This is a genomic window from Micromonospora sp. NPDC049048, from assembly GCF_043197615.1.
In the GTDB taxonomy this organism is placed as follows: Bacteria; Actinomycetota; Actinomycetes; order Mycobacteriales; family Micromonosporaceae; genus Micromonospora.
The window spans coordinates 55,529-170,378 of sequence record NZ_JBICTM010000007.1 but is presented as its reverse complement, the minus strand read 5'-3'; the positions used below and the strand labels follow the sequence as shown (position 1 = coordinate 170,378).

Genomic DNA, 114,850 nt, shown 5'->3' with positions numbered 1-114,850 from the left:
CAGCTTCCCCGACGAGATCGGCTCGGGCCTGCCGGTCTTCCACCCCAAGGGTGGCGTGATCAAGCGGGAGATGGAGGACTACGTCCGGGCCCGCCACATCGAGGAGGGCTTCCAGTACGTCGGGACCCCACACATCTCGAAGGAAGGTCTCTTCCACACCTCGGGTCACCTGCCGTACTACGCCGACGGGATGTTCCCGCCCATCGAGTTCGAGGGCGCGGACTACTACCTCAAGGCGATGAACTGCCCGATGCACAACCTGATCTTCCGCTCGCGCGGGCGCTCCTACCGGGAGCTGCCGATGCGGCTGTTCGAGTTCGGGTCGGTGTACCGGTACGAGAAGTCCGGCGTCATCCACGGGCTGACCCGGGTTCGCGGCTTCACGCAGGACGACTCGCACTCGTACTGCACGAAGGAGCAGGCGCCGGGTGAGGTGAAGCACCTGCTGAACTTCGTGCTCGGCCTGCTGAAGGACTTCGGCATCGACGACTTCTACCTGGAGCTGTCGACCCGCGACGAGTCCAAGCCGGAGAAGTTCGTCGGCACGGAGGAGGACTGGGCGACGGCGACCGCCGTGCTGGAGGAGTGCGCCCGGGAGACCGGGCTGGACCTCGTGCCGGACCCGGGCGGCGCGGCCTTCTACGGCCCGAAGATCTCCGTGCAGGCGAAGGACGCGATCGGCCGTACCTGGCAGATGTCCACCATCCAGTACGACTTCAACCAGCCGAAGGGCTTCGGGCTGGAGTACCAGGCGGCCGACGGCACCCGGCAGCAGCCGGTCATGATCCACTGCGCGAAGTTCGGCTCGATCGAGCGCTTCGTGGGCGTGCTCACCGAGCACTACGCGGGCGCGTTCCCGGCTTGGCTGGCCCCGGTGCAGGTCGTCGGCATCCCGATCCGCGAGGACCACACCGACTACCTGCACGACTTCGTGGCCGCCCTGCGGGCCGAGGGTGTGCGTGCCCAGGTCGACGCGGGCGACGACCGGATGCAGAAGAAGATCCGCACCGCCCAGCAGCAGAAGGTCCCGTTCATGGTGATCGCCGGCGACGACGACGTGGCCGCCGGCACCGTCTCGTTCCGCTACCGGGACGGCTCGCAGCGCAACGGGGTGCCGGTCGCCGACGCCGTGGCCCACGTGCTCGACGTGGTCCGCTCCCGGACGAATGCCGGCCCGTCCGCCGCCTGACCCGTTACGCACCGAAGGCCCCCCGCGACGCGGGGGGCCTTCGTCGACAGGTCGTCGGGTGTCAGATCCCGCAGGTCGGCGCGGACCAGCCGCCGGTCGCCCCGACGTGGGTGTGGTCGTTGTGACCCGGGTAGCCGGGGCCGAGGATGTTGCCGAAGCCGTGGTAGCGGGCCTGCTGGGCGAGCCGGCAGAACGAGGGCGACCCGACCAGGTCGACGCCGTCACCGTAGAGGTGGCGGCTGTTGGAGGCGCCACCGACCGCGCTGTTGCAGGAGTAGCTGCGGAAGCCGCTGCTGATGTTGATCGACACGCTGCCGAGGGCCTTGCGCATGGCCTGGAGCTTCCACATGGACACCAGCGCGTTGAACTTGGCGGTGCTCGCGGAGACCGCGCCGCCGGACCAGGTGCTGTTGCACCGGTTCAGCTCCGCGTAGCTGAAGTTGACCGGGGTGCAGTCGTCGTCCTGCAGCGCGTACAGCTTGCTGAAGGTCTGCGGGCCGGCGGCGCCGTCGGCGCTCAGGCCGTACGCCTGCTGGAAGCGGATGAGGGCCGAGCGGGTGGCCGGACCGAACGACCCGTCGATGGCGAGGATCCCGCCGTATCCCGGGTAGCCGGCGAGCCGGATCTGCAACTGCCGGACGTCCTCGCCCGTCATTCCCTGTGTCAGGGCGCGTCCCCAGGTGTAGCAGCCGTCGGCGTACGCCGGGCTGCTCGTCGCCGTCACCCCGACGAGGGCGGTGACTGCGGCGAGGGTACAGGCGGCCAGCGCCCGGCCGATCCGACGGAATGCAGTTCTCACAGTGGCTCCCATCGACGGGTGATGATATTTGGATGGATTCTTCATTCGTGGCTATGACTTCGTCAAGAACTTTCACCCCCTATTTATCCCCCTCAATGCCGGCCATGCCCCGCAGGCCGACAGGGGTCGGGAGCGGGCCGGCGTACGGCGTCGGGGAGCCGCATCCGCCGGGAACGTAGGATCGGTGGCGTGACAGGGGTGGAACGGCACGCGGACAGCGGCATGGCCGACGGCCTGGAGCGGCTCTGGACACCGCACCGGATGACCTACATCTCCGGGGAGGACCGGCCCGAGGGCGGCTACGAGCGGCCCGCCGGCTGCCCGTTCTGCCAGGCGCCGGGGCTGCCGCCGGAGCGGAGCCTGATGGTGGCCCGGGGCGAGCACGTGTTCGCGGTGCTCAACCTCTATCCCTACAACCCCGGTCACCTGCTGGTCTGCCCCTACCGGCACGTGGCCGACTACACCGAGCTGGACCTGGCCGAGACCACCGAGCTGGCGGCGTTCACCCAGACCGCCATGCGGGTGGTGCGCAAGGTGAGCAACGCCCACGGGTTCAACCTGGGCATGAACCAGGGCGGCGTGGCCGGCGCGGGGATCGCCGCGCACCTGCACCAGCACGTGGTGCCCCGCTGGGGCGGGGACGCCAACTTCATGCCCGTGATCGGGCGGACGAAGGTCCTGCCGCAACTGCTCACCGACACCCGTGACCTGTTCACCCGGGCCTGGCCGACCTGACGCACCGGGCCGCTCCCGCCTCCCGCCCGCTTCGGCTTCCGCCTCCCGCCCGCTCCGGCTTCCGCCTCCCGCCCGCTCCGGCTTCCGCCTCCGCCCGCTCCGCCTCCCGGGTTCCGCCTCCGGACCTCCCGCTTCCGGCTCCCGGGGCGATCGGCGGTGCGGGCGGTCGTGTCAGCGGTGAACTTCACGCCCGGTTCCGGGCGCGAGGTGACACGATCTGTCGATGGCAGTGACCACGCGGACGTTGGGCCGCAGCGGCATCGAGGTCAGCGCCCTCGGCATGGGGTGCTGGGCGATCGGCGGCCCCTGGGCCGAGGGCAGCCAGCCGCTGGGCTGGGGCGCGGTCGACGACGACGAGTCGGTCCGCGCGATCCGGCACGCGCTCGACCTCGGGGTGACGCTCTTCGACACCGCCGACACGTACGGGGCCGGGCACGGCGAGCGGGTCCTCGGGCGGGCCCTCGCCGGCCGGCGCGACGAGGCCGTGATCGCCACCAAGTGGGGCTACACCTTCGACGAGGCCGCCCGCCAGGCCACCGGCGAGGACGCCTCCCCGGCGTACCTGCGGCAGGCCGTCGTGCACTCGCTGCGCCGGCTGGGCACCGACCGGATCGACCTCTACCAGCTGCACCTGGCGGACCTGCCGGTGCCCCGGGCCGAGGCGCTCGTGGGCACCCTGGAGGAGCTGGTCGACGAGGGGCTGATCCGGGCGTACGGCTGGAGCACCGACCGCCCCGACCGGGCCGCCGCGTTCGGCCTGGGGGCCCGGCACGCCACCGCCGTGCAGCACACGCTGTCGGTGCTCCGGGACGCCCCCGAGCTGCTCGCCGTCTGCGACAAGTACGACCTGGCCAGCGTCAACCGGGGGCCGCTGGGGATGGGGCTGCTCTCCGGCAAGTACACGGCCGGCTCCACGCTGCCCCGCGACGACGTACGCGGGGTCGCCCCCGGCTGGCTGGAGTGGTTCCGGGGCGGCCGGCCGGCGCCGGAGTGGCTGCGCCGGGTCGCCGCCGTACGGGCGGCGTTGACCGCCGACGGGCGTACCCTCGCGCAGGGCGCGCTGGGGTGGCTCTGGGCGCGCAGCGAGCGTACGGTCCCGATTCCCGGCTGCCGCACGGTGGCCCAGGTGACGGAGAACGCCGGCGCGCTGCGCCTGGGCCCGCTGTCGGCCGACCAGTTCGCCGAGGTGGAACGCCAGTTGGCGGCGCTGCGGTCGGCCGCCCTGCGCGACGCGGACCGCCCCCACTGGCCGACCCCCGGCCCTCCCACCGCCCGCCCCTGACCCGGCCCCTGACGCCGCCCCTCCGGCCCCACACCCCACCCACCCAGCCCGCCTGCCCCCTCTCCCGCCCTCCCACCCTGCCCGCCCTCCCCGCAGGGGTCGATCAAGCGGTTGTGGTGGCCGATGTGCCCTGACCTGCACCTTTCGCGGGGCACCACAGCTGCATGATCGACGGGGTCGGAGGGGGCGGGGCGGAGGGGCAGGGCGAGGGCGGGCGGGGAACGGGGTCAGGGGTGGGGGAGTGGGGTCAGGGGTGGGAGGCCGGGGGATTGCGGAGTTGGTCGGCCAGGTGGGTGGGCATCGGGTCGTAGCGGACGAAATGGCGGCGGAACGTGCCCGTGCCCGAGGTCATCGAGCGCAGCTCGACGGCGTAGCGCAGCAGTTCCGTGGCGGGCACCTCGGCGCGGACGACGCTGCGTCCCTCGGCCTCGGGGTCGGCCTCGGTGCCGAGCACCCGGCCCCGCCGGCCGGACAGGTCGCCCATCACCGCGCCCACGGAGGAGTCGGGCACCCGGATCACCACCTCGTCCACCGGCTCCAGCAACGCCGGCTGGCCCTTCTCGGCGGCGTCGCGCAGGGCCAGGGCGCCGGCGGTCTGGAAGGCCGCGTCGGAGGAGTCGACGCTGTGCGCCTTGCCGTCGACGAGGGTCACCCGCAGGTCCACCACCGGGTGGCCGGCGACCAGGCCGCGCTCCATCTGGGCGCGTACGCCCTTCTCGACGGAGGGGATGTAGTTGTGCGGCACCGCCCCGCCGACCACCCGGTCGGCAAACTCGAAACCGGCGCCGGGCGGCAGCGGCTCGACCTCGATGTCGCAGACGGCGTACTGGCCGTGGCCGCCGGACTGCTTCACGTGCCGGCCGTGCCCCTTCGCGGGCACGGTCAGCGTCTCGCGCAGCGCGACCCGGACCGGCTCGGTGTCCAGCTGCACGCCGCCGGCGCGCAGGCGCTCCAGCACCACGTCGGCGTGTGCCTCGCCCATGCACCAGAGCACCAGCTGGCGGGTCTCCGGGTTGCGCTCCAGCCGCATCGTGGGGTCGCCGGCGACCAGGCGGGCCAGGTTGCGCGCGAGGGCGTCCTCGTCGGCGCGGCTGTGGGCGGCGACGGCCACCGGCAGCAGCGGCTCGGGCATCTCCCAGGGGGCGATCAGCAGCGGGTCGTCCTTGGCGGAGATGGTGTCGCCGGTCTCCGCGCTGCCCGACTTGGTGAGCGCGCAGATGTCGCCGGCCACGCACACCCCCACCTCGCGCAGGGCCGCGCCGAGCGGCGTGTAGATGTGGCCGACCCGTTCGTCGGCGTCGTGGTCGGGGTGGCCCCGTTCGGCCATCCCGTGCCCGGAGACGTGCACGGTCTGCTCGGGACGCAGCGTGCCGGAGAAGACGCGTACCAGGGAGACCCGCCCGACGTGCCGGTCCACGGTCGTCTTGACCACCTCGGCGACCAGCGGGCCGTCCGGGTCGCAGGTCAGCGGCGGCCGGGGGGAGCCGTCCACCCCCGCGACGGCGGGCAGCTCGTGCTCCAGCGGCGAGGGGAAGCCGGCGGTGAGCACCTCCAGCAGCACGTCCAGCCCCACGCCGGTCTCGGCGCAGACCGGCACCACCGGGTAGAAGTGGCCGCGGGCGACCGCCTTCTCCAGGTCGTCGACCAGCACGTCGGTGCCAATCTCCTCCCCGTCGAGGTAGCGGTCCATCAGGGACTCGTCCTCGCTCTCGGCGATGATCCCCTCGATCAGCTCGTTGCGGGACTCGACGATGGCGGGCAGGTGCTCCGGATCCGGCTCGCGTACGTCGGCGGGCAGGCCGGCGGTGTAGTCGAAGACCCGGCGGGTGATCAGGCCGAGCAGGCCGACGGTGGAGACCCCGTCGTCGCCGAGCATCGGCAGGTAGAGCGGCAGCACGTTGTCGCCGAAGACCCGCTGGCACAGTGCCACGGCCTCGTCGAAGTCGGCGCGCGGGTGGTCCAGCCGGGCCACGGCCACCGCCCGGGGCATGTCGACCGCCGCGCACTCCTCCCAGAGGGCGGCGGTGGCGGCGTCCATCCCGTCGACGGCGGAGACCACGAACAGCGCCGCGTCGGCGGCCCGCAGCCCCGCCCGCAACTCGCCGACGAAGTCGGCGTAGCCGGGGGTGTCGAGCAGGTTGACCTTGATGCCGTCGTGCAGCAGCGGCGCGCAGGCCAGGCTCACCGAGCGCTGCTGGCGTACGGCCGCCGGGTCGTGGTCGCAGACGGTGGTGCCGTCGGCGACGGCACCGGCCCGGTCGATGGTGCCGCTGGCGGCGAGCAGCGCCTCGACCAGCGTCGTCTTGCCCGCTCCCGAGTGCCCGACGAGCACCACGTTGCGGATCCTGCCGGGCTCGGTCACCACCGGCGCGCCACCGGCGGCCCCCTTCTCCTGACTCTTCTGCGCCATGCGGCGCACCTCCCTCAGCCGTGGTTGGTGGCGACCGCCGCGCGCGACGGGGAAGCGGCCCGGTCGGGTTCCGCGGCGACATCCTCCGGTGCGGTGCAGGATCGCGGGTAATCAACGGGCGGGTGGGTGAGCTGGCTCACGTCCCTGGCTCGATCTCACACCCGATCCGGAGCCGGCACAAGGCTCCGTTCCCGCGGGTCGCCTGACCGGCCGTACCGCTGCCGCTACGCGGACCGTTATCGTGGGACCGCCATGGCGAAGATCTTCCAAGTGTCGGCCCGCGCGGGGATGACCCGTGTCGTCGAGCCGGTCGCACGCCGCCTGCTCCGTGCGGGCGTAACTCCCAACGCGGTCACCGTGGCGGGCACCCTCGGGGTGCTCGTCGGCGCGCTCGGCTTCGGTGCCCGCGGTCATCTGGTCGCCGGGGCCCTGATAGTCACCTTCTTCGCGCTCACCGACCTTCTCGACGGGACGATGGCCCGGATGAGCGGGGGCTCCACGAAGTTCGGGGCGTTCCTCGACTCGAGCATGGACCGCGTCGCCGACAGCGCCGTCTTCGGCGCGGTCGCGTACTGGCTGGCGACCCAGCACAACTATTCCGGTGTCGCCGCCGCGCTGCTCTGCCTGGCCGCCGGCGGGCTGGTCTCCTACGTGAAGGCCCGCGCCGAGGGCCTCGGCATGACCTGCAACGTGGGCATCGCCGAGCGCACCGAGCGGCTGCTCATCGTCGGTGTCGGCGGGCTGCTCACCGGCTTCAACGTCAAGCCCGCGCTGGAGATCGCGCTGTGGCTGCTCGCCGCCGTGTCGATCTTCACCGTGGGCCAGCGGATGGCGCACGTGTACCGCCAGGCCCAACGGGTGCACACCCCGGGCGGGCAGGGATGAGCGCCACACCCGCCGGTCGGCCGTGGCCGGGGGGCTGGCGCCGGTGAACCTCACCGAGCTCGGCTACGTCGCCGGGTGGCGCGTGATCCGCGCGCTGCCCCGGTCCGTCGCGGCGGCGGCGTTCCGGGCGGGCGCCGACCGCGCCCACCGTCGCGGCGGCGGGGGTACGGCCCGACTGCGCGCGAACCTGCGCCGGGTGGTCGGCCCCGACCTGCCGGAGGCCGAGCTCGACGAGCTGGTCCGTCGCGGCCTGCGCTCGTACGCCCGCTACTGGATGGAGGCGTTCCGGCTGCCGTCACTCAGCCGGGCGGACATCCTGGCCGGCTTCCGCCTCGACGGCGAGGAGCTGCTCGCCGCCGACGTGGCCGCCGGCCGGGGCGCGGTGGTGGCGCTGCCGCACGCCGGCAACTGGGACGCCGCCGGCGCCTGGGTGGCGGCGACCGGCTGGCCGATCACCACGGTCGCGGAGCGGCTCAAACCCGAGGGCGTCTACCAGCGGTTCCTCGCCTTCCGGCGGAGCCTGGGCATGGAGATCCTGCCCACCCACGGCGGCGAGCGGCCCGCGTTCGACGTGCTGGTCGACCGGGTCCGCACCGGCACGGTGGTGCCCCTGCTGGCCGACCGTGACCTCTCCGCGCGGGGCGTGGAGGTCGAGTTCTTCGGCCACCGCACCCGGATGCCCCCGGGCCCGGCCCTGCTCGCGTTGCGTACGGGAGCGCCCCTCTACGTCGCCTCGATGTGGTACGAAGCGGACGCGGCGTGCGCGTCGATCGCGGGTCCGCTGCCGCTGCCCGGCCCCGAGGAGGGCCCGCTCGACCAGCGGGTCCGGTCGCTGACCCAGCGGATCGCCGACGGTCTGGCGGCGGGCATCGCCCGGCATCCGGAAGACTGGCACATGTTGCAGCGGATGTGGCTGGACCAGCACGGCACGGGTGACGGCACGACCCTGCCCTCCCCGGCCGCCGGACAGGCGTGAGGGAGGCTTCTACGCGTGCGTATCGGCATCGTGTGCCCGTACTCCTTCGACGTGCCCGGTGGGGTGCAGAACCACGTCATGGACCTGGCCGAGGCGCTGCTCGGGCTCGGCCACGAGGTGAGCGTGCTCGCCCCGGCCGACGAGGACTCCCCGCTGCCGCCGTACGTGGTGCCGGCGGGGCGGGCCGTGCCGCTGCCGTACAACGGCTCGGTGGCCCGGATCGCCTTCGGTCCGGTCTCCACCGCGCGGGTGCGACGCTGGATCACCCGGGGCGACTTCGACGTGCTGCACGTGCACGAGCCGTTGACCCTGAGCCTGTCGTTGCTGGCCGTGCTCTCCGCGCGTGGCCCGGTGGTGGCGACCTTCCACACCGCGATGACCCGGTCGCGGGCGCTGGCCGCCGCGCAGGGCGTGCTCCAGATCGTGCTGGAGCGGATCACGGCCCGGATCGCGGTGAGCGCCCTGGCCCGCAAGGTGCAGGTCGAGCACATGGACGGCGGCGCGGTCGAGATCCCCAACGGGGTGGCCGTCGCGAAGTTCAGCCACGCCCAGCCGCTGCCGGGCTGGCCGGGGGAGTGCCCGCCGGGCCGCGACGGCGCGATCGGGTTCCTCGGCCGGTTCACCGAGGCCCGCAAGGGCTTCCCGATCCTGCGGGACGCCTTCGTGGAGCTGGCCCGGCAGCGTCCCGGCCTGCGGCTGCTGGTGGCCGGGCCCGGTGACGCCGACGACCTGTTCGGGCGGTTCCCGGCCGACCTGCGGGATCGGGTGACCTTCCTCGGGCTGGTCTCCGAGGAGGACAAGGCGCGGATGCTGCGCAGCGTGCACCTCTATGTGGCGCCGAACACCGGCGGTGAGTCGTTCGGCATGATCCTCACCGAGGCGCTCGCGGCGGGCACGACCGTCGTCGCCAGCGACCTCGACGCGTTCCGCCGGGTGCTCGACGGCGGGCGGGCCGGCCGGCTCTTCCCGACCGGGGACCCGGCGGCGCTGCGTACCGTCCTGGCCGACCTGCTCGACGATCCGGGCGCCCGGGGCGCGCTGACCGCCTGCGGCGACCAGGTGGTGGCCACCTTCGACTGGCCGGTGGTCGCCCGGCGGGTGCTGGAGGTGTACGCGGCGGCGATCGAGGCCACCGACGGGCGGGTCATGGACACCGAATGGGTGGGGCTGGACTGACGATGTCGCGCTTCGGGTGGGTGCTCGCGGCCCTGGTCGTCGGGCTGGTGGTGGCGTACCTCGTCTGGACCGCCGGCCGGGTCGGCCGGTTGCACGCGCGGGCGGAGCTGGCGGCCCGCGCGCTGGAGGCCCACCTGCTGCGCCGGGCGGCGGCCGCCGCGGTCCTCGCGGAGCGCCGCTACGGCGTCGAGCTGTACGCGGCGGCGCGGATCGCGCTCGACGCCGAGCCGGACGAGCGGGAGGCCGCCGAGAACGACCTCACCCGCCAGCTGCGGGCGGTGCAGCTGGACCCGGCGGATCCCGACTGCGAGGCGGTGATCGCCGCCAGCCGACGGCTCGCCCTGGCCCGCCAGGTGCACACCGACCTGGTCCGCGACGCCCGCGCGGCGCGTGGCCGCCCGCTGGTACGCCTGTTGCGGATGGGGCGTCGCCGTCCCTGGCCGCGCTACTTCGACATCGACGACCCCACGCTCACGGCCCCGGCCGACGTGCCCGCGGGCTGAGCGGGAGGAACCGGACGCCGGGCGCGACCGGGCACGAAGCGTGCATCGGTGACGGCGGGGGCGGGCCTGGTGGGAACCACCGGACGGCCGGTGACGGCTGCCACAGTGCAGTCCACCGTGGGCCTGATTGGCTGTCGGATCGGTGTTGGGACCGTCGTAGCATTTCCGCAGCCACCCCCCGAGCACGTCCGAGGAGCGATGACCCGTGCCCGAAACCACTGCCCAGAACGCTAGCGCCAGCCCCGTCACCGGCACCGCCCGCGTCAAGCGCGGCATGGCCGAGATGCTCAAGGGCGGCGTGATCATGGACGTGGTCAACGCCGAGCAGGCCAAGATCGCCGAGGACGCCGGTGCCGTCGCGGTGATGGCGCTCGAGCGGGTACCCGCCGACATCCGCGCCCAGGGCGGCGTGTCCCGGATGAGCGACCCCGACATGATCGACGGCATCATCAACGCGGTCTCCATCCCGGTCATGGCCAAGGCCCGGATCGGCCACTTCGTGGAGGCCCAGATCCTCCAGTCGCTCGGCGTGGACTACGTCGACGAGTCCGAGGTGCTGACCCCCGCCGACTACGCCAACCACATCGACAAGTGGGCCTTCACGGTGCCCTTCGTCTGCGGGGCGACCAACCTCGGCGAGGCCCTGCGCCGGATCACCGAGGGCGCGGCCATGATCCGCTCGAAGGGCGAGGCCGGCACCGGTGACGTCTCCAACGCCACCACCCACATGCGCAAGATCCGCCAGGAGATCCGCCGGCTGAGCTCGCTGCCGGCCGACGAGCTGTACGTGGCCGCCAAGGAGCTCCAGGCGCCGTACGAGCTGGTCAAGGAGGTCGCCGAGAGCGGCAAGCTGCCGGTGGTGCTGTTTACCGCCGGTGGGATCGCCACCCCGGCCGACGCCGCGATGATGATGCAGCTCGGCGCCGAGGGCGTCTTCGTCGGCTCCGGCATCTTCAAGTCCGGCAACCCGGCGCAGCGCGCCGCCGCGATCGTCAAGGCCACCACCTTCCACGACGACCCGGACGTGCTGGCGAAGGTCTCCCGGGGCCTGGGCGAGGCGATGGTCGGCATCAACGTCGACGACATCCCGCAGCCGCACCGGCTGGCCGAGCGCGGCTGGTGAGGGGTGGGAAGGGCACCCTTCGAGGCACCGCGGGTGCCCTTCCCGACATCTGAGGAGAGGAACGGTGGCATGAGCGACGCACCCGTCATCGGCGTGCTCGCCCTCCAGGGCGACGTACGCGAGCACGTCGCCGCCCTCGCCGAGGCCGGCGCGGACGCCCGCCCGGTGCGCCGGGCGCGGGAGTTGGACGAGGTCGACGGGCTGGTCGTCCCCGGCGGCGAGTCCACCACGATCAGCAAGCTCGCCGACATCTTCGAGATGCGCGAGCCGATCGACAAGCGCATCGCCGACGGGCTGCCGGTCTACGGCTCCTGCGCCGGCATGATCATGCTGGCCACCGAGGTCCTCGACGGCCGCCCCGACCAGCGCGGCTTCGCCGGCATCGAGATGACCGTGCGGCGCAACGCGTTCGGCCGGCAGGTCGACTCGTTCGAGGCGCCCGTGGGGATCACCGGCGTCGAGGGCGGGCCGTTCCACGCGGTGTTCATCCGGGCACCGTGGGTCGAGCGGGTCGGCGACGGCGTCGAGGTGCTCGGCACGGTGACCGAGGGTCCCGCCGCCGGCCGGATCGTGGCGGTACGGCAGGGCAACCTGCTGGCCACCTCGTTCCATCCGGAGCTGACCGGCGACGCGCGGGTGCACGCGTACTTCGTCGAGATGGTCCGCGCGGCCCGCTGAGCGTCGCCCTCCGCAGGCCGCCTGTCGTCCCAGCTCCAGCCGGGTGGGCCGGGTCGGCGTCGTGCCGCGCGTGACATCCCCCCGCCGTACGTCGGTAGGATTGCCGAGATTCGGCGGGGCCAGCTGCCCGTCACGGCTTTCCCGCAGGGCTGACCGGCACCACCGCGTGCGCCGGCGGGGGCGGGGCGTGCGCGGTCGGTCGATGCAGACGGCGGGTAGCAACGGAGGTAGCAGATGTCCGGCCACTCAAAGTGGGCGACGACCAAGCACAAGAAGGCGGTCATCGACGCCAAGCGCGGCAAGATGTTCGCCAAGCTGATCAAGAACGTCGAGGTCGCCGCGCGGACCGGCGGCGGTGACCCGGCCGGCAACCCGACGCTCTACGACGCCATCCAGAAGGCGAAGAAGAACTCGGTTCCCAACGACAACATCGACCGCGCCGTCAAGCGCGGGTCGGGTCTGGAGGCCGGCGGCGCCGACTGGCAGACCATCATGTACGAGGGCTACGGCCCCAACGGCGTGGCGATGCTGATCGAGTGCCTCACCGACAACCGCAACCGCGCCGCCACCGAGGTGCGCACCGCGCTGACCCGCAACGGCGGCTCGCTCGCCGACGCGGGCTCGGTGTCGTACATGTTCTCCCGCAAGGGCGTGGTGATCGTCCCCAAGGCGGGCACGACCGAGGACGACGTGATGATGGCGGTCCTCGACGCCGGCGCCGAGGAGGTCAACGACCTGGGTGAGGCGTTCGAGGTGGTCTGCGAGCCGACCGACCTGATCGCTGTCCGCACCGCGCTCCAGGACGCCGGCATCGAGTACGAGTCGGCCGAGTCGTCGCTGATCCCGAGCGTCAACGTCCCCCTCGACGAGGAGGGCGCCCGCAAGATCTTCAAGCTGATCGACGTCCTGGAGGACTGCGACGACGTGCAGAACGTCTTCGCGAACTTCGACGTCAGCGACGAGGTGATGGAGGCCGTCGGCTGACCCCGACGCCCCCGTACGCGAGCCGGCGCCGCCGCGCCCGCCGTCGATCCCCCACCGGAGACCGATGGCGGGCGGCTGGTCACCGCTAGGCTGCGGGCATGGACAATCCGGGCCGTGCGCAGCGCGGCGGTGCGGCGTACGACGGGGGCCGGTTCGCACCCGGCGACGTCGTCGTACGGCGCGAGATCCTGCACGGCGAGGTGTGGTTCGGCTGCCCGACGATCTGCGTCGAGGACTCGCCCGACCTGCTCGCGCTCTACCTGCCGCCGGGCGCGCGGTTCGGCTTCCCCGAGACCGGCAGCTTTCCCTGTGGGCGGCACCCGTGGCAGGTCGCCGGGCACCGGGCGTGGACCGGGCACGGCAAGCTGATGCTGCACCGCCCCGGTGAGGCACACTCCGTGGACGTGTTCTGGAACGGCCCGGAGAGGGCGTTCGCCGGGTGGTACTTCAACCTCCAGGATCCGCTGCGGCGTACGCCGGTCGGGGTGGACACCCTCGACCACGAGCTGGACCTCTGGTGGGGCGCCGGCGACGACCGCTACGTCTGGAAGGACGTGGAGCTGTTCGCCCAGCGCATCGAGGAGGGGCGCTACCCGGGGACGGCCGACGCCATCCGGGCCGAGGGCGACCGGATCGCCGCCCTGCTGGACGCGGGGGAGCGCTGGTGGGACGAGGCGTGGTCGGCCTGGCGCCCCGACCCCGGCTGGCCGACCCCGGCCCTGCCGCCCGGCTGGGACACCGTCCCGCCGTCCCGCTGACCCCGCCGCCCGGCCCGCCCGTGGCCCGGGTGCCCCGTCACGCGCCGCCGAGGCGGGGCAGGACGGGCCGGACCGCCACCGGGCTGCCCGGCCGGCCGCCCGCGCGGGACGCGTACTCGGGGACGCCGACGCAGGTGAACAGCAGCGCCGCGAGTTCGGCGGGCTCGCCGAGCAGGTCGGGAACCTCGGAGTCGATGAAGGTCATCCCGGAGGCGCCGGCCCCCAGGGCGTACGCCGCCAGGTGCAGGCGGCCCTCGACCAGCCCGGCGGCGAGCTGGGCGTCCCGGTAACCCCGGTCGTCGAGCGCCGACAGCGGCGTGGCCGCGACGACGACGTACGCCGCGTCGCCGGCGAGCGCCTGGTCGAGGCAGATCCGCAGCAGCTCGCCGCGCAGCTCCGCCGCCCGCAGCGGCGCCGACAGGTCGGGCCACCGGTAGATGCCGGGCGCGGTGTCGTCGACGCCGTGCACGGCCACCCAGTGCGGCACCCGTACGCCCCGGAGGGCCGCGGCCAGCGGCCACTCCAGCAGGGCGCGCGGCAGCGTGCGGGAGCGGTCCATCCGGCGCTGCGAACCGCGCCGGAGCACCACCTCGTCCAGCGTGGCGGAGGGCGGGAACCCGTCCAACGCCGGCGCGTCGGGCCAGGGCTGCCCGAGCGCGTCCCGTTCGCCCGCGCGCTGCGCGGCGGTGCACAGCGGCAGCTCGACCGGCGGCAGCTCACCCGGGGCGGCGGGACCGGTGGGGCCGATGGCGGGCTCGCCGTCGCCGAGGGTCAGCAGGGCCAGCGGGTACTCGTGCACCCCGTCCGCGCCGACGAGGGCGCGCACCGTGGCGTCGGGGAACAGCGTGCGCAGCCGCGGCCCGAGGCCGGCGCTCGCGGCCGCCGCCGACAGCTGGGACAGCAGCGTCCCCGCGTCCCAGTAGAGGTGCCGCCACCCGCGCTCGGCGTAGCGCCATCCCGTCCGCCACGGCACGCCCGTGACCACCAGCGTCGTGGCCGCCCCGGCGGCGGCGGGAGCGACGCGGACGAGCGCGTGCCGGGCCGGGTCGTACCAGTGCACGCCGTCCGGGACGCCCGCGACGCCGCGGGTGCTCGCGTAGACCTCCAGCGGGAACCGCGCCCCGGCCGACCCGGCGGCGCGGTAGAGGAACGGCCGGCCCTGGCGTTCGGCGGTGCGTACGACGCCGGCGCCGAGGAAGAGCACCCGGCCGAGCTGCGCCGCGTCGAGGGGCCGGGCCGCGCCCGCGACGCCCGCGAGCACGGCCGTCGCGGGCACGCCCGGGTCGGGCAGGTCGCGCGGCAGGGCGAGGACGGGCAGGTCGTCCGGGTAGCCCTTGAACTGCGGGGGCATGGTCGCGGGGTCGTTGGGGACGAGGTCGTGGCGGACCCGTGGGTCGTCCACGGGCACGTCCCACTCGCGGTTCGGCACGTACGACGTCAGCCGGTGCAGCAGCCCGGCGCCGGAGTCGAGGTCCACACGCGACATCCTGCCAGTGCTCGGGCCCTCCGGCGGGCCCGTCCCGGGGCGTCCCGGCGACGCCCGACGGGGACCACGGTCGGCCGGTCCCGTCCCGAGGGGGCCGGGCGGCGCGGTCAGCCCACCGTCTCGCGCGAGCGCCAGGCCGTACGCACCGAGGTGCGGCCGTTGGTACGCAGCAGCGAGCCCTCGTAGACCCGGGCGCCGGCGGCCACGAACGCGGCGGCCGCGACCAGCAGCAGGGCGAGCGACACCAGTGGCTCCCAGCCGGCCGCGTCCCCGTTGAACAGCCGCAGCGGCATGGCCGTCGGCGCGGAGAACGGCAGGTAGGACAGCACCCGCATGGCCGCCGCGTTGTCGTTCAGGAAGACCACCGCGAAGAACGGCAGCATGATCGCGAGCTGCACCGGCGTCGACACGCCCGCGATGTCCTCCTGGCGGTTCACCAGGGCCCCGGCCGCCGCCCACATGGCGGCCACCAGCACGAAGCCGAGCAGGAAGAACGGCAGGAACCAGCCGATCGCCGGGGCCAGCAGCGAGAGCAGCCCGCCGCTGTCGCCGAACTGCACCCCGACCAGGGCGACCAGGGCGATCAGGGCGATCTGCCCGAGCGCCAGGACCGTGCCGGCGATCATCTTGCCGGCCAGCAACGCCCGCACCGGGACGGCGGCGACCAGGATCTCCACGATCCGGGTCTGCTTCTCCTCGACGATGCTCTGCGCGATCTGCACGCCGAAGGTCTGCGAGGTGAGGAAGAAGACGAACCCGAAGGCGAACGGCACCAGGAAGGCCACCACCGGGTCCACCGCGTCGGGGTCCAGCAGCCGCACCTCGGGCCGAGTGCTCAGCGCCGTCACCACGTCGTCGGGGGCCTCGTCCATGGCCAGCACCGCAGGCCCGGAGACCACCGCCGCGTCGACGTCGCCGTCGCGTACGGCCCGCTCGGCGGCGCGGTCGTCGGGGACCGTACGCACCTCGAGGCCCGCCTCGCGCAGCGGGCCGGCCGCCGCCGCGGTCGCCGCGACGCTCGACGGGCCACCGGAGAGCAACGGCGGCAGGATGGTCGAGGCGGCGGCGATCAGCAGGAAGAACAGGGTGGTGAACAGGAAGGTGCGGTCGCGTAGCTTGACCCGGATCTCCCGGGCGGCGACCAGCCGGGTGGCCTGGGTCGTGTTCATCGGGTGACCTCTCGGAAGATCTCGGTGAGGGACGGGCTGACCGGGCGGAACGCGCGTACCGGCCCGCGGGCCAGCGCCGCGTGCAGCACCGGCTGCTCGTCCGCGCCGGGCGCGAGGTCGAACACGGCGCGCGCGCCGTCCAGGTCGACGAGGGTCACCCCGGGCTCGTCCCGCAGCCAGCCGGCGTCGTTCTGCACCACCAGCTCGTACCGGGGCACGGTGTACGTCGCGCGCAGCTCCTGCCGGCTGCCGGCGGCCCGGATCACGCCACCGGCGATGATCACCAGGTCGTCGCAGAGCCGCTCGACGACGTCGAGTTGGTGGCTGGAGAAGAGCACCGGCACGCCCGTGGCGGCCCGCTCCCGCAGGACGGCCACGACCGTGTCGACGGCCAGCGGGTCGAGGCCGGAGAACGGTTCGTCGAGCACCAGCACCTCGGGGTCGTGCACCAGGGCGGCGGCGATCTGCGCGCGCTGCTGGTTGCCCAGCGACAGCGTCTCCAGCAGGTCGTCGCCGCGTTCGGCGAGGCCGACGCGCTCCAGCAGGGCGTCGGTGCTGCGGCCCGCCGCGGCGGCGGTCATGCCGTGCAGCCGGCCCAGGTACGCCACCTGCTCCCGGACGCTCATCTTCGGGTAGAGGCCCCGCTCCTCCGGCATGTAGCCGAAGCGCTGGCGGGCCTCGCGGGTCAGCGGCGCCCCCTGCCACGTGATCTCGCCGGCGTCCGGGGCGAGCACCCCGAGGACGATCCGCATGGTGGTGGTCTTGCCGGCGCCGTTGCCGCCCACGAAGCCGGTCATCCGGCCGGCGGCCACGTCGAAGGACACGTTCTGGAGCACCCGCCGGTCGCCGAAGCTGCGGTCGACGCCGTCGAGGCGGAGCACACTGGTCACGCGTCCACGCTAGATCGGCGGGCGCCGTACGCAGTCCGCCCCGGGACCGAGCGGGACGTCCCCCTCGTGGCGGAGGCCGGTCAGCCGCCGGGGCGCACCACCCCGTGCTCGTACGCGAAGACCACCGCCTGCACGCGGTCGCGCAGTCCCAGCTTGGCCAGCACCCGGCTGACGTGGGTCTTCACGGTCGCCTCGCCCAGGTGCAGCTCGGTGGCGATCTCGATGTTGCTGGCGCCGCCGGCGACCAGGACCAGGACCTCGCGCTCGCGGGGGGTGAGGTCCCGCAGCGCCGCCTCGGGGGCCGACTGCCGGCCGTCCGGCCTGGCGGGCTCGCCCGGCCGGGCGAAGGTCGCGATCACCCGTCGGGTGAGTTCCGGGGCGAGCAGGCCGTCGCCCCGGGCGAGCACCCGGATCGCCTCGATCAGGGCCTCCGGGGTGCCGTTCTTGAGCAGGAAGCCGCTGGCCCCGGCGCGCAGCGCGGCGAACAGGTAGTCGTCCCGGTCGAAGGTGGTGAGGATCAGCACGGCTGGTCCGCCCGGCCCGTCCTGTTCGGCGGTGATCCGGCGGGTGGCCTCCAGCCCGTCGACGCCGGGCATCTCCACGTCCATCAGCACCACGTCCGGGCGCAGTGCCCGGGCCATGCCGGCGGCCCGCTCCCCGTCGGCGGCCTCGCCGACGACCTCGATGTCGTCCTCCACCTCAAGGATGACCCGGAACCCGGTACGCACGAGATGCTGGTCGTCGGCGAGTAGTACCCGGATCGGTCGGCCGGTCCCGGGCGCCTCGTGGCAGGCGCTCACGCGGGCCGCCCCACCGGCAGCGGCAACGGGAACCGCGCCCGCACCCGCCAGCCGCCACCGACCCGTGGGCCGACCTCCAGCGCGCCGCCGTGGGTGGCGACCCGCTCGCGCATCCCGACCAGGCCGAGCCCGTCGGCGTTCGCCGGGCGGGCGGCGTGTCCGTCGTCGGTCACGTCGACCTCCACCTCCTGTGCCAGGTATCGGATCCGCACGTCGAGCGTGGTCGCGCCGACGGCGTGTTTGAGCGTGTTCGTCACGGCCTCCTGCACCACCCGGTACGCGGCCTGGGAGACCGAGTCCGGCAGCGGCACCGGGTCCCCGTACGTCCCGACGGTGGCCCGCAGCCCGGCCTCGCGGGCGCGCTCGACCACGGCCGTGACCTGGTCAATCCCGGCGGGTCCCGACTGGTCGGCGCGGTCCGGGCCGCCGTCGCGGGCGCGCAGCAGGCCGAGCATCCGGCGCAGCTCGTCGACGGCGGTGCGGGCGGTCTCCTCGATGGCGCTCAACGCGGCGCGGGCCTTCACCGGGTCCTTGTCTAACACCCGGCGGGCCGCGGACGCCTGCACCCCCATCACCGACACGTGGTGGGCGACCACGTCGTGCAGTTCCCGGGCGATGCGGACCCGCTCGCCGACCACGGCGTGCTCGCGGATCTCGGCCTGCGAGCGACGCAGCTCCTCGGCCCGCGTCTGCACCTCGTGCTGACGCCGGGCGGCCAGCCACGCGGTCTCCCCGAAGAAGTACGCGAATCCGAAGAACAGGCCGTTGACCAGGACCCCGTTGACCAGCGCCGCGAGGATCGGGGGCACCGGTCCGACCGCGCCGGCGAACGCGTCGGCCGGGATGCTGGCGACACTGGTGGCGTAGGAGATCCCGAGCCACAGGAACATGGTGGCGATGACGCCGATCCGCAGCCGCCGGGACAGCCGCCGGTTCCGGCCCCACGCGCCCAGCGTGTAGATGGCGGCGAACAGCGCCCCGGAGCTGATCTGCGCCTCGGGAGCGGAGCGTACCTGCCCGGCGATGAACGCGATCGAGATCACCAGCGTGACGGCGACGGGGTGCCGGCGGCGCAGGACCAGCGGCAGGGTCACCGCGACGGCCCAGAAGATCTGCTCCGGCCAGGACGGCGGCGGCCCCAGCACGAAGGCGCCGGTGCTGCGGGCCAGGGTCAGGCTGAACAGCGCCAGGACGGTGGTGGCCACCCCGGTGTAGACGTCGAGCCGGCGCTGCTCCGGGGTGGGCCCCGGCCGCCGCCAGTTCTCGTCCGTGCTGCTGTCCATCCAGGTCAGGATCTCATCCCGCCGGTCGCCGCGGGTCCGGCACCCGGCCCGGGCCGCCGCACCGAGCCTTCCGGGGTACGCGATCATGCCGGCCTGCTCCAGACCGAGGCGTACGCCCGGGCGGTGCTCGCCGGCGGCGGCATGCTGCGGGAGGCGGAGATCGAGCAGCGGGTGACCTCCCGCCTGGCCCGCCAGGCGGTGCTGACCCGGGACTCCCCGCCGGAGGTGGTGTTCGTCGTCGACGAGGCGGTGCTGCGTCGCCGCATCGGCAGCCGGGCGGTGATGGCCGAGCAGTTCGCCCACCTGCTGCACGTCACCGAGCTGCCCCAGGTCGACATCCACGTGGTGCCCGCCGACGCCGGCATGCATGCTGGGCTGGCCGGCGCGTTCATCGTGGTCCGAACACCCGAGGGCGGCGAGGTGGCGCACCTGGACACCCCGCTGCGCGCGCACGTGAGCGATCGCTCGGAGGACATTGATAGCCTCCAACGCAGATGGGAGAACCTGCGGGGCGAGGCACTGCCCCGCAAGGCGTCCCGCGAACTTCTCGCGGAGGTGGCGGAGTCATGGAGCTGACCGGCGCGCTCTGGCGGAAGTCCACCCGCAGCGACAACGGCGGGTCCACCTGCGTCGAGGTGGCGACGAACCTGGCCGGCGTGGTGGGCGTACGCGACAGCAAGGACCGTGGGGGAGCGGTGCTGGCCTTCGGCCCCGCGGCCTGGACCGGCTTCCTCGCCGCGGCCACCACCGGCGCGCTGCGTCCCGCCGGGTAGCCGACGCAGACACGTGCCACGGCCCGGCTCGCGATGGCGGGCCGGGCCGTGGCGGGGGTGGATCAGGTGCGGTTGCGGTACGTCTTGACGGCGCTGTCGAGGATGTCCCAGAGCGTCACGAGCACGGTGCCGGCGATCACGGCAGTCGCCACCATGTTCAGGTTGTCGCCCTCGCCGAGCCACTCGAAGCGGGCCACGAAATCGGGGTTGAGCAGCCGGTCGGTCGACATCAGCCAGACCACCGGCACCGCGAACGCCAGGTTGAGCACCGCGTTGACCACGACCAGCGGCCAGGTCCAGTGTCCGACCCGGTACTTGGCGAACTCCAGGCCGATGGTGGCCACCAGCACCGCGATCAGGAACGGCAGCCAGAAGCTCCACAGCGCCGGATCGAGGATCGGCAGGTTCTCGTCGCCGTCGGTGGGCACGAACGAGCGGAAGTGCTGTAGCGGCAGGTAGGCGATGACCAGCGCCAGGAAGGTGACCGAGGCGGCGATGTCGGTCAGGGTGATCTGCCGGTCGGTCGTGTCCTCCGGGAGCTGGTCGACGCTCCACGCGGGCAGGTGCAGGGGCGTCTTGGTGCGCTCCAGCACCGCGAAGACCACGGTCACCCAGAAGGCGATCTGGACGGCCACCTGGAAGGCGGTGGAGATGCCCGTGCCGATCCCCTCGCCCGCGTTGCCGCCGTCGGCGACCTTGAGCAGGCCGGCCAGTACGCCGACCAGGGCCGGGATGAAGCTGAGCAGCAGCTTCATGAGCCGCGACCAGGCCAGGTAGTAGGCCGGGCCGATGAGCTGCAACCGCCGGTCGGCGTAGCGGGCGGCGAGCTTGTCCGGGTCGCCCAGCTCCGTGAGCACCTCCCGCTCGGCGGTGGCGGCGTCCTGCCCGCCGGCCGTACGGCCCTCGACCATGTCCTCGATCGAGGCGCGCAGCTCGGTGGAGATCTCCGCGCGGCGCGCGACCGGCACCGAGCGCAGGGTCGCGGCGAGGTATCGGTCGGTCAGGGTGGTCATCGGTCGGCTCCTTCGATCAGCCCGTTCAGGGAGGTCTGCACTGTGGCCAGGTCGGCGAGGAGTCGGCCCAGCACCGACTCGCCCTCCTCGCTGGTCCGGTAGAACTTGCGTGGCCGGCTCTCCTCGGTGTTCCACTCGCTGGTCAGCAGCCCCTGCTCCTCCAGCCGCCGCAGCAGCGGGTAGAGCGTGTTGGCGTCGACCGGAAAGCCATGGCCGGAGAGGCGTTGCAGCAACGCGTAACCGTAGTCGGGCCGGCGCAGCGCGACGAGGCTCGCCACCACCACGGTGCCCCGGCGCAACTCCTGGAGGTGCGTTCGCAGGATCTCATCGCTAACCATGTGTCACACCATACTGTGTGGCACACACTATCGTCCAGCGGCATAACATCGTGTGTGTCAACATCAGTGTGTTCGGGCGAAAAGGGGCGGCGGACCCCTCGGAGGAGTCCGCCGCCGTGGACGTCGCTCAGCAGGCCCCGCCCTCCCGGAAGCCGCGCTCGACGAAGGAGGCCGGCCCGACCTGGAGGTAGCCGACCCCGGGCCGGATCGGATGCCCGGTGAACAGCTCCACCCGGGAGCCGACGCGCACCAGGTACGCCGAGGCGTCGCCCGCGTCGTTGCGGATCATCGAGCCGCGCGGGCCGTAGATCTCCTCCAGAGCGTCGAAGGACATGCCCACACCCCCACCCCTGGGCGTACGCGGCGGCGCGGTGGCGGTGCCGACCTCCACGAGCCGCCCGTCGCGGAAGGCCAGCAGGAGCTTGCCTGCCCAGGCCCCGGTCACGCCGGTGCGGACCGTGCCGTCGCAGTGGGGGGCGACCCAGGAGATGAGCCCGGCCGCCGTGAGGTCCGCCAGGTCGGCCCCGATCCGGAACGGCCCGGCGCCCCGGACGCTGATGATCCGGACCTCGTCGCGCTCGGCGGCGACCTGTGCCGCCGTGCCAGGGTCGCCGGTCGGTTGCCCGGCGGCGACGGACGGCGGGGGTGCGGCGGCGGCCGGGGCCACCAGGGCGATCGGCACGAGCCCGGCCGTGGCCAGCAGGGCGGTGACGACGGTGTACGAGAGACGGTGCACGGGAATCTCCTCCTCGGCAGTGCGGGTGTCCTTGTCCTGTTGGTCTCCCCGCCCACCGGATCGGTTCGTCGGGTTCCCGACCGATGCGCTCCGGCCCGGCCTGCTCCGGCCTGCTCCGGTCCGGCCGCGCGGCCGACGACTGCGGCCCGGACGGGACGGTGGCCCTCGCGGAGGGTGCCGCCGACGCCACGCGCCGTCTACTGTCGAGGCGGAACGGCGAGGCGGCCGACCTGCCTCATCGCCGTCGACCTGCCTCATCGCGGCCGGCCCAGCTCATCGCCGGCCGGCGGCGCTGGTCGCCGCCGTCGGCGGCTACGACGACCAGCCGGTGTCGGGGGTGGTGCGGTGACCGGTCCGGAGCAGATCGGGCCCTACCGGATCGAGCGGCTGCTGGGCGTGGGCTCGTTCGCGACGGTCTGGCTGGGTTACGACCCGGTGCTCGACTCCCGGGTGGCAATCAAGGTGCTGGCCGAGAACTGGCACCACGACCTGCTGGTGCGGGAACGGTTCCTCGACGAGGCCCGCCTGCTGCGCCGCCTTGACGACGAGCGGCTGATCCGGGTCCACGCCGCCGGCGAGCTGCCCGACGGCCGGCCGTACTCGGTCATGGCCTGGGCCGACGGCGGCAGTCTGCGCGATCGCCTGGCGGCCGGCCCGATGCCGGCGCCCGCCGCCCTGGAGCTGCTGGCCGAGATCGCCGCCGGGGTCGCCGTCCTGCACCGCCACGGCGTCGTGCACCGCGACCTGACCCCGGGCAACGTCCTGTTCCGCTCCGGCCCGGACGGTGAGCGGGCGCTGATCGCCGATCTCGGGCTGGCCAAGGCGCTCGCCGCCGCCTCCGGCCTCACCGCCCGGGCGGGCACCCCCGGCTACATGGCCCCGGAGCAGGGCGACCCGCTCGCCGTCGTCGACACCCGCGCCGACGTGTACGGCCTGGGCCGGCTCGGCCTGCGGCTCCTCGCCCCGGTCGCCGGCTCCGCCGCCATCGCCGGCCCTGCCTCCGGTGCCACCGAGTCCGGCTCCGGTGCCGCTGACTCCGGTGCCGCAGCCGTCGACCGTGCTGCCGGTGCCGCCGCTCCCGCCTTCGCTGTCGACGGCGAGACGGAGGCCGGGACGGGCCGGGGCGTGCCGCCCGGGGTGCTCGCGGTCCTGCGTCGGGCCACCGCGCACCGACCCGCCGACCGGTACCCGGACGCCGCCGCCTTCCGTGCCGCGCTGCGGGACGCGGTCACCGCGCCCGCCGACCTGTCTCCCGACCGGCCGGCCGACCTGCCCGCCAACCGTTCTGCTGGCCCGCCCGCCTACCGGCCCGCCGGTCCGGTCGGTGCGCCCCTCCGGCGGGTGCGCGCACGGGTTCGGCCGGTCGCCCGGCGGCGGCTCGGCGTGTTGGCGCTGGGCGTACTGGCCCTCGTCGGGGTCGGATCCACGGCCGGGGACGGCGCGACGCAGGGGCGGGACGCCGAGAGCTGGACGAGCGGGCCGGTGACGGTGCGGCTGCCGCCCGGATGGCGGGCCACCGGCACCGGCTGGGTCGGACGGTACGGCGACGACGGCCGGCTCGAACCGGCCCTGGTCATGTCACCCGACCCGCGCCGGTGGGCGGCCGACCCGAACGTGCCGGGGGCCTTCGTCGGGTTGTCGGCCGGCATCGCCGCGCGGAGCACCCCGGCAGGATTCGTCGCCGAGCGTCCGCACGCGGCCTGTGTCGCCGCGCCGGTACGCCGCACCCGTCAGGCGGGCGTGGACTGGGTGGTGGCCCGGTTCACCTGCGAGCGGGGCCGGCCCGAGATCGTCGAGGCGGCCGGGCTGGCACCCGACGGCGCCGGACTGATCTACGTGCAGGTCACGCCCCCGGTCGACAGTCGGGCCGACTTCGTCGACACCCTGCTGGCCGGGGTACGGGTCAGTCCGCCGTACCGCCGGTGAGCCGTTCTGGTCGGGGCGAGCCGGCCCGCGACGTTCTCCGGGCGCCGGGGCCAGGTCGCCCAGGTCAGTTGGTCGGGGAGGCGGAGACGCTCGGCTCGGGGGTGTCACCCGCGGGGGCGCAGACCTTCCAGGTGCCGTTCTCCTTGCGGAAGTGCAGGGTGACGCCCGGCTGCGACGCGCGGGTGACGGTGGCGCTCGCGGTGCTGCCATCGACGCGGATGTCGGTGACGGTCACCGGCCTGGGCGACGGCACGTCGGCCGGGGGTGCCTGGGACGGATCGAAGTCGTCGTCCGCCATGATCTCCTCGGCCTCCTCGGCGCAGAGCAGGTTGAGGATGGCCGGCTGGTCGTCGCGGTCCACCGCCACAGCGAACTCCTCGACCAGCGTGCGGATCCGGGTCTCGTCACTGGCCGAGGACGGCCCCCACGCGCCGGTGAGGCGCGCCACCGCGTACAGGCCGGCACCGCAGGCGGCGAGGATCAGCAGGCCGACGGCCACCGCGACGGCGATCCAGACCGCCTTCGGCGTGCCGGCGGCGGGCGCGGGAGCGGCTCCGACCGGGGGCGCCCCGAAGCCGGGCGGACCGTTCTGCGGTGCCTGCGCCTGCGGCCAGGGCTGCGCTGGTGTTCCCGGCGACGGCTGCACTGGCGCCTGGCCCTGCGGCGACGGCTGGGCCTGCGCTGCTGGCGACGGTGGTGCCTGCACCTGTGGCCAGGGCTGTGCCGGTGGCGACGGCGGGGCCTGCGGCGGTGGCGGGGCCTGCGGCGGTGGCGACGGCTGGTCGGCGGGCCCCCCGGCTGCGGAGGATTCGGGGTGCGGCGGCTGGGTTGGCTCGTCTGGCACCTGCGACCCCCTTGACGCACCGCCGCCCAGGCAGGCCCGGAACCCGGCGACGACCGAACGACATCAACTGTCAGTCGCTGTACGCTGACTTAGCGATTGTTCTATATATTCGGATACGTATCGTAGCGCAATCCCTACAGAAGGTTCGGGCCGATGTTCAGACCGACATCGACACGTCGATGGGCGCGCCTCGTCGTCATCCTCCTCGCCGCCGTGTTCCTGGCGGTGCCGGGCACCGCGGCACACGCGAGCGGCGTCAACCTGTGCGCCGAACAACTCGCCACAGCGCTGGCGGTCCAGGCGAAGATCAAGGCGCACAACGCGAGGCCGCACACGTTCGTCCTGCCGCGACAACAGGCCGCCTACAACGCGTACAACCTCGAGGCCCAGCAGTTGAACGCCGAGCGCACGCTGGCGCGGACCCGGCTCAACGCCTGCGTCGAGGCGATGCGGACGCTCGAGGACACCCGGGTCGGCTCTCCCGCGCTCACCCCGCCCAGGCCGGCGGACCTGAGGGACATCAAGGCGGCGGCAGACCGGGTGCCGGCGAACTGGAGCCCGCCGCCCCCGCCGCCGCGCGGCAAGAACTGGCGCGTCGACCCCAACTCGCCCGTCCGCCCGCTCTACGACGTGCTGCGCGAGGTCAGCCCGCCGACGTTCCGCAACGTCCCCCTGCGCGGTGATCCCCGCCCCGTGGCCGGCTCCCGCGACCTCGCGTACCCGCCGTCGACCGGATACACCATCGGCAGGAACGCCGAAGGCCTGTCGGCGGTCTCGCCCGACCACATCATCCCGCTCGCCCGCATCATCCAGATGCCCGGCTTCGTGAAACTGAGCCCGCAGAACATGTACCAGGTGGTCAACGCGCGGGTGAACCTGCAATGGCTGTCGTTCAAGTCCAACTGGTCGAAGTCCTCCCGCAGTGTGGCGGGCATGAGCAGTGCCGATCCGCAGTGGCGGACGGCCCAGATGCAGCTCGAGGACGACGTCTACAAGGTGTTGCAGGATACGATCAACAAGCTGCTCCGTAGCCAGGCGTGAGGGGAACGAGTGGTGTCACAGCCGGACCTCACCGCCATCGCCGGCACCATGCCGCACGCGGACCTGACGCTCGTCGAGGAGGGCTCGGCCGACCTGGGGCGCCTTCCGGGGCGGTGGCGGCCGATCGCCGCGGCGGCCCACCCGGAGACCCGACTCGCGATGGCACTCGACCTGTGGAACCCGGCGCTGCTCGACGCCCTGCCGCGGTTCGCGGCGGGGCTGCGCGAGCGCTTCGTCGACGCTCGGCCGTGCCTCGCCGACGGCGAGCCCGCACTGCTCTATCTGGCCCTGCACCCCGACGGCCACCTGCTGTCCTGGACAGGGCTGGACCCCGCGGGCTTCGTGGAACCGCAGTTCTGGGGACACTTTCCCGAGCCGCTGCGGACGTTCCTGCGGGAGGTCCACGCCGGCTTCACCTCCGGCGGCTACACGGCGTTCGGGCCGGTGCACCCGCGGCACATGCAGACCGTCGCCGAGCAGGCCGGCGAGCCCGACGGCCTCGCCGACTGGGACGAGGAGCAGGAGATCGCCTCGACGCGGCTGCTGCTGGTCGCGTCCAACGGCGGCATGGTCAACTACTGCGTGTCCCCGGATCTCGAGCCGGGCGAGCTGGCCATCGTGTTCGAGGGCGACATCGACCCGACCCCGTACGGCGAAGCACTGGACAGGCTGCTCGTCCGACGACTCGAACGCTAGCCGCGCGTCCCGGGACGGCCGCCTCTCGGGTCGCTGCCTACCGCACCACCACCGTGATCGTGTGCGGCGTGCCGCCCTGCGGGATCAGCACGGCCACCGTGCCGGGGCGGACGAACCGGATGTCGACCACGCCCGCCTCGTAGCTGCGGGCCACCAGGTCCTCCCGGTCCACCGTCACCTCGCCCGGCCCGATGCCGATGATCCGCAGCACCCCGCCGGTGGCGAAGCAGAGCGAGGGGAGCAGCGCCAGTTCGGTCTCGGCCAGCACCACGTCGTGGCGTACCGCCCCGAAGCAGGTGCCGGGCGGCCCGCTCGACGACGGCGTGGCGGTCGGCGTACGCCCGGCGGTGCTCGTCGGGGGAGCAGCCGGCGGGGGCCGGCGGGCCGGGGGGACGACGGCCGCCGTGCCGGGCGTGCCGGGCCCGGACGGCGGGGCGGACGGCGGGGTGCCCGACGGCGGGCCCGGGGAACGGGAGGCGGACGCGGCCGGCGGCTGCACGGGCAGGGGGGAGACGGGCTCGTCACCGCCGCCGCACCCCGCGACGGCCACGGCGACCACGGCCACGGCGAGCCGCGACCCGGCCGTCCCCCGCCGGCGGTGTGCCACGGTCACCGCCGTCCGACGAAGGCGTGCCACGGTCACCGCCGTCCCTCGCCGGCCACGGGTTCGCCGGAGAGCCGGTGCCGCAGCTGCCGGCGGGCCTCGTGGATGCGTGACTTGACGGTGCCCTCGGGCACGCCGAGCAGGCCGGCGATCTCCCGGTAGCCCAGCCCGAGGACGTCGCGCAGGGCTACCGCCTCGGCGAGTTCGGGGCGGAGCGCGTCGAGCGCGTCGAGCAGGTCCAGCCGGGTGCCGGCGACCACGCTCGTGCGGCGCGGGTCCGCCTGGTCCGGCAGCGGCACGCCGTCTGCCTCCACCAGCCACCGCCGGCGCAGCACCCGGTACGTCGAGCGGGCCCGGTTGGCCGCCAGCCGATGCAGCCAGGTGTGGAACGACGAGCGGCCCTCGAACCGGCCGATGCCCCGGGCCAGCGCGAGCAGCGTGTCCTGGCACGCCTCCTCGGCATCCTCCCGGTGGGGCAGCAGGCGGGCGCAGAGGCGGAGCACCTCGGGGCGGACCGCGACCAGCAGCGCGTCGAGCGCCGCGGGATCGCCGCGCGCCGCCGACTCGGCCAGCTCCTCGACACCGTCCGGGAGGGGCATCAGGTCGTCCAATGCTCGCCGGATACCGTCCGTCAAGGCTACGACTACCGCCGGCGGGCGGGGTGCCACGAGTCCGCGAGCCGACTGTCGGAGGCCGCCGCCGGGCGGCCCGGAGAGATCCACGCCACCCGGTCCGCTCCGCCGGGCGCGGCATCTTCAGGGCCCTGTCGCGGCGGCGATAGGGTAGGCCGTCCGAGCTCGACCGTCCCAAGATCCGACCCGGGGGGCCACGCATGGGCGATTCGTTCGCGCATCTGCACGTGCACACGGAATACTCGATGCTCGACGGGGCGGCCCGGCTGAAGGACCTCTTCGCCGAGGTCAAGCGGCAGGGTATGCCGGCGGTGGCGATGACCGACCACGGCAACATGCACGGCGCGAACGACTTCTACAAGCAGGCGATGGCCGCCGGCGTCACCCCGATCCTCGGCATCGAGGCGTACGTGGCGCCCGAGTCGCGCTTCCACAAGCAGCGGGTGCGCTGGGGCCGGCCGGAGCAGAAGAGCGACGACGTCTCCGGCAGCGGTGGCTACACCCACATGACGATCTGGGCCAAGAACAAGACCGGCCTGCACAACCTGTTCAAGCTGACCAGCCGGTCGTACACCGAGGGGTTCTTCGTCAAGTGGCCGCGGATGGACGCGGAGCTGCTCGCCGACAACTCCGAGGGGCTGATGGCCACCACCGGCTGCCCCTCCGGTGAGGTGCAGACCCGGCTGCGCCTGGGCCAGTACGACGAGGCGCTCAAGGCCGCCGCGCGATACCAGGAGATCTTCGGCAAGGAGAACTACTTCCTGGAGATCATGGACCACGGCATCAGCATCGAGCGCCGGGTCCGCCAGGAGCTGCACGACATCTCCCGCAAGCTGGACATCCCGCCGGTGGTCACCAACGACTCGCACTACACCCACGAGGCGCAGGCCGAGGCGCACGACGTGCTGCTCTGCGTGCAGACGGCGGCGAACGTCGCCGACCCGAACCGGTTCCGGTTCGACGGCAGCGGCTACTACATCAAGTCCGCCGACGAGATGCGGGCCGTCGACAACTCCGACCTCTGGCTGGAGGGCTGCCGCAACACCCTGCTGGTGGCCGAGAAGGTCGACCCCGCCGGGATGTTCGAGTTCCACAACCTGATGCCGCGCTTCCCGGTCCCCGAGGGGGAGACCGAGGAATCCTGGTTCCGCAAGGAGACCTTCGCCGGGCTGGCCCGGCGCTACCCGAACGGGATCCCCGAGGGGCACGTCAAGCAGGCCGAGTACGAGCTGGGCGTCATCATCCAGATGGGCTTCCCGTCGTACTTCCTCGTGGTCGCCGACTTCATCCAGTGGGCCAAGAACCAGGGCATCGCCGTGGGCCCGGGCCGTGGCTCGGCCGCCGGCTCGCTCGTGGCGTACGCGCTGGGCATCACCGACCTCGACCCGATCCCGCACGGCCTGATCTTCGAGCGGTTCCTCAACCCCGAGCGCGTCTCGATGCCCGATGTCGACATCGACTTCGACGAGCGTCGGCGCGGCGAGGTCATCAAGTACGTCACCGACAAGTGGGGCGAGGACAAGGTCGCCCAGATCGCCACCTTCGGCACCATCAAGGCGAAGGCCGCGATCAAGGACTCGGCTCGGGTGCTCGGCTACCCGTACGCGGTGGGCGACCGGATCACCAAGGCGATGCCCCCGGCGGTGATGGGCAAGGACATCCCGCTGGAGGGCATCTTCGACCCCAAGCACCCCCGGTACGCCGAGGCCGGCGAGATCCGGGGAATGTACGAGGCCGAGGCGGACGTCAAGAAGGTCATCGACACCGCCCGCGGCATCGAGGGGCTGATCCGGCAGACCGGCGTGCACGCCGCCGGCGTCATCATGTCCGCCGAGCCGATCATCGACCACATCCCGCTGATGCGCCGGGACTCCGACGGGGTCATCATCACCCAGTTCGACTACCCGACGTGCGAGTCGCTCGGGCTGTTGAAGATGGACTTCCTCGGCCTGCGCAACCTGACGATTATCGACGACGCGGTGAAGAACATCCAGCTCAACCACGGCAAGGAGCTGGACCTGCTGGCGTTGCCGCTGGACGACAAGCCCGCGTACGAGCTGCTGGCCCGGGGCGACACCCTGGGCGTGTTCCAGCTCGACGGCGGTCCGATGCGCTCGCTGCTGCGGTTGATGAAGCCGGACAACTTCGAGGACATCTCCGCCGTCCTCGCGCTCTACCGGCCCGGCCCGATGGGCGTCGACTCGCACACCAACTACGCGCTGCGCAAGAACAACCTCCAGGAGATCACCCCGATCCACCCGGAGCTGGAGGAGCCGCTGCGCGAGATCCTCGCGCCCACCTACGGCCTGATCGTCTACCAGGAGCAGGTGCAGCGCGCCGCGCAGATCCTCGCCGGCTACACCCTCGGCCAGGCCGACCTGCTGCGCCGGGCGATGGGCAAGAAGAAGAAGGAGATCCTCGACAAGGAGTTCATCCCGTTCCGCGACGGCTGCCGGGAGCGGGGCTACTCCGACGAGGCGATCCAGAAGGTCTGGGACGTGCTGGTCCCCTTCGCCGGCTACGCCTTCAACAAGGCGCACTCGGCGGCGTACGGGCTGGTGTCGTACTGGACGGCGTACCTCAAGGCGCACTACCCGGCCGAGTACATGGCGGCGCTGCTCACCTCCGTCGGCGACGACAAGGACAAGATGGCGCTCTACCTCTCGGAGTGCCGCCGGATGCGCATCCAGGTGCTGCCGCCGGACGTGAACACCTCCGCCGGGCCGTTCACCCCGGTCGGCAAGGAGATCCGGTTCGGCCTCGGCGCGGTGCGCAACGTCGGCGCGAACGTGGTCGCCGCGATCATGCGGTGCCGCGAGGAGAAGGGCGAGTACGCCGACTTCTACGACTTCCTGTCGAAGGTCGACGCGGTGGTCTGCAACAAGAAGACCATCGAATCGCTGATCAAGGCCGGGGCGTTCGACGTGCTCGGGCACCCCCGCAAGGCGCTGCTCGCGGTGCACGCGGAGGCGATCGACGCGTACGCCGACGTCAAGCGCAAGGAGGCCGTCGGCCAGTACGACCTCTTCGGCGCCGGCTTCGGCGACGCCGACACCAGCAGCACCACCGTGATGCCGGTGATCGGCGAGGGGGAGTGGGACAAGCGCGACAAGCTCGCCTTCGAACGCGAGATGCTCGGCCTCTACGTCTCCGACCACCCGCTCTTCGGTCTGGAGCACGTCCTCGGCGCGGCGGCGGACTGCACCATCGCCTCCCTGTCCGAGGAGGGCACCGTCCCGGACGGCGCCGTGGTCACCCTCGCCGGCATCCTCTCCGGGGTGCAGCGCCGGGTCACCAAGCAGGGCCGGGCCTGGGCGTCGGCCACCCTGGAGGACCTCGCCGGCGGCGTGGAGGCACTCTTCTTCCCCAACACCTACGAGGTGATCGGGCAGTACATCGCCGAGGACGCCATCGTGGTGGTCAAGGGGCGGGTGGACCGGCGCGACGACACCCCCCGGATCATGGCGATGGACATGTCCATGCCGGACGTCAGCAGCAACCCGGCGAACAAGCCGGTCACCCTGACCATCCCGGTGCACCGGTGCACCCCACCGCTGGTGGAGCGGCTCAAGGAGACCCTGGTGCTGCACCCGGGCGACACCGAGGTGCACGTCAAGCTGCTCAACGGCGGCCGGACCACCACCCTGCGGCTGGGCCCGTTCCGGGTGGCGGCCACCACCGCGCTGATGGGCGACCTGAAGAGCGTCCTGGGCCCCGCCAACGTCAGCTGACGCCGGCGGGACCGGTGTCGAGGCCGCGCGCGCCGGATTGGCCGTCCCGGTACGCGGCGCGGGTGGCTAGCGTCGGATGCGTGGAGATCACACAGGCACAGAAGCTGTGGCAGCCGCAGCCGCAGCCGGGCTGGCTGAACACCGCCACTTACGGGCTTCCGCCCGATCCGGCGTGGGACGCGGTGCAGGAGGCGCTGGCCGACTGGCGGGTCGGGCGCACGTCGTGGGAGGACTGGGGCAGGGCCACCGACCGGTCGCGGGCCGCCTTCGCCGGACTGGTCGGGGTAACGGCCGCCGACGTCGCGGTCGGCAGCACGGTCTCCCAGTTGCTGGCCCCGGTCGCCGCCGCCCTGCCCGCGGGCGCGAGCGTCGTGGTGCCGGAGGTCGAGTTCACCTCCAACCTCTTCCCGTGGCTCGTGCAGGAGGAGCGGGGCGTGCGGGTGCGTGCGGTGCCGCTGGCCGGGCTCGTCGACGCGATCGACGACGAGACCGACCTGGTCGCGTTCAGCCTCGTGCAGTCGGCCGACGGCACGATCGCCCCGTACGCCGAGATCGTCGCGGCGGCCCGGGCGCACGGCGCCCTCGTCGCGGTAGACGCCACCCAGGCGTGCGGCTGGCTGCCGTTCGACGCGGGCCTCGCCGACGCGGTCGCGGTCGGGGCGTACAAGTGGCTGATGTCGCCGCGCGGCTCCGCCTTCGCCTACCTGGCGCCCGCGCTGCGTGAGCGGCTGCGCCCCGACGCCGCCGGCTGGTACGCGGCGGAGGACCCGCAAGCCTCCTACTACGGCCCGCCGCTGCGCCTGGCCGCCGACGCCCGCCGGTTCGACATCTCACCGGCCTGGTTCAGCTGGATCGGCACGGCCCCGGCCCTGGAACTGGTCGCCGAGATCGGCGTGCCGGCGGTGTACGCGCACGACGTCGCGCTGGCCAACCGGTTCCTCGCCGGGCTGGGCCGCCCGCCGGGGGAGAGCGCCATCGTCGCCGTGGAGGTGCCCGACGCGGCGCAGCGACTGGAGCGGGCCGGCGTACGGGCGGCGGTCCGTGCCGGCCGGGTGCGGGCCTCCTTCCACATCTACTCCACCGAGGCGGACGTCGACCTCGCCCTGGACGCGCTCACCGGCTGAACCGGGGCGCGTCCTCGGCGAGGGCAGCGCCGCTCGGGGGATTACTTGGCGCCGGTGACGATGCCAGGGTTGATGCAGAGACCGGGGTTGCTGCCGTTGCGCTCGGCGATCTCCAGGCACCGAGACACCTTGTCGACCTTCGCGTTCGTCTCGGTGATCTGCTTCTGGATGGCGGCGTTCTTGCGGTCCTGCTCCAGGTTGCGGGTCTGCGCGAGCTTGTCCTGGAAAGCCTTGATGTTGCCCTCGGTCTTGTCGTCGTGGTTGACCCGGGTGATCGTGACCGACAGGATGTCGACGTCGTTGGCGAGCCGCGTCTCCGCGCTGGTCTTGATGCTCTCGGCGAAGGGCTTCAGGTCCACGTTCAAGCTGCCGGTGTCCGAGTCGATCTTCTCCAGCGGGTTGTACGTGGCGAAGGCGTCGTTGACGGCGCTGTCGAGCTGCACGCCCACCCGCTGGCCCCGGAAGCTGTCGAAGTCGCCCTTGTAGTCCATGAACTGCTTCGGCGCGTTCTCCGGCTTGACCTGCCACTCGACGAGCACCTCGACGCAGGCGTCGGCGAGGGTGCCGGTGCGGACCCGCACGCAGTGGTCGCCGCCGATGTGGTCGTACTTCTGCCGGCCCGCGTCCCACTCGCCGACCTTATGCCAGGGGGCGACCCACTTGAGGCCGGAGCCGGTGACCTTGCCCGTCGGCTTGTTGAAGCTGGTGACGATGCCGACCGAGCGGATCGGCACGGAGTGGGCGCTGGAACCGACGATGAACACGACCGCGCCGACGAGGGAGGCGAGCGCCGCCAGGGTGGCGGTCTGCTTGGTCGATCTGTTCCGAGCGGTCAGGGCGAGCAGGCCGGAGATCACCAGACCGACGGCGAAGATGATCGCAACAGTGAAGCCGAAGGGCATGCGCTCGGCACCTTTCGCGGGAGGGGCCCATCACCATAGGGGCACCCGTCAAGGCGCGGCGCAGGTGGGGCGTCGCGGTACCGGTAGTTGCGACCGGGCGCATCCATCCGCGGCCCTCCCGACGAACCCCCTGGTAGTGAACGTCTACCCGGGGGTACGTCTGATGCCGACAGAACCCATGCCGGTCGAGGCCGTCGAGACCGCACGCAAGCAGCTCTCGCTGGCCGCCGACGACCTCGACGCCAACCGGGTCGCCGCGCTCGTCGTCGAGGTCGCCGGGGAGTGGGGCGCGGCGGCGCTGTGGGAGCAGGTCTGCGTGCCGATGCTGGCCGAACTGCCCGGGCGTACCGCGATCGAGGTCGCCGTCGAGCACGCCCTCGCCGAGGGGGTGCGCGTCGGCCTGGACGTGTTCCGGCGCGTACCGGGCCGGCCGCTGCCCACCGGCGGCGTACTGCTGGCCGGGGCCGAGCAGGAGACGCACTGCCTCGGCCTGCACGCGCTCGCCGCCGCGCTGCGCGAACGGTCCCGGGGCAGTCTGCTGCTCGGCCCGGCGCTGCCGTGGACGGCGCTCGCCAGCGCCGCCCGTCGGGTCCGCCCGCGCATCGTCGTGGTCTGGGCGCAGACGCCGGTCACCGGCCGCGCGTACCGCCTGGTGCGCTTCGCCCGCGACTTCCCGGCGACCCGGGTGTACGGCGCCGGCCCGGGCTGGATCGAGCCGCTCGCCGCGCCGGCGACCCGACTGTCCACGCTGCCCGCTGCCGTCGCCGCCTGCTCCGCGCCGCCGTCACCGCCTGCGCTGCGCCGCTCCTGCCTGCCCTGACGGGGACGTGGGGGCGACACCACGTCCCCGCCAGCGGACCAGGCACCATGAGCCCGTGCGACTACTTACCGCCGAGGAGTTCACCGCCACGATCGGCACACCACCGGCGCCGGTGAACGTCGACGAGTCTGCCCCGTTCGACTTCTGGTCCTACTTCGACGCCATTCCCCGTGAGGACCTCGGAGGCCACGACTTCAGCGACGAGGAAGTCACCCACGTGTGGCAGATGCCGGACAGGGCGCATCAGCACGTCCTCATCGCCTGCGACACCCCGAACGTGTTCCTGGTGCTCGTGCTCGATCTTCGGACGGCATCGGTGGCCGGGCACCACGTACTCGACCTCAACCAGATCTACGGACTCAGCCAGCCGTCCGCCCCCTGACGAACGGCCAGGGCGTCGGCTCCGGCTGCCACCGGTCCGTCGTGGCTTCGGTCGCCGTCCGGCCAGGAACCTGACGTCGAGCCCTCTCCCGGCGGCCGGCGGTGGATGTGCCGCTGGCCGGCACCCCGGGTTCGGATGCCGGCCAGCGATCCCCCTTGTGGTGGAAGGTCTGTGTCAGCTGTTCCAGTGCTCGGCGACCAGGTCGGCGGCCATCTGCTCCCACTGGGCGTAGTGGTCCGGGTACGCCGACACCTGCACGGTCTGGGCGGCCTTGGTCAGGGGCATGTCCTGCCATCCGTCGACCTGCTTGAGGCCCTTCAGGAACGCGGTGGTGGAGTACTCGGGGTCGGTGATCTGCTCGACCGTGCCCCACCCGCTGGACGGGCGCTGCTGGAACAGGCCCTGCGAGTCGTGGTCGTTGCGGTCACCCAGGTGACCCAGGTTCTCCAGCTTCGACTCCTGCAACGCGGTCGCGATCGACACCACGGCCGCACGCTCGTCCATACCGGCCTTCTTCGTCGCCGCGATGATCGCCTTCACATTGGCCACCTGCTCGTCGGACAGGTCGACCCGCGACTGCGCGCCCTGCACACCATGCGGCACCAGCTTGCCCTTGTCGACCGACGGCTTGTCAGCCTGCACCGCCACCGGCACCGACTCCACCACCGGCGCGGCATGCGCGGCAGCCGGACCGGCGAACACGCCACCGGCAAACGCCAGACCCGCAACACCAAGAACGCTCTTACGCAGAATCGTGTTCATCACAGATGCTCCATTCGGGGGTCGACACCCACGCACCGAGGGGGATCGGCTACACGCGGGTGCAAGCACCGTCAGGCGCCCAACGAACTCTCCAGGGGGAAACTCCAGCAAGAGACTGGAGGAAGATCAGATCGGTCACGCCAGCCACGGAACCGGGCTGTCTCGCGGGGCGGGGGGATGCCCTCTCGTCGACCGTGACCATGTGTAACCACGACCGGCCCGCCACCATTCCCGGGGATCCCCGCCCGCCACCTCGAATCGAGGCGGTGTGGTGGCCTCGTTCCCTCAGGCGGATGGCCCCTGCCCGCACGGAGCGGGTTGGCCCTGCTCGGTCGTACGCATGGTGTAACGACCCCGCCCCGGCCACGATTCCGCCCCCACGATGCGGCCGGTCACACCCCCGAACCGGACATCCCCGCCCGCGCAGACCCAGGGCGGCACATAACCGACCAACTCCGACCCGACACTCGCCACGGACCTGGACAGTCGACGTATCTGGGCCGAGATGATGGCCCGCCGAGATCTTGGTAGAAAACGGCCCCCTGGAGGGGCGCATTCCTACCAAGATCTCGCCAGACCAAGAACTCGGCCGGACCGGGACCGAGAGTCGCCGCGGGCGGATGCAGCAGTGGGCACCGACGGGGTGTGGCTCGCCGTACCCGGCGCAGGGATCAGGCCTGACCGCCCGGAGCCGGGCACGGCGGGCCACGCCAGGGTGCCCAGAAACCGACCGGCGCAGCGCCACCAGCCGAAAGGGACAAGCGAAAGTCGCACCCACGGAGAGGCGGAAGTGACCGCCGTCACATAAGATACGAACCGGTTCCGTATCGATAATCACCCGCCTACGCTCACACCTGATTTGCGAGTCTCACCCGTATCGAAACGGGGACTGGGGGAGAACGCGGAGATGCCACCGCACGAGAACACGGGACACCCGAGGAGGTGGGCGATCCTCGGGGTGCTGGTGATCAGCCTGCTCGTGGTCGTCCTGGACAACACGATCCTCAACGTCGCGCTGCGGACACTCGCCGATCCCGTGCACGGCCTCGGCGCGAGTCAGGGCGAGCTGGAGTGGTCCATCAACTCCTACACCCTGGTCTTCGCCGGGCTGCTGTTCACCTTCGGCGTGCTCGGTGACCGCGTCGGGCGCAAGCGCTTCCTGCTGGTCGGCCTGGTGCTGTTCGGGCTGGCGTCGCTGCTGTCGGCGTACGCGCAGAGCCCGGCGCAGCTCGTCGCGGCCCGCGCGCTGATGGGCGTGGGCGGCGCGGCGATCATGCCGGTCACGCTCGCGATCATCGCCAACGTCTTCGACCCCAGGGAGCGGGGCCGGGCGATCGGCGTCTGGGCCAGCGCGGTCGGGCTGGCGGTGGCGATCGGCCCGATCCTCGGCGGCGCGCTGCTGGAGCACTACTGGTGGGGTTCGGTCTTCCTGATCAACGTGCCGGTGGTGGCGTTCGGCGTGATCCTGGTGGCGCTGCTGGTGCCCGAGTCGCGGGACCCGGACCCGGGGCGCGTCGACGTCGTCGGGGTGCTGCTGTCGGTGATCGGGCTGGTCGCGCTGACGTACGGCATCATCGACGGCGGCGAGCACGGCTTCGGCCGCCCGCTGGTCTGGGTGGCGATCGTCGGGGGCATCGCGGTGCTGGCCTGGTTCGTGGCGCACGAGCGGCGCAGCAACCACCCGTCGCTGGACGTGCGGTTGTTCCGGGTGCCCCGCTTCGCCGCGCCGGTGGCCATCGTCGGGCTCTGCTTCTTCGCCGCCATGGGCGTCATGTTCTTCACCTCGTTCTACCTGCAACTGGTACGCGGTTACAGCCCGCTGGAGACCGGCCTGCTCTTCCTGCCCCTCGCGGCGGCCCAGCTCGTCTTCGCGCCGGGCAGCGCGGCGATGGTCCGCCGGTACGGCGGCAGAGCGGTCGCGGTCGTCGGGCTGGGGCTGTCCGTGGTCGCGCTCGGTGCGTTCGCCTTGATCGATGCCGCCACCCCGATCTGGGTGGTCCTGGTGGTCTTCTTCCTCCAGGGCACCGGGATGGCCAACATCATGCCGCCGGCCACGGAGTCCATCATGTCGGCGCTGCCCCGGGAGAAGGCCGGCGTCGGATCGGCGGTCAGCAACACCGTCCGGCAGGTGGCCGGCGCCCTCGGCGTGGCGGTGATCGGCTCGGTGCTCTCGGCGGTCTACCGCGCCGACATCGAGTCCGCCCTGCGGGACCTGCCCGCCGGGGCGCGCGACACCGCTGGCGAGTCGATCTCCGGTGCGTACGCCGCGGCGAGCCAGCTCGGGCCGGCGGCGCCGGGCCTGATCGCGGTAGCCGACGACGCCTTCGTGACCGCGATGCACTGGGCGGCGGGGCTCGCCGCGGCGATCGCCGCGCTCGGCATCCTCGTGGTGCTGCGCTGGATGCCCGGCCGTTCCGCCAGCCGGGCGGGGCAGCCGGCGCCGGTGGGCGAACCCGAGTTGGCCGGGACCGCATAGCTTCGGGGACAATGTCCGACATGACTTCCAGCGCGGACGCTCCTCGGCCGCCCGGGCGGCCGAGGAGCGTCCGCGCGGACGAGGCGATCGTCGAGGCCGCCCTCGACCTGCTCGCCGAGGGCAGCACGATCGAGGCGATCTCGATCGAGGCGATCGCCGCCCGCGCCGGGGTCGGCAAGGCCACCATCTACCGCCGCTGGCCGGGCAAGGAGGCGCTGCTGCGCGACGCCCTGCGCAGACTCAAGGGCACCCCGCCCGAGCCCGCCGGCCACTCGGTGCGCGACGACCTGATCCTGCTGGTCGGCGCGGTCGGTCACCACATCGACCCGCGGGCGGCGCGGATCATGCCCTGCCTGGTGCCGGAGGTCAACCGCAGCCCCGAGCAGTACGAGCTCTACCAGAACATCATCGAGCCCCGGCGGGAGATGATGCGCGAGGTGCTGCGGCGCGGCGTACGCTCCGGCGAACTCCGCGCGGATCTCGACATCGAGACGGTCATGGCGATGCTGACCGGCCCGATGCTGGTGCAGCGAATCCTGCGCTGGCACCCCGACCTCGACGAGAAGACCCTGCCCAGGTGCATCGTCGACGGCGTCCTGGACGGCATCCGCACCCGCTGACGGACCCGCCGCGCGGCGATGCGGCCACGCCGGCGGTCAGCCAGATCGGCGGTCCGGCGCGGGGCGGCCGGTGGCCGGGCGCCGCCGGCGGGCGGTCAGGCGGTGGGCGTACGCAGGCGGTGCAGGCGCAGGGCCAGCTGCACCTCCAACGCCCGCTCCGGCTTCTGCCAGTCCGTGCCGAGCAGTTGCCCGACCCGCTCCAGCCGCTGGGTGACCGTGTTGACGTGCACGTGCAGCAGCTCGGCGGCCCGCGCCAGGCTGCCGCCGACCCCGAAGTACGCCTCCAGGGTCTTCACCAACGCCGTACCCCGCCGGGCGTCGTAGTCGACCACGGGTCCGACGGTGGCGGTCAGGAACCGGTCCACGTCCTTGTCGCCGCCGTCGCCGACCGCGCCCAGCAGCAGCCCGACGAAACCCAGCTCGGCGGTGCTCGCGCCCTGCCCCGCCCGGCCCAGCGCGCCCAGCGCCGTCAGGCAGCGCTCCGCCTCGGCGAACGTCGCGGCCAGCGACGCCGGGCCCGTCGAGGGGCCGCTCGCCCCGGCGGTCACCGGTCGGCCGGTCACCCGTGACAGGTCCCGGGCCACCGCCCGGGCGCTGCCGCCCGCGTCCCGTCCGGGCAGCATCAGCACCACCCGCCCGTCGCGGGCCGCCGCCAGCCCGCCCCGCGTCGAGGCGTACGTGGTGGCCCAGGAGAGCACCCGCTGCCGGGCCGAGCCGGTCGTGGCGATCGCGTCGTCGCCGACCGCCACCAGCACGTGCGGCGCGTCCAGGTCCACGCCGAGGCGGCGGGCCCGGCTGCGCAGCGCGTCCGTGTCCCGCAGCGGCCGGGCGATCAGGTCGTCGAGCAGCTCGCCCCGGACCCGCCCCTCCGCCTCGGCGACGGTACGCCGGAACAGCAGCAGCAGGGCCGTCACCAGCGACGCCCGCTCCAGGATCCGCTGGTCGGCGTCGACGATCTCACCGTCGGGGCGCAGCACCAGCGCGCCCATGTTCTCCGCCCCGGCCACCACGGCGGCGTACCAGAGCGGCCCCCGGCGCACGCTGCGGCCCTCCGTACGCGACGCGGCCACCGCCTCCACCATGTCCGCCCGGTCCGGCTCCTCGATCTCGCCGACCCGGGCCAGCAGCCGGCCCTCCGCGTCGAGCGCCAGCAGCGCCCCGCCGAGCACGTCCGTGACCGCCGAGGCGACGTCCTCCACCCCGCCGCCGCGCAGCACCAGCGCGGTCATCCGGTCGTGCGCGGCCGCGGCCCGCTCCACCGAGCTGCTGTGCGCGCGGATGGTGGTGTTCGCCGCCGACAGCTCGTCCAGCGCCGCCCGCGTCTCCGCGAGCAGCCGTGCGGTGTCGATCGCCACCGCCGCGTGCGCGGCGAGGGACACCAGCAGTGCCACCTCCTCCCGGACGAACGGTCTGGCCGAGCGGTTGGCCGCGTAGAGCACCCCGATCGACGTCGAGCCGAGCCGCAGCGGCACCCCGAGGATCGCCACCAGGCCCTCCTCGCGTACGCCGGCGTCGATCTCGCCGGTGTGGTGGAAGCGGTCGTCCTCCGGGTAGTTGGCGGTGACGTACGGGGCGCCCGACTGGGCCACCAGCCCGCCGAGGCCGGCGCCCATGGGCAGCCGCAACTGCTGGAAGCGGGCGGAGACCGAGCCGTCGGTGACCCGCATGTACGTGTCGCCGCGTTCCTCGTCGTCGAGGGTCATGTAGGCCACGTCCGCGCCGAGCAGGTTGCGTGCCCGGTGCACGATCGCGCGCAGCACGTCGTCCAGGTCGCGCAGCCCGGCCAGGTCGCTGACCGTGTCGTACAGCCCGGAGAGCTCGACCTCCCGGCGGCGGCGGCGCTCCAGCAGCGCGCGGACCCGCAGCGCCACCGTCCTGGCCTGCTCCAGCTCCGCGAGCCGCTCGGGCGGCACCCCGGCGGCGCGCGCGGCGACGAGCGGCCCCTCGAACTCCACCGCGGCGGCCTCGCGGGCGAGCAGCTCCAGGAAATCCACCGGTGATGACATGACCGACATTGTGCGGCTTGCCACTAGTTCGCCGTCCAGCCCCCGTCGAGGGCGATGGACGCGCCCGTGATGAACGCCGCCGGCGGCGAGCAGAGGTAGGCCACCAGCTCGGACACCTCCTCCGGCTCGATCAGCCGCTTGATGGCCGCCCGCGCCAGCATGATCTTCTCGATCACCTCGGTCTCCGGGATGCCGTGGCTGGCCGCCTGGTCGGCGATCTGGCTCTCCACCAGCGGCGTGCGCACGTACGCCGGGTTGACGCAGTTGGCGGTGACGCCGTGCGGGGCGCCCTCCAGCGCGACCACCTTCGACAGCCCCTCCAGGGCGTGCTTGGCGGAGACGTACGCCGACTTGTACGGCGAGGCGCGCAGCCCGTGCACCGAGGAGATGTTCACGATCCGCCCCCAGCCCCGGGCGTACATGTGCGGCAGCGCGCGACGGATGATCAGGAACGGCGCCTCCACCATCACGCGGTGCAGGTAGGAGAAGCGCTCCGCCGGGAAGTCCTGCACCGGCGCGACGTGTTGCAGGCCCGCGTTGTTCACCACGATGTCCACGCCGGCGTCGAGCCGGTCCACCGCGTCCGGGTCGGCCAGGTCCACGCCCTCGGCCCGACCGCCGGCCTCCGCCGCCACCGCCATGGCCGCCTCGATGTTGCGGTCCACCACCAGGACCTGGGCGCCGGCGGCGCCCAGCCGCAGCGCACAGGCCCGGCCGATGCCGCTGCCGCCCCCGGTCACCAGGGCGGTACGACCGGTGAGGTCGACGTGTACGACGTGGGGGACCGCCACGGGTTCTGCCGTCATGGCGCATGAAGTTACGAGCTGTGTGTGCGGGCGCACATGGGGCGGCGACACATACTCGACGGTCGCGGTGTGTGGCCGCCGCGCGCCCCGGCCGGCGTGTCGGCGCGCCCGGCGTGTCCCCGGCGGCGGGGTGTCGCCCGGCTCGGTAGGGTGTCGAACACACGTACTGCTGGCGGCTGGGGGAGGAGGCGGCGTGCGGGTGCTGGGCGTCGACCCGGGGCTGACCCGGTGCGGGGTCGGCGTGGTCGAGGGCATGCCGGGGCGGCCCTGCACGCTGGTCGCCTACTACGTCGTCTACACGGACCCGGCCGACGAGCTGCCGCAGCGCCTGCTGCACCTGGACCGTTCGCTCACCGACCTGGTAGCCGAACACCGGCCCGACAGCGTCGCCGTCGAGCGGGTGTTCAGCCAGCACAACGTCCGTACGGTGATGGGCACCGCCCAGGCCAGCGGGATCGCCGTGCTCGCCGGCGCCCGCGCCGGGCTGCCCGTGCAGACCTACACGCCCAGCGAGGTGAAGGCGGCCGTGACCGGTTCCGGTCAGGCCGACAAGGCGCAGATGACCGCCATGGTCACCCGGCTGCTGCGGCTGGCCGAGCCGCCGCGGCCGGCCGACGCGGCCGACGCCCTCGCCCTGGCCATCTGTCACGTGTGGCGCGGCGGGACGCGCTCCAAGCTGGCCGCCGCGGCCGACCGGGTACGACGAGGAGGAGCCAGATGATCGCCAGCGTGCGCGGGGTGGTGACCGCGACCGGTCCGGACCACGCCGTGGTGGAGGTCGGCGGGGTGGGGCTGGCGGTGCAGTGCGCCCCGGGCACCCTCGCCGACCTGCGGGTCGGTCAGCCCGCCCGGCTGGCCACCAGCCTGGTCGTGCGCGAGGACTCGCTCACCCTCTACGGCTTCGCCGACGACGACGCCAAGCAGCTGTTCGAGCTGCTCCAGACCGCCAGCGGCGTGGGCCCCCGGCTGGCCCAGGCCGTGCTGGCAGTGCACACCCCCGACGCCGTACGCAAGGCGATCGCCAACGCCGACACGGCCGCGCTGACCCGGGTGCCCGGCATCGGCAAGAAGGGCGCGGAGCGCCTGGTCCTGGAGTTGCGCGACCGCGTCGGCCCGGTGCCGGTCGGCGCCGACGGCGCGGCCGGGGTCACCGGCGGGGCCTGGCCCGAGCAGGTCCGGCAGGCGCTGGTCGGGCTCGGCTGGACGGCCGGGCAGGCCGACCAGGCGGTGGCCGCCGTGGCGGAGACCGTCGACGGTGAGGTTCCGCCGGTGCCGGTCCTGCTCAAGCAGGCCATCCGGCTGCTGGGCCGCACCCGGTGACGGGGCCCGACGGCGGGCTCGTCTCCGCCTACGTGCACGACGCCGACCTGGACGCGGAGGCCACCGTCCGGCCGAAGCGGCTGGAGGAGTTCATCGCCCAGCACCGGGTGCGCGACCAGCTCGACCTGCTGCTGCAGGGCGCGATGCGGCGCGGCGCCCCGCCCGACCACATCCTCCTCTCGGGCCCCCCGGGCCTGGGTAAACCCGTGTCCGTCGACGCCTTGGTGCTGCTGGAGGATGGTTCTCGACGCCGTCTGGGCGACATCGTCGTCGGTGACCGGGTCATCACCCGTACCGGCGAGGGCGCGACGGTGACCGCCGTCCACGAGCAGGGTCAGTTGGACTCGGTCCGGATCCGGACGACCAGCGGCCGGGAGGTCGTCGCCGCGCCGGATCACCCGTTCTGGACCACCGAAGGGTGGACGAAGGCCGGCGACCTCACCGAGAACGACTATCTCGCCAACGTGCTTCGTCCCGACCTGGTCGCCGACGGGGCCGAGGACACCAGCGAGTACAAGCTCGCGGGCTACCTCGTCGGGGACGGCTGCACGACCAACCAGGTCACCTTCACCGGCGGTGACGAGGATGTCCTCGCCGATTTCCGCTCGACCTGTGAGCGGCTGGGCCTGGGCCACCGCACCAGGCCCAACAGCGCCCGGAGCTCGGTCATCCGTATCTCGGGCCTCCGGCCCTGGTTGACCGAGCACGGTCTGTTGGACAAGAACGCCTGGCAGAAGCGCGTGCCTGAGTTCGTCTACCGCGGTGACGCGTGGCAGGTGGCGGCGTTCCTCGGCGCCTACTTCGCCTGCGACGGAACGGTCAGCCGACGCGGCCGCGACCGCTACGACCTGGTCGTCGAATACTACAGCGTCTCGCGGGACCTGCTCGCGGATGTCCAGCACCTGCTGCTGCGCATCGGTGTCCAGTCACGTCTGAAACTCAAGCGGGGCCGCTACCAGGGCAGACCGCACGAGTCGTGGCGGCTGAGCATCACGAGTCAGGACGACGTCGCGAGGTTCGTGCAACGCGTCACGGTGATCGGCGAGCGGGGCTTGAGGCTCGCGGAGTGGGCCCCTCGACGTGACCGCTTCGAGGAGCAGCTCGCCGCCGACCGCGTCACTTCCGTGGAGCCGGCGGGCCTGCATGAATGCCGATGCCTGACGGTCGATGGCGACCACACCTTCACCGTGAACGACCTCGTCGTCCATAACACGACCCTGGCCAACATCGTCGCCGCCGAGCTGGGCTCGGGCATCCGGGTGACCAGCGGCCCGGCGATCGAGCGCTCGGGCGACCTGGCGGCGATCCTGACCAGCCTCGCCGAGGGCGACGTGCTCTTCATCGACGAGATCCACCGGATCGCCAAGCCGGCCGAGGAGCTGCTCTACAGCGCGATGGAGGACTTCCGGGTCGACGTGATCGTCGGCAAGGGGCCGGGCGCGACGGCGATCCCGCTGGACGTCGAGCCGTTCACCCTGGTCGGCGCGACCACCCGTGCCGGCCTGCTCACCGGGCCGATGCGCGACCGGTTCGGCTTCGTGGCGCACCTCGACTTCTACTCCCCGGCCGACCTGGAGGTGCTGCTGCGCCGCTCGGCCCGCATCCTCGGGGTGCCGATCACCGACGACGGCGCCGCCGAGGTGGCCGGCCGGTCCCGGGGCACGCCCCGGATCGCCAACCGCCTGCTGCGCCGGGTCCGTGACTTCGCCGAGGTCCGGGCCGACGGCGTGGTCACCCTGGAGACGGCCCGGGCTGCCCTGACTGTGTACGACGTCGACGCGCTGGGGCTGGACCGGCTGGACCGGGCGGTGCTGACCGCGCTGGTCGACTCCTTCCGGGGCGGGCCGGTCGGCCTGTCGACGCTGGCCGTCGCGGTGGGCGAGCAGCCGGACACGGTCGAGGAGGTGTGCGAGCCGTTCCTGGTGCGGGCCGGCCTGCTGGCCCGTACGCCGCGCGGCCGGGTCGCCACCGAGGCCGCCTGGCGGCACCTGGGCCGCACGCCGCCAAATGGTACATTTGGCGCGAATGCTCCTGCGGTGCCCGATCTGTTCTCGACGGATGTAGATCATCCGTGATGTGAACGTGATCTGTGCCGCATTCGGCGTTCCCAGGTGCAGGGATTAGACTCGCGCCGGTCTGTACAGGACGTGAGAATCCGCCTCCGCTCCGACGCGCCCGCGTCGGGCCGGAGGCCAATGGGAAGGTCTTTCACCGTGCTTTACGCAGCAGAGGGCGGCGGGGGTGCCGGCAGCCTGACGCCGATCCTCATGATCGCTCTGCTCTTCGGCGTCATGTACTTCATGATGATCCGCCCCCAGCAGAAGCGCCGCCGTGAGGCGGAAGCCATGCAGTCCGCCCTCGCCCCCGGCGACGAGGTGGTCACGATCGGCGGGCTCTACGGCACGGTCACCGGAGTGGACGACGACACCGTCCTGCTCGAGGTCGCGCCCGGTGTGCAGACCCGGTACGCCCGTCCGGCCATCGCCCGGGTGGTCAGCCAGGCGGAGCGCCCGGCCGACGAGCCGGTCACCGAGGACGCGGACGTCGTCAAGGAGTGACGATCGCTCCCGTCCCGCCCGGGTCTGGTCGCCGGTTCGCCGGTGACGACTTCGCCCGACGGGGCAGCGGAGACGACGTGAAAACTGGATAGTTGGGCCCGACGCCGGAAGCCGGCTTGTCCCGTTCCGCTCGACGCTCCCGCGCCGGGTCCCGGAGCCGGGATGTCGGCCTCCGACGCCGGCCCGTCGGAACCGCCGGCCGGACCGGCCGACACCCGCCGCCACCAGCGGCGCGACCGTACAGGGAGACAGGACAGCCGTGGCACCACCTCAGGGACAGATGCGCCCCGGACGGCAACTGGCCGTGCTCGGGCTCATTTTCGTCGTCCTCTATCTTTTGGTGTTCTTCGCGGGCGGCGCCAGCGGCGGGTGGAAGGACCGGCTCGAGCCCAAACTCGGCCTGGACCTCGTCGGCGGCACCCGGCTGACGCTCGAGGCGACCAACAGCATCGGCGGCCAGGCCCCGACGGCGGAGAACCTCGAAGAGGCCCGCCAGATCATCGAGAGCCGGGTCAACGCCTTCGGCGTCGCCGAGGCCGAGGTGGTCACCGAGGGCAACCGCAACATCGTGATCTCCCTGCCCGGTGAGAACCGCGACCTGACCGAGGTGGGCAGCGCCGCCGAGCTGCGCTTCCGCAAGGTGCTCAAGGCCGCCGACGGCAGCGGTGCGACCGCCGCCCCGGCGCCCACCGCGACCCCGGCCCCGTCCGGCAGCGCGACCCCGGCCCCGTCGGGCAGCGCGAAGCCCTCCGGCAGCGCCGCCCCGTCGGCCAGCGCCGCGGCGAAGGCGACCCCGTCGCCGAGTGGCGGTCAGGGTGGATCGGCCCCGACCCCGAGCGCGTCGGCCTCGCCCAGCGCGTCCGCCTCGCCCAGCGCCGCGGCGCCGTCGCCGAGCGCCAGCGGCGAGCCCGCCCCGCAGAGCATCGAGGAGCAGCGCAAGGCCGTCGAGCAGAAGGTCGGCGCCGCCTCCTGGGCCGCCGCGAGCGGCCTGCAGGCCCCGGCCGACCTGACCGCCGACCCGTCGCTGGCCGAGAAGCTGAAGCCGTTCGCCGCCCTGGACGCGCGTGAGGTCGCGGTGCTGCCGGCGGCGATGCAGTTCAACGTGCCGCAGATCAGCTGCGCCCAGCTCGACAAGCGCCCGCCGGCCTCGATCTCGGCCGCCGACCAGCAGGTGGTGGCCTGTGAGGACGGCGTCGCGAAGTACCTGCTCGACCAGGCGAAGGTGCTGGGCACCGACGTCAAGGGCGCCAGCGCGGTGCTGGACCAGACCAGCCAGTGGGTCGTGAGCCTCGACTTCACGGGCGACGGCCAGACCAAGTGGACCAACCTGACCCGCGAGGCGTTCAACAACGAGGGCCAGGCCTGCGACGCCAGCGCGCTCGGCCAGGACGGCAAGTGCCGCGTCGCCGTCGTGCTGGACAACGAGATCGTCTCCTCGCCCGAGATCCAGGGCGTGCTGACGGGCAACTCGCAGATCACGGGCAACTTCACCCAGAAGGACGCCAGCACGCTGGCCGGTCAGCTGCGCTACGGCGCGCTGCCGGTGACCTTCGAGGCGCAGGAGCAGCAGAACGTCACCGCCACCCTGGGTGCCAGCCACCTGCGGGCGGGTCTGCTCGCGGCGGGCATCGGCATGGCGCTGGTCATCATCTACTCGTTCTTCTACTACCGCCTGCTCGGCTCCGTCATCTTCCTGAGCCTGATCCTCTCGGCGCTGCTGGTCTTCGGCGCGCTGGTGGTGCTCGGCCGGCAGATCGGCTTCACCCTCACCCTCGCCGGCATCGCCGGCATGATCGTCTCACTCGGTGTGGCGGCGGACTCGTTCGTCATCTACTTCGAGCGGCTCAAGGACGAGATCCGCGAGGGACGCAGCCCGCGCAGCGCCGTGCCGCGCGCCTGGATCCGGGCCCGCCGCACGATCATCTCGGCCAACGCGATCACGCTGATGTCGGCCGTGGTGCTCTACGTGGTCTCGGTCGGCGCGGTGAAGGGCTTCGCCTTCGCGCTCGGCCTGGCCACGGTGCTGGACCTCGTCGTGGTCTTCCTCTTCCGACACCCGATCATGACGATGTTCGCCCGCACCTCCGCGTTCCTGTCCCCACGGGTCAGCGGTCTCGGCCGGGCGCTGCCACCCCGGACGGTCGAGCCGACCACGTCCCGCAACCCGCGCGCCAAGGAGGCCTGAGATGGCTGCCAAGAGTGGTCTCGCGAGCCGCCTCTACCGCGGTGAGGCAGGCCTCGACATCGTCGGCCGGCGCAAGCTCTGGTTCGGCGTCGCGCTCGGGCTGATCCTGCTGGCGGTGCTCAGCTTCGGGCTGCGCGGCTTCAGCCTCGGCATCGAGTTCGCCGGCGGCAACTCGTTCCAGATCCCGGCCAGCGTCGGCACGCTGGAGCAGACCGAGGCGAAGGTGGAAGAGGCGCTCGGCACGGCCGGCGACGGTGCCCACGTGGTCACCACGCAGAAGGTCGGCGGCACCGGCGGCGACTTCTACGAGGTGCGCACCACCCAGCTCGACACCGAGCAGGCCAACGCCGTCAAGGCCGAGATCGCCGAGGAGTTCGGCATCGACGCGGCCACCATCAGCGGCAACCAGGTCAGCGAGGCGTGGGGCAGCCAGGTCACGTCCCGGGCGCTGCTCGGTCTGGTCATCTTCATCGCGGTGGTGATGATCTACCTGGTTCTGCGCTTCGAGTGGCGGATGGCGGTCGCGGCCGTCTCCTCGCTGATCATGAACCTGATCCTCACCGCCGGCATCTACTCGCTGGTCGGCTTCGAGGTCACCCCGTCGACGGTCATCGGCTTCCTCACCATCCTGGGCTTCGCGCTCTACGACGTGGTGGTGGTCTTCGACAAGGTGCAGGAGAACACCCGCGGCATCACCGCGAACAACAACCAGACGTACGGCGAGGCGGCCAACCTGGCGATCAACCAGAGCCTCATGCGGTCGCTGAACACGTCGGTGGTCGCGCTGCTGCCGGTCGGTGGTCTGCTCTTCATCGGCGCCGGCCTGCTCGGCGCGGGCACGCTGAAGGACCTCGGCCTGGTGCTCTTCGTCGGTATGGCGGTGGCGTTCCTGACCTCGATCCTGCTGGCCACGCCGCTGCTGGTGCTGCTCAAGAACTACGAGCCGCGCATCCAGGCGCACAACAAGCGCGTGCTGGCCCGCCGGGGCGCTGTCGCCCGGGGCGAGGTCACCCCGAAGGGCGCCGCTCCCCGGAGCGACGAGTCCGACGACGAGCCGGTCGACGCGGAGTCGGCCGCGCTGGCCGGCGCCGCGCCCCGGGTGGGTGCCCGACCGGCCGGAAAGCGGCCGACCGGGGCCCGGGGCGGCCGACCGGCCGGCGGCGGTGGCAACCGGCCGGGTGGCGGCAAGCGGCGCTGAGCCGGGCCGGGCAGACCCGGTAGGAACCGATCCGACGGCGTCCTTCATGCTGTGCGAGCAGCATGCAGGACGCCGTCGTCGTGAAGGGAAGCGGAACTGCCGTGACGGAGACCCACAGCACCGTGGCACGGGGAGACAGCGGCCCGGACACCGCCGCGCTGGTCGCGAGCCGGGTGCTCGACGTGCCCGACTTCCCGAAGCCCGGTGTCCTGTTCAAGGACCTGATGCCGCTGTTCGCCGACGGCGACGTCTTCCGCGAGGTGATCGACGGGATCGTCGCGTACCACGGGCGGGGCTCGTTCGACGTGGTCGTCGGCATCGAGGCGCGCGGGTTCGTGGTCGCGGCGGCCATCGCGTACGCGACCGGGGTCGGCGTGGTGCCGGTGCGCAAGGCCGGCAAGCTGCCCCGAGCGGCCCACTCGGCCTCCTACGCGCTGGAGTACGGCGAGGCCACGCTGGAGGTGCACGAGGACGCCTTCACGGCCGGGCGTCGGGTGCTGGTGGTCGACGACGTGCTGGCCACCGGCGGCACCGCCGAGGCGACGCTGGGCCTGGTGGAGCGGGCCGGCGGCAGCGTGGCCGGCTTCACAGTCCTGCTGGAGCTCGCGTTCCTCGGCGGCCGGGAGCGGCTGGCCCCGCGCCCGGTGCATGCCCTGCTGACCGTTTGACCCGGCCGACCGTCGGGCGGACCCGGTGCGGACCGTCCGGCGGAGCGGCGGGGCACCGTGCGTGCGGGTAGCATTGCCCTTTGCTGACCGGGCGGGACCCGTCCGGGCGGCGCGAGACCAGGCCGGCCGGCGCACGGTCGGTGTTTTCCCGGCGAGCGGTGAGGAGGCCGGTGTCCCACGATGTCGCCCCTCCGGTGGAGGGCACGGTGTACCCGACAGGCGACGCGGACGGCTCGGTGACCGCACCAGGTGACGCACAGGCCCCGGAGACGGGCCCCGGCGCGACCGGCACGGCCGAGTCCGTACGCCCCGACACGCCGGCCACGACGGCCGAGGGGGTCGTGCTTCCGTTCCCGTCCGACGGCGTCGGCGACCCCGTCCCGAGCGCCGGTTTCGCGCTCTCCACCGCGCCCACCGGCCGCAGGGTCCGGGCGCGGCTGGCGCGGTTCAACGCACCGTGGCAGTCCTCGCAGGTCAGCGAGGTGCTGGAGCCGCTGATCTCGACCCACCGGGACGCCCACCCCAAGGCGGACGCGCGGCTGTTGCAGCGCGCCTTCGACACGGCGGCCCGCTGGCACTCCGGGCAGTACCGCAAGTCCGGCGACCCCTACATCACCCACCCGCTCGCGGTGGCCACGATCCTGGCCAACCTGGGCATGGACACCACCACCCTGATCGCCGCGCTGCTGCACGACACCATCGAGGACACCGAATACACCCTCGACCAGATGCGCGCCGACTTCGGCGGCGAGGTGGCGCTGCTGGTCGACGGGGTGACCAAGCTCGACAAGGTCAAGCTGGGCGACGCGGCCAAGGCCGAGACGATCCGCAAGATGGTCGTCGCGATGGCCAAGGACCCGCGGGTGCTGGTGATCAAGCTGGCCGACCGGCTGCACAACATGCGTACCCTCACCTTCCTGCCCCGCCCCAAGCAGGAGCAGAAGGCGAAGGAGACGCTGGAGATCCTGGCCCCGCTGGCCCACCGGCTGGGTATGAACACGATCAAGTGGGAGCTGGAGGACCTGGCCTTCGGCACGCTCTTCCCGAAGCGCTACGAGGAGATCAACCGCCTCATCGGGGAGCACCAGCCGCAGCGGGAGGCGCTGCTGCGCCAGGTGACGCAGAAGGTGCAGACCGACCTGAAGGCCGCCAAGATCAAGGCGGAGACCACCGGGCGGCCGAAGCACCTCTACTCGATCTACCAGAAGATGATCGTCCGAGGCCGCGACTTCAACGACATCTACGACCTGGTCGGGGTGCGGATCCTGGTCGACACGGTGCGGGACTGCTACGCGGCGCTGGGCGTCATCCACGCCAACTGGCAGCCGGTGCCGGGCCGGTTCAAGGACTACATCGCGATGCCCAAGTTCAACATGTACCAGTCGTTGCACACGACGGTCATCGGGCCCACCGGCAAGCCGGTGGAGATGCAGATCCGCACGTACGCCATGCACCGCACCGCCGAGTTCGGCATCGCCGCGCACTGGAAGTACAAGGAGCACAAGGGCACCCAGATCGTCGGCCCGCCCGCGCACATCGACGAGATGACCTGGCTGCGTCAGCTGCTGGACTGGCAGCGGGAGGCGGCCGACCCGAGCGAGTTCCTCGACGCGCTGCGCTTCGACCTGTCCAGCCAGGAGGTGTACGTCTTCACCCCGAAGGGTGACGTCATCCCACTGCCGACGGGGTCGACGCCGGTGGACTTCGCGTACGCGGTGCACACCGAGGTCGGGCACAAGTGCATCGGGGCGCGGGTCAACGGCAAGCTGGTGCCCCTCGAATCGACGCTGTCCAACGGCGACGTGATCGAGATCTTCACCTCGAAGTCCGACACGGCCGGGCCGACGCAGGACTGGCTGGGCTTCGTCAAGAGCCCGCGGGCGCGGACGAAGATCCGGCAGTACTTCAACAAGGAGCGGCGCGAGGAGGCGATCGAGGCCGGCAAGGACGCGATCGTCAAGGCGATGCGCAAGCAGGGCATGCCGTTGCAGCGGATGCTCACCTCCGACGCGCTGATGGCGATCGCCCGGGACCTGCACCTGGCCGACGTGGCCTCCCTCTACGCCGCCGTCGGCGACAGCCAGGTCTCCGCCCAGTCGGTGGTGCAGAAGCTGATGGCCGCGTACGGCGGCGAGGAGGGCGCGGCGGAGGACATCGCCGAGACCGCCGTCGCCACCCGGCCCCCGCGCAGCCGGCAGAGCAGCGCCGACCCCGGCGTGGTCGTACGCGGGGTCAGCGACGTGTGGATCAAGCTGGCCCGCTGCTGCACGCCGGTGCCGCCGGACTCGGTCTTCGGCTTCGTCACGCGTTCCGGCGGGGTCAGCGTGCACCGCGACGACTGCGCCAACGCCGAGGACCTGCGGGCGCAGGCCGAGCGGGTGGTCGAGGTGAGTTGGAAGCTCACCTCGGCGTCGACGTTCCTGGTCGCCATCCAGGTCGAGGCGCTGGACCGGCACAAGCTGCTCGCCGACGTGACGCGGGTGCTCTCCGAGGAGCGGGTGAACATCCTCTCCGCGACGGTCACCACCACCCGCGACCGGGTGGCGGTGAGCCGGTTCAGCTTCGAGATGGCCGACCCGAAGCACCTGGGCCACCTGCTGGCGGCGGTACGCAAGGTCGACGGCGTCTTCGACGCCTACCGCGTCACCTCCGGCGCCTGACCCGCCGGGCCTGCCGCTGGACCCGCTGCTGTGCCATGAGCCGGATCGGGTGTGCCGGGTCCGCACACCCGCGCCCCCGACCCGGCATCTGACCGGGCCGGGGGCGGCCCTGCCGCATCCACCGCGAGGTTCCGAAGGGGCAGGGCCCGCAGGCGACACCGGGGCCGGGGTGGAAGGCGCGAAGCGAAGCGCCCGCCGGCGGTGCCGGCGGGCGCTCGTCGTACGACAGGGGTGTGGGTCAGCCCTGGGGGGCGCTCATGGTGAGCGTCTTGATCGTGACTTCCTTCTTCGGGTGGCCACCGCCGGCCTGCTGCGCGAACGCCTTGTCGTCGCCCGCCGCCGCGACCTGCTTCACGAGGTCCATGCCGCCGGTGATGGTGCCCAGGACGGTGTAGTTCGGGTCCAGCGGCGAGTCGCCGTAGACGATGAAGAACTGGCTGCCCGTGCTGCCCGGCTCGCTCGACTTGGCCATCGCGATGACGCCCTCCGGGTACGGGGGCCGCTTGTCGGTGGGCAGGTTCTCCTCGGCGAGCCGGTAGCTCGGGCCGCCGGTGCCGTCGGTCTCCCGCCAGCCCTTGCCGGTCGCGCTCGGGTCACCGCACTGGAGCACCTTGATGCCCTCGGTCACCAGCCGGTGGCACTTGCTGTTGTCGAAGAACTTCTTCTCCGCCAGGTGGGTGAAGCTGCCCGCGGTGCAGGGCACCGCCGACCGGTCGATCGTGGCGGTGATCGGGCCCAGGTTGGTGTCGATCGTCATCGTCTGGGTGCCCGTGGCCGACTGCTGCACGGCCGGCAGCCCGACGTCCTTGATCTGCTTGGTCCGCTGGTCGGTGGGGATCTCGGTCCAGGCGCACTGCACGTTGCCGGCGCCCGGGCCGGCGGTGTCGGTCTTGTCGTCGTCGCCGCCGAGGGTGGTGACGAGCCAGACCGTGCCGGCGACGACGAGGACCAGGACGGAAGCTGCCCCCACGATCGTCTGGGTCTGCCGGCGCTTGCGGGCCCTGGCCGCGCGCTCGGCCATCTCCTTCTCGAGCCGGGCGCGCGCCGCCGCGCGCTGCCGCTCTCTGGTGGACGTCACGCCTGGATCCTCCTGGGCTGTCTGTGCGCGGTCGGTGCCGCTGAGGTGGGTGGGGCGGCCGGGTCAGCCGGCGCTCGGGCTGGCCGCCGGAGTGCCCGAAGCGGACGGCGCGGGCGCCGGGGTCGCCTGCGCCACGGGCTCACCGACGGTCAGGCTCTGCACGACCACGGCGTCGTCCTTGGGCTTGACCTTGGCCCCCGTCCCATTGTCCACGGTCGGCGTGGCACCGATCTTCGCCACCACGTCGATCCCGCCGGTGACCCGGCCGATGACCGGGTACTTCGGGTCGGCCGTGGTGAAGTCCTTGAAGAACATCAGGAACTGGCTGCCGTTGACGCCCGGCGGGTTGGCGATCATCGCGACCGTGCCCTTCGGGTAGGTCGCGGGCTGCCCGGCCGCGGGGCTGGCCGAGGGTGACGGCGCCGTGGGGACGTTCTCGTCGTAGAACGAGTAGGTGGGGCCGCCGAGCCCGGTGCCGCTCGGGTCGCCGCAGCGCACCGCGCCCTCGGCGGTGATCTCGTGGCACTTGGTGTTGTCGTAGAACGACCGGCTGGCGAGGTGGGCGATGCTCGCCGCCGCGCAGGGGGCGCCGGCCAGGTCCAGCTCGACGGTGATCGGCGCACCCTGGTTGGTGGTGATCGTCATCGGGCGTACGCCGTCGGTCGGCAGGTCCTTGGTGGCCGGGGTGCCGACGTCCTTGAGGTTGGTGTTCGCGGTGGCATCCTGGGGCGTCCACAGGCAGACGTCCTCGGCGGCCGTGTTCTCCTTCGGCTCGTCGTCGAAGGCACCGAGCGCCCACGCCGAGCCGGCCACGATCAGCATGAGGACGACGGCGACGCCGACGCCGGCCTGGATCTGCCGACGACGTCTGGCGGCGGCGGCCCGGCGGGCGAGCTGCCGGTCGAGCTTGGCGCGCGCCAGTTTGCGCTGCCGGTCCCTGCTGGAAGCCACCCGTGCTCCCCTTCCTCTACCCTGGTCGTCACCGGTGGTCGGGCGTCCCGCGCCCGTTCGATGGCGGTGCGCCACGCCACACGCCCGCCAGAGTGTACGGCTACCGGCTGGGAAAGTGGTGTACGAGGTCCGGGCTGTGTTATCGGAACGAGTCACTGTGCCCGCGCCGGGGCCGGCCGGGGCGCGGGCGGTGTGCCTCGTGGGACGGCTGGGACGGACGCGCGGAACCGGGTCGCGCCGCCCGATAGGCTGGCGACAGAGGACAGGATCGACGGAAGGGGAGCGGACGTGCTCGTGGCCGGCTTTCCCGCGGACGCCTTCGGCACCAACTGCTACGTGGTCGCCGCCGCGCCGGGGGAGCAGTGCGTGGTGGTCGACCCCGGCATCGGGGTGCTCGACCGGCTCGACGCCCTGCTGGCCGAGCACCGGCTGCACCCGGCCGCCGTCCTGCTCACCCACGGCCACCTCGACCACACGTTCTCGGTCGCGCCGGTCTGCGGCGCGCGCGGCATCACCGCGTACGTGCACCCCGGCGACCGGGAGATGCTCGCCGACCCGGCCAAGGGGCTGTCGGCGGACCTCAGCGCGCTCTTCGGCGGGCGGCTGCCGTACACCGAGCCGGAGGACGTGGCCGAGCTGACCGACGGCGCCACGCTCGCCCTCGCCGGGCTGGAGATCACCGTCGACCACGCTCCGGGCCATACCGGCGGGTCGGTGCTGTTCCGGCTGCCGGCCGCCGGCTCGCCGTGGGAGGCGGATCAGCTCTGCCTCTCCGGTGACGTCCTGTTCGCCGGCTCGATCGGCCGCACCGACCTGCCGGGTGGCAGCATGACGAGGATGGTCAACAGCCTCCGGGACAAGATCCTCCCGCTGGCCGACGACACCGTCGTACTGCCCGGCCACGGCCCCGCGACCACCATCGGCCGCGAGCGCGCGACCAACCCGTACCTCGTCGAGGTGGCGGGTGGCGGCGCGCGACCGGCGGCCCCCGCCCGCGGCCTCTGACCGGCCCGCGCCGGCCCCGACGGCCGCACCGACGACCTTTCCCGCGCGACGCGCGGACGCCGAACGGAGCATCATGAGCAAGCCCACGCCCATCTCCGGCTTCCCGGAGTGGACGCCCGCGCAGCGGATGATCGAGCAGTACGTCCTGGAGCGGATCCGCGACACCTTCGAGCTGTACGGCTTCGCCCCGCTGGAGACCCGCGCGGTGGAGCCGCTGGACCAGCTGCTGCGCAAGGGCGAGACCTCCAAGGAGGTCTACCTGATCCGGCGCCTGCAGGCCGACACCGACGGGCCGGCCGGCGACGACGCGCTCGGTCTGCACTTCGACCTGACCGTGCCGTTCGCCCGCTACGTGCTCGAGAACGCCGGCAAGTTGCAGTTCCCGTTCCGCCGCTACCAGATCCAGAAGGTGTGGCGGGGCGAGCGGCCGCAGGAGGGGCGCTACCGCGAGTTCCTCCAGGCCGACATCGACATCGTCGACCGCGACACCCTGGCCCCGCACCACGAGGCGGAGATGCCGCTGGTCATCGGCGACGCGCTGCGTTCGCTGCCGATCCCGCCGGTGCGGATCCAGGTCAACAACCGCAAGATCTGCGAGGGCTTCTACCGGGGCATCGGGCTGTCCGACCCCGAGGCGGCCCTGCGCGCGGTGGACAAGCTCGACAAGATCGGCCCGGCGAAGGTGACCGAGCTGCTGGCGCAGACCGCCGGGGCGAGCGAGGCGCAGGCCAAGGCCGTCCTGGCGCTGGCCGAGATCTCCGCGCCGGACGCCTCCTTCGCCGACGCGGTACGCGCCCTGGGCGTCACCGACCCGCTGCTCGACGAGGGCGTCGAGGAGTTGGTCCGGGTGGTCGAGACCGCCGCCGCGCACTCGCCGGGGCTCTGTGTGGCCGACCTGCGCATCGCCCGTGGCCTGGACTACTACACCGGCACCGTCTACGAGACGCAGATGATCGGCTACGAGCGGTTCGGCTCGATCTGCTCCGGCGGCCGGTACGACAACCTGGCCAGCTCCGGCGCCGCCCGCTTCCCGGGGGTGGGCATCTCGATCGGGGTGACCCGGCTGCTCGGGCTGCTCTTCGGCGCCGGAGCGCTGTCGGTGTCGCGGGACGTGCCGACCTGCGTCCTGGTCGCGGTGACCAGCGAGGAGCAGCGGCCGGCGAGCAACCGGGTGGCCGAGGCGCTGCGCAGCCGGGGCGTGCCGACCGAGGTGTCGCCGAGCGCGGCGAAGTTCGGCAAGCAGATCCGGTACGCCGAGCGGCGGGGCATCCCGTACGTCTGGTTCCCCGGGGTCGACGGCGCCGCCGACGAGGTGAAGGACATCCGCTCGGGTGAGCAGGTGGCCGCGGCGGCGGGGGAGTGGACGCCGCCCCGGGCCGACCTCAGGCCGCTGGTCAGCTGAGACGTTACTGGCGCGTACGGACGATCGGACCTACGGTGGCGTAAGTTACGTCACCGTAGGGAGATCGTCGTGACCGTACTCAGCCAGACCGCCCTGCTCCGCGAGCTGGAACCCGTCGTCGAGAAGAACCTCGACCGGCACCTCGCCATCGCCAAGGAGTGGTTCCCGCACGAGTACGTGCCGTGGAGCGAGGGGCGCACCTTCGACGGGCCGCTGGGCGGCGAGGCGTGGTCGGAGGGCGACTCGACCATCCCCGACGTGGCCCGCACCGCCCTGATCGTCAACCTGCTGACCGAGGACAACCTGCCCTCGTACCACCACGAGATCGCCACCCTGTTCGGTCGGGACGGCGCCTGGGGCACGTGGGTGCACCGGTGGACCGCCGAGGAGGGGCGGCACGGCACCGCCATCCGCGACTACCTCACCGTCACCCGGGCGGTGGACCCGGTGGCCCTGGAGCGGGCGCGGATGACGCACATGTCCGCCGGGTACGCCAACGTGCACGACGACGAGGTGCTGCACTCCCTGGCGTACGTCTCGTTCCAGGAGTTGGCCACCCGGATCTCGCACCGCAACACCGGGCGGGTCACCGGCGACCCGGCGTGCGAGGCCCTGCTGGCCCGCGTCGCGGCGGACGAGAACCTGCACATGGTCTTCTACCGCAACCTGCTGGCCGGGGCCTTCGAGTTGGCGCCGAGCCAGGCGATGCGGGCCGTCGCCGACGTGGTGGCCGACTTCCAGATGCCCGGCAACGGCATCGAGGGCTTCGCCCGCAAGTCGGTGGCGATCGCCCTCGCCGGCATCTACGACCTGCGCCAGCACCGCGACGAGGTGGTGGCGCCGGTGCTGCGCCAGTGGGACGTCTTCAACGTGACCGGCCTCGACGCCGACGGCGAGGCCGCCCGCGACGCCATCGCCGCGCACCTCGACGATCTGGAGCGCGCCGCGTCGCGCTTCGAGGAGAAGCGGGACGCCCGCGCCGCCCGCCTGGCCGCCCGCTGAGCTTCCGGCCGCCACCGGCCCCGATTGTCGCGGCCGCTGGCGGCTCCGATGCTGCGGCCGCTGGCGGGCTCCGATGCTGCGGCCTATACCGGCTGTGATGCTCCGGCCGTTGGCGGCCCCGGACTCCGGGCGCGGCTGGCGCTGGCTCTCTCTGACGACAGCCGCGCCCGGAGCGTTCTTTTTCCCCGGGTCAGGCGCTGTGTTCGAGGGGGAAGAGGAGGCAGGTCGAGGTGGCGTGGGCCACCAGGCGCGACTTCGCGTCGAGCAGCTTGGCCTCGGCGAAGGCGGTACGGCGCCCGCTCTGCAGCACGGTGCCCTCGCAGCGCAGCGTGCCGCTCGCGACGGTGACCGCGCGGAGGTACTTCACGTTCAGGTCCAGCGAGGTGTAGCCGACCCCGGCCGGCAGGGTGGTGTGTACCGCGCACGCCGCGGCGGTGTCCAGCAGGGTGGCGATGACCCCGCCGTGCACGGTGCCGAGCGGGTTGTAGTGGAACTCCTGGGGGACCAGTTCGACGGCCACCCAGCCCTTGTCGGCCTCCATCCGGGACATGTCGACCAGGTGCATGATGGGCGGCGCCGCCAGCTCGCCGGCGATCATCGCGCGGAGCAGGTCCAGGCCGTCGCGCCGGCCGACGTGCGCGGCGTTGACCCCCGGGTCGGACCACGAGAAGGTACGGCTGCGCACCGGATCCTGCGTCTGCGTCATGGACCCAGCCTCGCAGTACGTTGCTGAGTCTGTCAATCGAACCTAGCCTGGAGCGCATGAGACCCACGGCACTGGACTGGTCGGTGGAGAACTGCACCATCGCCCGGGCGATGGAGGTGCTGGGCGAGCGGTGGACCCTCGTCGTCCTGCGCGAGGTCTTCAATGGCGTCCGTCGCTTCGACGATATGCGGGTACGCACCGGCGTGCCCCGGCAGGTGCTCACCAACCGGCTGACGATGCTGGTGGAGCGCGGCGTCCTGCGGCGCGAGCCCTACCGGGAGCCCGGCAGCCGGGAACGCCACGAGTACCGGCTGACCGACATGGGGCTCGACCTGTGGCCGGTGCTGGTCGCCGTCCTCGGCTGGGGGGACCGCTACCTGGCCGACCCGGAGGGCTCGTCGTTGACGGTCGCGCACCGCGACTGCGGCGGCGAGGTCCGCGTCGCGCTGCGCTGCGAGCGCGGGCACGACGTCGCCCGGCCGCGTGACGTGGTGCCGCGTCCGGGGCCCGGTGCGCGCCGCCGCGCCGACTGAGTGCGCCGCCGCGCCGACCGAGTGCGTCCGCCGATCAACGCATGGCCATGAGTCGATATCAACGTCATTTCCGGGTGGTGGCCGCCGCAGCCGGGGCGAAAAGGACAAAGCCGGGTCTTGCATACGAACTTAAGTATGTGAATACTTCAGTGAGCTCGGCCGGTACCCCCAGATCGGCCGGGCTGGTCCTGGCCCTTGTCGCCCCGGCGAGGGCCTGTCGCCCCCTCCCTGGAGGTTGTTGTATGCGACCCACGAGGTCCTCGCTCCGTCGTGCCGCCGTCATCGCCGCGGCCGGCGCCATGGTCGCCGGTTCGCTGATCGGCGCGCCCGCCCAGGCCGCACCCTCGTTCGCCTCGCCCGACGCCGCCGCCGGCCTGGCCGAGCGCCTCGGCGACCGCTCCGCCGGCACGTACGCCGACGCCAACGGCAAGATGGTCGTCACCGTGACCGACGCGCTCGCCGCCCGTCAGGTCAGCGCCGCCGGCGCCGTCCCGAAGATCGTCAAGCGCGGCGCCAGCGAGCTGGCCCGGGCCACCTCGGAGCTGGACCGCTCCGCCAAGATCCCGGGCACCGCGTGGTGGACCGACCCGGCCACCAACCAGGTCGTCGTCTCCGTCGACAGCACCGTCACCGGCGCCAAGCTGGAGCGCGTCAAGGCCGCCGCCGAGCGGATGAACGGCGCGATCCGGATCGAGGCCGACTCGGGCGTGCTCAGCACCCGGATCTCCGGCGGCCAGGCCATCTACGCCGGCGGCGGCGGTCGCTGCTCCCTCGGCTTCAACGTCCGCAGCGGCAGCACCTACTACTTCCTGACCGCCGGGCACTGCACCAACATCGCCTCCAGCTGGTACAGCAACTCCGGCCAGACCAGCCTGCTGGGCACCCGTACCGGCACCAGCTTCCCGGGCAACGACTACGGCATCGTGCGGCACAGCAACTCCGCCAACGCGGCCGGCAACGTCTCCCTCTACAACGGCACCTTCCGGGACATCACCGCCGCCGGCAACGCCTACGTCGGCCAGTCGGTGCAGCGCTCCGGCAGCACCACCGGCCTGCGCAGCGGCTCGGTGACCGCGCTCAACGCCACGGTGAACTACGCCGAGGGCTCGGTCTCCGGCCTGATCCGCACCAACGTCTGCGCCGAGCCGGGCGACAGCGGCGGCTCGCTGTTCAGCGGCACCATCGCCCTGGGCCTGACCTCGGGCGGCAGCGGCAACTGCAGCGTCGGCGGCACGACCTTCTTCCAGCCGGTCGGTGAGGCGCTGAGCCGCTACGGCGTCAGCATCTTCTGATCGATCGCACCTCAGCGGGCCGCCGGGTCATCCCGGCGGCCCGTTCGCATGCCCGGACCCGGGAGTCGGCGACACCTGGAAGATGGCCCTGGTGCAGGTCAGCGACGTCAACGACGACGGGACGGTGGTGCTGACCGCGCGCGCCTGGGACATCCCGCTGTAGGGCGGGAGGGGATCCGCGTCGGCGACCGGAGCCCTGCCTCCCTCACCCCGCAACCGGTGGCGGGGGAAGGCTGACAGAATGCCAGGGGTAACGGTGTACCGCAGATGAGGAGACGCAAGTCGTGATCCGTACCCATGACGCCGGCAGCCTGCGCGCGACGGACGCCGGCACCACGGTGACGCTCGCCGGGTGGGTGGCCCGCCGGCGCGACCACGGCGGCGTGATCTTCGTCGACCTGCGCGACGGCTCCGGCGTGGTCCAGGTGGTGTTCCGCGAGGAGGACGCGCACGCGCTGCGCAACGAGTTCTGCGTGCGGGTGACCGGCGAGGTGACCCGCCGCCCCGAGGGCAACGAGAACCCGGAGCTGCCGACCGGCGAGATCGAGGTGACCGCCGCCGAGCTGGAGGTGCTCTCCGAGGCGGCGCCGCTGCCCCTGCCGGTGGACGACCAGGTCGAGGCCGGCGACGACATCCGGTTGCGTTACCGCTACCTCGACCTGCGTCGCAGCGGCCCGGCCAAGGCGATGCGGCTGCGCTCGCGGGCCAACCAGCTCGCCCGCACGGTGCTGCACGAGCGGGACTTCCTCGAGATCGAGACCCCGACGCTGACCCGGTCCACCCCGGAGGGTGCCCGCGACTTCCTGGTGCCGGTACGCCTCCAGCCCGGCAGCTGGTACGCGCTGCCGCAGTCGCCGCAGCTGTTCAAGCAGCTGCTGATGGTCGGCGGCATGGAGCGGTACTACCAGATCGCCCGCTGCTACCGCGACGAGGACTTCCGCGCCGACCGGCAGCCGGAGTTCACCCAGCTCGACATCGAGATGTCCTTCGTCACCGAGGACGACGTGATCGACCTCGGCGAGGCGATCGTCTCGGCGCTGTGGAAGGACCTGGCCGGCCACGAGATCGCCCGGCCGATCCCGCGCATCACCTGGCACGACGCGATGGCCCGGTACGGCTCCGACAAGCCCGACCTGCGCTACGGCGTCGAGCTGACCGAGCTGACCGACTACCTGCGCGGCACCGAGTTCCGGGTCTTCGCCGGCGCGATCGACGCGGGCGGTTACGTCGGCGCGGTCGTCATGCCGGGCGGCGCCTCGCAGAGCCGCAAGGAGCTCGACGGCTGGCAGGACTGGGCCAAGGCGCGTGGCGCGCGCGGCCTGGCGTACGTGGTGCTCGACGCCGAGACCGGCGAGGCGCGCGGGCCGGTGGCGAAGAACCTCTCCGCCGAGCACCTGGGCGGGCTCGCCGACGCGGTCGGCGCCAAGCCGGGCGACGCCGTCTTCTTCGCCGCGAGCGCGAACACCCGCGAGGCGCAGGAGCTGCTCGGCGCGGCGCGCATCGAGATCGCCAAGCGGGCCGGGCTGGTCGACGAGAGCGCCTGGGCGTTCTGCTGGGTGGTCGACGCGCCGATGTTCGAGAAGACCGACGAGGGCGGCTGGACGGCCGTGCACCACCCGTTCACCTCGCCGAACGCCGAGTGGGTCGACCGGTTCGAGGAAGCGCCGGACCGCGCGCTGGCCTACGCGTACGACATCGTCTGCAACGGCAACGAGATCGGCGGCGGCTCCATCCGTATCCACCGGGGCGACGTGCAGAAGCGGGTCTTCGACCTGCTCGGCATCACGCCCGAGGAGGCGCAGGACAAGTTCGGCTTCCTGCTGGAGGCGTTCAAGTACGGTGCCCCGCCGCACGGTGGCATCGCCTTCGGTTGGGACCGGGTCTGCATGCTGCTCGCCGGCGCGGACTCGATCCGCGAGGTCATCGCCTTCCCGAAGACCCGGGGCGGCTTCGACCCGCTGACCGGCGCGCCGACGCCGATCACCGCCCAGCAGCGCACCGAGGCCGGCATCGACGCCAAGCCCAAGCCGGCGGCCGCCCCGCACACCGGCACGGCCGGCCCGGCCGCCCCGGTCGCGGACCCCACCTGACCCACCCGTAGCCCACCCCCACCCACCCCGTCCTCGCGGTTGATCATGAAGTTGTTGTCGTGACACGCCGGGTGGCAACGCGATAACTTCATGATCAACGCTAGGGGTGGGGTGGGTGGGATGAGGCTGCTCGTGGTGGGGGGTAGCGGGTTTCTGGGGTCGGAGGTGTGCCGGCAGGCGGTCAGTGCCGGGTGGAGCGTGGTCGGGACGTACCACTCGGGGGCGATCGGGACGCCGGGGGTGGCGGCGCGGCGGCTGGACGTGACCGACCGCGACGCGGTCCGCGCGCTGGTCGCCGAGGTGCGCCCGGACGCGGTCGTCGGCACCCCCTACCGGTACGGCGACTGGGCGGTCACCGCCGACGGTGCGGCGCACGTCGCGTACGCCGCCGCCGAGGCGGGAACCCGGCTGGTGCACATCTCCAGCGACGCGCTGCACGCCGGCCGCCCCGAGCCGTACGGCGACGACGAGCCGCCCAGCCCCGTGTTCCCGTACGGGGCGGCCAAGGCGGCGGCCGAGACGGCGGTGCGCGTCCTCGACCCGGGCGCGGCGCTGGTGCGTACCTCGCTGATCGTCGGGGAGGGGAGCAAGCAGATCCAGCTCTGCCGCGACGCGCTCGCCGGCCGGGCGAGCCTGTTCACCGACGAACTCCGCTGCCCGATCGACGTCACCGATCTGGCCGCCGCCGTGCTGGAACTCCTCGGCACGGACTACGCCGGCCCGCTCAACGTGGCCGGCCCCGACGCGGTCAGCCGCGCGGAGTTGGGCCTGCTGGTCGCCGCGTACAGCGGCATCGACCCGGCCGGCATGAAGACCACCAGCGGCGCCGCCGCGGGCGTGCTCCGCCCGACCGACGTGCGCCTCGACTCCACCCGCGCCGCCCGGCTGCTCGGCACCCGCCTGCGCGGGGTGCGCGAACTGCTCAACCGCTGACTCCTGCGCGTCGGTGAGCGCGCCTTCCTCCCCGCGCGGCCCGATGTCGCCGGTGCCGCTGGGGCGCGAACTGCTCACCCCGCTGGCCGCGTGCGCGAACTGCTCACTCGCCGACCACGTGCGTCAACTGCTCACCCCGCTGACCGCGCGGGGCGTGAGCTGCTCACTTCGCTGGCCGGCCCGGTAGCCGTGGCGACAATGCACACTTTCTCTGCACAAATCTTGTGCAGAGAAAGTGTGCACAGATATTGTGCAGGAATGGAGAACCCCTCAGCGGCCCGTGGGCCGTCCCGCGAGGTGCGGATCGATCACCGGCAGGTACGGGTGCTGGCGCACCCGCTGCGGATGCGTCTGCTCGGCGCGCTACGGATCAAGGGACCGTCGACCGCCACCCGCCTCGCCGAGCTGCTCGGCACCAACACCGGGGCCACCAGCTACCACCTGCGGCAGCTCGCCGAGGTCGGCCTCGTCGTGGAGGATCCGGACCTCGGCACCGGGCGGCAGCGGTTCTGGCGTGCGGCACACGACGTCACCAACTGGGAGCCCAGCGACTTCGACGACGACCCGGACGCCCGGGCGGCCATCGAGTGGATCGAAGGGGACCAGGTCCGGTTCTTCGTCGAGCACGCCGAGCAGTGGTTCGCCGTCCGCCACAAGTACTCGCCGGCCTGGCGTGACGCCCTCGGCATGGGCGACATCTTCATGACCGTCCCGCCCGCCCGGCTCGAGGCGCTCAAGGCCGAGCTGTGGCGGGTCCTGGAGCGGTTCCACAGCGAGGCCGACCCGGCCGAGCCGGGTGCGGAGCAGGTGCAGATCTACCTCGCGGCCTTCCCGATGCTGGCGGACATGCGGCTCGCGGACCCGCTGCCCGAGGAGGACCGGTGAGCGCCCTGTCCGTACGCCAGATCCGGCGTCGCTACCTCGTGCTCTACGCCCTGCGCTGGCTGCCCGCCGGCCTGCTCATTCCCGTGATGATCCTGCTGATGCAGGAACGCGGCCTGTCGCTCTCCCAGATCGGTCTTGTCGTCACCGCACAGGGTCTGATCGTTCTCGCGCTGGAACTGCCGACCGGCGGGTTCGCCGACGCGCTCGGCCGCAAACCCGTGCTCGTCGCCGCCTGGGTGACCTGCGTGATCTCGCTCGTCGTCTTCGTGGTGGCCGACTCGTTCTGGCTCTTCGTCCTGTGCTGGGGGCTGCAGGGCGTCTACCGGGCACTGGACAGCGGCCCGCTGGAGTCCTGGTACGTCGACGCCACCCTCGCCGCCGACCCGGAGGCCGAGTACGAGCGCGGCCTCGGCTACGCCGGCACCGTGATCGGTGTCGCCATCGGTGCCGGTGCGCTGCTCAGCGGCGGCCTGGTCGCACTCGGCCCGATCGGGCCTGTGAGCGCGCTGACCCTGCCGGTGCTCGCCGCCATCGCCCTTCAGACGGTGGCGCTGGTCGCGCTGCTGATCCTGCTGGTGGAGACCCGTTCCGCCAAGGGCGCCGGCGCGCTGCGCGCCTCGATCACCGAGGCGCCCCGGATGGTGGGGCAGGCGTTCGGGCTGCTGCGCCGCTCCCGGGTGCTGTTGACGCTGGTGGCCGTGGAGCTTTTCTGGGGCTTCGGCATGGTCGCCTTCGAAGGGCTGCTGCCGGTCCGGCTCGCGGAGGTCGTCGGCGACGCCGACCGGGCGGCGGCGCTGCTCGGCCCGGCCACCTCGGTGGCGTGGCTGGCGAACGCGGCCGGCGCCGCGCTGACCCCGCTGATGCTGCGCCACCTGGGCGCCGCGCCGAGCGCCGCGCTGCTGCGGGTCCTGCAGGGCGTCACGGTCGTCGGAATGGGCCTCTTCGCCGGTCCGGTCGGGGTGCTGATCGCCTACCTGGCCTGCTACGCCGTGCACGGCGCGTCGAACCCGCTGCACATGGGGCTGCTGCACCGTCAGGTCGACGGCCCCTACCGGACCAGTGTCATCTCGCTGAACTCGATGATGGCCGGAGGAGCCGGAGCGCTCGGCGCCGTCGTCCTGACCGCACTGGCCGAACGCACGAGCGTCAGTCTTGGACTGTTCGTGGGAGCCGTGGTGCTGGCCGTCGCCGCCCCGCTCTACCTGCCCGCCTGGCGGGCAGGTCGCCGCGTCGCGACGCCCGGCGGCTGCGGGGACGGCTCGGTCGACGGGCCGGCGGACGGGCGGTCGCACGACGGGGCGACGCCCGCGACCGCCGGGATGCCCGGCACCTGACGCCCGCCGGGAGTCACCAGGGGCGGCCCGGCCTGCTCCCTTGTGGGGATTGGCGAGCGGACCGATTGGGTACATCCCGCGCCGACCTACTGGTAACCCCCACCGGAGGAACGACATGCTCGCCATTCTCGCGGCGATCGTTTTCGGATTCGCCCTGCTGATCGACCTGCTGAACACCAACTTCGGTGCGCCGGACCTGTTCAACTGGAACACCCTCGTGCTCATCGGCCTCCTGTTGCTCTCCCTCTACCTGGCCGGGGTCGGCAGCGGTCCGCGTGGCGGGGGCGGCGGCCGCTGGTACCGGGGCCGGCGTCCGGGCCGCGGCTGACCGTAAGCGATCATCGCGGGCCCGGCCCGACGGCGCTTCGGGCGCTGTCGGCCGGGCCCGGTACTGTTCCCGTGATGGAGTCCGACGCCCTCTTCTCCCTCGGCCAGCCCGCCGGAGCGCCTCCCGCGCCCGCGGGTTCCGTCGGGGTGGACGGGTTCACGGCGGTGGGGGAGGATTCGCCGCTGCCCGTCCGGATGCGCCCGCGCAGCATCGACGAGCTGGTCGGGCAGGATCACCTGCTCGCGCCCGGTGCCCCGCTGCGTCAACTCGTCTCGGCCACCGCGCCGATGTCGGTCATCCTCTGGGGCCCGCCCGGCAGCGGCAAGACGACCATCGCGCACCTCGTGGCCCGGGCCACGGACCGCCGGTTCGTCGCCATGTCCGCCCTCACCGCGGGGGTCAAGGACGTGCGCGCGGTGATCGACACCGCCCGCCGCCAGCGCCGCTCCGGCGGCCCGCAGACCGTGCTCTTCATCGACGAGGTGCACCGGTTCAGCAAGACCCAGCAGGATTCGCTGCTCGCCGCCGTCGAGGACCGCACGGTCACGCTGCTCGCGGCGACCACCGAGAACCCGTACTTCTCGGTGATCTCGCCCCTGCTGTCGCGGTGCGTGCTGCTCACCCTTCAGCCGCTCGACGACGCGGCGGTGCGTGGCCTGCTGCGCCGCGCGGTGGCCGACGAGCGCGGCCTCGGCGGCGCGCTCACCCTGGAGACCGAGGCCGAGGACCATCTCGTACGCCTCGCCGGCGGTGACGTACGCAAGGCGCTGACGGCGCTGGAGGCGGCGGCGGCCTCCGCCGCGGCCCTCGGCGCCGGGCGGATCGACCTCGCCACCGCCGAGCAGGCGGTGGACGTGGCCGCCGTGCGCTACGACCGGGCCGGCGACGCGCACTACGACGTCACCAGCGCCTTCATCAAGAGCATGCGCGGCTCGGACGTGGACGCCGCGCTGCACTGGCTGGCCCGGATGCTGGTCGCCGGCGAGGACGCCCGGTTCATCGCCCGCCGCCTGGTCATCTTCGCCAGCGAGGACGTCGGCATGGCCGACCCGACGGCGCTCAGTGTGGCCACGGCCGCCGCCCACGCCGTGGAGTACGTCGGCCTGCCCGAGGTGCAGCTCAACCTCGCCCATGCGGTCATCCACCTGGCCACCGCCCCGAAGTCCAACTCGGCGACCACCGCGATCGGCGCGGCCATCGCCGACGTACGGGCCGGTCGGGGCGGGCCGGTGCCGCGTGGGCTGCGGGACGCGCACTACGCGGGCGCCAAGGGGCTGGGGCACGGGACCGGCTACCGCTACCCCCACGACGACCAGCGCGGCGTGGTCACCCAGCAGTACGCCCCCGACGACCTTGCCGGCACCGACTACTACCGGCCCAGCCAACACGGGGCCGAACGCTCGGTCGCCACGCGGCTGCCGCTGCTGCGCCGTATCGTCCGGGGGCTACCGGCACCGGCACCGGCATCAGCGCCGGCTGCGTCCGCGGAGGTGTCGGTGACGGTCGGGAGCGGACCGGCGGGCAACGGCCGCCGGCAGACGGACACGGGCGGCGCCGAGGCGGCGCGAGAGGGCGGCAGCGACGCCGCCGGGGAGGGTCACCAGTGAGATCGCGTGGTTCGGAGCGACCGGAGGACGGCCCCGACGAGCGGCGCGACTCCCGTGCCAAGGGACGCCGCTGGGGGCGGGGCAAGGCCGAGGCCGAGCCCGAGGAGCCGATCAGCGGCGAGGAGTTCGGCTGGATCGACGATCTGCGGTCGGCCAAGCAGCAGCGGACCGAGCTGGGGCCGGGCGGGGCGGAGGCCGCCTCGCCTCCCGGGCCGCGCCCGGGTGACCCGACGCCGCCTCCGGGCCCCGCCGGGCCACCGCCGCACCGCGGCACCGGCCCGGCCGCCGCGCCTCCCGTGCGCCGCGGCGAGGCCGAACCCCCGCGCCCCCGCCCGGTGGACGGGCCCTGGCCCGGCGCGCCGGAACCGCCCCGGCCGGCCGGTCCCGCCGCCCCCGTCCCGCCGCACCAGCCGGCCCGCCGTCCTCCGGCGGCCGGGCGACCGCAGCCCGGTCCGGACGGTGTGGAGACGCGCCCGCGTACCGGCACTCCGGCAGGCCTGCGGGCCGGCACCGCGACGGGTCCGCAGGCGGCCCCTCCGGCCGGTCCGCCGGTGGGTCCCCCGCCCAACCCGCCGGCCGGTTTCCCCACTGACCCGCAGGCCGCCTTCCGGACCGGCCCGCAGCCCGGGCCGGCCGCCGGCTCCCGCGCCGGGTCGCAGCCCGGGACGCCTCCCCGCGCGCAGGCCGCCGCGCCGACCGGACCGCGTCCGGGCGCGCCGGCGCACCCGCACTCCGCCGCGCCGGACGCGCCGCAGCCGCCAGGGTCGGCAGCCGGGCAGCGAGCCGACGGTCGGGCGCCGGCCGGCCCGCCGCCACCCGGAGCCGCTGGACGGCCCGTCGGTGCCGTGGGCGCCGCGCGGGCGAGCGTCCCGCCGCCCGGCGCCCCGCGCCCGCCGGCCGGCCCGCCGACCGGTGAGCTGCGCGCGGCACCGACCGACGGACGTGACCCCCGGTCCGGCCGGATGCGGCGGGGCCCGGTCGACGCCGGCGCACCCGTGCCGACGGACGGCACCGGACCCGTGCCCGCAGCCGCCCCACCGGCGCCCGGTGGCGACGGGACCGACCACGGCCGGCGCTCCGGCGCCTCGACGGGCCGACGCCGCGCCGCCGAGGAGGAGGTCCCGCCGCGTTCCGGTGACGCCCCGCCGGTGCCGCGCTCGGGCAACGCCCCGCCGGTCCCCGGTGCGCCCGCCGCGCCCCCCGGTGTCGGGACGCCCCCGCCCCCCGGCCCCGCCCCCAGGGGCCGACGCGCCGCGACCGACGACGTCGAGGCCGCGGGTCGGGGCCGACGTGCGGCCGGCGACGACGAGGCTGGCGGACGGGCCGGACGCGCCACGACGGGCGGGCCCGGCGACACCAGCGCCGGCCGACCGGAGCGCCCAGCCGACTGGCTGCGGCAGGCCGGTCGTGCCCACCACACCGATGCGCTGCCGACGATCAAGCGGGCAGCGCCGCCCGTCGCGGGTGGACCGTCGCCCGTGCCGCCGGGGCCGGAACAGCGCGTGGCCGAGACCGGCGGCGCCCCCGCGGGCCGGGCGCGGCCCGGCGCACAGCCGCCGCGACCCGCCGACCCCACCGAGGCCGGCCGGGCGTGGCCCGGCGCCGAGCCGCCCCGTCCCGCCGACCCGTCCCGTCCCGGCGCGCCGGCCAGGGGTGCCGCCCGCCCCACGCCGGCGGGTCCGCCACCGTCGACCGGTGCCCCGGATCCGGCCGGCCGGGCACACCCCGGCGCCGCCCCGGCGGGTCCCGCGCGTGGCGCCGCCCGTCCCGAGGCCGGTCCCGCGCGTGGCGCCCGTCCGGAGTCCGGACCTGCGGGTCCCGTGCGGGGTGCCGCCCGACCTGACGCCGGACCTGCGGGTCCCGCGCGTGGCGCCGCCCGCCCGGACGCCGCCCCAGGTCCCGCGCGTCCCGACACCGGTCTGGCCGGCCCTGTGCGGGGTGCGGCGCGCCCCGGCGCCGCCCCGGCAGGCCCCGCGCGGGGCGCGGCGCGTCCCGACGCCGGCCCGGAGGGGATCGCGCGGCCCGTCGCGCCACCATCCGGCACCGCCGCCGTGCCGCCGCCGGCCCGGCCCGACGCGGGTCCCGGCCCTGTCCGGCCACCGGTCGCCGGCCGTGACCAGCCTGAGCCGGCGTCCGGCGCGGGTCCCCGGCCGGGTCCCGTCGGCCCGCCGGGGGTGGTCCGCGCGGGCGCACCGGTGCCCCGCCCCGGGCCCGAGGACCGCGCCGCCGGGCGGGCCGTCCCGCCCCACCGCGAGCCGGGGCGGCCGGAGCCGTCGGGCGTGGCGCCGGTGCCGGGGCCAAGGGACGTGGACGAACCGGTGGTGGCGCGCGCCGCGGCGGTCGTACCGCCGGCCGAGCCGGCCGAACCGGCGGCGCTGCGCCGCCCCGCGGAGCCGGAGTCGCCGGACGACGCCGCGACCGGCCCCGGCGGGCTGCGCGGCGCGCGGTCCGAGCTGCGCCGCCAGATGCGCGAGCGGCGGCGGCTGCGAACGGGCATCCTCGCCCTGGTCAGCGTGCTGCTGCTCGGCGCGATCCCGCTCTATTTCGGCATCCGTACGCTCAGCCGCGACCCGGTCTTCGACACCCTCGACGAGCTGGACGTGCCGCGCTGGGCGGCCGTGCGGATCGTCGACGACGTCAGTGGCAGCCGGTGGTGCCTGCTCGACTGCCGGCTGCGCGAACGCACGGCCACGTCCGAGCGGTCGCCCCAGGAGACGGCCCAGGTCTACGAGCGGGCGCTGGCCGCCGACGGCTGGCGGCCGTGGAAGGTGAGCCGCTGCCCCGAGCAACCGGCGAAGGGGAGCTACACGTGCTGGCGGCGGGACGAGCTGACCCTCGACCTGTGGGTACGTGAGCCCGCCTGCGTGCCGCCGCCGGTGGACGGGGAGCCGGCCGTCGTGCCGTCGCCCGACCCGGCGACCGCGGCGCAGGAGTGCTCCGGCTCGTTGGTGTCGGTGAAGGTCCGCAACGCGATCGACGACGAGCGGATCCGGCCCCAGCCCAGCACCGACCCGTCGCTCACCGGCGAGGATCCCTTCCCGACGCTCACCGACGATCCGCTCGCGACGCCGACACCCTCACCGTCCTGAGCCAGTTTCCATCACGGACGGTAGGGTCTGGGGCTGGCGGACCCGCCAGCCCCCGCCCGACCCCCAGCGGTCGCCGCGCGGCGGTGTGGGCAGGACGGTCGCGCGGCCGGGGACGTCGGGTTCCCGGAACTCTGCTTGAGGAGGACAGGCGTGGGCTTTTTCGAGGTCGCGGCGCTGATCGCGGCGATCGCGTTCGCGATGCTGGTGTTGATCCTGACGCTGCCCATCCTGCGGCTGCGGCACACCGTGGACGCCACCACCCGCATGATCAACGACCTCAACGACCGGACGGCGCCGCTGCTCGGTGACGTGAACACCACCGTCAAGAACGTCAACACCGCCCTGGAGCAGGTGCAGACCTCCCTGGACGGGGTCAACCTCCAGCTCGCCAAGGTCGACACCATGACCAGCCACGCGCAGAACGTCACCGCCAACGTCGCGAACCTCGCGACCGTCGTCTCCGCCGCCGCGGCGAACCCGCTGGTCAAGGTGGCCGCCTTCGGTTATGGCGTCCGCAAGGCCGCGTCCGCGCGGCGGCACGCCGAGACCGAGCGCGAGGTGCGCGACACCATCAAGCAGCAGCGGCGGGCCGCCAAGCGCGGCAACCGCTGATCCCGTACGACCAGGAGGAAGTCGGAGATGAGGCGGTTGTTCTGGCTCGGCATCGGGCTGGCCGTCGGTGTGGTGGTGGTCCGCAAGGCCACCCGCACCGCACACGCGTACACCCCGGCCGGCATCGCCAGCACGGTGACCGAATCCGCTGGCGGGCTGGCGGAGTCGCTGCGTAGCTTCGTGGAGGACGTCCGGATCGCGATGGCCGAACGCGAGCAGGAGATCCACGAGGCGTTCGCCCAGGGCGAGGCGTTCGACGACCAGTTCGCCGAGCTGCGGGAGGACCCGCGCATCGGCGACCGAGCAATCTTTCCGGAGGAACACCAGCGATGAAGACGGCGGAGATCAAGCGGCGGTACCTCGCCCACTTCGAGGCGAACGGGCACACCGTGGTGCCGTCCGCTCCGCTGCCCGCCATCAGCGATCCGAACCTGCTGTTCGTCAACGCCGGCATGGTGCAGTTCGTCCCCTACTTCCTGGGGCAGCAGACGCCGCCGTACCGGCGGGCGGTCAGCGTGCAGAAGTGCATCCGCACGCCTGACATCGACGAGGTCGGCAAGACCAGCCGGCACGGCACGTTCTTCCAGATGAACGGCAACTTCTCCTTCGGCGACTACTTCAAGGACGGGGCGATCCCGCTCGCCTGGGACCTGGTCACCAAGTCCCAGGAGCAGGGCGGTTTCGGTCTCGACCCGGAGCGGATCTGGCCGACGGTCTACCTCGACGACGACGAGGCGTACGAGATCTGGCGTTCCGTGGGGGTGCCGGCCGAGCGGATCGTGCGCCGGGGCAAGGCGGACAACTTCTGGTCGATGGGCATCCCCGGCCCGTGCGGCCCGTGCTCCGAGCTGTTCTACGACCGTGGCCCCGAGTACGGCCGCGAGGGCGGCCCGGCGGTCGACGAGGACCGCTACATGGAGTTCTGGAACCTCGTCTTCATGCAGTTCGAGCGCGGTCCGGGCGCCGGCAAGGAGGACTACCCGATCCTCGGCGAACTGCCGGCCAAGAACATCGACACCGGCATGGGCCTGGAGCGGATGGCGTCCATCCTCCAGGGCGTCGACAACCTCTACGAGATCGACGAGGTCCGGCCGATCCTCGCCAGGGCCGCCGAGCTGACCGGCAAGCGCTACGGCGCGCACTCCGGCCAGGTCGCCAGCGAGTCGCACCCGGACGACGTGCGGCTGCGGGTGATCGCCGACCACGTGCGTACCGCGCTGATGCTGATCGGCGACGGCGTCACGCCGAGCAACGAGGGGCGCGGCTACGTGCTGCGCCGCATCATGCGCCGGGCGATCCGGGCGGTGCGGCTGCTGGGCTGGCAGGAGCCGGCGCTGCCCGAGCTGCTGCCGGTGGCCCGCGACTGCATGTCCCCGTCGTACCCGGAGCTGGCCACCGACTTCGACCGGATCGCCGACTACGCGTACGCGGAGGAGGACGCCTTCCTGTCGACCCTGCGCGCCGGCACCACGATCCTGGACACGGCGATCGCGGAGACCCGTACCGCAGGCAAGAAGGCGCTGTCGGGTGAGAAGGCGTTCCAGCTGCACGACACGTACGGCTTCCCGATCGACCTCACCCTGGAGATCGCGGCCGAGCAGGGGCTGGCGGTCGACGCCGAGGGCTTCCGCCGGCTGATGGCCGACCAGCGGGCCCGTGCCAAGGCCGACGCGCAGGCGCGCAAGACCGGGCACACCGACCTGTCGGCGTACCGGTCGGTGCTCGACTCGGGCGGGCCGGTGACGTTCACGGGCTACAGCGAGGTGTCCCGGGAGTCGACGGTGCGGGCGGTGCTCGGCGCCGACGGCCCCCGCCAGGCGGCGGTCGAGGGCGACACGATCGAGCTGGTGCTCGACGCCACCCCGTTCTACGCCGAGGGCGGCGGGCAGCAGCCCGACCTGGGCATGATCACGGTGGGCGGCGGCCAGGTCGAGGTGCTCGACGTGCAGCAGCCGGTGCCCGGCCTGATCGTGCACCGTGCCCGGGTCGTGCGGGGCGAGGTGCGGGCGGGGGAGACCGGCTACGCCGAGATCGACACGACCCGCCGCCGGGCCATCTCCCGGTCGCACACCGCGACGCACCTCGTGCACCAGACGATGCGCAACTTCCTCGGCGAGTCCGCCACCCAGGCCGGCTCGCTGAACGCCCCGGGGCGGCTGCGCTTCGACTTCAACACCCCGACGGGCGTGGCGCCGAGCGTGCTGCGCGACGTCGAGCAGCAGGTCAACGAGGTGCTCCTGGCCGACCTGGAGGTGCACGCCTTCATCACCTCGCTGGAGGAGGCACGGCGGATCGGCGCGATGGCGCTGTTCGGCGAGAAGTACGGCGAGGAGGTGCGGGTCGTCGAGGTCGGCGACTACGCGCGGGAACTGTGCGGCGGCACGCACGTCGCCCGTTCCGGCCAGCTCGGCCTGGTGAAGATCCTTTCCGAGTCGTCGATCGGCTCGGGGGTACGCCGGGTCGAGGCCCTGGTCGGCATGGACGCGTTCAACTTCCTGGCCCGGGAGCACCTGCTCGTGTCCCGCCTCGCCGAGCTGTACCGGGTGCCCAACGACCAGGTCGCCGACCGGGTCGAGCAGACCGTGACGCAGCTGCGCGACGCCGAGAAGGAGCTGGAGAAGCTGCGGGCCCAGCTGGTGCTCGGTGGCGCGGCGGCGCTCGCCGCGCAGGCGAAGGACGTGCGCGGGGTCGCGTACGTCGGCACCGAGGCGCCGGAGGGCGCGGCCGGCAATGACGTGCGGACCCTCGCCCAGGAGATCCGGGGCCGGATCGACCCGGCGCGCCCGGCGGTCGTCGCGGTGGCGGCCCGGGCTGGCGGCAAGGCGTCGCTGGTGGTCGCGGTGAACCCGGCCGCCCGCAGCCAGGGCCTGTCCGCCGCCGACCTGGTCAAGGCGGCCTTCTCCGGGCGCGGCGGGGGCAGCCCCGAGCTGGCCCAGGGCGGCGGCCTGCCGGCCGGAGAGGCGCCGAAGCTGCTGCTGACGGTCGAGAAGGCGATCACCGAGGCGTGACACGTGCTCGCAGCGGCCAGGGCGGACCCGCGCGGTCCGCCCTGGTTCGCCGTTTCAGGGGAGTTACCGACCGTGAGTGAACTGTCCCGGGGTGTCCGGCTCGGGGTCGACGTCGGGCAGGCCCGGGTGGGGGTTTCCCGCTCGGACCCGCACGGCGTGCTGGCCACCCCGCTGGTGACCCTCGCCCGCGACCTCGCCGCGGCCCCGGACGCGGTGCCGTCCGACGTCGCCGCGCTCGCCGCACTGGTGGCCGAGCACGAGGCGGTGGAGGTCGTCGTCGGCCTACCGGTCAATCTCGCCGGCAGGCACGGTCCCGCCGCCCTACACGTGAAGGCGTACGCTGACCGACTGGCTGATGTAATAGCGCCCGTTCCGGTGGCGCTCACCGACGAGAGGATGTCCACGGTCGTGGCGTCTCGTAGGCTTGCCGAGCGTGGTGTCCGGGGGAGACGACAACGGGCGGTGGTCGACCAGGCTGCCGCGGTGGAGATTCTGCAGAGCTGGCTGGACGCGCAGCGGAGGCGGACGCGATGATGGACGATCTTGACCTCGGTTTTGACGAACAGGACCGGGGGGAGAAGGGCAAGCACCGGCGCGGCGCGGTGCGCAAGCGCAAGGGCGGTTCCGGGGGCGGGCGGGGCAAGACCGTCCTGGCGCTGCTGCTCACCCTGGTGCTGCTGGGCGGGATCGGCGGCGGCGCCTTCTACGGCTTCGACCGCGTCCAGAGCTACTTCATGACCCCGGACTACGACGGCGCGGGCACCGGCGAGGTGACGGTCGAGATCAAGCAGGGCGCGCTGCTCGCCGACATGGCCAACGCGCTCGTCACCGCCGGCGTGGTGAAGAGCGCCAAGGCGTTCATCGAGGCGGCCGAGGACAACGCCCGCAGCAAGAACATCCAGCCGGGCACCTACAGGCTGCGCAAGCAGATGAGCGGCGAGCACGCCGTCACGGCGATGCTCGACCTGAAGAACCGGATCGTCAACGGGGTCACCATCCCGGAGGGCCGGACGGCGAAGAACGTCTACAAGCTGCTCTCGGAGAAGACCGACATCCCGGTGAAGGACTTCGAGGCGGCGGCGAAGGACCCGCTGGCGCGGGGCGTGCCGGACTGGTGGTTCAAGCGCACCGATGGCAAGAAGGTCAAGCCGTCGATCGAGGGCTTCCTCTACCCGGACACCTACGAGATCCCGCCGAAGGCGACCGCCGAGACGATCATCGAGCTGATGGTCGAGAACTTCCTCACCGTGGCCGGCGAGATGCAGTTCGCCGACCGGGTGCAGAAGGAGCGCAAGATCAGCCCGTACGAGGCGTTGATCGTGGCGTCGCTGGCGCAGGCCGAAGCGGGCAACCCCGACGACCTGGGCAAGGTCGCCCGGGTGGCGTACAACCGCGTCTTCGGCGATTTCCCGTGCAACTGCCTGGAGATGGACGTCACGGTCAACTACTACCTGGAGTCGATCGGGAAGCAGACCAAGCGCTCCGCGGACATGACCACGGCGGAACTGGACGACCCGAAGAACCCGTACAACCGCAAGCTGCGTGGCCTGGTGCCCACCCCGATCAACAACCCGGGCAAGCGGGCCATGGAGGGCGCCATGGACCCGCCGGACGGCAAGTGGCTCTTCTTCGTGGCGATCGACAAGGAGGGGCACTCCGAGTTCGCCGAGACCTACCAGCAGCACGAGAAGAACATGGCGAAGGCCCGGGAGAACGGCATCATCTGATGACGACCGCACGGCGGGCGGGGGTGCTCGGCACGCCGATCGCGCACTCCCTCTCCCCGGTGATCCACCACGCCGGCTACGCGGCGGCGGGGCTCACCGGGTGGTCGTACACCCGGATCGAGTGCGCGGCGGCGGAGCTGCCGGACGTGGTCGCCGGCCTGGGCCCGGAGTGGGCCGGGCTGTCGGTGACGATGCCGGGCAAGGAGGCGGCGCTCGCGGTGGCCGCCGAGGTATCGCCGGTCGCCGCCGCCGTCGGCGCCGCGAACACGCTGGTACGCCGTCCGGACGGCTCCTGGTACGCCGACAACACCGACGTGGTCGGCATGGTCGAGGTGCTCACCGAGGCCGGAGTGCGCCCCGGCGCGACGGTGACCGTGCTGGGTGCGGGCGGCACCGCGCGCGCGGCGGTGGCAGCGGCGGGCCGGCTCGACGCCCGGGAGGTGACCGTGGTGGCCCGCCGGCCGACGGCGGTCGACCAGCTGCGCCCGGTGGCGCGCGCGGTCGGCGTGGAGATGACCGGCGCGGCCTGGGACGACGCGGCCGAGCGGTGCCGGGCCGACGTGGTGGTCTCGACCGTGCCGAAGGGGGTCGCCGACCCGCTCGCCGGCGCGGTGGCCTGGCGGCCGGAGACGGTGCTCTTCGACGCGCTCTACGACCCTTGGCCGACGCCGCTGGCCGCGTCGGCCCAGGCCGCCGGCTGCCGGATCGTCTCCGGGCTCGACCTGCTGCTGGCCCAGGCGGTGGGCCAGTTCGAGCACTTCACGGGCGTCGCCGCGCCCCGGGCCGCGATGGCCGCCGCGCTGGCCGCCGCCCGTGCCGCCTGAGCGCTCAGACGGGATGAAGACCGTCCCCTGTGGTCGTCCGGTGCATCCTTAGGCGACGGTTAAGACGCGCTTAGGTCCGACTGTCGTCCCCACGTCACGCCATGGCCGTGGTTACGCTGCTGACCGTCACCGCCCGACACACAGGGAGTTCACCTTGGCTCGGCACGGACTGCACCGCATCCCCCGGCACCCCGGCCCGCGACGCAAGGCCGTCGTCCTCGGCGTGGCAGCCGCCACGGTGGTGGCCGGCATCGTGGCCGGCACGATGCCGCTGCTGGCCGCCGACGACCTGTCGATCCCGGCGACCGCCGACACCACGGCGACCCTGGTGCCGCAGGACGGGGACAACGGGGCGAAGACGACGCTGGCGACCTGCGCGGCCCGCTGCGACGGCAACCCCCTGGGCGGGCGGGAGGCGATCGTGCAGTTCGCCGTGACCACCCTGCCGGCGACGGCGGTCAACGTACGGGCCACGCTGCGGATGCACGCGTGGCAGGAGTTCCCGGCGACGGTGACGGCGCACGCCTCCCCGGTGGACGCCCGCGCGGCCCGCCCGACGCCGGCGCTTCCGGACGCGGCGCTGGACACCGTCTCCACGGTGACGAAGGGCTTCAACGAGTGGGACGTGTCGGCCCTGGTGAAGGGCAACGGCACCTGGACGGTCTCGCTGGCGCAGGCGGGCCTGGAAAGCAGGATCTACTGGGCGTCGACGGAGAACCGCAACCCCGACCTGCGTCCGCGTCTGGAGATCAGCTACGACGTCGGCGCCCGGCCCACGCCGGTGGTGACCAGCGCCGCGCCGTCGCCGAGCCGGACGGTCGCGCCGAGTCCGTCGCCGAGCCCGACGCCGAGCCCCACCCGCGCCACCCCGAGCCCGACGGCGAGCGCCTCGTCCGGGGCCCAGCGGTGTGGCGAGGTGTCGAGCCGGCTGGTGCCCTCCTGCGGTGCCTGGTGGGGGATGTACTCCCCGACCAGCGCCAGCGACGGCTGGGACCACGGCGCCGCGGTCGCCGAGGTGGAGGCGCAGGTCGGGCGGAAGTTCGACGTCGTGCACCGCTACCACGACTTCTCCAACGCCGGCAGCAACGGCGCCTTCCCCGACGTCTACCAGCGGCAGCAGATGCGCGAGGGGCGGCTGATGTTCTTCGCCTGGGAGTCGCGGATCTTCTCCTCCGGGACGGTGCTGACCTGGCAGGACGTCTACAGTGGCCGGTACGACGCCACGATCGACGCGGTCGCCGGCCGGATCCGCGACACCGGCGTGCCGGTGTTCATGGGCTTCGACCACGAGCCGGAGGACGAACCGGCCAAGGGCAGTGACGCCGACTTCGTACGCGCCTGGCGGCACGTGCACGACCGCTTCGCGGCGGCGGGCGCCCACAACGCGGTCTGGGTGTGGACGATGATGGGCTGGTCGGGCCACTACGACCGGTACGTCGGGCTCTATCCCGGCGACCGGTACGTCGACTGGGTGGGCTACGACCCGTACAACTTCCACGTCTGCACGGGCGGCAAGGTCTGGAAGAGCCCGGCCACCACGATCGGCGGCTTCTACCGCTGGCTGGACGAGAACCGCCTCGGGGCCGGCAAGCCGCGGATGCTCGCGGAGTTCGGCACCAACTTCGACGCGGCCGACCCGGACGCCAAGCGGCGCTGGTTCGAGGAGTTCCCGGCGGCGCTGAAGGCGCACCCGAAGATCAAGGCCGCCATCTACTTCAACTCGCCGGGAGTCACCCGCCGGTCGAGCACCTGCGACATGACCATGAACCACGACGCCCCGTCGGTGGCCGGGTTCGCCCAGGCCGGGCGCGACAGCTACCTGCGGCAACCCACCGGGGGCGCCCGGTGACGTCCGGCGTCCACATCTCTACGCACGGTGGCGCGGTGAGTCGTACATCCGACTGATTGTGCGCGCTGTCATGTTGCTGATGCAGTGACCGCCCAATCGGCGGATATCGCCGAGCGTGGGGTAGCAGGCAGGCTACGCGGGTTCTCTCCCGACATGGAGGCGTAGCGTGCCCGACATCCCGCTCTCTCGGCGATCAGCCGGATTCCGCACCCGGGCGGGGGTGGTCGCACTCGTGACCGCCGCCGCCGTGCTGGCCGTCCCCACCGGGACTTCCGCCGCCGTGGTGCCGGCTCCCGAACCGGCGACCCTGGTGTCGACCAACCCGGCCGACAACACACCGCACGCCAGGGACGGCGAGACCCGGGCCTTCGCGCAGGTCGGGTCGATGGTGTACGTCGGCGGCAGCTTCACCCAGATCCGGCAGACCGCCAGCGCGGCGTGGACCACCCAGAGCTACCTCTTCGCGTACGACCGCACCACCGGCACGATCTCGACCAGCTTCCTGCCGGACCTGGACGGCGCGGTCAACTCGCTGCTCGCCGGGCCGGGCGGCACGCTGATCGTCGGCGGCGCCTTCAAGAACGTCAACGGCGTCTCGCGCAAGAACCTGGTGGCGCTCAACCCCACCACGGGCGCGATCGTCGACAGCTGGGTCGGCCGCTCCGACGGCGGCATGATCCGCGACATGGTGCTGCACGACAACTGGCTCTACCTGGCCGGCGCGTTCAACTGGGTCAACGGCGCCGCCCACTCCGGGCTCGCGCGGCTCAACGCCAGCACCGGCGCGATCGACCCGACCTTCAACGTCAACGCCACGGTCGGGCGGCACGGCACCAACTCGTACGCGTGGACCATCGACGTCACCCCGGACGGGAACACCCTCGTCGCCGGCGGCAACTTCACGCTGGTCAACGGCCTGTCCCGCAACCAGATGGCGCTGGTCGACCTCACCGGCACCCCGAGCGTGATCGACTGGAGCAGCGACAAGTTCGTCGCGCCGTGCGCGGCGCCGGCGACCTTCGTCCACTACGTGCAGGACGTCCGGTTCGGCGCCGACGGCAGCTGGTTCGTCGTCGGCACCAACGGCGGCGCGGGCTGGCCGGCCGCGTACTGCGACGCGCTCGTGCGGTTCGAGACCGCGGCCCGTGGCACCGGACAGCTCGGCACGTGGGTCGACTACACCGGCAACGACACCATCACCTCCGTCGAGGTCGCCGACAACGTCATCTACCTCGGCGGGCACTTCCGCTGGCTGAACAACCCCAACGCCAGCGACGCGGCTGGCCCCGGGGCGGTCGACCGGCTCGGCATCGCCGCCGTCAGCCCGGCCAACGGCATGCCGGTGGCCTGGAACCCGGGTCGCCGGGGCAGCGCGTCCATGCCGGCCGGCACCAGCACGTGGGGCTCACAGGTGCCGGTGCTGTGGCGGGGCAGCGACGGCCTCTACTTCGGGCACAACTCCGACGGGATGGGCGGCGAGTACCACGGCCGCCTGGGCATGTTCCCGCTGGCCGGCGGGCGTACGATCACGCCGAAGAACCCGCCGACGCAGACCACCGGGAACCTCTACCTCGGCACGGGCGAGGGGCAGCTGGCGAAGGTGCCGTTCGACGGCGCGAGCGTCGGCGCTCCGACCACGGTCAGCCAGCCGAACTACACCGCCGCCGGCGCGACCTGGCGGGTGAGCGACCGGATCTACTGGGCGCACACCGTCGCCGGCACCCCCACCGGCAGCCGGCTCGACATCTCGATGTTCAACGGCGGCACCATCGGCGTGCCCTGGGAGTCGTCCGGCTACAACGACTGGTTCAACGCCAACGCGATGACGGGCGCCTTCTTCCTCGACGGCCGGCTCTACTACACCCGTAGCGGCGCCAACGCGCTCTACTACCGGTACTTCGAGATCGACGGCAACTACCTCGGCGCCACCGAGTTCACCCTGCCCACCACCGGCGTCACGTGGTCGACGGTGCGCGGCATGGCCTGGGTGGGCGGCAAGGTGGTGTACGGCGGCACCGACGGTACGCTGCGCAGCGTGCCCTTCGACCCGACGGCCGCCCCGGCGGTCAACGGCACGGGGAGCACGGTGATCGCGCCCGCCAGCCCCGGGCTCGCCTGGTCGACGCCGCGTACCTTCTTTTCCGTGCAGTGACGGTTTACCGTTCGTAAGGGCAGTCGGTAGATTGTCCACGTCGGGCCGGCGGCGATCTCTCGTCGCCGGCCCGCGACGTCGAGAGGGCCCGTCCGTGTCCGGCGCCCGCGACGCCCCGTAGCAGGAACCTGACAGACGGTGAAGCTCGATGACTGATGCACCTCCCGCCTCCTGGCCCGCCGACGCGTCCGGTGGTGGGGGCACACCGGCCCGCACCGTCACCCTGACGGATCTGATGCGGGTGCCGTTGCACCGGATCCGGCTGGTGGCGGGGGTCGCCGCGCTCGGCCTGGTCGCCGCGCTCGGGTACGTCCTCCTCGTCCCCGGCACGGTCACCGCGAGCGCCGTGGTGGCGGTCCGCCCGGTGGTCACCGACGCCTTCACGCCCAGCGGCGCCGCGGCCGACCGGGCCGTGAACATGAACGTGGAGAGCGGCATCGCCGCCGGCACCGACGTCGTGCAGCGGCTCGCCCAGGCCAGCGGGCAGGACCAACGCGACATCCGCGACGCCCTCGACGTGGAGGTGCCCGCCGGCGGGCAGATCCTGCGCTTCTCCTACACCGCGCGCTCCGCCGACGACGCGGTGTGGAGCGTCAACTTCGCCGCCCAGGCCTACCTCGACGTGCGGCGGGCGATGTACGAGAAGCAGCGGGAGGAGATGCTGCGCTCGTACGACGAGAGCATCAAGAAGGTCGCCGAGCAGCGCACGGGGCTGCAACGGCGGGTGGCCAACGCCCGGGAGGGCGCGCTCGACGCCGCGCTGGCGGAACTCGCCGGGGTCAACAACCAGCTGACGCAGCTGAACTCGGCGCGTACGGAGATCGCGGCGGTGGACGTCAACCCGGGCTGGGTCACCCAGTCCGCGGAGCGGGCGCTGGTCACCAGCGGAGGCAAGGGCCTGCTCTACGTGCTCGCCGGTCTGCTCGGCGGCATCCTGCTCGGCGTGGTGCTGGCGTACGCCTGGGAGTCGATGGACCGGCGGATCCGCTCCGTGGACGACGGCCGGGACGCCACCGGTCTTCCCCTGCTCGGCACGGTGCGGGGCCGGCGCTTCCGGGGCCGGGGCCAGGCCGTGGACGCCGACATCCGGTACGTCGCGATGGCGATCGCCGAGCGGGTGCGCGAACCCGCCCGGGTGTCGCTGCTGACGACCCGGGAGGACCAGACGGCGATCGCCGCCGGTCTGGCGGTGGCCCTCGCCGCGACCGGCCGGGACGTCTACGTCGCGGACGACAGCGGCCGCCTCGACCGGTTGCAGGCCGCGGTGCTGGCCGACCGGGACCGGCTGCCGGCGGCGGCGAACCCCGCCCGCCCGGCCGTCCCGAAGCCCCGGCCGGGCGGCTCCGTGCCCTCCGTCGACGACATCACCCAGCAGATCAACGTCCGCCGCCCCTCCCCGTACCCCACCACGCCCCGCCCGACGCCCGACGCGGACGCCACCCTGACCCTGCCGCGGTTGGGATCCGGCGCTCTCGCCGCCAGCGGGAAGAGCACCGTCAAGGAGACCACCGACGAGGTGGTGGTGGGCGCCGGCGGGGTCCGCTTCGGCACCTGGCGGCAGCGTGCGGCGAAGGGGCTCGTGCTGTTCAACGCGCCGCCGGCCGAGGCCGACGAGCGCGGCGTCGCGGCGGCCCGCCAGGGCACCGCGGTCGTGGTGGTCGAACAGGACCGGACCCGGCAGGACGACCTCCGCCGCCTCGCGGAGCGCCTGCGCGCGGCAGGGGTGACCACGCTGGGCTTCGTCCTGACCCGTAGTGGGCGGGGGTGACGGTGCCCCTCACCCGGGCCCCGTCCGTCACCGACCCGTCCGACGAGGTCCCGGCGATCGGGCCGCCGCCACCCCCCTCTCCGCCGCCTCCCCGGCTGCCGGTCTGGCCGCTGGCGGTGATGTTCGGACTGGTGCCGCTCTGGTGGGCGGCCGGCGCGTTCTACCTGGGCTGGTCGCTGCTGGGGGCGGTGCTGCTGGCGCTGCTGCTCGTACGGGGCCGGGTGCCGCTGCCGCCGGGCACCGGCGTGTGGCTGCTCTTCCTCGCCCTGGTCCTGCTCAGCGCCACCCAGTTGCCGGCGCTGGGCTCGCTGCTCATGTTCGGCCTGCGGTTGGGCTACTACGTGACCGCCCTGGTGGTCGGGGCCTACGTGTACGTCGTCGCGCGGGAGCGCGGCGGCGACCTGGCCGCCGTACTGGCGCCGCTCTGCCTGTTCTGGTTCGGTCTGGTGGCGCTGGGCTGGCTGGGTGTGCTGGTGCCGAGGTTCGCGCTGACGACCCCGGTGGAGATGCTGCTCCCGGGCGGGATCGCGGGCAACTCCTACATCCAGGACCTGGTGCACGTCACCGCCGCCGAGTTCAGCGCCCGGTCCCTCAACCCGATCTACCGGCCGGCGGCGCCCTTCCCGTACACCAACAACTACGGCAGCGCCTACGCGATGACCCTGCCGTGCGTGGTCGCGTTCACCATGCTGCGCCGGCGCGGGCTGCTGCGCTGGGCGGTGCTGGTGTCGCTGCCGCTGTCGCTGCCGCCGGCGTTCCTCACCCTGAACCGGGTGATGTTCGCGAGCCTCGGGGCCGGACTGCTGGTGCTCGGCGTGCGGGCCGCCCGGCGGGGGAACGTCCGGGTGGGCGCCTCCGTCGTCGGGGTGCTGCTCATCGGGGGCCTCGCCACCCTCTTCATCCCGATCGCCGAACTCATCGGCAACCGCGTCGAGGCCAGCGACACGAACAGCGACCGGCTCTCGCTCTACGCGGAGGTCATCCGCCGGATCGGGGAGTCGCCGTGGCTCGGCTACGGCGCCCCGGTCAGCGCGGACACCCTCACCGCCCAGGCGCCGGTCGGCACCCAGGGGCAGCTGTGGATGGTCCTGTTCAGCCACGGCGTGCCCGCGCTGGTGTTCTTCCTGGCCTGGTTCGGGGTCGCGGCCGTGGTGTGCGCGAGGGCACGCTCGGCGGCGGGGCAGTGGCTCGCGGTGGTGCCGGTGGTGTGCTTCGTGCAGATTCCGTTCTACGGCATGGCCAGCCCGAACATCGCCGTCGCGTTCTTCGCGGTCGCCTTCACGATGGCGCTCGTGGAGCGCGAGACCGCCGCGCCGCCACCGGCCGCGCCCTGCCGGACCGCCGATCCCGAGGCGGTGGCCGGATGAGCGCCTCCACCCGCCCGCTGGCCGGCGCGCCGGAGGAACCGTCGCCCACCGGGCCGGGCCACGGCGGGTCCACCACGGCGGCGGAGTCCCGGCGTGGCGTACGCAGTGGGATCGCCGGGCTGCTCGGTGCGGCGGTCAACGGGCTCTTCGGCTTCCTGCTGGTGGTCGTGATCACCCGCAGCTACGGCACCGAGGGCTCCGGGGCGTTCTTCGCGGCGATCGGCGTAATCACGGTTGCCGCCGCCAGCTGCGTGCTGGGGGCCGAGACGGGACTGATCTGGGCACTGCCCCGGCGCCGCCTCGGACCCGACGGGGACGCCGCCCGGATCCTCCCGGTGGCACTGGTCCCTCCGATGGCCGCCGCGCTCGCCGTCGCCGTCGGTGGCCTGCTCGCCGCCGGCGCGCTCGCGCCCCGGCTGCTGGACGGGCCGGAGACCGACGCCACGGCCCTGCTCTCGGTCAGCTTCGCCGCGGTGCCGGTCGTCGTGGCGATGACGCTGCTGCTCGCGGTCCTGCGCTGCGTACGGTCGATCCGGGCGTACGTGGCGGTGCAGTCCGTCCTGCTGCCCGTGGCGCGGCCGGTGCTGGTCGGCGCCGCGGTGCTGGCCGGTGGGGGCCTGCTGGCCGGCCTGACGGGCTGGCTGGTGCCGGCCGTGGTGGCCGTGCTGCTCACCCTGGTGCTGGCGGCCGGCCCGCTCGGTCTCGGCCGGCCGGCGGCCCTGCGCCCGCGGCGGGACGACTGGTCGACCTTCTGGCGGTTCGCGTTGCCGCGTGCCGCGTCGGCGGCGATCGACGCCGGTGCCGTGTGGGTCGGGGTGCTGCTCACCTCGGTGCTCGCCGGGCAGTCCGAGGCCGGTGTGTTCGGCGCCGTCGGCCGGTACATCCTCGCCGGCCAGCTCGCCGTTCAGGGGCTGCGCGTGGCGGTGTCGCCCCAGCTGTCCCGGCTGCTCGGGCAGGGCCGGCCGGACGCGGCGGCCGCCGTGCACAGGCAGTTGGCCGCGTGGGGTCTCGCGCTGTCGTGGCCGGTGTACCTGCTGCTCGCCGTCTTCGGGCTGGCCTTCCTCGAACTGTTCGGGTCCGGCTTCACCGCCGGGGCCACCGCGATGACCGTGCTCGCCCTGGCCATGCTCGTCAGCACCGGGGTGGGCAACGTGCAGAGCCTGCTGCTGATGGGCGGGCGCAGCGGGCTGCACCTGGTCGCCACCATCGCCGGACTGCTGGTCACCGTGTCCCTCGGGTTGGTGCTGATCCCCGGCCACGGGGCCACGGGCGCGGCCGTGGCGTGGTCCGCCGGGATCGTCACGGAGAACGTGCTGGCCGTGACGTTCGCCCGGTTCGTGGTGGGCCAGCCGATGGTCGACGCGGCGATGCTGCGGGCCGCGGCCGCCACCGTCGCGGGTGTGGGCGCCGCCGCCCTGCTCGGCGTGCTGGTGGGCGGCCGGGGCATCGCCGGCCTGCTGGTGGCGGTGGCCGTGCTGGCCGCCGGCTGCGTCGGCTTGTTGACGTTGCCCCGGGTGCGACGCCGCGTCCGGGTGAGCATGAAGCAGATTCGTGCGCGGGAGGAGGCGGCCCCGGCTCCCGCCGGGTCCGTCCGACCGCAGAAGAAGGGCAGGTGAGGTCCGCCGTGTCGGCGTTGCGTGATCGGGTGAAGCAGCTCGTGCCGGCCCAGGTGACCGCGCGGCTGAGGGAGTCCCTCGTCGAGTACGGGGTGCGCACCAGCGACCGGCGACCGCTGCCGGACTTCCTCATCATCGGCACCAAGCGGGGTGGGACCACCTCGCTGTGGAACTACCTCATCCAGCACCCGTTGGTGCCGAGGCTCTTCCCGGCGTGGAACACCAAGTCCTCGCACTACTTCGAGGAGCACTGGCACCGCGGCGAGGCCTGGTACCGCTCGCACTTCCCGACGCAGCGCCAGCGGGAGGCGCTGGAGAAGCGGCACGGCGGGCCGGTGCGGGTCGGCGAGGCGGCGCCGCTCTACATGTTCCACCCGCTCGCCGCGCAGCGGGTCGCCGGGCTGATGCCGTCGGTGCGGCTCATCGTGCTGCTGCGCGACCCGGTGGAGCGGGCGTACTCGCACTGGAAGGAGCGGCGCACGCACGGCATCGAGCCGCTCGACTTCGCCGCCGCGCTCGCCGCCGAGCAGGAGCGTACGGCGGGGGAGCGGGAACGGCTGATCGCCGAGCCGGAGTACTTCAGCGAGCCGTACGACTGGTACACCTACCGGGCCCGGGGCCGCTACCTGGAGCACCTCGAGCCGTGGCTGGAGCGCTTCGACCGGGAGCAGATCCTCTTCCTGCCCAGCGAGGACCTCTACCGCGACGCGCGGTCGACCTACCGCCGGACACTGGACTTCCTGGGGCTGCCCCCGCACGACCTGCCCGACTTCAAGGTCTACAACGACCGCCGTTCGGCGCCCCTGGAGCCGGCGGTACGCGCCGAGCTGACCGCGTACTACCGCCCGTACAACGACGCGTTGCGGCAGCGGCTGGGGTTGGAGCTCGACTGGCCGGACCAGGCCCCGTGACGGCGCGGGCCGCGCTCGCCGCCGATCCCCGCTCGCGTACCGACGGGCTCGGGTGGGTCACCCGGGCGGTGTTCGGCGACGAGCGGACCGCCCTGACCGTCGGCGCGGCGCCACCGCCGGGGCACCGCGTCGTCGCCCGGTACGCGGTCGTCCCGTCGCTCGCCCGGGCCCGGTTCCTGCTGCCGCTGGGCGCGCCCCGGGCCACGGCGGCCTCGCTGCTGGCGTACAACGCGTTGCGGCCGCCGAAGGTGCGGGCGGTGCGGGCCGCGCTCGGCACGCTGGCGCGGGTCGGCGTGGTCGACCTGGCGCCGTTTCCCCGGCTGACGGTGTCGCTGCCCGAGGGCGTCGCGGCCGACGAGGCGCTGCTGGCCGGGCGGCTGGGCGCGGCGCTCGGCGAGCCGTCGGTGTACGCGGCCTGCGGGGTCCGCCCGCCGGATCCGAACCACAAGCCCACCCTGCAACTGTTCGCCCCGGACGGCCGGGCCCTCGGCTACGCGAAGATCGGCTGGAACGGGGCCACCCGGGCGCTGGTGACCACCGAGGCGGCGGCCCTGCGTGAACTGCCCACGGTGACCGGCGCGCCCGACCATCCGGCGGCGCCCCGGCTGCTCGCCGAGACAGCGGCCGAGGGGCAGGTGGTGGCGCTGGTCGAGCCGCTGCCGCCGGCCGTCCGGGGGGTGCCGGCCGACGATCCGCCACGGCTCGCGGCGCTGCTGGCGGTGGCCCGCCGGGGCCGCCCGCCGGCGTCACCGCGCCCGCTGGCCGGGTCGGCGTTCCTGGCCCGGCTCGCCGCCGAGGCGGACCGCGCCGCCGCCGGTACGCCGGACGGGGCCCGGGCGGTCGCCGCCGTGGCCGCCCTGCGCCACCGGCACGGCGGCACGGCCGTCGAGTTCGGGCACTGGCACGGCGACTGGGTGCCCTGGAACCTCGGCGTGCACGCCGGCGGCCTCGTCGCGTGGGACTGGGAGCACAGCGGGCCGGACGTGCCCCTCGGCTTCGACCTGGCGCACGACGCGTTCCAGCGGGCCCTCGTGCTGCGGGGCGAGCCGGCTGCGGCGGCGGCGCGGGCCGTCGACGCCCAGCTCGACGGCCACGGCGCCGGGCTGGGGCTCGGGCCGGCGGACCGGCGGTTGGTCGCCGACGCCTACCTGGTGGAGATGTGGCTGCGTACCTGGCGGCTCGCCGACGCCGGCGCCGGCTGGAACGCCGCGCTGCATCCCGCCCTGCTGGACGTCATCGAGAAACGACATAGCGGCTGATCCGCCGAAATCACCGGTGCCGGGGTTCGCAGTCGACTCCGGACGGTGACGAAGAAACTCCAGGTCGTGACGATCGTCGATGCCGGCGATCGGTGCGGCGCGTCCGGCCCGTCGTCCGCGGAGATCGACATGTCGCCCGGTCGCCCTATTTCACCAGCCGGTGGGCGTGTGATCTGCTGTCGCCTGGCGACCAGTGAACGTCCAAGCGAACTTGTGGGGAGTCGCGTGGAAACGACAACCGAGGATGCCGGCGAGCCCGGAGTCCTGCTCCTGGTGGGCTCCAGCGGTGGCCACCTGGCCCAGCTGCTCGCCCTGCGCCCGTGGTACGAGCGCTGGCGGCGGTGCTGGGTCACCTTCGACACACCCGAGGCGATCTCGCTGCTCGCCGGCGAGGACCTGGTCCCGGCGCACCATCCGACCACCCGCAACGTGCCGAACCTGCTGCGCAACGCCGTACTCGCCTGGCGGGTGCTGCGCTCGCGCCGGGTCGCCGCCGTGGTGACCACCGGCGCCGGGGTGGCCGTCCCGTTCGTGGTGCTGGCCCGGCTGCGGCGCGTACCGACCATCTACATCGAGGTGTACGACCGCATCGACACCCCGACCCTGACCGCCCGGCTCTGCCGGCCGTTCCTCTCCGCGATGCTCGTGCAGTGGGACGAGCAGCGCCGGCAGTACCCGGAGGCGACCGTCGTGGGGACCCTGCTGTGAGCGCCGAGAGCACCGCCCCCGCCCCCGCCCACCGGGTCGCCCCGGGCCGGCCCCGGCCGACCCCCGCCAGCCGCGTGCCCCGCCCGCGCGACTCCGGCGACCTCGCCCAGGCCCGGCTGCTGGTCGCCGTGGGCACCGACAAGCACCCGTTCGACCGCCTGGTCGGCTGGCTGGAGGAGTGGTACCCCGCCGTCGCCGCGGACGTCGGGCTGACCGTCCAGCACGGCCACACCCGGGCCCCCGGGCTGCCCGGCGCGGCGCCCTTCCTCGGCCACGACGAGCTACAGACCGCGATGGCCGAGGCGGACCTCGTCGTCTGCCACGGCGGCCCGGCCACCATCCTGGAGGCCCGCCGGCACGGTCACCTGCCGATCGTCGTCCCCCGCGACCCGACCCGGGGCGAGCACGTCGACGATCACCAGCAGTTGTTCGCCCGTCGCCTGGGCGCCGCCGGCATGGTGGCGCTGGCCGAGACCCGGGAGGCGCTGTTCGAGGCGCTCGCCGCCGGCCTCGCCGACCCGTCCCGGTTCGCCGTCGCGGCCGACCCCGACGCGTCCGAGGCCCGTCGCGCGGCGATCGAGCAGGTGGGACGGATCGTGGAGGACCTGGTGGCCGCGTCCACCGGACGGCAGCGGACGAGGTGGCGGCCGTGGGCACGGCCGGGCCGGAACGGAGAGCGGCGATGACCGAACACCCGAGCGTGAGCGCGGTGGTGCCCACCCGGGACCGCCCGGAGCTGCTCCGGGCCGCCGTGCGCGCCATCCTCGACCAGGACCACCCCGGCCCGATCGAGGTGGTGGTGGTCTACGACCAGTCCGAACCGGACGCCTCGCTGGCCGAGCTGTCCCGCCCGGACCGGCTGGTCCGGGTCGTCCGCAACGAGCGGGCCCCCGGCCTGGCCGGCGCCCGCAACAGCGGTGTCCTGGCCGCCACCGGCGAACTCGTCGCGTTCTGCGACGACGACGACGAGTGGCTGCCCGGCAAGCTGCGGGCCCAGGTCGAGGCGCTCGCCGCCCATCCCGACGCGGAGTTCGTCAGCTGCGGCATCCGGGTCAACTACGACGGGCACACCGTCGAGCGGGTGCTGCCGAAGGACTCGGTCACCCTGGCCGACCTGCTGCGCGACCGGATGACGGAGCTGCACCCGTCGACGTTCCTGATCCGCGCCGCCGCGCTGCGCGACGGCTTCGGGCTGGTCGACGAGGAGATCCCGGGCAGCTACGCGGAGGACTACGAGTTCCTGCTCCGGGCCGCCCGCAGCGCGCCGTTGGTCAACCTCCGCACGCCGTACGTGCTGGTGCGCTGGCACAAGCGGTCCTACTTCGCGCAGCGCTGGGACACCATCTCCGAGGCGTTGCAGTGGCTGCTGGAGCGTTACCCCGAGTTCGGCACCCAGCCGGCCGGCGAGGCGCGGGTCACCGGGCAGATCGCCTTCGCCCGTGCCGCCTCCGGCGACCGGCGGGGCGCGATGCGCTGGGCCCGGCACACCATCCGGCGCAACCCGAGGGAGCCACGGGCATACCTGGCCCTCGCCGTGGCCGGGCGGGTGGTCCGCGCCGACGCGGTGCTGCGCACCCTGCACAAGCGCGGCCGGGGCATCTGAGCACGTCGGCACCATCCACCCGACGACCACACCATCAACGATCGAAGGATCCCCTCCATGGCGCTGCACTCCCTCAGGTTCCGCCTCGTCGACTCGCCGACCTCGCTCGGCGCCAAACGGCGGGCGCGGCGGGCGGCCTGGCTGTCGGAGACGTTCCCGGACCTGGCGGAGATGAGCGTTCTCGACCTGGGCGGACGGGTGGAGAGCTGGGCCCGGGTCCCCGTCCGGCCGGCGCACGTGCACGTGGTCAACCTGGAGCCGCTGCCCACGGAGCTGCCGGACTGGGCCGAGGCCGATCACGCCGACGCCTGCGAGCTGCCGAAGAGCATCCTCAGCCGCCGCTACGACCTGGTCTTCAGCAACAGCGTGCTGGAGCACGTGGGCGGCCACGAGCGTCGCCAGCGGATGGCGGAGGCGGTCCGCGAGCTGGGGCGCGCGTACTGGGTGCAGACGCCGTACCGGTACTTCCCGATCGAGCCGCACTGGGTGGCGCCGGGAATGCAGTTCCTGCCGGTCGCGGCGCGGGTGGCGGTGGCCCGCAAGTGGCCGCTCGCCTACACCCCGGGCAAGTCCTACGAGGCGGCCATGCGGCAGGTCCTGACGACCGAGCTCATCGGCCGCGCCGAGCTGCGGTACCTGTTCCCGGACGCCGTCATCCGCAACGAGCGCCTGCTGGGCCTGACCAAGTCGGTCATCGCGATCCGCAACCCCTGATCGGGCCGACCGGGTCGATCAGGGCCGGCTTGTCGCCGAGGGGCGAGCGCCGGGGTGGCGGCGGGGTTCGCCTGCCGTGTCCGTAGGGCGGGACGCGGCGGGCACCGCACGCCGCCGGCCACCGGGCGTGACAGACTGACCGCTGTGTTGCGCTGGTTGACTGCAGGAGAATCGCACGGTCCCGCCCTCGTGGCGATGCTGGAGGGCGTACCCGCCGGCATCGAGGTGACCACCGGGGAGATCGCCGGCGAGTTGGCCCGGCGCCGGCTCGGCTACGGCCGGGGCGCGCGGATGTCGTTCGAGCAGGACGAGGTCGAGATCATCGGCGGGCTCCGGCACGGGGTGACCCTCGGCAGCCCGGTCGCGATCCGCGTCGGCAACTCCGAGTGGCCCAAGTGGCGCACCGTCATGGCCGCCGATCCGGTCGACGAGGAGGAGCTGGCCAGCCAGGCCCGCAACGCGCCGCTCACCCGCCCCCGTCCCGGCCACGCCGACCTTGCCGGCATGCAGAAGTACGGCCATACCGACGCCCGGCCGATCCTGGAACGGGCCAGCGCGCGGGAGACCGCCGCCCGGGTCGCCGTCGGCACGGTCGCCAAGGCACTGCTCCGGCAGGCCCTCGGCATCGAGATCGTCTCCCACGTGGTGGAGCTGGGCCCGGTCGCGGCCAAGCCGGGGCTGCGCCCGACGCCCGCCGACGCCGAGCGCATCGACGCCGACCCGCTGCGCTGCCTCGACCCCGAGGCCAGTGCCCGGATGGTCGCCGAGGTCGACGCCGCGAAGAAGGCCGCCGACACCCTGGGTGGCGTGGTCGAGGTGCTGGCGTACGGGGTGCCGCCGGGCCTCGGCAGCCACGTGCAGTGGGACCGCAAGCTCGACGCCCGGCTCGCCACGGCCCTGATGTCGATCCAGGCGATCAAGGGCGTGGAGATCGGCGACGGTTGGCAGCAGGCGCGCTCGCGGGGCTCCGAGGCGCACGACGAGATCATCCCCAGCGCCACCGGCGTACGCCGGGTCACCGACCGCGCCGGCGGGCTGGAGGGCGGCATCACCACCGGTGAGCCGCTGCGGGTGAAGGCCGCGATGAAGCCGATCTCGTCGCTGAACCGGGCCCTGGCGACGGTGGACGTCACCACCGGCGAGCCGGCCACCGCGATCAACCAGCGCTCGGACGTCTGCGCCGTGCCCGCCGCCGCCGTCGTCGCCGAGGCGATGGTGGCGCTGGTGCTCGCCGAGGCCACGACCGAGAAGTTCGGCGGCGACTCGGTCGCCGAGATCCGCCGCAACCTCGCCGGCTACCTCGACGCGCTGGTGATCCGGTGAGCGCGCCGCGGCGTACGCCGGCCCGGCGGTGCCGCTGATGGCGCCGGTCTGCGTGCTGGTCGGGGCGCCCGGCTCGGGCAAGACCACCGTCGGGCTGGCCCTGGCGGAGCTGCTCGGCGTGGAGTTCCGCGACACCGACCTCGACATCGTGCGGCTGGCCGGCAAGCCGATCCCCGAGATCTTCATCGACGACGGCGAGGACCACTTCCGTACCCTCGAACGGGCGGCGGTGGCGGCGGGGCTGGCCTCGTGCGGGGGCGTGCTGGCCCTCGGCGGCGGCGCGGTCCTCGCCGAGGAGAACCGCGCCGCCCTGATCGGGCACCGGGTGATGTACCTCTCGGTCGAGCTGTCCGACGCGGTGAAGCGGGTCGGGCTCGGCGTGGGCCGGCCGCTGCTGGCGATCAACCCCCGGGCGACGCTGAAGTACCTGCTGGACCAGCGTCGCCCGCTCTACGCCGAGGTGGCCACCGACACGGTCGTGACCGACGGGCGGGCCCCGGCGGAGATCGCCGCCGAGATCGCCGCGCTCCTCGGGCGCTGAGTCGCCGCCTCGCCCCGGCCACGAAGTGGACAGTTCCCGCCCCGCGCCGGGCGGCTGGACTAGGCTGCCGGCGATGGACGAGGTGACCCGGATCCCGGTCGGCGGCGAGCGCCCGTACGACGTGCTGGTGGGACGCGACCTGCTCGACGCGCTGCCCGGGCTGTTGCCGGACGCGACCCGGGTGGCGGTGCTGCACGCGCATCCGCTCAGGCACCTGGCCCGGGCGATCGGCGACAGGCTGGGCGCCGCCGGCGTCGCGCCGCTGCTGATCGAGGTGCCGGACGCCGAGGCGGGCAAGCGCATCGACGTCGCGGCGACCTGCTGGGACCGGCTGGGCGAGGCCGGTTTCACCCGTACCGACGCGGTGGTGGGCGTCGGCGGCGGCGCGGTGACCGACCTGGCCGGCTTCGTCGCGGCCTGCTGGCTGCGCGGCGTGCGCTGGGTGCCGGTGGCGACCTCGCTGCTGGGCATGGTCGACGCGGCGGTGGGCGGCAAGACCGGGATCAACACCGCCGCCGGCAAGAACCTGGTCGGGGCGTTCCACCCGCCGGTCGGCGTCCTCGCCGACCTGGCGACGCTGGACAGCCTGCCCCGGGCCGACCTCGCCGCCGGCCTGGCCGAGGTCGTCAAGTGCGGCTTCATCGCCGACCCGGTGATCCTCGACCTGGTGGAACGGGACCGGGACGCGGCCACCGATCCGGCGGGGCCGGTGACCCGGGAGCTGATCGAACGGGCGATCCGGGTGAAGTCCGACGTGGTCTCGGGCGACCTGCGGGAGTCGGGCGTGCGCGAGGTGCTCAACTACGGCCACACCCTGGCCCACGCGATCGAGAAGGCCGAGGACTACCGCTGGCGGCATGGCCACGCGGTCTCGGTCGGCATCGTGTACGCCGGCGAGCTGGCCCGGCTGGCCGGCCGGCTGGACGCCCCCACCGCCGAGCGGCACCGCACGGCCATGGCGGCGCTCGGCCTGCCCACCAGCTATCCGGCCGAGGCCTGGCCGGGGCTGCTGGCCACGATGCGGGTGGACAAGAAGGCCCGGGGCAGCCAGCTGCGTTTCGTGGTGCTGGACGGGCTGGCCCGGCCCGCGATCCTGGAGGGCCCGGACGAGGAACTGCTGGCGGCGGCGTACCGGCAGGTGGCCGCGTGAGGGTGTACGTGCTCAACGGCCCGAACCTCGGCCGCCTCGGCAGCCGCCAGCCGGACGTCTACGGCGCCACCAGCTACGCGGACCTGGTGGCGCTCTGCGAGGCGACCGGGCGGGAACTCGGCCTGGACGTGACGGTCCGGCAGACCGACGCCGAGCACGAGCTGCTGGGCTGGCTGCACGCCGCCGCCGACGAGGGCGCCGCCGTGGTGCTCAACCCCGCCGCCTGGTCGCACTACTCGTACGCGGTCCGGGACGCCTGCGCCATGCTGCGCGGGCCCCTGGTCGAGGTGCACATCTCCAACATCCACGCCCGCGAGGAGTTCCGGCACCACTCCGTGGTGTCGGCGGTGGCGACCGGGGTGATCTGCGGCCTCGGCGTCGACGGCTACCGCCTGGCCCTGCACCACCTGGCCGCCCGCACCGGCTGACACCCCGTCCCCGCGTACAGCGGCTGACGTCCCGCCCCCGTTCGCGGCGGCTGACGTGCCGTCCCGCCTGCCGGCGCACGGGGCAGCACGCGGTGCGCGGGCGGCGGCGGACAGCGGCGCTCGACCCAACTTGTAGACTTGCCAGGTCTGTCCGCCAATTGATGATCAAGGCAGGAAATGGCCACCACCAACGACCTGAAGAACGGCCTGGTACTCAACCTCGACGGCGAGCTCTGGGCCGTCGTGGAGTTCCAGCACGTCAAGCCCGGTAAGGGTGGTGCGTTCGTGCGTACCACGCTGAAGAACGTGCTGTCCGGCAAGGTGGTCGACAAGACCTTCAACGCGGGCACCAAGGTCGAGACCGCGACCGTGGACAAGCGCACCATGCAATACCTCTACGCCGACGGCGAGGACTACGTCTTCATGGATCTGGAGACGTTCGACCAGATCACCGTGCCGGGCGCCACGGTCGGCGAGGCGGCGAACTACCTGCTGCCCGAGGCCGAGGCGACCGTGGCGACCCACGAGAGCGTCCCGCTCTACATCGAGCTGCCGACCAGCGTCGTGCTGGAGATCACCTACACGGAGCCGGGTCTGCAGGGCGACCGGTCGACCGGCGGCAACAAGCCGGCCACCGTCGAGACCGGCGCGACCGTGCAGGTGCCGCTCTTCATCACCACCGGCGAGAAGATCAAGGTCGACACCCGCGACGGCCGTTACCTCGGCCGCGCCTGATGGCCGAGGGGCCCAAGCAGCAGATGCCGGCGCGCCGCAAGGCGCGCAAGCGGGCGCTGGACGTGCTCTTCGAGGCCGACCTGCGGGACCGTCCGCCGGTCGACGTGCTCGCCGGCTACATCGAGCGGATCGAGAAGCCCCGACCCGAGCACCTGGGATACGCGGTGAGCCTCGTCGAGGGCGTCGCCGCCCACCTCGACCGGATCGACGAGGTGATCGCCAGCTACGCCGAGGGGTGGACGCTGGACCGGATGCCGACGGTCGACCGCAACCTCGCCCGGATCGCGGTCTACGAGCTGCTCTACGTCGACGAGATCGACGACGCGGTGGCCATCAGCGAGGCCGTCGAACTGGCCCGGCAGATGTCGACCGACGACTCGCCGCGCTTCCTCAACGGCATCCTCGGCCGCATCGCCGAGTACGCCACGCGCTGACGCGGCGCACGTCACACCCGGCGCACGTCACACCCGGCGTGCGTCACACCCGGCGGAAGCCGTGGCGGGGACGCGACACGAACGACGAAACGGGGCCCGTGCCGGACGGCACGGGCCCCGTTTCGCGCGGCGCGGGTCAGCTGGCGAAGAACGCCCGCGGGTCCGCGACCAGCACACCGTGCTCGGTGAGCCGCTCGATCAGGCCGGACGGCGAGGCGTCGTAGACGATCGCGAGCGCGCGCAGGTCGTCGGCGCGGATGGACAGCACGCGGCCGTTGTAGTCGCCGCGCTGCTGCTGGATGGCACGCGCGTAGCGGGCGACGTAGGCCAGGTCCTCCGAGGCGTCGTCGTAGAGCCGCTCGAGATCGAGGACGATCTTGCTGGTGGGCTCGTGGCGGACACCGCTGCCGTCGGGCAGGAGCTCCGAGACGGGAACGCGGTAGAAGTCTGCCAGCTCCGCCAGGCGCGACACCGTGACGGCGCGGTCGCCGCGCTCGTAGGAGCCGACCACCACCGCCTTCCACCGCCCGTTCGACTTCTCCTCCACACCCTGCAGGGACAAGCCCTGCTGCTGGCGGATGGAGCGCAGGCGGGCGCCCAGAGACTTGGCGTATTCAGAGGGCATTAAACACTCCCAGTGCTGCTCGGGGTTCTCCCAGCGATCGCTACGGAGCGTGACGGTACGGGGATTGGCACAACTGGTCAAGTGGTCGTGACCTTACCGTTGGGATCACTGGGGGAGTTGTCCGTTTTTCGCCGGGCTGACCAGGGGGTCAGTGGCCGGCGAGGGTCAACGCGGTGACCACTGGTAACGTGGCGTGAAGCCCCGGTCCGGGCCGCTCGCGTCCCGGTGCCGGCATCCGACGTCCTTTAACGACCCGTCCCGTGAGGCGGGGAAGGAGGTCCGCCGTGGCCTACCCACCGGCTGCCCGATCGTCGCCGTCCCGGCAACCCTCGGTGAAGGTGATCCTCGCCAGCGCCGACGTCCAGCGCGTGGTCGACCGCATCGCCCACCAGATCCTGGAGAAGACCCAGGGCGCCGAGAACACGGTGCTGCTCGGCATCCCCACCCGGGGCGCCCCGCTCGCGAAGCGGCTCGCCGCCCGGATCAGCACCTTCGAGGACGTGACCATCCCGGTCGGCGTGCTCGACATCACCCTCTACCGCGACGACCTGCGCCGGCACGCCACCCGCGCGGTCGGGCCGACCCAGGTGCCGCCCGGCGGCATCGACGGCAGGCGCGTCATCCTCGTCGACGACGTGCTCTTCTCCGGCCGTACGGTGCGGGCCGCGCTCGACGCGCTCAACGACGTCGGGCGGCCGGCGTCCGTCCAGCTCGCCGTCCTGGTCGACCGCGGCCACCGCGAGCTGCCGATCCGCGCCGACTACGTCGGCAAGAACATCCCGACCGCCCTCACGGAGAGCGTGAAGGTCACCCTCGCGGAGACAGACGGCACAGACGAGGTCAAGTTGTACGGGGGTGTGACCAACTCATGATCCGGCACCTGCTCTCGGGCGCCGACCTGGACGCCGCCACCGCCACCGAGATCCTGGACACGGCCGCCGAGATGGCCACCGTCGCCGGCCGGGAGGTCAAGAAGCTGCCCGCGCTGCGCGGGCGCACCGTGGTGAACCTCTTCTACGAGGACTCCACCCGGACCCGGATCTCGTTCGAGGCGGCGGCGAAGCGGCTCAGCGCCGACGTGATCAATTTCTCGGCCAAGGGCTCCAGCGTGACCAAGGGCGAGAGCCTGAAGGACACGGCGCTGACCCTGCAGGCGATGGGCGCGGACGCCGTGGTCGTTCGGCACCCCGCCTCGGGCGCCCCGCACCGGCTCGCCGACTGGGTCGACGGCTCGGTGGTCAACGCCGGCGACGGCACCCACGAGCACCCCACCCAGGCGCTGCTCGACGCGTACACGATGCGTTCCCGGCTGGGACGGCTGGCCGGCCTGTCGGTCGCGGTGGTCGGGGACGTCCTGCACAGCCGGGTGGCCCGCTCCAACGTCCTGCTGCTGTCCACGCTCGGCGCCAAGGTGACCCTGGTCGGGCCGCCGACGCTGATCCCGGTCGACATCGCGCAGGCGCTCGCGCCCGGCACCGACGTCTCCTACGACCTGGACGCGGTGCTGCCGCAGTCGGACGTGGTGATGATGCTGCGGGTGCAGCGGGAGCGGATGAACGACTCCTACTTCCCGTCCGCCCGCGAGTACGCCCGCCGCTACGGCCTGGACGGCCCGCGGATGCGCCGGCTGCCCGAGCACGCGATCGTCATGCACCCCGGACCGATGAACCGGGGGATGGAGATCACGCCCGAGGTCGCCGACTCGCCCCGCTCCACCATCGTCGAACAGGTCGCCAACGGGGTCTCCGTGCGGATGGCCGTCCTCTACCTGCTGCTCGGGGGGAACAACCGGTGAGCTCGTACCTGATCTCCAACGTCAGCGTCGTCGGCGCCGCGCCGACCGACCTGTTGATCCGCGACGGCGTCGTCGCGGCCGTCGGCGCCGGGCTGACCGCGCCGGACGCGACCGTGCTCGACGGCACCGGGCTGGTCGCCCTGCCGGGCCTGGTCGACCTGCACACCCACCTGCGCGAGCCCGGCCGGGAGGACGCCGAGACCGTCGAGTCGGGCTCCCGGGCGGCGGCCCTCGGCGGCTACACCGCGGTCTGCGCGATGGCCAACACCTCGCCGGTGGCCGACACCGCCGGCGTGGTCGAGCAGGTCTGGCGGCTCGGCCGGGAGGCCGGGCTGGTGGACGTGCAGCCGATCGGCGCGGTCACCGTCGGTCTGGCCGGCGAGCACCTCGCCGAGCTGGGCGCGATGGCCGACTCGGCGGCGCGGGTGCGGATCTTCTCCGACGACGGGCACTGCGTCGCGGACCCGAGGCTGATGCGCCGGGCGCTGGAGTACGTGAAGGCGTTCGACGGGATCATCGCCCAGCACGCCGAGGAGCCCCGGCTCACCGAGGGCGCGCAGATGCACGAGGGCGAGGTCTCGGCCCGCCTCGGCCTGACCGGCTGGCCGGCGGTCGCCGAGGAGGCGATCATCGCCCGGGACGTGCTCCTCACCGAGCACGTGGGCAGCCGCCTGCACGTGTGCCACGTCTCCACGGCCGGCAGCGTCGAGGTGCTGCGCCAGGCCAAGGCGCGCGGCATCCGGGTCACCGCGGAGGTCACCCCGCACCACCTGCTGCTCACCGACTCCCGGGCCGAGACGTACGACCCGGTCTACAAGGTCAACCCGCCGCTGCGCACCGCGACCGACATCGCCGCGCTGCGGGCGGCCCTGGCCGACGGCGTGATCGACATCGTCGCCACCGACCACGCCCCGCACGCCGTGGAGGACAAGGAGTGCGAGTGGGCGTACGCCCGGCCGGGCATGCTCGGCCTGGAGACGGCGCTGTCGATCGTCCTCGACGTGCTCGGCCCGCAGTGGGACCTGATCGCCGAGCGGATGTCGCGCGCCCCGGCCCGCATCGCCGGGCTGGAGGGGCACGGCCTCGACCCGGCGCCCGGCGTGCCGGCGAACCTGACCCTGGTGGATCCGGCCGCGCGCCGCACCATCGAGCCGGCGGAGCTGGCCAGCCGTAGTCGCAATACCCCGTACGCCCGGATGACGCTGCCGGGTCGCATCGTGGCGACCTTCCTGCGCGGCGAGCCGACGGTCCTGGACGGAAAGGCAGTCAGGTGATCCGAGCGAGGAATGCAGCGGAGCGGAGTCCCGCAGTCCGGATCGAAGGGGAAGCCCTGATCCGAGCGAGGAATGCAGCGGAGCGGAGTCCCGCAGTCCGGATCGAAGGGGAAGCCCTGATCCGAGCGAGGAATGTAGCGGAGCGGAGTCCCGCAGTCCGGATCGAAGGGAACGCAACATGACCAAGCGGAGGCCCGCGATCCTCGTCCTCGAGGATGGGCGCACGTTCCACGGCGAGGCGTACGGCAGCGTCGGGGAGACCTTCGGCGAGGCGGTCTTCAACACCGGCATGACCGGCTACCAGGAGACGCTGACCGACCCCTCCTACCACCGTCAGGTGGTGGTGCAGACCGCCCCGCACATCGGCAACACCGGCGTCAACGGCGAGGACGACGAGTCGGGCCGCATCTGGGTCGCCGGCTACGTGGTGCGCGACCCGGCCCGGATCGGGTCGAACTGGCGCGCCACCGGCGGGCTGGAGGACCGGCTGGCCGCCGAGGGCGTGGTCGGCATCAGCGGCGTGGACACCCGGGCGCTGACCCGGCACCTGCGCGAGCGCGGCGCGATGCGGGTCGGCATCTCCAGCGTCGAGACCGACCCCCGGGCGCTGCTGGCCCGGGTGCGGCAGGCGCCGGAGATGGTCGGCGCGGACCTGTCCGCCGAGGTCAGCACCACCGAGCCGTACGTGGTGGCGGCCGAGGGCGAGCACCGGTTCACGGTCGCCGCGCTGGATCTGGGCATCAAGCGCAACGTGCCGCGCCGGCTCGCCGCCCGCGGGGTCACCACCCACGTGCTGCCGGCCGGCTCGACCATCGAGGAACTGCTCGCCACCGGCGCGGACGCGGTCTTCTTCTCGCCCGGCCCGGGCGACCCGGCCACCGCGGACGCGCCGGTCGCCCTGGCCCGGGAGGTGCTCAGCCGCCGGATCCCGCTGTTCGGCATCTGCTTCGGCAGCCAGATCCTCGGCCGGGCGTTGGGCTTCGGCACGTACAAGCTCGGCTACGGCCACCGGGGGATCAACCAGCCGGTGCTCGACCGGGTCACCGGCAAGGTCGAGGTGACCAGCCACAACCACGGCTTCGCGGTGCGGGTGCCGGGCGCCGTGGCGGGGGCGGTCGTCCCCGACCAGGTGATCGAGACCGAGTTCGGTGGCGTCCAGGTGTCACACGTCTGCCTCAATGACAACGTGGTCGAGGGGCTGCGGGCCAAGGACGTGCCCGCCTTCACCGTCCAGTACCACCCGGAGGCGGCGGCCGGCCCGCACGACGCGGACTACCTCTTCGACCGTTTCGCCGAACTCATCGAGGGCCGGATGCAGAGCGAGGGGCGCACACATGCCTAAGCGGACCGATCTCAAGCACATCCTGGTGATCGGCTCCGGGCCGATCGTGATCGGGCAGGCCTGCGAGTTCGACTACTCGGGCACCCAGGCCTGCCGGGTGCTGCGCAGCGAGGGGATCCGGGTCAGCCTGGTCAACTCGAACCCGGCGACGATCATGACGGACCCCGAGTTCGCCGACGCCACGTACGTCGAGCCGATCACCCCGGAGTTCGTCGAGCTGGTGATCGCCAAGGAGCGCCCCGACGCGATCCTGCCCACCCTCGGCGGGCAGACGGCGCTGAACACCGCCGTCGCCCTGCACGAGGCGGGCGTGCTGGAGAAGTACGGCGTGGAGCTGATCGGCGCCAACATCGAGGCGATCAACCGCGGCGAGGACCGGCAGCTGTTCAAGGACATCGTCGCGAAGGCCGGCGTACGTCTGGGGATCGACGACCCGGCGGGCCTGGTGCCCCGCTCCCGGGTCTGCCACTCGATGGCGGAGGTCGAGGCGACCGTCGGCGAGCTGGGTCTGCCGGTGGTGATCCGGCCGTCGTTCACCATGGGCGGCCTCGGCTCCGGCATGGCGCACACCCCGGAGGACCTGGCCCGCATCGCCGGCGACGGGCTGGCTGCCAGCCCCGTGCACGAGGTGCTCATCGAGGAGAGCGTGCTCGGCTGGAAGGAGTACGAGCTCGAGCTGATGCGCGACCGCAACGACAACGTCGTGGTGGTCTGCTCGATCGAGAACGTCGACCCGATGGGCGTGCACACCGGTGACAGCGTCACCGTCGCCCCGGCCATGACGCTCACCGACCGCGAGTACCAGCGGCTGCGCGACCTGGGCATCGCGGTGCTGCGCGAGGTCGGCGTGGACACCGGCGGCTGCAACATCCAGTTCGCCGTCAACCCGGCCGACGGCCGGATCGTGGTCATCGAGATGAACCCCCGGGTGTCGCGGTCGTCGGCGCTGGCGTCCAAGGCCACCGGCTTCCCGATCGCGAAGATCGCCGCGAAGCTGGCCATCGGCTACACCCTCGACGAGATCCCCAACGACATCACGCTGAAGACCCCGGCGGCGTTCGAGCCGACCCTGGACTACGTGGTGGTGAAGATCCCCCGGTTCGCGTTCGAGAAGTTCCCGGGCGCCGACCCGGAGCTGACGACCACGATGAAGTCCGTGGGCGAGGCGATGAGCCTGGGCCGTAACTTCAGCGAGGCGCTGAACAAGGCGATGCGCTCGCTGGAGACGAAGGCCGCCGGATTCTGGACCGTGCCGGATCCGGTCGGCGTGACGAAGGAGAGCACCCTCGCCGCGCTGCGGATGCCGCACGACGGCCGGCTCTACACCGTCGAGCGGGCGCTGCGCCTCGGCGCGTCGATCGCCGAGGTCTCCGCCGCGTCCGGCGGGATCGACCCCTGGTTCCTGGACCAGATCGCCGCCCTGGTCGAGCTGCGCGCCGAGATCGTGGACGCCCCGGTGCTCGATGCCGAGCTGCTGCGCCGGGCCAAGCGGGCGGGTCTGTCGGACCGGCAGCTGGCCGCGCTGCGCCCGGAGCTGGCCGCCGAGGACGGCATCCGGACGCTGCGGCACCGCCTCGACGTCCGGCCGGTCTACAAGACGGTGGACACCTGTGCCGCCGAGTTCGAGGCGACCACGCCCTACCACTACTCGACGTACGACCAGGAGACCGAGGTCGCGGCGTCGGCCCGGCCGAAGGTGATGATCCTGGGTTCCGGGCCGAACCGGATCGGCCAGGGCATCGAGTTCGACTACTCCTGTGTCCACGCGGTCCAGGCGCTGCGCGGCGCGCCGACCGCCGCAGCCGCCGCGTCCGCGTCCGGGGCCGGTGCCGCGGGCACCGGGTTCGAGACCGTGATGGTCAACTGCAACCCGGAGACCGTCTCCACCGACTACGACACCGCCGACCGGCTCTACTTCGAGCCGCTCACCTTCGAGGACGTGCTGGAGGTCTGGCACGCCGAGGACTCCTCCGGCCGGGCGGCCGGCGGGCCGGGCGTGGTCGGGGTGATCGTGCAGCTCGGCGGGCAGACGCCGCTGGGCCTGGCGCAGCGGCTGAAGGACGCGGGCGTGCCGATCGTCGGCACCTCCCCGGAGTCGATCCACCTGGCCGAGGAACGGGGCGCGTTCGGGGCGGTACTGGACCGGGCCGGGCTGCGCGCCCCGGCGCACGGCATGGCGACCTCGTACGACGAGGCGAAGGCGATCGCCGACGAGATCGGCTACCCGGTGCTGGTCCGGCCGTCGTACGTGCTGGGCGGGCGGGGCATGGAGATCGTCTACGACGACGCCACGCTGCACGACTACATCGGGCGGGCCACCGAGATCTCCCCGGACCACCCCGTGCTGGTCGACCGCTTCCTCGACGACGCCATCGAGATCGACGTGGACGCGCTCTGCGACGCCGACGGTGAGGTCTACCTCGGCGGCGTGATGGAGCACATCGAGGAGGCCGGTATCCACTCCGGCGACTCGTCCTGCGCGCTGCCGCCGATCACCCTGGCGGGCTCGCACGTGGCCCAGGTGCGCCGCTACACCGAGGCGATCGCCCGGGGCATCGGCGTGCGCGGCCTGCTCAACGTGCAGTACGCGCTCAAGGACGACATGCTCTACGTGCTGGAGGCGAACCCGCGCGCGTCCCGGACGGTGCCCTTCGTCTCCAAGGCCACGGCGGTGCCGCTGGCGAAGGCGGCGGCCCGGATCGCGCTGGGCGCCACCATCGCCGAGCTGCGCGCCGAGGGGCTGCTCCCGGCGACCGGGGACGGCGGTTCGCTGCCGGCCGGCGCCCCGATCGCGGTCAAGGAGGCGGTGCTGCCGTTCAAGCGGTTCCGCACCCCCACCGGCAAGGGCGTGGACTCGCTGCTCGGTCCGGAGATGAAGTCCACGGGCGAGGTGATGGGCATCGACACCGCCTTCGGGCACGCCTTCGCCAAGTCGCAGTCGGCCGCGTACGGCTCGCTGCCGACGGCCGGGAAGATCTTCGTCTCGGTCGCCAACCGGGACAAGCGCGGCATGATCTTCCCGATCAAGCGCCTGGCAGACCTCGGCTTCGAGATCGTCGCCACCACCGGCACGGCGGAGGTGCTGCGCCGGCACGGCATCGCCTGCGAGCAGATCCGCAAGCACTACGAGTCCGGCGGGGGCGAGGACGCGGTGTCGCTGATCCTCGGCGGCGACGTGGCGCTGGTGATCAACACTCCGCAGGGCTCGGGCGCGAGCGCCCGCTCGGACGGCTACGAGATCCGCAGCGCCGCCGTCACGGCGGACATCCCGTGCATCACCACGGTGCCGGGCGCGGCGGCGGCGGTGATGGGCATCGAGGCGCGGATCCGGGGCGACATGCAGGTCCGCCCGCTCCAGGAGCTGCACGCCGCCCTCCGAGCCGCCGAATGACCCCCCGGAGCCCCCACCGCCCCGGCCCCCACCCTCGCCCGTACGCGTTGATCATGAGGTTGTCGTCGGCCGGCACGGCGTGTCGTGGCGACAACTTCATGATCAACGGGGGTGGTCGGTCGTGATGTTCGAGCGGGCCGTTCGACCGGTGCTCTTCCGGGTCGGGGGCGGGGACGCCGAGGCGGCGCACGAGTGGACGCTGCGTCGGCTGGCGGAGTTGTCCCGCCGGCCGGCGGCGCTGGCCGTGCTGCGGGCCCGGTACGCCGTCCGGGCGCCGCGCACGGTGTTCGGCGTCGAGTTCCCCAATCCGGTGGGGCTCGCCGCCGGGATGGACAAGGACGGCGCGGCGCTGCCGGCCTGGCCGGCGCTGGGGTTCGGTTTCGTCGAGGTCGGCACGGTCACCGCGCATCCGCAGCCGGGCAATCCCCGCCCCCGGCTGTTCCGGCTGCCCGACAGCGAGGCCGTGGTGAACCGGATGGGGTTCAACAACGCCGGCGCCGAGGCCCTGGCGGCCCGGCTGGCGGCGCTGCCGCGCCCGCTCGGGGTGCCGCTGGGCATCTCGCTCGGCAAGTCCAAGGTGACCCCGCTGGAGGACGCGGTGGCGGACTACCTCGCCTCCTACCGGGCGCTGCGCGGTCACGGCGACTACTTCGCGGTCAACGTCTCCTCGCCGAACACCCCCGGCCTGCGCGCCCTGCAGGACCGGGCGCACCTGGACGCCCTGCTGGCCGCGCTGGTGGGGGAGAAGCCGGTGCTGGTGAAGATCGCCCCGGACCTCACCGACGCGGCGATCGCCGAGCTGCTGGAGGTCTGCGTCGCCCGGGGCGCGGCGGGGGTGATCGCCACCAACACCACCCTGGCGCGCGACGGTCTCGCCCCGGCCGACCGGGCGCGCGGCGCGGAGACCGGCGGGCTGTCGGGGCGCCCGCTCGCCGACCGGGCCCGCGAGGTGGTCGCCTTCGTGCACCGGGAGACCGGCGGACGGCTACCGATCATCGGCGTCGGCGGCATCGTCGACCCCGACGCCGCCGCCCGGATGTTCGACGCGGGCGCCGCCCTGGTGCAGCTCTACACCGGCTTCATCTACCGGGGCCCGGCCCTGGTGCGTGCCGCCGTGCGCGCCACCGGGGGCGGCGGGTGACACCCGAGGAGATCCTGGCTGCGGACCGGGCGCACGTCTGGCACCCGTACGCGCCCCTGCCGCCGGCCAGCGCGCCCTACGTGGTGCGGGGCGCCGAGGGCGTACGGCTGCGGTTGGCCGACGGCCGGGAGCTGGTCGACGGGATGTCGTCGTGGTGGGCCGCGATCCACGGCTACCGGCACCCGGTGCTCGACGCGGCGGTGACCGACCAGCTCGGCCGGATGAGCCACGTGATGTTCGGCGGCCTCACGCACGAGCCGGCGGTGCGCCTGGCGACCACCCTGGTGGAGCTGGCGCCGGACGGGCTGGAGCACGTCTTCCTGGCCGACTCCGGCTCGGTCGGCGTCGAGGTCGCCATCAAGATGTGCCTCCAGTACCAGCGGGCCACGGGCCGGCCGGAGCGTCGCCGGCTGGGTACCTGGCGGGGCGGCTACCACGGCGACACGTTCCACCCGATGAGCGTCTGCGACCCCGAGGGCGGCATGCACCACCTCTGGGGCGACGTGCTGCCCCGGCAGGTCTTCGCCCCCGTGCCGCCCGGCGGCTTCGACACCCCGCCCGACCCGGCCTACGAGGCGGCCCTGGTGGAGGCGGTCGAGCGGCACGCCCACGAGCTGGCCGCGGTGATCGTGGAGCCCGTGGTGCAGGGCGCCGGGGGGATGCGCTTCCACCACCCGCACTACCTGCGGGTGCTGCGCGAGGTGACCCGGGCGCACGGGGTGTTGCTGATCTTCGACGAGATCGCCACCGGCTTCGGCCGGACGGGCGCCATGTTCGCCGCCGAGCACGCCGGGGTGGCGCCCGACGTGATGTGCGTGGGCAAGGCGCTCACCGGCGGGTACCTGACGCTGGCCGCCACGCTCTGCACGGCTCAGGTGGCCCGGGGCATCTCCGCCGGGGGCGTGCTGGCGCACGGGCCGACGTTCATGGGCAACCCGTTGGCCTGTGCGGTCGCCAACGCCTCCCTCGGGCTGCTGCGGGCGGGGGACTGGGCGGCGCGGGTGGCGAGGGTGCAGGCGGGCCTGCGGGCCGGCCTGGAGCCGTTGCGCCAGGCGCCGGGGGTGGCCGACGTGCGGGTGCTCGGCGCGATCGGCGTGGTGCAGCTCGACCACGAGGTGGACCTGCCCGCCGCCACCGCCGCCGCCGTGGCCGAGGGGGTCTGGCTGCGGCCGTTCCGCGACCTGGTCTACACCATGCCGCCGTACGTCACCGACGACGCCGACCTGGCCCGGATCGCCGCCGGGGTCGCCGCCGCGGTGCGGGCCGGCTGATCCGCCGGTCCCGCTCCGGCGGTCGTACGCGGGCGGCGCGCGCCGCCCGCGGCAGGAGCTTGGCCCGGCGGCGGACGCCCCGGGCACCGAGGAGAGGGAGAGAACCGGATGGAGAGCTTCGGCGCCCGCCTGCACCGGGCCGTGAGCGAGCGGGGACCGCTCTGCGTCGGCATCGATCCGCACCCGGGGCTGCTGGCCCGCTGGGGGCTCGACGACGACGTCCGGGGGCTCGACCGCTTCGCCCGTACGGTCACGGAAGCCCTCGGTGACCGGGTCGCGGTGGTGAAGCCGCAGTCGGCCTTCTTCGAGCGGTTCGGCTCCAAAGGTATGCAAATTCTTGAGTCAACTATCCGACAGTTGCGGGAGGCCGGCTCGCTCGTTCTGCTGGACGTCAAGCGCGGTGACATCGGTTCGACCGTCGCCGCGTACGCCTCGGCGTACCTCGATCCATCCAGCCCGGTCCATGTGGATGCGGTGACCGCGAGCCCGTACCTCGGTGTCGGCGCGCTCGCCCCGATGTTCGAGCTGGCCGCCGAGCACGGCGGCGGGGTCTTCGTGCTGGCGCTGACCTCCAACCCCGAGGGTGCCGCCGTCCAGCGTGCCCGCACCGCCGACGGCCGGACCGTGGCGCAGACCGTGATCGACGAGATTTCCCAGCTCAACGCGGGTGCGGAGCCGCTCGGCAGCGTCGGTCTCGTGGTCGGCGCGACCATCGGTGACACAGGTCACGATCTTTCGGCGGTGAACGGTCCGCTGCTCGCCCCGGGGCTCGGGGCGCAGGGCGCCACCGCGGCGGATCTGCGGGTCGTCTTCGGCTCCGCGCTGCCGGCGGTGCTGCCCTCGTACTCCCGTGAGGTGCTGGGCGCGGGCCCGGATCCGGACGCGCTGCGGGCCGCCGCCGACCGTGCGCTGACCGACTGCCGGGCCGCCCTCGTCGCTGGTGACTGACTGACAGCTCGGTCACTTTGTGAAGATCATCGCGCGCCCACGTTGCCGAATGCGCCGTCTAACGCTAGTTTTCCCCGCGCTGGGAACCACGGACCCCTTGGTTCACAGCGACACCACGTTTCACAGATGCGGCGGTGCGTCCCGCCCGTCGCGATAGGGACCTGAGGAGAACTGGTGCCGCTCCCGTCACTGACCCCCGAACAGCGCGCTGCCGCGCTGGAGAAGGCCGCGGAGATCCGCAAGGCCCGTGCTGAGCTGAAGGAGCAGCTCAAGCAGGGCAAGACCACCCTCGGAGCCGTCCTCGAGCGTGCCGAGTCCGACGACGTCGTCGGCAAGCTCAAGGTCTCCGCCGTGCTGCAGGCGATGCCGGGTATCGGCAAGATCCGGGCCACCCAGATCATGGAGAAGCTCAAGATCGCCGACAGCCGTCGCCTGCGTGGCCTCGGCGAGCAGCAGCGCAAGGCACTGCTTGGAGAGTTCGCCGCCAACTGAGCCTGGCTGCGTGTAGAAACAAGCAGTGAGCACGGATGACGAGGCGCGCCCGGCGGCTCGGCTCACTGTCCTGACGGGGCCTTCGGGCTCCGGCACGGAGAGTGTCGTCGAGCGCGTCCGGGCGCGTTCTCCGTCCGTCTGGGTGCCGGTACCGGCCACCACGCGCCCCCGTCGGGAGCGCGAGCTGGACGGGGTCGACCGGCTCTTCCTGGCCCCCGCCGAGTTCGACCGGATGGTCACCGCCGGGGAACTGCTGGAGTGGAGCCGGATCGGGCCCCACCGGCGCGGCACCCCCCTCGCGCCCCTGCGGTCCCGCCTCGCCGCCGGTCAGCCGGTGCTGATCGGCCTCGACATCGCCGGGGCGCTGCTGGTCCGGGCGGTCCTGCCCGACGCCCGGCTGGTGCTGCTGCACCCGCCGGGGATCGTTCCCCGCCAGGTCACGCTGGCCGCCTTCGAACACACCCTCGCGCACGACCTCACCGGGCCCGTCGTAGACGAGCTGGTAGGCTTGTCCGGTTCTTCTTTCCTGGCTCCGGCGCCACCGCCCCCGCGCGGTTGAGCGCCAGCACCGCCGCGCGTGGTGCGATAGACGCAGAGGTTAATTCGTGGGATCCATCGCAAACCCCGAAGGCATCACCAACCCGCCGATCGACGAGCTTCTCGAGAAGACGACCTCGAAGTACGCGCTGGTGATCTTCGCCGCCAAGCGTGCCCGCCAGGTCAACGCCTACTACAGCCAGCTCGGCGAGGGGCTGCTGGAATACGTCGGCCCGCTGGTCGAGACCACGCCGCAGGAGAAGCCGCTCTCCATCGCCATGCGCGAGATCAACGCGGGCCTGCTCACCGCTGAGCCGACCGACCAGCCGTAACCCGCCGCGCGCCGATGTCCCCCCGGATCGTCCTCGGGGTCGGCGGTGGCATCGCCGCCTACAAGGCGTGTGAGCTGCTGCGGCTCTTCACCGAGTCGGGCCACCAGGTCCGGGTCGTGCCGACCGCGTCGGCGTTGCGCTTCGTCGGGGCCCCGACCTGGGCCGCGCTCTCCGGCCAGCCCGTCGCCGACGACGTCTGGTCGGACGTGCACGAGGTGCCGCACGTCCGCCTCGGGCAGCAGGCCGACCTGGTGGTCGTCGCCCCGGCCACCGCCGACCTGCTGGCCAAGGCTGCCCACGGCCTCGCCGACGACCTGCTCACCAACACGCTGTTGACCGCCCGCTGCCCCGTGCTGCTGGCCCCCGCCATGCACACCGAGATGTGGGAGCACCCCGCCACGGTCGCCAACGTCGCGACGCTGCGCGCGCGGGGCGTGCGCGTCATCGAGCCCGCCGTCGGCCGGCTCACCGGGGCCGACACGGGCAAGGGCCGGCTGCCCGACCCGGCGGAGATCTTCGCGGTCGCCCGCCGGGCGCTGGGCCGGGGCGTCGCGGCCCCCGCCGACCTGGCCGGGCGGCACGTGGTGGTGACCGCCGGCGGGACCCGCGAGCCCCTCGACCCGGTCCGCTTCCTGGGCAACCGCTCCTCGGGCAAGCAGGGCTACGCCTTCGCCCGCTGCGCGGTGGCCCGGGGCGCCCGGGTCACGCTGATCTCGGCCAACGTCTCGCTGCCCGATCCCGCCGGCGTCGACCTGGTCCGCGTCGGCACCACCGGCGAGCTGCGCGAGGCGACGCTGGCGGCGGCGGCCGAGGCCGACGCGGTGGTGATGGCGGCGGCTCCGGCCGATTTCCGTCCGGCGACCTACGCGCCTGGCAAAATCAAGAAGTCGGACGACGGCAGTGCGCCCACCATCGAGCTCGTCACCAACCCGGACATCGCGGCCGAGCTGGGCCGGCGCCGTCGCCCGGAGCAGGTGCTGGTGGTGTTCGCCGCGGAGACGGGCGACGCCGAGGCCAACGGCCGGGCCAAGCTCGCCCGCAAGCGGGCCGACCTCATCGTGATCAACGAGGTCGGGCCCGACAAGGTCTTCGGCGCCGAGACCAACGCGGCGACGGTCATCGGCGCGGACGGCTCGGTCAGCCGGATGCCCGAGCGGTCCAAGGAGGACCTCGCCGACGGCGTCTGGGACCTCGTGGTGGCCCGGTTGCCCAACCGTTCCTGACGGCTGGAACCGGGCACGACCGAAGGGGCCGGGACATGCCGCGGATGACTACACTGCCGCGGAACGACTTCCACACTTTAGGAGTGCCGTGACACGCCGCCTCTTCACTTCCGAATCGGTCACGGAAGGTCATCCGGACAAGATCGCTGACCAGATCAGCGACGGAATCCTCGACGCCCTGCTCGCCGAGGACCCGCGCAGCCGCGTCGCCGTGGAAACCCTGATCACCACCGGCCAGGTGCACATCGCGGGGGAGGTGACCACCAAGGCGTACGCCGACATTCCGACCATCGTCCGCCGGACCATCCTCGACATCGGCTACGACTCGTCGAAGAAGGGCTTCGACGGGGCCTCGTGCGGTGTCAGTGTCTCCATCGGCGCCCAGTCCGAGGACATCGCGCAGGGCGTCGACAACGCCTTCGAGCTGCGTACCGGGGCGTCGGAGAGCGCACTGGACGCGCAGGGCGCCGGCGACCAGGGCATGATGTTCGGCTTCGCCTGCTCCGAGACCCCGGAGCTGATGCCGCTGCCGATCGCCCTGGCGCACCGGCTGGCCCGGCGGCTGTCGCAGGTCCGCAAGGACGGCACCATCCCGTACCTGCGTCCCGACGGCAAGACCCAGGTCACGATCGAGTACGAGGGGCTGCGCCCCGTCCGGCTCAACACCGTGGTCGTCTCCAGCCAGCACGCCGCGGACATCTCGCTGGACTCGCTGCTCACCCCGGACGTGCGCGAGCACGTCATCGCCCCGGAGCTGGAGAGCCTCGGCCTCGACACCGACGGCTACCGGCTGCTGGTCAACCCGACCGGCCGGTTCGAGATCGGTGGCCCGATGGGTGACGCGGGCCTGACCGGCCGCAAGATCATCGTGGACACCTACGGCGGTTACGCCCGGCACGGCGGTGGCGCCTTCTCCGGCAAGGACCCGTCGAAGGTCGACCGCTCGGCGGCGTACGCGACGCGTTGGGTGGCCAAGAACGTGGTCGCCGCCGGCCTGGCCGAGCGGTGCGAGGTCCAGGTCGCGTACGCGATCGGCAAGGCCCACCCGGTCAGCCTCTTCGTCGAGACGTTCGGCACCGAGACGGTGCCGGTGGCCTCGATCGAGAAGGCCGTCTCGGAGGTCTTCGACCTGCGCCCGGCCGCCATCATCCGGGACCTCAACCTGCTCCGCCCGATCTACCAGCAGACCGCCGCCTACGGCCACTTCGGCCGGGAGCTGCCGGAGCTGACCTGGGAGAGCACCGACCGGGCCGCCGACCTCAAGTCGGCCGCGGGAGCCTGACCGGCACCAGGCGCAGCGACCGGCGACCCGCGGACGGGTCGCCGGTCGCTCGTGTCTGCGTCGACGTTCCCCTGGCCCACCTGGACCGCCCGTTCGACTACCTCGTCCCGGCCGAGCTGGACGCCGACGCCGTCCCCGGCGTCCGCGTGAAGGTCCGCTTCGCGGGGCAGCTCGTCGACGGCTGGCTGCTGGAGCGGGCCGACGACTCGGGGCACACCGGCCGGCTGGCGTACCTGGAGAAGGTCGTCTCGCCCGAGCCGGTGCTCGCGCCGGAGGTCGCCCGGCTGGCCCGGGCGGTCGCGGACCGCTACGCCGGCGGCCTCGCCGACGTGCTCCGCCTCGCCGTCCCGCCCCGGCACGCCCGGGTGGAGAAGGACGTCCGCGCCCGCGCCGCCGACCCCGGCCCAGCTCCGGCGGGCCCGGCCGAAGGCCTGGCTTCCCCCGGCTCGGCGCCGGCCGCCTCGGACGAAGGACCGGCAGCGCCGGGAGCGGACCCGGGTGATCCCGCCGCATCGGCAGCGGACCCGGGCGAGCCCGCCGCGCCGGGAACAGCCCTGGGCGGAGAGCCCGCCGTGCCGGCCGGTCCGGCGTCCGACGCCTGGCGGGACTACCCGGCCGGGCCGGCCCTGCTCCGGGCGCTCGCCGACGGGCGGGCCCCCCGGGCGGTCTGGTCGGCGCTGCCGGGGGAGGACTGGCCCGCCCGCTACGCCGAGGCCGTCGCCGCCACCGTGGCCGGCGGCCGGGGCGCGGTCGTGGTCGTCGCCGACAACCGCGACCTGGACCGTCTCGACGCGGCCCTGCGCGACGCCCTGGGACCGGGCCGGCACGTCTGCCTCTCCGCCGCGCTCGGCCCCGCCCGGCGCTACCGCGCCTTCCTCGCCGCCCGGCGCGGCGACGTGGCAGTGGTCGTCGGCACCAGGGCCGCGATGTTCGCCCCGGTCGCCCGCCTCGGGCTGGTGGCGATCTGGGACGACGGCGACGACCTGCACGCCGAGCCCCGCGCTCCCTATCCGCACGCCCGCGAGGTGCTGCTCACCCGCGCCCAGCTCGACGACGCCGGCGCCCTGGTGGGCGGGTACACCCGCACCGCCGAGGCGCAGCTGCTGGTGGAGACCGGGTGGGCCCGCGAGGTGGTGGCCGACCGGGCGACGGTGCGGGCGCGGATGCCGGCGATCGCGCCCACCGGCGACGACCCGCAGTTGGCCCGCGACCCGGGGGCGGCCACCGCCCGGCTGCCCAGCCTCGCCTGGACCACCGCCCGGGAGGCGCTGCGGGCCGACCTGCCGGTGCTGGTCCAGGTGCCCCGCCGCGGCTACCTGCCCTCGGTGGCCTGCGCCGGTTGCCGCACCCCGGCCCGCTGCCCGCACTGCGCCGGGCCGCTCGCGCTGCCGTCGGCCGAGGGCAGCCCCGCCTGCCGCTGGTGCGGGCGGGCCGCCGCCGCGTACGCCTGCCCGGAGTGCGGCGGGCGGCGGCTGCGCGCCTCCGTGACCGGCGCCCGGCGTACCGCCGAGGAGCTGGGCCGGGCCTTCCCGGGCGTGCCGGTGCGCACCTCTGGGCGGGAGGAGGTGCTGGCCACGGTGCCGGGCGGCGCCGGCCTGGTCATCGCCACCCCCGGCGCCGAGCCGGTCGCCGAGGGGGGTTTCGGGGCGGTGCTGCTGCTCGACTCGTGGGCCCTGCTCACCCGGGCCGACCTGCGGGCGGGGGAGGAGGCGCTGCGCCGCTGGCTGGCGGCCGCCGCGCTGGCCCGCCCCGCCTCGGCCGGCGGCCGGGTGGTGGTGGTCGCCGACGGGGCGCTGGCGCCCGTGCAGGCGCTGCTGCGCTGGGACGCCGGCTGGTTCGCCGCGCGGGAGCTGGCCGAGCGGCGGGAGTTGGGCTTCCCGCCCGCGGTACGGATGGCCAGCGTGACCGGGCTGCCGGCCGCGGTGGCGGACCTGCTGGCCGAGGCCCGGCTGCCGGCGGAGGCCGAGTTGCTCGGGCCGGTGCCGGCCGACGGGGAACGGGAACGGATGCTGGTGCGGGTGCCGCGGGCCCGGGCCGCCGCGCTGGCCGGCGCGCTGCACTCGGCGGCCGGGGTGCGGACCGCCCGCAAGGCCGCCGATCCGGTCCGCCTCCAGGTCGACCCGCTGGCCCTCTTCTGACCGGCGGGCCCGCTGCCCCGCGCGTCCGACCTGGGCCGCCGTCGCACGCCGTGTCCGGTGGGGCCTCGGTGGACGGGTGATAGCATCGCCCGTCATGCCCGGGCGTACGACGGCTCCAGGTCACGGCGTGGCGTCAGACACGCCGAGCTGGAGTTGCCGCAGGATCGCGAGACGATGGCGGGAGCGCGTCGGTTCGGCGCGATGTCGATGATGTCAAACAGCCGGTGATCAGGGGTGGACCAGTCGTGACCATTCGTCAGTCGATCGTCTTCAATGGTGACCTCGGCAGCGGCAAGAGCACCGTCTCCGTGGAGATCGCCGAGCGGCTCGGCCTGCGCCGGGTCAGCGTCGGTGACCTCTACCGGCAGATGGCGCAGGAGCGGCAGATGACCGCGCTCCAGCTCAACCTGCACGCGGAGCTGGACCAGGCCGTCGACGGCTACGTCGACCAGCTCCAGCGCGACATCGCGGCCTCGGGCGAGCGGCTGGTCATGGACTCCCGGCTGGCCTGGCACTTCTTCACCGACGCGCTCAAGGTGCACATGATCACCGAGCCGGGCGAGGCGGCCCGCCGGGTGCTGGCCCGCCCCTCCGGCCCGGCGGAGAGCTACGCCTCCATGGAGGAGGCCAAGGTCAAGCTGCGGGAGCGCAGCGAGAGCGAGCGGGGCCGGTTCATCGTCCGCTACGGGGTGGACAAGGCCCGGCTGCGCAACTACGACCTGATCTGCGACACCACCCGCGCCTCGGCCGCCGAGGTCATCGAGCACATCATCGACGCGTACGAGGGCCGGCTCTGCGCGGACGTGCTGCGCGACGCCCCGCCGCTGCTGCTGCTCGACCCGGCCCGGGTCTACCCGACCGAGGACGTCAGCCACCTGCGCGACCTGTGGGACTCGGAGTTCGTCGGCGAGGTGGCCGCCGCCGGGGACGAGGCGCTGGAGCCGCTGCGGATCGGCTACACCGGCGAGTACTTCTTCGTCGTCGACGGGCACCGCCGCCTCAGCGCCGCCCTGCAGAGCGGCTTCCGCCTGGTGCCGGCGCGGCTCGTCGCCGAGGTGGACGAGCCGGTGGTCGGCGGGATGAGCGCGGTGGACTACTTCGCCGCCCAGGCGCGACCCGGCCTGATCCACGACTGGGAGGCCGCCCACTCCATCGAGCTGCCGCTGCCCGAGCACGCCCTGCTCGGCGGCGACGCGGTCCTGGCCGGGGAGCCGGGCAGCGGCGTCTGAGCCGCCCGCCCGCGCCCGCGCGGGGCAGCCGGATGCCGTCGTCGGGGGCATGATGGGTCTTCCGGCAACGGACGGGAGGCCGCCCATGGACGCCGCCGACGCGGTCGCGCTGCTCATGTCGCCGCAGGGCCGGATCGACCCCTACCCGACCTACGAGCGGCTGCGCGCCCTCGGGCCGGTGGTGCAGACCGGCCCGGCGATGTACGTGGTGACCGGTTACGCCGAGGCCGACGAGCTGCTCCGCGACCCCCGGGTCGGGGTGCTCGACGACGGGCTGCGGGACCGGTTCCTGCCGGGCTGGCGGGAGAGCCCCGCCATCGCGTCGATCTCCCGGTCGATGCTGCGCACCAACCCGCCCGACCACAGCCGGATGCGCCGACTCGCGGCGGGCGCCTTCACCCCGCGCCGGATCGCCGCCATGCGCGAGGTGGTGGCGACCCAGGCCGAAGAGCTGATCGACGCCATGGCGCGGCGGGGCGCCGGCGGCGAGCCCGTCGACTTCCTGGCCGAGTTCGCGTACCCGCTGCCGGTCGGGGTGATCTGCGCGCTGCTCGGCGTGCCGGCGGCGGACCGGCCGCTGTTCCGGCGCTGGGCGGCCGACCTGACCGGGGTGCTGGAGCCGGAGATCACGCCGCAGGAGCTGGCCGTGGCCGACCGGGGCGCGGTCGAGCTGCGCGACTACTTCGCCGAGCTGGTCGCGGCCCGCCGGCGCGCGCCGGGCGACGACCTGACCAGCGCGCTGGTGCGGGTGCACGACACCGACGGCGAGCGGCTCTCCGGCGACGAACTGCTGGCCAACCTGATCGTGCTGCTGGTCGCCGGCTTCGAGACGACCACCAACCTGCTCGGCAACGGCCTCGCCGTGCTGCTGGCGCACCCGCGCGCGGCCGACGCGTTGCGCGGGCACCCGGAGCTCGCC

The 114,850-nt window shown here is 73.4% G+C and carries 103 protein-coding genes and 1 pseudogene (2 of these 104 cut by a window edge); 83 read left to right on the top strand and 21 right to left on the bottom strand.

Annotated elements, in window-relative coordinates:
• Window positions 1-1,189: the 3' portion of a threonine--tRNA ligase gene (gene thrS, locus ACGFIG_RS22730; protein ID WP_393005878.1), read on the top strand. 821 nt of this gene lie to the left of the window's left edge; 1,189 of the gene's 2,010 nt are visible here — the last part of the coding sequence; its start codon lies beyond the left edge, outside the window; its stop codon occupies window positions 1,187-1,189.
• Between the two features lie 61 nt (window positions 1,190-1,250).
• On the opposite strand, the gene ACGFIG_RS22725 is transcribed toward thrS, so the two are convergent.
• Window positions 1,251-1,988, bottom strand: a complete 738-nt coding sequence (locus ACGFIG_RS22725; protein ID WP_393005876.1) for a D-Ala-D-Ala carboxypeptidase family metallohydrolase — start codon at window positions 1,986-1,988, stop codon at window positions 1,251-1,253.
• Window positions 1,989-2,210: 222 nt separating this feature from the next.
• Here ACGFIG_RS22725 and ACGFIG_RS22720 point away from each other — a divergent pair, with 222 nt between their 5' ends.
• Window positions 2,211-2,723 carry an HIT family protein gene (locus ACGFIG_RS22720; RefSeq protein WP_393006312.1) on the top strand — a complete coding sequence of 171 codons (513 nt, stop codon included), beginning with the start codon at window positions 2,211-2,213 and terminating at the stop codon, window positions 2,721-2,723.
• Window positions 2,724-2,946: 223 nt separating this feature from the next.
• Window positions 2,947-4,005, top strand: a complete 1,059-nt coding sequence (locus ACGFIG_RS22715; RefSeq protein ID WP_393005874.1) for an aldo/keto reductase — start codon at window positions 2,947-2,949, stop codon at window positions 4,003-4,005.
• Between the two features lie 247 nt (window positions 4,006-4,252).
• Here the strand turns inward: ACGFIG_RS22715 and ACGFIG_RS22710 are convergent, their stop codons facing one another.
• A complete protein-coding gene (locus ACGFIG_RS22710; protein ID WP_393005872.1) occupies window positions 4,253-6,415 on the bottom strand; it encodes an elongation factor G-like protein EF-G2 in 2,163 nt (720 codons plus the stop codon).
• A 252-nt stretch (window positions 6,416-6,667) separates the two neighbouring features.
• Here ACGFIG_RS22710 and pgsA point away from each other — a divergent pair, with 252 nt between their 5' ends.
• The 8 genes from pgsA to ACGFIG_RS22670 all read left to right on the top strand — a co-directional run bounded on the left by pgsA (window position 6,668) and on the right by ACGFIG_RS22670 (window position 13,498).
• Window positions 6,668-7,300, top strand: a complete 633-nt coding sequence (gene pgsA, locus ACGFIG_RS22705) for a phosphatidylinositol phosphate synthase (RefSeq protein ID WP_393005870.1) — start codon at window positions 6,668-6,670, stop codon at window positions 7,298-7,300.
• Between the two features lie 43 nt (window positions 7,301-7,343).
• Window positions 7,344-8,276: a phosphatidylinositol mannoside acyltransferase gene (locus tag ACGFIG_RS22700; protein WP_393005868.1), complete on the top strand. Its 933-nt coding sequence runs from the start codon at window positions 7,344-7,346 to the stop codon at window positions 8,274-8,276.
• 15 nt (window positions 8,277-8,291) lie between these two features.
• Window positions 8,292-9,452: a glycosyltransferase family 4 protein gene (locus ACGFIG_RS22695; RefSeq protein WP_393005866.1), complete on the top strand. Its 1,161-nt coding sequence runs from the start codon at window positions 8,292-8,294 to the stop codon at window positions 9,450-9,452.
• Between the two features lie 2 nt (window positions 9,453-9,454).
• Entirely contained in the window at window positions 9,455-9,955 is a 501-nt protein-coding gene (locus ACGFIG_RS22690) for a hypothetical protein (protein ID WP_393005864.1), read from the top strand.
• A gap of 205 nt (window positions 9,956-10,160) precedes the next feature.
• A complete protein-coding gene (pdxS, locus tag ACGFIG_RS22685) occupies window positions 10,161-11,078 on the top strand; it encodes a pyridoxal 5'-phosphate synthase lyase subunit PdxS (RefSeq protein ID WP_393005862.1) in 918 nt (305 codons plus the stop codon).
• A 69-nt stretch (window positions 11,079-11,147) separates the two neighbouring features.
• Entirely contained in the window at window positions 11,148-11,756 is a 609-nt protein-coding gene (gene pdxT / locus ACGFIG_RS22680) for a pyridoxal 5'-phosphate synthase glutaminase subunit PdxT (RefSeq protein WP_393005860.1), read from the top strand.
• A gap of 234 nt (window positions 11,757-11,990) precedes the next feature.
• Window positions 11,991-12,740, top strand: a complete 750-nt coding sequence (locus tag ACGFIG_RS22675; protein WP_393005858.1) for a YebC/PmpR family DNA-binding transcriptional regulator — start codon at window positions 11,991-11,993, stop codon at window positions 12,738-12,740.
• 98 nt (window positions 12,741-12,838) lie between these two features.
• The gene (locus tag ACGFIG_RS22670) at window positions 12,839-13,498 is read left to right on the top strand and encodes a DUF402 domain-containing protein (protein WP_393005856.1); all 660 of its coding nucleotides are present in this window, start codon (window positions 12,839-12,841) and stop codon (window positions 13,496-13,498) included.
• A 37-nt stretch (window positions 13,499-13,535) separates the two neighbouring features.
• On the opposite strand, the gene ACGFIG_RS22665 is transcribed toward ACGFIG_RS22670, so the two are convergent.
• The 5 genes from ACGFIG_RS22665 to ACGFIG_RS22645 all read right to left on the bottom strand — a co-directional run bounded on the left by ACGFIG_RS22665 (window position 13,536) and on the right by ACGFIG_RS22645 (window position 19,126).
• Window positions 13,536-14,984, bottom strand: coding sequence for a nitroreductase family protein (locus tag ACGFIG_RS22665; protein ID WP_393005854.1), 1,449 nt, complete (start codon window positions 14,982-14,984; stop codon window positions 13,536-13,538).
• A 107-nt stretch (window positions 14,985-15,091) separates the two neighbouring features.
• Window positions 15,092-16,153, bottom strand: coding sequence for an ABC transporter permease (locus tag ACGFIG_RS22660; protein WP_393005852.1), 1,062 nt, complete (start codon window positions 16,151-16,153; stop codon window positions 15,092-15,094).
• Window positions 16,150-17,043 (bottom strand): ABC transporter ATP-binding protein, encoded by an 894-nt coding sequence (locus ACGFIG_RS22655; protein WP_393005850.1) that lies wholly within the window; start codon window positions 17,041-17,043, stop codon window positions 16,150-16,152. Before ACGFIG_RS22655 ends, ACGFIG_RS22660 begins: the two co-directional genes overlap by 4 nt.
• An 80-nt stretch (window positions 17,044-17,123) precedes the next feature.
• Window positions 17,124-17,843, bottom strand: coding sequence for a response regulator (locus ACGFIG_RS22650; protein WP_393005848.1), 720 nt, complete (start codon window positions 17,841-17,843; stop codon window positions 17,124-17,126).
• Window positions 17,840-19,126: a sensor histidine kinase gene (locus ACGFIG_RS22645; protein ID WP_393005846.1), complete on the bottom strand. Its 1,287-nt coding sequence runs from the start codon at window positions 19,124-19,126 to the stop codon at window positions 17,840-17,842. Before ACGFIG_RS22645 ends, ACGFIG_RS22650 begins: the two co-directional genes overlap by 4 nt.
• Here ACGFIG_RS22645 and ACGFIG_RS22640 point away from each other — a divergent pair.
• Both ACGFIG_RS22640 and ACGFIG_RS22635 read left to right on the top strand, forming a co-directional pair.
• Window positions 19,073-19,702 (top strand): DUF5753 domain-containing protein, encoded by a 630-nt coding sequence (locus ACGFIG_RS22640; RefSeq protein ID WP_393006310.1) that lies wholly within the window; start codon window positions 19,073-19,075, stop codon window positions 19,700-19,702. The two genes, ACGFIG_RS22645 and ACGFIG_RS22640, sit on opposite strands and share 54 nt — an antisense overlap.
• A complete protein-coding gene (locus tag ACGFIG_RS22635; RefSeq protein ID WP_393005844.1) occupies window positions 19,693-19,899 on the top strand; it encodes a DUF397 domain-containing protein in 207 nt (68 codons plus the stop codon). The genes ACGFIG_RS22640 and ACGFIG_RS22635 overlap by 10 nt, the downstream gene beginning before the upstream one ends.
• Window positions 19,900-19,961: 62 nt before the next feature.
• Here the strand turns inward: ACGFIG_RS22635 and ACGFIG_RS22630 are convergent, their stop codons facing one another.
• The 3 genes from ACGFIG_RS22630 to ACGFIG_RS22620 all read right to left on the bottom strand — a co-directional run bounded on the left by ACGFIG_RS22630 (window position 19,962) and on the right by ACGFIG_RS22620 (window position 21,986).
• Window positions 19,962-20,912 (bottom strand): permease prefix domain 1-containing protein, encoded by a 951-nt coding sequence (locus ACGFIG_RS22630; RefSeq protein ID WP_393005842.1) that lies wholly within the window; start codon window positions 20,910-20,912, stop codon window positions 19,962-19,964.
• Window positions 20,909-21,250: a PadR family transcriptional regulator gene (locus ACGFIG_RS22625; RefSeq protein ID WP_393005840.1), complete on the bottom strand. Its 342-nt coding sequence runs from the start codon at window positions 21,248-21,250 to the stop codon at window positions 20,909-20,911. Before ACGFIG_RS22625 ends, ACGFIG_RS22630 begins: the two co-directional genes overlap by 4 nt.
• 127 nt (window positions 21,251-21,377) lie before the next feature.
• On the bottom strand, window positions 21,378-21,986 hold the full coding sequence (locus tag ACGFIG_RS22620) for a hypothetical protein (RefSeq protein WP_393005838.1): 609 nt from the start codon (window positions 21,984-21,986) through the stop codon (window positions 21,378-21,380).
• 345 nt (window positions 21,987-22,331) lie between these two features.
• On the opposite strand from ACGFIG_RS22620, the gene ACGFIG_RS22615 reads away from it, so the two are divergent.
• Window positions 22,332-23,912 carry a serine/threonine-protein kinase gene (locus ACGFIG_RS22615; RefSeq protein ID WP_393005836.1) on the top strand — a complete coding sequence of 527 codons (1,581 nt, stop codon included), beginning with the start codon at window positions 22,332-22,334 and terminating at the stop codon, window positions 23,910-23,912.
• Between the two features lie 64 nt (window positions 23,913-23,976).
• Here the strand turns inward: ACGFIG_RS22615 and ACGFIG_RS22610 are convergent, their stop codons facing one another.
• On the bottom strand, window positions 23,977-24,558 hold the full coding sequence (locus ACGFIG_RS22610) for a hypothetical protein (RefSeq protein ID WP_393005834.1): 582 nt from the start codon (window positions 24,556-24,558) through the stop codon (window positions 23,977-23,979).
• A 351-nt stretch (window positions 24,559-24,909) separates the two neighbouring features.
• Here ACGFIG_RS22610 and ACGFIG_RS22605 point away from each other — a divergent pair, with 351 nt between their 5' ends.
• Both ACGFIG_RS22605 and ACGFIG_RS22600 read left to right on the top strand, forming a co-directional pair.
• Complete coding sequence (locus ACGFIG_RS22605; RefSeq protein WP_393005832.1) at window positions 24,910-25,797, top strand: hypothetical protein; 888 nt, start codon at window positions 24,910-24,912, stop codon at window positions 25,795-25,797.
• Window positions 25,798-25,809: 12 nt separating this feature from the next.
• On the top strand, window positions 25,810-26,493 hold the full coding sequence (locus ACGFIG_RS22600) for a hypothetical protein (RefSeq protein ID WP_393005830.1): 684 nt from the start codon (window positions 25,810-25,812) through the stop codon (window positions 26,491-26,493).
• A gap of 37 nt (window positions 26,494-26,530) precedes the next feature.
• On the opposite strand, the gene ACGFIG_RS22595 is transcribed toward ACGFIG_RS22600, so the two are convergent.
• Window positions 26,531-27,130 (bottom strand): hypothetical protein, encoded by a 600-nt coding sequence (locus tag ACGFIG_RS22595; RefSeq protein ID WP_393005828.1) that lies wholly within the window; start codon window positions 27,128-27,130, stop codon window positions 26,531-26,533.
• A gap of 2 nt (window positions 27,131-27,132) precedes the next feature.
• Window positions 27,133-27,696 (bottom strand): RNA polymerase sigma factor, encoded by a 564-nt coding sequence (locus tag ACGFIG_RS22590; protein ID WP_393005826.1) that lies wholly within the window; start codon window positions 27,694-27,696, stop codon window positions 27,133-27,135.
• Window positions 27,697-27,929: 233 nt separating this feature from the next.
• Here ACGFIG_RS22590 and dnaE point away from each other — a divergent pair, with 233 nt between their 5' ends.
• Together dnaE and ACGFIG_RS22580 are read left to right on the top strand one after the other, a co-directional pair.
• Window positions 27,930-31,460: a DNA polymerase III subunit alpha gene (gene dnaE / locus ACGFIG_RS22585; protein WP_393005824.1), complete on the top strand. Its 3,531-nt coding sequence runs from the start codon at window positions 27,930-27,932 to the stop codon at window positions 31,458-31,460.
• Window positions 31,461-31,540: 80 nt separating this feature from the next.
• Entirely contained in the window at window positions 31,541-32,584 is a 1,044-nt protein-coding gene (locus ACGFIG_RS22580) for an aminotransferase class V-fold PLP-dependent enzyme (protein ID WP_393005822.1), read from the top strand.
• 41 nt (window positions 32,585-32,625) lie between these two features.
• Here ACGFIG_RS22580 and ACGFIG_RS22575 read toward each other — a convergent pair whose 3' ends face one another.
• Window positions 32,626-33,486, bottom strand: coding sequence for an SPFH domain-containing protein (locus ACGFIG_RS22575; protein ID WP_393005821.1), 861 nt, complete (start codon window positions 33,484-33,486; stop codon window positions 32,626-32,628).
• A gap of 163 nt (window positions 33,487-33,649) precedes the next feature.
• Between ACGFIG_RS22575 and ACGFIG_RS22570 the strand changes: the two genes are divergently transcribed.
• Window positions 33,650-34,306, top strand: coding sequence for a transcriptional regulator (locus tag ACGFIG_RS22570; protein WP_393005819.1), 657 nt, complete (start codon window positions 33,650-33,652; stop codon window positions 34,304-34,306).
• 55 nt (window positions 34,307-34,361) lie between these two features.
• A complete protein-coding gene (locus tag ACGFIG_RS22565; RefSeq protein ID WP_393005817.1) occupies window positions 34,362-34,688 on the top strand; it encodes a hypothetical protein in 327 nt (108 codons plus the stop codon).
• Window positions 34,689-34,862: 174 nt separating this feature from the next.
• On the opposite strand, the gene ACGFIG_RS22560 is transcribed toward ACGFIG_RS22565, so the two are convergent.
• Window positions 34,863-35,450, bottom strand: a complete 588-nt coding sequence (locus tag ACGFIG_RS22560) for a hypothetical protein (protein ID WP_393003612.1) — start codon at window positions 35,448-35,450, stop codon at window positions 34,863-34,865.
• Window positions 35,451-36,357: 907 nt separating this feature from the next.
• Here ACGFIG_RS22560 and ACGFIG_RS22555 point away from each other — a divergent pair.
• Both ACGFIG_RS22555 and ACGFIG_RS22550 read left to right on the top strand, forming a co-directional pair.
• Window positions 36,358-37,926 (top strand): DHA2 family efflux MFS transporter permease subunit, encoded by a 1,569-nt coding sequence (locus ACGFIG_RS22555; protein WP_393005815.1) that lies wholly within the window; start codon window positions 36,358-36,360, stop codon window positions 37,924-37,926.
• 11 nt (window positions 37,927-37,937) lie between these two features.
• Window positions 37,938-38,546 carry a TetR/AcrR family transcriptional regulator gene (locus ACGFIG_RS22550; RefSeq protein WP_393005813.1) on the top strand — a complete coding sequence of 203 codons (609 nt, stop codon included), beginning with the start codon at window positions 37,938-37,940 and terminating at the stop codon, window positions 38,544-38,546.
• 95 nt (window positions 38,547-38,641) lie between these two features.
• On the opposite strand, the gene ACGFIG_RS22545 is transcribed toward ACGFIG_RS22550, so the two are convergent.
• Entirely contained in the window at window positions 38,642-40,561 is a 1,920-nt protein-coding gene (locus ACGFIG_RS22545) for a helix-turn-helix domain-containing protein (protein WP_393005811.1), read from the bottom strand.
• Window positions 40,562-40,575: 14 nt separating this feature from the next.
• Window positions 40,576-41,358: a 3-hydroxybutyrate dehydrogenase gene (locus tag ACGFIG_RS22540; protein WP_393005809.1), complete on the bottom strand. Its 783-nt coding sequence runs from the start codon at window positions 41,356-41,358 to the stop codon at window positions 40,576-40,578.
• Window positions 41,359-41,551: 193 nt separating this feature from the next.
• Between ACGFIG_RS22540 and ruvC the strand changes: the two genes are divergently transcribed.
• From ruvC to ACGFIG_RS22495, 9 genes and pseudogenes are all read left to right on the top strand, one after another.
• Window positions 41,552-42,079 (top strand): crossover junction endodeoxyribonuclease RuvC, encoded by a 528-nt coding sequence (gene ruvC / locus ACGFIG_RS22535; protein WP_393005807.1) that lies wholly within the window; start codon window positions 41,552-41,554, stop codon window positions 42,077-42,079.
• A complete protein-coding gene (gene ruvA / locus ACGFIG_RS22530; protein ID WP_393005805.1) occupies window positions 42,076-42,678 on the top strand; it encodes a Holliday junction branch migration protein RuvA in 603 nt (200 codons plus the stop codon). Before ruvC ends, ruvA begins: the two co-directional genes overlap by 4 nt.
• Window positions 42,675-42,891, top strand: a pseudogene (locus ACGFIG_RS22525) (Holliday junction branch migration DNA helicase RuvB); the annotation flags it as partial. The gene ruvA and the pseudogene ACGFIG_RS22525, both read left to right, overlap by 4 nt.
• The gene (gene ruvB, locus ACGFIG_RS22520) at window positions 42,885-44,753 is read left to right on the top strand and encodes a Holliday junction branch migration DNA helicase RuvB (protein WP_393006308.1); all 1,869 of its coding nucleotides are present in this window, start codon (window positions 42,885-42,887) and stop codon (window positions 44,751-44,753) included. The pseudogene ACGFIG_RS22525 and the gene ruvB, both read left to right, overlap by 7 nt.
• Before the next feature lie 138 nt (window positions 44,754-44,891).
• Complete coding sequence (gene yajC / locus ACGFIG_RS22515) at window positions 44,892-45,236, top strand: preprotein translocase subunit YajC (protein ID WP_393005803.1); 345 nt, start codon at window positions 44,892-44,894, stop codon at window positions 45,234-45,236.
• A 259-nt stretch (window positions 45,237-45,495) separates the two neighbouring features.
• The gene (secD, locus tag ACGFIG_RS22510; RefSeq protein ID WP_393005801.1) at window positions 45,496-47,421 is read left to right on the top strand and encodes a protein translocase subunit SecD; all 1,926 of its coding nucleotides are present in this window, start codon (window positions 45,496-45,498) and stop codon (window positions 47,419-47,421) included.
• Between the two features lies 1 nt (window position 47,422).
• Window positions 47,423-48,619 carry a protein translocase subunit SecF gene (gene secF, locus ACGFIG_RS22505; RefSeq protein WP_393005799.1) on the top strand — a complete coding sequence of 399 codons (1,197 nt, stop codon included), beginning with the start codon at window positions 47,423-47,425 and terminating at the stop codon, window positions 48,617-48,619.
• Between the two features lie 101 nt (window positions 48,620-48,720).
• Window positions 48,721-49,287, top strand: coding sequence for an adenine phosphoribosyltransferase (locus tag ACGFIG_RS22500; protein ID WP_393005797.1), 567 nt, complete (start codon window positions 48,721-48,723; stop codon window positions 49,285-49,287).
• Between the two features lie 170 nt (window positions 49,288-49,457).
• A complete protein-coding gene (locus ACGFIG_RS22495; RefSeq protein ID WP_393005796.1) occupies window positions 49,458-51,947 on the top strand; it encodes a RelA/SpoT family protein in 2,490 nt (829 codons plus the stop codon).
• Between the two features lie 238 nt (window positions 51,948-52,185).
• On the opposite strand, the gene ACGFIG_RS22490 is transcribed toward ACGFIG_RS22495, so the two are convergent.
• Both ACGFIG_RS22490 and ACGFIG_RS22485 read right to left on the bottom strand, forming a co-directional pair.
• Window positions 52,186-53,025: a peptidylprolyl isomerase gene (locus tag ACGFIG_RS22490; protein ID WP_393005794.1), complete on the bottom strand. Its 840-nt coding sequence runs from the start codon at window positions 53,023-53,025 to the stop codon at window positions 52,186-52,188.
• A gap of 63 nt (window positions 53,026-53,088) precedes the next feature.
• On the bottom strand, window positions 53,089-53,976 hold the full coding sequence (locus ACGFIG_RS22485) for a peptidylprolyl isomerase (protein ID WP_393005792.1): 888 nt from the start codon (window positions 53,974-53,976) through the stop codon (window positions 53,089-53,091).
• 288 nt (window positions 53,977-54,264) lie between these two features.
• Between ACGFIG_RS22485 and ACGFIG_RS22480 the strand changes: the two genes are divergently transcribed.
• From ACGFIG_RS22480 to ACGFIG_RS22470, 3 genes are all read left to right on the top strand, one after another.
• A complete protein-coding gene (locus tag ACGFIG_RS22480) occupies window positions 54,265-54,981 on the top strand; it encodes an MBL fold metallo-hydrolase (protein ID WP_393005790.1) in 717 nt (238 codons plus the stop codon).
• 73 nt (window positions 54,982-55,054) lie between these two features.
• Complete coding sequence (hisS, locus tag ACGFIG_RS22475) at window positions 55,055-56,383, top strand: histidine--tRNA ligase (RefSeq protein WP_393005788.1); 1,329 nt, start codon at window positions 55,055-55,057, stop codon at window positions 56,381-56,383.
• Between the two features lie 69 nt (window positions 56,384-56,452).
• Window positions 56,453-57,385, top strand: a complete 933-nt coding sequence (locus ACGFIG_RS22470; protein ID WP_393005786.1) for an acyl-ACP desaturase — start codon at window positions 56,453-56,455, stop codon at window positions 57,383-57,385.
• A gap of 190 nt (window positions 57,386-57,575) precedes the next feature.
• On the opposite strand, the gene ACGFIG_RS22465 is transcribed toward ACGFIG_RS22470, so the two are convergent.
• Complete coding sequence (locus ACGFIG_RS22465) at window positions 57,576-58,091, bottom strand: PaaI family thioesterase (protein ID WP_393005784.1); 516 nt, start codon at window positions 58,089-58,091, stop codon at window positions 57,576-57,578.
• 56 nt (window positions 58,092-58,147) lie between these two features.
• On the opposite strand from ACGFIG_RS22465, the gene ACGFIG_RS22460 reads away from it, so the two are divergent.
• From ACGFIG_RS22460 to nusB, 33 genes are all read left to right on the top strand, one after another.
• Window positions 58,148-58,624: a winged helix-turn-helix transcriptional regulator gene (locus ACGFIG_RS22460; RefSeq protein WP_393005782.1), complete on the top strand. Its 477-nt coding sequence runs from the start codon at window positions 58,148-58,150 to the stop codon at window positions 58,622-58,624.
• 242 nt (window positions 58,625-58,866) lie between these two features.
• A complete protein-coding gene (locus tag ACGFIG_RS22455; protein WP_393005780.1) occupies window positions 58,867-59,916 on the top strand; it encodes a S1 family peptidase in 1,050 nt (349 codons plus the stop codon).
• 284 nt (window positions 59,917-60,200) lie between these two features.
• Window positions 60,201-62,006 (top strand): aspartate--tRNA ligase, encoded by a 1,806-nt coding sequence (gene aspS / locus ACGFIG_RS22450; RefSeq protein ID WP_393005778.1) that lies wholly within the window; start codon window positions 60,201-60,203, stop codon window positions 62,004-62,006.
• A gap of 120 nt (window positions 62,007-62,126) precedes the next feature.
• On the top strand, window positions 62,127-62,939 hold the full coding sequence (locus tag ACGFIG_RS22445) for an SDR family oxidoreductase (RefSeq protein ID WP_393005777.1): 813 nt from the start codon (window positions 62,127-62,129) through the stop codon (window positions 62,937-62,939).
• Window positions 62,940-62,952: 13 nt separating this feature from the next.
• Window positions 62,953-63,126, top strand: a complete 174-nt coding sequence (locus tag ACGFIG_RS22440) for a hypothetical protein (protein WP_393005775.1) — start codon at window positions 62,953-62,955, stop codon at window positions 63,124-63,126.
• 71 nt (window positions 63,127-63,197) lie between these two features.
• Window positions 63,198-63,824, top strand: a complete 627-nt coding sequence (locus ACGFIG_RS22435) for an ArsR/SmtB family transcription factor (protein WP_393005773.1) — start codon at window positions 63,198-63,200, stop codon at window positions 63,822-63,824.
• Window positions 63,821-65,158: an MFS transporter gene (locus ACGFIG_RS22430; RefSeq protein ID WP_393005771.1), complete on the top strand. Its 1,338-nt coding sequence runs from the start codon at window positions 63,821-63,823 to the stop codon at window positions 65,156-65,158. The genes ACGFIG_RS22435 and ACGFIG_RS22430 overlap by 4 nt, the downstream gene beginning before the upstream one ends.
• 115 nt (window positions 65,159-65,273) lie before the next feature.
• Window positions 65,274-65,486 carry a hypothetical protein gene (locus tag ACGFIG_RS22425; protein WP_074318554.1) on the top strand — a complete coding sequence of 71 codons (213 nt, stop codon included), beginning with the start codon at window positions 65,274-65,276 and terminating at the stop codon, window positions 65,484-65,486.
• 74 nt (window positions 65,487-65,560) lie between these two features.
• Window positions 65,561-67,093 carry a replication-associated recombination protein A gene (locus ACGFIG_RS22420; protein ID WP_393005769.1) on the top strand — a complete coding sequence of 511 codons (1,533 nt, stop codon included), beginning with the start codon at window positions 65,561-65,563 and terminating at the stop codon, window positions 67,091-67,093.
• A gap of 2,465 nt (window positions 67,094-69,558) precedes the next feature.
• A complete protein-coding gene (locus ACGFIG_RS22415; RefSeq protein WP_393006306.1) occupies window positions 69,559-70,182 on the top strand; it encodes a hypothetical protein in 624 nt (207 codons plus the stop codon).
• Window positions 70,183-70,332: 150 nt separating this feature from the next.
• Window positions 70,333-70,794: a DUF948 domain-containing protein gene (locus ACGFIG_RS22410; RefSeq protein WP_089000990.1), complete on the top strand. Its 462-nt coding sequence runs from the start codon at window positions 70,333-70,335 to the stop codon at window positions 70,792-70,794.
• Window positions 70,795-70,821: 27 nt separating this feature from the next.
• On the top strand, window positions 70,822-71,127 hold the full coding sequence (locus ACGFIG_RS22405) for a hypothetical protein (protein WP_393005767.1): 306 nt from the start codon (window positions 70,822-70,824) through the stop codon (window positions 71,125-71,127).
• The gene (gene alaS, locus ACGFIG_RS22400) at window positions 71,124-73,802 is read left to right on the top strand and encodes an alanine--tRNA ligase (protein WP_393005765.1); all 2,679 of its coding nucleotides are present in this window, start codon (window positions 71,124-71,126) and stop codon (window positions 73,800-73,802) included. The genes ACGFIG_RS22405 and alaS overlap by 4 nt, the downstream gene beginning before the upstream one ends.
• Before the next feature lie 72 nt (window positions 73,803-73,874).
• Window positions 73,875-74,336 (top strand): Holliday junction resolvase RuvX, encoded by a 462-nt coding sequence (gene ruvX, locus ACGFIG_RS22395; protein ID WP_393005763.1) that lies wholly within the window; start codon window positions 73,875-73,877, stop codon window positions 74,334-74,336.
• Window positions 74,333-75,529, top strand: coding sequence for an endolytic transglycosylase MltG (gene mltG / locus ACGFIG_RS22390; RefSeq protein ID WP_393005761.1), 1,197 nt, complete (start codon window positions 74,333-74,335; stop codon window positions 75,527-75,529). Before ruvX ends, mltG begins: the two co-directional genes overlap by 4 nt.
• Window positions 75,529-76,353, top strand: coding sequence for a shikimate dehydrogenase (locus ACGFIG_RS22385; RefSeq protein ID WP_393005759.1), 825 nt, complete (start codon window positions 75,529-75,531; stop codon window positions 76,351-76,353). Before mltG ends, ACGFIG_RS22385 begins: the two co-directional genes overlap by 1 nt.
• Window positions 76,354-76,507: 154 nt before the next feature.
• Complete coding sequence (locus ACGFIG_RS22380; RefSeq protein ID WP_393005757.1) at window positions 76,508-78,202, top strand: glycosyl hydrolase; 1,695 nt, start codon at window positions 76,508-76,510, stop codon at window positions 78,200-78,202.
• A gap of 220 nt (window positions 78,203-78,422) precedes the next feature.
• On the top strand, window positions 78,423-80,354 hold the full coding sequence (locus ACGFIG_RS22375; protein WP_393005755.1) for a hypothetical protein: 1,932 nt from the start codon (window positions 78,423-78,425) through the stop codon (window positions 80,352-80,354).
• A gap of 148 nt (window positions 80,355-80,502) precedes the next feature.
• Window positions 80,503-82,122, top strand: a complete 1,620-nt coding sequence (locus ACGFIG_RS22370; protein WP_393005753.1) for a lipopolysaccharide biosynthesis protein — start codon at window positions 80,503-80,505, stop codon at window positions 82,120-82,122.
• Window positions 82,123-82,124: 2 nt separating this feature from the next.
• On the top strand, window positions 82,125-83,489 hold the full coding sequence (locus tag ACGFIG_RS22365) for an O-antigen ligase family protein (RefSeq protein WP_393006304.1): 1,365 nt from the start codon (window positions 82,125-82,127) through the stop codon (window positions 83,487-83,489).
• A complete protein-coding gene (locus tag ACGFIG_RS22360) occupies window positions 83,486-85,105 on the top strand; it encodes a lipopolysaccharide biosynthesis protein (RefSeq protein WP_393005751.1) in 1,620 nt (539 codons plus the stop codon). The genes ACGFIG_RS22365 and ACGFIG_RS22360 overlap by 4 nt, the downstream gene beginning before the upstream one ends.
• Before the next feature lie 8 nt (window positions 85,106-85,113).
• A complete protein-coding gene (locus ACGFIG_RS22355) occupies window positions 85,114-86,016 on the top strand; it encodes a sulfotransferase domain-containing protein (protein ID WP_393006302.1) in 903 nt (300 codons plus the stop codon).
• The gene (locus tag ACGFIG_RS22350) at window positions 86,013-87,275 is read left to right on the top strand and encodes a hypothetical protein (RefSeq protein WP_393005749.1); all 1,263 of its coding nucleotides are present in this window, start codon (window positions 86,013-86,015) and stop codon (window positions 87,273-87,275) included. The genes ACGFIG_RS22355 and ACGFIG_RS22350 overlap by 4 nt, the downstream gene beginning before the upstream one ends.
• Window positions 87,276-87,500: 225 nt before the next feature.
• The gene (locus ACGFIG_RS22345; protein WP_393005748.1) at window positions 87,501-87,983 is read left to right on the top strand and encodes a UDP-N-acetylglucosamine--LPS N-acetylglucosamine transferase; all 483 of its coding nucleotides are present in this window, start codon (window positions 87,501-87,503) and stop codon (window positions 87,981-87,983) included.
• Window positions 87,984-88,057: 74 nt separating this feature from the next.
• On the top strand, window positions 88,058-88,669 hold the full coding sequence (locus tag ACGFIG_RS22340; protein ID WP_393006300.1) for a glycosyltransferase: 612 nt from the start codon (window positions 88,058-88,060) through the stop codon (window positions 88,667-88,669).
• Window positions 88,666-89,586: a glycosyltransferase family 2 protein gene (locus tag ACGFIG_RS22335; RefSeq protein WP_393005746.1), complete on the top strand. Its 921-nt coding sequence runs from the start codon at window positions 88,666-88,668 to the stop codon at window positions 89,584-89,586. The genes ACGFIG_RS22340 and ACGFIG_RS22335 overlap by 4 nt, the downstream gene beginning before the upstream one ends.
• Window positions 89,587-89,643: 57 nt before the next feature.
• Window positions 89,644-90,300 carry a class I SAM-dependent methyltransferase gene (locus ACGFIG_RS22330; RefSeq protein WP_393005744.1) on the top strand — a complete coding sequence of 219 codons (657 nt, stop codon included), beginning with the start codon at window positions 89,644-89,646 and terminating at the stop codon, window positions 90,298-90,300.
• A gap of 144 nt (window positions 90,301-90,444) precedes the next feature.
• The gene (aroC, locus tag ACGFIG_RS22325) at window positions 90,445-91,623 is read left to right on the top strand and encodes a chorismate synthase (RefSeq protein WP_393005742.1); all 1,179 of its coding nucleotides are present in this window, start codon (window positions 90,445-90,447) and stop codon (window positions 91,621-91,623) included.
• Between the two features lie 37 nt (window positions 91,624-91,660).
• Window positions 91,661-92,164, top strand: a complete 504-nt coding sequence (locus ACGFIG_RS22320) for a shikimate kinase (protein ID WP_393005740.1) — start codon at window positions 91,661-91,663, stop codon at window positions 92,162-92,164.
• A gap of 73 nt (window positions 92,165-92,237) precedes the next feature.
• A complete protein-coding gene (aroB, locus tag ACGFIG_RS22315; RefSeq protein WP_393005738.1) occupies window positions 92,238-93,314 on the top strand; it encodes a 3-dehydroquinate synthase in 1,077 nt (358 codons plus the stop codon).
• Window positions 93,311-93,742, top strand: a complete 432-nt coding sequence (gene aroQ / locus ACGFIG_RS22310) for a type II 3-dehydroquinate dehydratase (protein WP_393005736.1) — start codon at window positions 93,311-93,313, stop codon at window positions 93,740-93,742. Before aroB ends, aroQ begins: the two co-directional genes overlap by 4 nt.
• A 177-nt stretch (window positions 93,743-93,919) precedes the next feature.
• Entirely contained in the window at window positions 93,920-94,477 is a 558-nt protein-coding gene (gene efp, locus ACGFIG_RS22305) for an elongation factor P (protein WP_091424312.1), read from the top strand.
• A gap of 23 nt (window positions 94,478-94,500) precedes the next feature.
• The gene (gene nusB, locus ACGFIG_RS22300) at window positions 94,501-94,911 is read left to right on the top strand and encodes a transcription antitermination factor NusB (protein WP_357095297.1); all 411 of its coding nucleotides are present in this window, start codon (window positions 94,501-94,503) and stop codon (window positions 94,909-94,911) included.
• 136 nt (window positions 94,912-95,047) lie between these two features.
• Here the strand turns inward: nusB and ACGFIG_RS22295 are convergent, their stop codons facing one another.
• A complete protein-coding gene (locus ACGFIG_RS22295; protein WP_007075816.1) occupies window positions 95,048-95,536 on the bottom strand; it encodes a transcriptional regulator in 489 nt (162 codons plus the stop codon).
• Between the two features lie 284 nt (window positions 95,537-95,820).
• Between ACGFIG_RS22295 and pyrR the strand changes: the two genes are divergently transcribed.
• The 16 genes from pyrR to ACGFIG_RS22215 form a co-directional block, all read left to right on the top strand.
• A complete protein-coding gene (pyrR, locus tag ACGFIG_RS22290; RefSeq protein WP_393005734.1) occupies window positions 95,821-96,408 on the top strand; it encodes a bifunctional pyr operon transcriptional regulator/uracil phosphoribosyltransferase PyrR in 588 nt (195 codons plus the stop codon).
• Window positions 96,405-97,331, top strand: a complete 927-nt coding sequence (locus tag ACGFIG_RS22285) for an aspartate carbamoyltransferase catalytic subunit (RefSeq protein ID WP_393005732.1) — start codon at window positions 96,405-96,407, stop codon at window positions 97,329-97,331. Before pyrR ends, ACGFIG_RS22285 begins: the two co-directional genes overlap by 4 nt.
• A complete protein-coding gene (locus ACGFIG_RS22280; protein ID WP_393005730.1) occupies window positions 97,328-98,605 on the top strand; it encodes a dihydroorotase in 1,278 nt (425 codons plus the stop codon). Before ACGFIG_RS22285 ends, ACGFIG_RS22280 begins: the two co-directional genes overlap by 4 nt.
• A 178-nt stretch (window positions 98,606-98,783) precedes the next feature.
• Window positions 98,784-99,947: a glutamine-hydrolyzing carbamoyl-phosphate synthase small subunit gene (gene carA, locus ACGFIG_RS22275; RefSeq protein WP_393005728.1), complete on the top strand. Its 1,164-nt coding sequence runs from the start codon at window positions 98,784-98,786 to the stop codon at window positions 99,945-99,947.
• Complete coding sequence (gene carB, locus ACGFIG_RS22270; RefSeq protein ID WP_393005726.1) at window positions 99,940-103,338, top strand: carbamoyl-phosphate synthase large subunit; 3,399 nt, start codon at window positions 99,940-99,942, stop codon at window positions 103,336-103,338. The genes carA and carB overlap by 8 nt, the downstream gene beginning before the upstream one ends.
• Window positions 103,339-103,459: 121 nt before the next feature.
• Window positions 103,460-104,479: a quinone-dependent dihydroorotate dehydrogenase gene (locus ACGFIG_RS22265; protein ID WP_393005724.1), complete on the top strand. Its 1,020-nt coding sequence runs from the start codon at window positions 103,460-103,462 to the stop codon at window positions 104,477-104,479.
• Complete coding sequence (locus ACGFIG_RS22260) at window positions 104,476-105,750, top strand: adenosylmethionine--8-amino-7-oxononanoate transaminase (RefSeq protein ID WP_393005722.1); 1,275 nt, start codon at window positions 104,476-104,478, stop codon at window positions 105,748-105,750. The genes ACGFIG_RS22265 and ACGFIG_RS22260 overlap by 4 nt, the downstream gene beginning before the upstream one ends.
• 108 nt (window positions 105,751-105,858) lie before the next feature.
• Entirely contained in the window at window positions 105,859-106,698 is an 840-nt protein-coding gene (pyrF, locus tag ACGFIG_RS22255; protein ID WP_393005720.1) for an orotidine-5'-phosphate decarboxylase, read from the top strand.
• A gap of 174 nt (window positions 106,699-106,872) precedes the next feature.
• Complete coding sequence (gene mihF, locus ACGFIG_RS22250) at window positions 106,873-107,190, top strand: integration host factor, actinobacterial type (protein WP_007458370.1); 318 nt, start codon at window positions 106,873-106,875, stop codon at window positions 107,188-107,190.
• Between the two features lie 25 nt (window positions 107,191-107,215).
• Window positions 107,216-107,749: a guanylate kinase gene (locus ACGFIG_RS22245; protein WP_393005718.1), complete on the top strand. Its 534-nt coding sequence runs from the start codon at window positions 107,216-107,218 to the stop codon at window positions 107,747-107,749.
• A 46-nt stretch (window positions 107,750-107,795) separates the two neighbouring features.
• Window positions 107,796-108,059: a DNA-directed RNA polymerase subunit omega gene (rpoZ, locus tag ACGFIG_RS22240; RefSeq protein WP_007075826.1), complete on the top strand. Its 264-nt coding sequence runs from the start codon at window positions 107,796-107,798 to the stop codon at window positions 108,057-108,059.
• Between the two features lie 14 nt (window positions 108,060-108,073).
• A complete protein-coding gene (gene coaBC / locus ACGFIG_RS22235; RefSeq protein ID WP_393005716.1) occupies window positions 108,074-109,282 on the top strand; it encodes a bifunctional phosphopantothenoylcysteine decarboxylase/phosphopantothenate--cysteine ligase CoaBC in 1,209 nt (402 codons plus the stop codon).
• 88 nt (window positions 109,283-109,370) lie between these two features.
• Window positions 109,371-110,564, top strand: a complete 1,194-nt coding sequence (metK, locus tag ACGFIG_RS22230) for a methionine adenosyltransferase (protein ID WP_393005714.1) — start codon at window positions 109,371-109,373, stop codon at window positions 110,562-110,564.
• A 71-nt stretch (window positions 110,565-110,635) separates the two neighbouring features.
• Entirely contained in the window at window positions 110,636-112,702 is a 2,067-nt protein-coding gene (locus ACGFIG_RS22225) for a primosome assembly protein PriA (protein ID WP_393006298.1), read from the top strand.
• A 245-nt stretch (window positions 112,703-112,947) separates the two neighbouring features.
• Window positions 112,948-113,931, top strand: a complete 984-nt coding sequence (locus ACGFIG_RS22220) for an AAA family ATPase (protein ID WP_393005712.1) — start codon at window positions 112,948-112,950, stop codon at window positions 113,929-113,931.
• 85 nt (window positions 113,932-114,016) lie between these two features.
• Window positions 114,017-114,850: the 5' portion of a cytochrome P450 gene (locus ACGFIG_RS22215; protein WP_393005710.1), read on the top strand. The gene runs 438 nt beyond the window's last position; the window shows 834 of its 1,272 coding nt (coding positions 1-834); its start codon is at window positions 114,017-114,019; its stop codon lies off the right edge, out of view.

What these genes read in the sequence shown, in the direction of transcription:
- ACGFIG_RS22720 (WP_393006312.1), top strand. Translation starts at nt 2,211, where the DNA reads ATGGCCGACGGCCTGGAGCGGCTCTGGACACCGCACCGGATGACCTAC.
- ACGFIG_RS22715 (WP_393005874.1), top strand. Translation starts at nt 2,947, where the DNA reads ATGGCAGTGACCACGCGGACGTTGGGCCGCAGCGGCATCGAGGTCAGC.
- ACGFIG_RS22710 (WP_393005872.1), bottom strand. Translation starts at nt 6,415, where the DNA reads ATGGCGCAGAAGAGTCAGGAGAAGGGGGCCGCCGGTGGCGCGCCGGTG.
- pgsA (WP_393005870.1), top strand. Translation starts at nt 6,668, where the DNA reads ATGGCGAAGATCTTCCAAGTGTCGGCCCGCGCGGGGATGACCCGTGTC.
- ACGFIG_RS22690 (WP_393005864.1), top strand. Translation starts at nt 9,455, where the DNA reads ATGTCGCGCTTCGGGTGGGTGCTCGCGGCCCTGGTCGTCGGGCTGGTG.
- pdxT (WP_393005860.1), top strand. Translation starts at nt 11,148, where the DNA reads ATGAGCGACGCACCCGTCATCGGCGTGCTCGCCCTCCAGGGCGACGTA.
- ACGFIG_RS22675 (WP_393005858.1), top strand. Translation starts at nt 11,991, where the DNA reads ATGTCCGGCCACTCAAAGTGGGCGACGACCAAGCACAAGAAGGCGGTC.
- ACGFIG_RS22670 (WP_393005856.1), top strand. Translation starts at nt 12,839, where the DNA reads ATGGACAATCCGGGCCGTGCGCAGCGCGGCGGTGCGGCGTACGACGGG.
- ACGFIG_RS22665 (WP_393005854.1), bottom strand. Translation starts at nt 14,984, where the DNA reads ATGTCGCGTGTGGACCTCGACTCCGGCGCCGGGCTGCTGCACCGGCTG.
- ACGFIG_RS22660 (WP_393005852.1), bottom strand. Translation starts at nt 16,153, where the DNA reads ATGAACACGACCCAGGCCACCCGGCTGGTCGCCGCCCGGGAGATCCGG.
- ACGFIG_RS22645 (WP_393005846.1), bottom strand. Translation starts at nt 19,126, where the DNA reads ATGGACAGCAGCACGGACGAGAACTGGCGGCGGCCGGGGCCCACCCCG.
- ACGFIG_RS22635 (WP_393005844.1), top strand. Translation starts at nt 19,693, where the DNA reads ATGGAGCTGACCGGCGCGCTCTGGCGGAAGTCCACCCGCAGCGACAAC.
- ACGFIG_RS22630 (WP_393005842.1), bottom strand. Translation starts at nt 20,912, where the DNA reads ATGACCACCCTGACCGACCGATACCTCGCCGCGACCCTGCGCTCGGTG.
- ACGFIG_RS22625 (WP_393005840.1), bottom strand. Translation starts at nt 21,250, where the DNA reads ATGGTTAGCGATGAGATCCTGCGAACGCACCTCCAGGAGTTGCGCCGG.
- ACGFIG_RS22605 (WP_393005832.1), top strand. Translation starts at nt 24,910, where the DNA reads ATGTTCAGACCGACATCGACACGTCGATGGGCGCGCCTCGTCGTCATC.
- ACGFIG_RS22590 (WP_393005826.1), bottom strand. Translation starts at nt 27,696, where the DNA reads ATGCCCCTCCCGGACGGTGTCGAGGAGCTGGCCGAGTCGGCGGCGCGC.
- dnaE (WP_393005824.1), top strand. Translation starts at nt 27,930, where the DNA reads ATGGGCGATTCGTTCGCGCATCTGCACGTGCACACGGAATACTCGATG.
- ACGFIG_RS22575 (WP_393005821.1), bottom strand. Translation starts at nt 33,486, where the DNA reads ATGCCCTTCGGCTTCACTGTTGCGATCATCTTCGCCGTCGGTCTGGTG.
- ACGFIG_RS22570 (WP_393005819.1), top strand. Translation starts at nt 33,650, where the DNA reads ATGCCGACAGAACCCATGCCGGTCGAGGCCGTCGAGACCGCACGCAAG.
- ACGFIG_RS22560 (WP_393003612.1), bottom strand. Translation starts at nt 35,450, where the DNA reads ATGAACACGATTCTGCGTAAGAGCGTTCTTGGTGTTGCGGGTCTGGCG.
- ACGFIG_RS22555 (WP_393005815.1), top strand. Translation starts at nt 36,358, where the DNA reads ATGCCACCGCACGAGAACACGGGACACCCGAGGAGGTGGGCGATCCTC.
- ACGFIG_RS22550 (WP_393005813.1), top strand. Translation starts at nt 37,938, where the DNA reads ATGTCCGACATGACTTCCAGCGCGGACGCTCCTCGGCCGCCCGGGCGG.
- ACGFIG_RS22545 (WP_393005811.1), bottom strand. Translation starts at nt 40,561, where the DNA reads ATGTCGGTCATGTCATCACCGGTGGATTTCCTGGAGCTGCTCGCCCGC.
- ACGFIG_RS22540 (WP_393005809.1), bottom strand. Translation starts at nt 41,358, where the DNA reads ATGACGGCAGAACCCGTGGCGGTCCCCCACGTCGTACACGTCGACCTC.
- ruvA (WP_393005805.1), top strand. Translation starts at nt 42,076, where the DNA reads ATGATCGCCAGCGTGCGCGGGGTGGTGACCGCGACCGGTCCGGACCAC.
- secF (WP_393005799.1), top strand. Translation starts at nt 47,423, where the DNA reads ATGGCTGCCAAGAGTGGTCTCGCGAGCCGCCTCTACCGCGGTGAGGCA.
- hisS (WP_393005788.1), top strand. Translation starts at nt 55,055, where the DNA reads ATGAGCAAGCCCACGCCCATCTCCGGCTTCCCGGAGTGGACGCCCGCG.
- ACGFIG_RS22465 (WP_393005784.1), bottom strand. Translation starts at nt 58,091, where the DNA reads ATGACGCAGACGCAGGATCCGGTGCGCAGCCGTACCTTCTCGTGGTCC.
- ACGFIG_RS22460 (WP_393005782.1), top strand. Translation starts at nt 58,148, where the DNA reads ATGAGACCCACGGCACTGGACTGGTCGGTGGAGAACTGCACCATCGCC.
- ACGFIG_RS22455 (WP_393005780.1), top strand. Translation starts at nt 58,867, where the DNA reads ATGCGACCCACGAGGTCCTCGCTCCGTCGTGCCGCCGTCATCGCCGCG.
- ACGFIG_RS22445 (WP_393005777.1), top strand. Translation starts at nt 62,127, where the DNA reads ATGAGGCTGCTCGTGGTGGGGGGTAGCGGGTTTCTGGGGTCGGAGGTG.
- ACGFIG_RS22435 (WP_393005773.1), top strand. Translation starts at nt 63,198, where the DNA reads ATGGAGAACCCCTCAGCGGCCCGTGGGCCGTCCCGCGAGGTGCGGATC.
- ACGFIG_RS22425 (WP_074318554.1), top strand. Translation starts at nt 65,274, where the DNA reads ATGCTCGCCATTCTCGCGGCGATCGTTTTCGGATTCGCCCTGCTGATC.
- ACGFIG_RS22420 (WP_393005769.1), top strand. Translation starts at nt 65,561, where the DNA reads ATGGAGTCCGACGCCCTCTTCTCCCTCGGCCAGCCCGCCGGAGCGCCT.
- ACGFIG_RS22415 (WP_393006306.1), top strand. Translation starts at nt 69,559, where the DNA reads ATGCGCGAGCGGCGGCGGCTGCGAACGGGCATCCTCGCCCTGGTCAGC.
- ACGFIG_RS22405 (WP_393005767.1), top strand. Translation starts at nt 70,822, where the DNA reads ATGAGGCGGTTGTTCTGGCTCGGCATCGGGCTGGCCGTCGGTGTGGTG.
- alaS (WP_393005765.1), top strand. Translation starts at nt 71,124, where the DNA reads ATGAAGACGGCGGAGATCAAGCGGCGGTACCTCGCCCACTTCGAGGCG.
- mltG (WP_393005761.1), top strand. Translation starts at nt 74,333, where the DNA reads ATGATGGACGATCTTGACCTCGGTTTTGACGAACAGGACCGGGGGGAG.
- ACGFIG_RS22385 (WP_393005759.1), top strand. Translation starts at nt 75,529, where the DNA reads ATGACGACCGCACGGCGGGCGGGGGTGCTCGGCACGCCGATCGCGCAC.
- ACGFIG_RS22370 (WP_393005753.1), top strand. Translation starts at nt 80,503, where the DNA reads ATGACTGATGCACCTCCCGCCTCCTGGCCCGCCGACGCGTCCGGTGGT.
- ACGFIG_RS22360 (WP_393005751.1), top strand. Translation starts at nt 83,486, where the DNA reads ATGAGCGCCTCCACCCGCCCGCTGGCCGGCGCGCCGGAGGAACCGTCG.
- ACGFIG_RS22335 (WP_393005746.1), top strand. Translation starts at nt 88,666, where the DNA reads ATGACCGAACACCCGAGCGTGAGCGCGGTGGTGCCCACCCGGGACCGC.
- ACGFIG_RS22330 (WP_393005744.1), top strand. Translation starts at nt 89,644, where the DNA reads ATGGCGCTGCACTCCCTCAGGTTCCGCCTCGTCGACTCGCCGACCTCG.
- ACGFIG_RS22320 (WP_393005740.1), top strand. Translation starts at nt 91,661, where the DNA reads ATGGCGCCGGTCTGCGTGCTGGTCGGGGCGCCCGGCTCGGGCAAGACC.
- aroB (WP_393005738.1), top strand. Translation starts at nt 92,238, where the DNA reads ATGGACGAGGTGACCCGGATCCCGGTCGGCGGCGAGCGCCCGTACGAC.
- efp (WP_091424312.1), top strand. Translation starts at nt 93,920, where the DNA reads ATGGCCACCACCAACGACCTGAAGAACGGCCTGGTACTCAACCTCGAC.
- nusB (WP_357095297.1), top strand. Translation starts at nt 94,501, where the DNA reads ATGCCGGCGCGCCGCAAGGCGCGCAAGCGGGCGCTGGACGTGCTCTTC.
- ACGFIG_RS22295 (WP_007075816.1), bottom strand. Translation starts at nt 95,536, where the DNA reads ATGCCCTCTGAATACGCCAAGTCTCTGGGCGCCCGCCTGCGCTCCATC.
- ACGFIG_RS22285 (WP_393005732.1), top strand. Translation starts at nt 96,405, where the DNA reads ATGATCCGGCACCTGCTCTCGGGCGCCGACCTGGACGCCGCCACCGCC.
- carA (WP_393005728.1), top strand. Translation starts at nt 98,784, where the DNA reads ATGACCAAGCGGAGGCCCGCGATCCTCGTCCTCGAGGATGGGCGCACG.
- carB (WP_393005726.1), top strand. Translation starts at nt 99,940, where the DNA reads ATGCCTAAGCGGACCGATCTCAAGCACATCCTGGTGATCGGCTCCGGG.
- pyrF (WP_393005720.1), top strand. Translation starts at nt 105,859, where the DNA reads ATGGAGAGCTTCGGCGCCCGCCTGCACCGGGCCGTGAGCGAGCGGGGA.
- coaBC (WP_393005716.1), top strand. Translation starts at nt 108,074, where the DNA reads ATGTCCCCCCGGATCGTCCTCGGGGTCGGCGGTGGCATCGCCGCCTAC.